A 115,068-nucleotide genomic window follows, 5' to 3' on the forward strand; every position below is an offset into this window, starting at 1 on the left:
ACACAAATCTTTTTTTGTGTGCTCCTCTTCCCCCTAACCCCCTCTTTCCCTCCCGGCGCCCCCCACCCGGCTGGCGCGTGGCGGTCCCCCCCCCCCGGACCGCTGGTGGATCACTCGAAGTCCTTGACGTTCTGCAGCGTCACCAGTCCGGCGCCGGTATCCACATTGGCCTCGACGGGTTCCCCACGGATGGCCCTGACGACGGTGTCGATGCCAAGCTCGCCCATTTTTGCAGGAAATTGAGCTACGCTGGCGTCCTCCGCCCCTGACTTGATCGCTTCGATCTCACCGCAGCAGGCGTCAAAGCCGACCACTATGAGGTTGTCGTTGGCAATGCCTGCATTGCTGATCGACTTGACGGCTCCAGGGATCGGCGGGCCGCAGGCCGCGTAGATTGCCTTGAGATCAGGATTGGCCGTCAGAATGTCTTCGGTCACTGACGTGCCAAGTTCCAGCGTGCAGTTGGTTGCACCTTTGCCGACGACCTCGACCTTTACCTCACCCAGTCCCTCCATCATGCCCGTGACCCGGTCATCCAGAGCCGGCACCCCGGGAACGCCTTGCAGAATACCGATCTTGTCACCGCTCTTGAGCACCGTCTTCAGGTATTCTCCGGCGATCTTGCCGCCATTGAGGTTATTGGTCGATACCAACGCCGTCTGGCCTTTCCAGTTGGGGATGCTGTTGTCGACGAGAACCACCTTGATGCCGGCGGCCACCGCCTTGTCGAGCGCCGGCGCGACCGTCGGGTCGACCGGAGTGATTGCAAGCCCTTTGACGCCTTGCGTGATCATGGATTCGATCAGAGCGATCTGGCCTTCAATGTCGGTGGCCGCCTGGCCCTGGCCGGTGACCAGTTCGATCTCCGGATGAGCGGCCGCGTATTTTTTGGCGGCGTCCTCCATGGTCGAGTAGAACGGCACCGGGAATTTCGTGATCAGGCCGATCTTGATCTTGTCTGCGGCCGAAGCCGGCATAGAAAACGCAACGGCGATCGCCAGCCCTGCGAACAGTTTTCGGTTCATTGGCATTGTTTTCCTCCCTTGGATTGAGACGCCTCCCTGCGGGAGACGCTTCAGGCATTTGCGGACCGGAACGGTCCCCAAATCTCGAACGGGTCAGGCTCCAACGATCATGGAAACCAGCTCCTGTTTGTTGTCCTTGGTCGGCACCAGTTCGCCGACCCTGCGGCCCTGGCGAAGCACCACCGCGCGATCGGCGAGTTCGACGACGTGTTCCATGTTGTGAGTGATCAGGATGACGGCATTGCCCTGGTCGCGGAGCGCAGCAACCAGATTGAGCACCTGCCGTGATTCACGCAGGCCGAGTGCGGCGGTCGGCTCATCCAGAATGACAACCTTGCGGGCGAATACGGTCGAGCGGGCCACGGCAATGGCTTGTCTTTGTCCACCCGACATCATGGCGACGACGGCATCCAGCCGCGGCAACGTGACCTTGAGATTCACCAACAGAGCGCGGGTCTCGGCGTCCATTCGGCGCTGCTGCAGAAATCGCAGGCCGCGCGGAAGCCATTGCGGGCCAGCCAGTTCGCGGCCGGCAAAGAAGTTCTGTCCCGGTGTCAGATTGTCGAACAGCGCCAGGTCCTGATAGACGGTCTCGATGCCGGCGAAGCGCGCATCCGCAGGGGAGCGTATCTGCGTTGGCGCACCATCCAAAAAGATCGCGCCGGCATCGAGTTGGTGCACCCCGCTGATGCATTTGGTTAGCGTCGATTTACCCGCGCCATTGTCGCCGAGCAGGCCGACGATCTCGCCTCGCCGCACCTCGATGCTGACATCGTCCAGAGCCAGAACCGAACCGAAACGCTTGGTCGCACCGCGTACCGCCAGCACGGGATTGTCCGCGGTGACCGCATGATCGACGTTGGCCGCAGCAGCGCTCATGACTGCCTCCCGGCTTGCATGACACGCACACGCCCTTCGAGGTAATTGCGCAGCACGTCGGACTCGACCGCTATGACGATGACCACGCCGATGACGATGAGCTGGAAAAAGACGTTGACGTTGAGCAGGTTGAGCGCGTTGCGGATAACGCCGATCATGATGGCGCCGATCAAGGCATGGCCGAGGTGGCCGCGACCACCAAGAAAGCTGGCGCCGCCAATGATCACCGCCGCGATCGTATCCAGTTCCAGCAGATTGCCGAAGAGCGGCGAACCGGCGTCGGTGCGGCCGGCAAGGATGACTGAACCGATGCCGGCGCACAGCCCTGAGATGACATAGACGGAAACCAGGACCCAGGACACGGGAATACCCATGCGCAACGCAGCGTCGGGCCGGCCGCCAACCGCATAAATCCAGCGCCCCCAGACCATGGTTTTAGCCATGACGAAAAGCACCGCGGCAACGCCGGCAACAACGAAAACCGATCCAGGCAGACCCCAGACCGCGTCGCGGCCAAGCGCATCGATCGAATCCGGCATGCCAGGGATGGCGCGGCCATCGGCCAGTTGCAGCGCCAACCCCTTGGCGATGCTCAATGTTGCCAGCGTGATGATGAAAGGATGCGGCAGTCGGCCGAAGACATAGAAGAGTCCGTTGATCGCGCCGACCGCGGCACCGCAGCCAACCATCACCGCGATCACAACGATGGCGGGGGCGCCAGCATGAAAGCTCAGCGCGCCAACGACGGAAGCCAGCGCAAGGTTCGAGCCGACGGAGAGATCGATGCCGCGTGTCAGGATGACCAGATGCTGGCCCATCGCCACAACCGAGATGACGGCCGTCTGGGCGAGGATGTTGCTGAGATTGCGTCCTGTCAGGAAATAGGGTGACAGAAAGCTGAGGACGGCGACCAGCAGCACCAGGATGACGACCGGACCAGCGCTCAGCAGCATCAGGCCAAGCGCAAGGCCGGGGACGGCTTCTGACTTCCTGGATGCCGGCAACGCGGCCTCGCCGACAGTCGTGCCGGTGTTTCCCGTTTCAGGCAAATTTCCCCTCCCCGCCGCAGCTTGTGCGAGCCGCGTCGTCAAAAACTCAGTTCGTGTTCAGGTCCTCTTCTTATCGAGAAAAAACAACTGGTGTAGTCGGGTCAAGTTGTTTTTTATGGATAAAGTTCATGCTAAAAAGGACAAGGTATTGTTCCAAGGAAATCCGATGAGAACGGACACCGTCTACAAGAAGGCCTTCAATCGAGCTGCAAATATGCTGCGCGACGGACAATTGGCCGGCGAACTTCCTTCCGAAAATGAGCTTAGACGGCGAATGTGCGTCAGCCGCACAACCGTCCGAAAGGTCCTGCGAGAACTTGTTAACCGCGAACTTGTCACCGAACGCCACGGCCTCAGAGCGACGGGCCGCGCGGTCGGCGACAACGACTACTATCCGGACGCCGAAACTACGCCTCGCGCCAAGCATGTCGAACAGCAGTTCATGGAGTGGATGCTGCGGGGTGACACCAGGCCCGGAACCAGCATCAATGAGCTTGAGCTTGCACGGCAATTCGGTGTTGCGACCAATGGAATTCGCGAATTCCTGATCCGCTTCAGCCGGTTTGGACTGATCGAGAAAAGGCCGAATACAGGCTGGCTTTTCAAGGGTCTCACTGAAGACTTTGCACTTGAGCTCTTCGAGATCCGGGTGATGTTTGAACTGCGTTCGGCACAACTGTTTTCACTGCAGCCGAACAGCTCTCCGCTATGGTCGAAACTCGCCGCGCTCAAGATGGCGCATGCCGACCTGCTGGAGCGAATTGAGAGCCGCTTTCACGACTTCTCCGGCCTGGATAACCGGTTCCACCGGCTTATAAACGAGGCATCACCGAACCGCTTCATCGATGATTTCTACGACATCATCATGTTCATTTTTCACTACCACTATCAGTGGAACAAGCAGGACGAAAAGCAGCGCAACCTTGCCGCAATCCACGAACACATTGCCTATATCGATGCGCTTGAGAGCCGCAACGCCACTCGGATTGAGGTAGCCTGCCGAGCGCATCTGGCTTCAGCAAGGGAAACACTGATGCGTTCGCTTACGGGATTTGATGAAACGAGCATCAATGCATAACGAAAGAGCTTTGAACCTGGGGGGCAAACAGCGCGATGCGGGCGTTTATGATCCGAAGCCGAATTGCGGTGACAATGCCCTTCCAGAAAGGGAACCGACGCACCCCTTTGAGACGCGTCGGAAGAAGGTCTACGCGTGGCGGATTTCTGTCCCAAGCACGTTCAGGCACTCGCGGATAAACGCTGCAAGCGCCGTCCAGCCCTTGGCTGAAACCATCGTGCCGTCGACATATGCCTCCGTTGGAGACAGGTCGATATAGGTGCCGCCCGCAAGCGTCACTTCGGGCTCGCATGCCGCCAGTGCGCCGACCTTCTTGCCACGCACGACGCCGTCTACCGCAATCAGGATCTGCACGCCGTGGCAGATCGTGAAAATCGGCTTTTTGGTTTCGTGGAAGTGGCGCACCATCGCCTGCACGCGCTTGTCGGTGCGGATGTATTCGGGCCCACGACCGCCGGCGCAGTACACAGCGTGGTATTGCTCCAGCTGCTTCTCAGCGTCGGAAAAGGTCTTGTTGATCAGCGCATAGTGGCCGAGCTTTTCGGTGTAGGTCTGATCGCCCTCGAAATCGTGCAGCGATGTTTTGATCAGGTCTCCGGCGCTTTTGTCTGGGCACACAACGTGAACCGTGTGGCCCACCGCTTCCATCGCCTGCTGGTAGACGAAGATTTCGTATTCCTCGGTGAATTCACCGGTCAGCATTAGGATCTTTTTGCCTGGCATGGTCGTACCTTTCCTGTGACAACGGCCGGGCGAGACCTGTACTCGCCCGGTGGGTTTGACTTTCTAGAAGGGTGAATCGGGGAAGTATCCTTGGCACTGGCCTGTGATCAAAGACATCGGGACAGTCTCAGTCGAACGCCAGCAACAAACGGTCGCGGGAATGCTCGATATGGCGACGCATCGCCTGCTCGGCAGCGGCAGGATCGGCCGCAGCGAAAGCGGCCAGAATGGCCTCATGCTCGTCGAGCGCCTCCTCGGTGACGCGCGAATGGAACATCAGGCGAAATATGTGGAAGTGGGTATGCTGGTGCGCCAGCGTCTCGCGCACGAGTTCGTTGTTGGCGAATTCCATGACCTTGTCATGGAAAATGGCATCCTGGCGGGCGAAGTTGGAATACCTCAGACGCTCGTCCTTGCCTTCACGGCGCGCCATGACGCCCGCCGATTCCTGAAGCTGTGCGAGCTTTACCTCGTCCATGAGCGCGGCTGCCTTGGCCGCGCCATGAGGCTCGAGCAGCAGGCGAAGCTCGTAGAGCTCGTCAAACCGTCGTTTCGTGATCTGCGGCGCAGCGCGGTAACCGATCAGATGCGTCTTCAGCACCAGGCCTTCGCCTTCGAGCCGGCCGAGCGCCTCGCGGATCGGCGTGTGGGAGACGTTGAATTCCTTGACCAGACTGTCGACCGTGATGCGCGAGCCCGGCGCAATCTTCAGCGACATGAGTTGCGCAAAAATCGCTTCGTAGACGTCCTCAACCAGGCTGCTGGAGCGCTGGATACGCCCGCCGGCGAGGTTCGGTTCATCTAGACTGGGTAAGTTCATGGCCTGCATTTTTTGCCCCTTGACACATTGAGTTGCTAACACGATGCTTCGGCCAATGCAATCCTATATCCTATACGATTTTATAGAGGATATAATTTGAGGCTGTTTCAAGACAAAGCAATCGTACTTGCGGTGGCCCTGCTGGAGCAGCGGGCCGACTCCGCGGGCCGGGCTTCCTCACCGTCCGAGCCTGAACGGACCGTCAGCGCTCCGGGCGATGGTTCAACGCGTCGGAACGCAAGCGTGCTGCAAGTGGGGTTTGACGTCAAACCCAGCCTTTGGGCCGAGTTGAACGGCCTTTCGCATTCCAATCCAGACATCATCACAGGATGCAGATAATGAGCCTTTTCGCTGCCATAAGGCTGCCGCGCGAAATCCTCTTCGGGAAGGGCCAACGCCACGTCATTCCGGTTGTCGCGGCCAGGCTCGGGCGTCGCGTGCTCGTCTGCACCGATGAACGTTTTGCCGCAACGGGCCCGTTTGGAGAGATCGTCGCGGCGCTGCGAGCCAGCTCGATAGACGTACTGGTGCATGACCGCGTGCTACCCGACGTTCCCCGGGACACCGTTGCCGTCTGCGTCGAGGAAGCACGGAGGTTCGCGCCCGACATGGTGATCGGCATTGGCGGCGGCAGTTGTCTCGATATGGCCAAATGCGCCGCGTTGCTCATCACTCACGGCGGTCAGCTCCAGGATTACTACGGCGAGTTCAAGGTGCCCGGCCCGACGCTGCCGCTGATCGCGGTGCCGACGACAGCCGGCACGGGCTCTGAAGTGACCCCGGTCGCCGTAATCTCCGATCCGGATCGCACCCTGAAGGTCGGCATCTCCAGCCCATATCTGATCGCGGCCGCGGCCATCTGCGATCCTGAACTGACGATGACATGCCCGCCGGCATTGACGGCGATCGCAGGCGCCGATGCGCTGACGCATGCAATCGAGGCCTTCACCGCCGTCAGGCGGGGGACCGATCCCGGCCTTCCGCAGAAACATGTCTTTATCGGCAAAACCGCTTTGACCGATCATTTCGCCCTGCTGGCGATCAAGCTGCTTGGCCGAAGCCTTGAAACGGCATACCGCCAGCCCTCTGACGAGGACGCCCGGGCCGACGTGATGATGGGTGCACTGGCCGCCGGCTGTGCGTTCGGAACGGCCGGCACAGCGGCAGCGCACGCCGTGCAATACCCGGTTGGCGCGATAACCCACACCCCTCACGGATTGGGTGTCGCCACCATGCTGCCATACGTCATGAAGTACAACAGAACAGCCGCAGCGACCGAGATGGCCGAGATCGCCAACGCGCTCTGCCTCGATGCAAAGGGCTGTACGCCCGAAGAGTTGGCCGACGCGACCATTGGCGAGGTCAGTCGGCTGTTTGGGGCAATCGGGATCACCCCCTCGTTGGCCGAACTGGGGCTGCCCGCCGATAAGCTCGATTGGACGGCGGAACAAGCGATTGGTATCGAGCGCCTCATCAAGAACAATCCGCGTCCATTCGATTTGGGGTCCATGCGACGCCTGGTCCAGGCCGCCTTTGATGGCGACCTCGCCAGCACCATGTAACAATCGGGAATATCGAGATGAACACGTTTTCACAGGTTCTGTCGGATGATCAGGGCATCAGCGACTTCCACACAATCTCGCACGGGCTGTATATTGGCGGCCAATGGCGCCAGTCCGCGGATGGCAGGGTGATTCCGGTCGTCGATCCTTCGACCGAGGCTGTCATCGCCGCTGTGCCCGATGCGACCGTGAACGACGCGGCCGCTGCCGTTGACGCCGCTGCCAAGGCAGCCCACGGCTGGCGGACAACGTCGCCGCGAAAGCGTTCCGAGATCCTCAGACGCTGCTTTGAACTGATGACGGAACGATCAGAGGCGCTCGCGACTCTCATCGCATTGGAGAACGGCAAGGCTCTACGGGATGCCCGCGGCGAGATCGCTTATGCCGCGGAATTTTTCCGCTGGAATGCCGAGGAGGCCGTTCGCATTACTGGCGAATTCGGTATTGCGCCTTCCGGCACCAATCGCATCGTGGTCGACTACGAACCGATCGGTATCTGCGTCCTGATCACGCCTTGGAATTTTCCTGCCGCGATGGCGACGCGCAAGATAGCGCCGGCACTTGCCGCTGGATGCACGGTGATCTTGAAGCCGGCCAGCGAGACGCCGCTTACCGCCTACGCACTGGCCGCGCTCTATCAGGACGCAGGCGTGCCACCGGGGGTGGTCAACGTCCTGACGACCTCCAGTCCCGGCCCTTTGACAGCCGCCATGCTGGCCGACCCGCGAGTGCGCAAGCTCTCCTTCACCGGTTCGACGGGTGTGGGTCGCGCTCTGCTGGCAGAGGCTGCCAGGCATGTGGTTTCGTGTTCGATGGAACTCGGCGGCAACGCACCGTTCATTGTGTTCGACGACGCCGATCTCGAAGCGGCGCTCGATGGCGCAATGGTGGCCAAGATGCGTAACGCCGGTGAGGCCTGTACGGCCGCCAACCGCCTCTACGTGCAATCTGGCATTTACGAAGCCTTCTCGGATGGCCTCGAGAAGCGGATGTCGTCGCTCAAGGTCGGCCCTGGCACCGACCCGGACACGGAATGCGGACCCATGATCACGAAAAAGGCGGTCGAGAAAATAGATCGCCTTGTCATCGACGCAGTCGCACGCGGCGCGCGGGTCATGTGCGGCGGCTCAGTCCTGTCCGGAACTGGTTTCTTCTACCCTCCTACAGTGCTTCGCGACGTGCCAGGTGACGCAAAGATGGCGCATGAGGAGATATTCGGGCCTGTGGCGCCGATCTCGAGCTTCGACACCGAGGCTGAGGTCATCGCACGCGCCAATGACACCGAATATGGGCTTGCTGCCTACATCTACACGCGCGATCTGGCGCGCGGCATGCGGGTGGCCTCCCGGATCGAGGCCGGGATGATCGCTGTCAACCGGGGGCTGATGTCCGATCCGGCGGCCCCCTTCGGCGGCGTCAAGCAGAGCGGGCTCGGCCGCGAGGGAGGGCAGCATCACGGCATTGCCGAGTTCATGGAGGCGAAATACCTCGCCATCAGCATGTGAGCAAAAGAATGCAAGGCGATCCCTTTCGCATTCGCGACCACGTCGCGGATTTTGACGAAATCGTGCAGGACTTTGTTGACCGCAGCGAGGCCGCCCGCGCCACCATTGCGATGACTGCGGACGTGGCCTACGGACCGGATCCGACCGAAACCATGGATCTGTTCTTTCCCGCGGGGAAAAGAACGGCGCTGCCGGTGCACATCTTTGTCCATGGCGGCTACTGGAGAATGTTCTCCAAGCGCGACTATTCATATGTCGCGACGACGATTAGCCAGGCCGGGGGCATTGCCGTCATCCTTGATTATGCTCTGATGCCCAAGGTCAGAATGGCGACGATCGTCGACCAGGTGCGCCGCGCCAAGCAGTGGGTGCTCGCCAACATCGCCGATCATGGCGGAAACCCGGCGGCCCTGACTGTCAGTGGTCATTCGGCAGGAGCCCATCTTGCAACGTTTCTGTTCGACGGCAAGCATACCCCCTCGAATGTGAGGGCAGCCCTTCTGCTGAGCGGGCTCTACGATTTGAAACCGCTCCAGGATTCCTTTCTCGCCGACGAGATTGGAATAACCGACGGGGAAGTCGCCATGTTTACGCCGCTCGCCTGTCGGCATGATCCTCAAACCAGGGCGGCGGTTCTGGTCGGAGCCAATGAGACGCCACCCTTCCATCAGCAAGCCGATCGATTCAAAGCAAGCTTGCTGCGGCAGGGATCGTTGGTAACGTCGCATGTGCTCCCGAACCGCAACCACATGGACAGTGTCAGAGATCTCGGCGTGCCGGGGACTGAGGCTGCCGATTGCCTGGCAGAACTGATCGCCAAGGCCCGCTAGTCTAGTGCCCACCAGCCGGCTCCGCAGCCTTTTGGGGATCCTGGTGAATGGTTCAGGGACCAATTCCGGTTGGCAGTTGGCAGCTACTCAGTGCGCTCATACCGCTGATGCAGCGGGAGACTGGAACACCGCCTGGAACCTGGCCAACGCTTCCCGGTCGCCATCGACCTTCACGCGCCCGTCCGCGATGGCCCGGTCGGCAGCAACCTCGCCGCGGAAAAGCTGGTCGAGCGTCTCCAGGCTCATCCCAAACACAGCAACCGCACCGCTCGCGCTGCCCTCGCTAGTCGCGCAGGTTCCCTCGTCCACCCGGACTTCGAACACCCGTCCATCCACGCGGAATTCGTAGGCCTCGCGCAATCCCGTTGCCCGCTCCGGCCGAAACCACTCCCGGATGGCCACGAAATAAGCACCAAGCGACAGCTGCTGCCCCGGTCCCCGCTTATCCATGAATCGCCCACCCCAGCGGCCGATGGCGCACACGATGGGTTCAAGCTCCGCCCCGGATCCGGTCAGCCGGTACACGGTCGAGCCTGCGGGAGGAGGAAGTGTCACCCGTTCGATAAGGCCTTGGCTCTCCATCTCCTTGAGCCGGTCGGCCAGCAGGTTGGTGCCGATGCCGGGGCTCGCTGCCAGCAGATCGCCGTAACGCTTTGGTCCGAGCAGCAGTTCTCGCACCAGTAGCAGCGTCCAGCGTTCCCCGATCACGTCGAGCGCACGCGCAATTGCGCAGTACTGATTGTAGCTTCGCTTTGCCATAAAAAAGTTCTAGCGCACCCTTGCCTTTCTTGTCTATGCGCTATATGATTTTAAAGTTATAAATTTAAATTTAGGAGGAAGTTATGCCTATCGCCTATCTCGACGTCCCCGCCGGAATCGACTCTGAGCGGAAGCGACATCTGATGAAAGGGCTGTATGAAGCCCTGAACGAGGCCTATCCTTTCCCCGACGATCATCGGGTTTTCCTGCGCGAGTGGTCACCGGACATGGTCAGCCAGAATGGCGTCGTGCCCGCCGAACCGTTCAGGCCCGTGTTCGTCATCCATGGTCCGCAGGGCGCCGCCGGCGATGCCAAGCGCAGGATGCTGAAGAGGATCAATGCCGCCGTCGCGGATGCCTACAAGCTGCCTGACTTCATGATTTTCATGCACGAGTATCCACTCGAGCTTGTGGCGCACGAGGGCGGCTTGCTCGCCGACAACGCGCAACGGGTCGAGGACCAGAAAAACGCCTACAACTAGACTAACTAACCTGCCGAGATGCCGATCACTCATTGCAGGTTGACCGCTAGCGGTCCGCATCCGCTCCGGATAAGTTCGGGGCGAAATCGCGGAACCGTGCGCAACTGCGTCCAGCTGCTGTATCCACGCCCTAAATGTCGATGCGCTGTCCGCTATCCGGAACGAACAGGTTGACGCTCGCTGGATCCACGGCAAGACATATTGGCTCTTTGCGCCGGCCGGCAAACCTCGGCGGCAGGCGCGCGATGATCGCGTTCTCGCCGACCTGCACAGTCACCATGGTTTCAGGCCCGGTAGGCTCTACCACATCGATCTCCCCCATGATCGAAGCTCGATTGTGCGCAACGGTTCTCAGCTCTTCAGGCCGTATACCCAGCACCACCGGTCGCTCAGAGTCCACCTGCCGGTTCCGCGTCGGCAACACGATCGATACTCCGCTCGCTTGAAACCGGACACCTTCCGAATCCGGGACCAGTCGTCCGGCAAGGAAGTTCATTGCCGGAGATCCGATGAAACTTGCCACGAACATATTGGCGGGCCGTTCATAGATGGTGCGCGGATCGCCCAATTGCTGGATGTAGCCGCTTTTCATGACGGCCACCTTGGTGCCCAGCGTCATCGCCTCGATCTGATCGTGCGTGACATAGACGATGGTCGTGCCGAGACGCTCGTGCAGGCGCTTGATCTCCGTGCGCATTTCCACGCGAAGCTTGGCATCAAGATTGGATAATGGCTCGTCGAAGAGGAACAGCTCCGGGTCACGCACGATCGCGCGGCCCATCGCAACACGTTGTCGTTGTCCGCCCGAAAGGTTGGCGGGGCGTCGATCGAGCAGATGGGAGATTTGCAACATTCGCGCGGCATCTTCCACGGCACGCGTGCGCTGGTCGGCGCCCACGCCACGCATTTCCAATCCGAAGCCGATATTCCTCGCGACCGACATGGTGGGATAAAGCGCGTAGGATTGGAACACCATCGCGATATTGCGGTCCTTGGGCGCAAGGTCGAGGACCGAGCGTCCACCGATCAGGATGTCACCGCCGGACGTGTCGTCGAGGCCGGCAATCATATTGAGCAAGGTCGACTTGCCGCATCCGGACGGCCCGAGCAGGACCAGAAAGCCTCCGTCCTCAAGCTCGATATCGACCCCGTGAAGAACCTGTACCGAGCCATAAGACTTGCGCACGTCCCTGATGGAAAGTGTCGCCACGCGAGTACTCCTAGCCTTTGATGGCGCCTGCGGTCAGCCCCTGAACCATGGTTCGCTGGACAATCGCGAAGAGCACGATGACCGGGATGATGCTGAGAATGCCGCCTGCCGCCAGAACGCCCCAAGGGAGCTGGAACTCTCCGACCATCAGTTGCAGGCCCACGGGCCAGGTGCGAGACCCCTGCCCGGTCGTGAGCATCAGGGCGAACAGGAACTCATTCCAGGCCGCGATGGCAATGAACACCGAACTTGCGACCAGGCCGTTCCGCGCAAGGGGCATGACGATACGGACCATGGCGCCAAGCCTTGTCGAGCCGTCGATGCGAGCCGCGCTCTCGAGTTCCTTAGGTGCGGAATCGAAGAACCCCTTGAGCATCCACACGAACAGCGGTAGCAGGAAACTCGTATAGGCAAGCGCTAGGCCGAAACGGCTGTCGACGAGCCCCACACCGCGCATAACAACATAAAGGGGAATGATCATCATGACCGCGGGAAACATGCGAACGACAAGATAGCCGAGCATGAGCTGATCTCGGCCTCGAAACGCGAAGCGAGAAAATGCATAGGCAGCAAGCGTGCCCGTGACGACGCAGATCGTCACCGTCAGCAAGGTAACGACGAGGCTGTTGCCTATAAGCCGTGGGAAACCTGACTGCGTCCAGATGGCGACATAATTGTCGAAGGTAACGCGGCTCGGGAGGTACTGCATCGTCTGGGTGACAATGTCGGCCTCATATTTGAGGGATGTCAGGAACATCCAGATCATCGGACCGATGCAGAACACCGTCAGGCTTGCGAGCGCGATGTAGGTGGCGATGTTCGCGATCATCCGCCGGTGACGCTTGCTTTCAATCATCGCCCTGTCCTTTGGTAATCCTGGAGATGCGGATATACCCGGCCGCGAAGATCATCAGGGTCACGAACATCACCACCGACAGGGCGGATGCGTAGCCGAAATTGAATTCCTTGTAGGCGGTCTGAAAGGCATACAACGACAGCACTTGCGTGGCATCTCCCGGTCCGCCACCGGTGAGAATGAGGAGCAGATCGGGCGAATTGACCAGACCGATGACGCGCAGGATCACTGCCGCCGCGATGACGGTCTTGAGCATGGGCAAGGTGATCAGCCTGAGTTGTGCCGCCAGGCCTGCGCCGTCGACCGCCGCTGCCCTGTAGAGATCCTCGGGAATACCCTTCAGGCCCGCGAGCAGTAGCAGCGCGAAGAATGGAAACCCATGCCAGGCCTCGACGAGAATGGTCGCCGCAAGCGCAGTATTGGGATCAGCAAACCATGCCTTGTAGGCCTGCAGGACGCCTAGCCGGACAAGAAGGTCGTTGATGACTCCGAGCCGCGGATCGAGCAGCAAGGCCCACATATGACCCGCTACGACATTGGGTAGGAAGTAGGGAAGCAGGATGAGCACGGCGAAGATTTTCGTGCCCGGCAAATCCCTGTTGAGAGCTGTCGCGGCGAGAAGACCAAGCGATAGTTCCAGCACGACCGCGGCAGCAACCCACACGACGGTGTTCTTCAATGCGATCCAGAAGACCGGGTCTGACCACATCGCTAGATAATGTTTGAAGCCGACCCAGCCATCCAACCCGGGACGCGTCAGACGCATCTCGCGAAAGCTGATTGCCATGCCGTAAAGCGTCGGATAGGCGATCACGAGCAGGATAAGGGCGAAGCTGGGAAGGAGCAGCAAATACATCCAGTATCGGGTCTCGGACAGTTCGCCGAGAGCCCGCATAGGCAGATATCTGCTCGAGCCTATTATCATGAATCTGCGATGCGAAAGCACCGTCCCGTTGCGTTCTGAGCACGGCTGCACGTCCGGGGATCAGCGGAGCGCCGCCTCCAGGCCCTGGATCATGCGGTCCACTGCCTTTTCCGGCGTCGACTGACCCGTCAGCACCGACTGGAAAGCGGGATTGACGACATTTTCGGACCAGCCTGCGGCGCCGACGAAATTGTTCGGCAGGCGTCCGAACTTGAGCGTTTCCGTCGCCGCATTATAGATCGGATTGCCGGTGATCCGCTGATCCTGCAGCGCAGCGGCGGAGGCCGGAAAATAGCCGGTCCCCTCGAGCAGGGCCAGGGCAGCGTCCGTTTGGCCCCAGAAACTCACCCACCGCCAGGCAGCCTCGATATTGTCTTCCTTCATGACGCCGTTGCCGGCGTACGCGACGCGAGCGACATGCGCCTTCGGACCGGCCGGCATCGGCGCGGTCGAGAATTGTTCGCCCTGCTTCATTGCACTCGAGATTTCGTTCAGCGAACCGGTATGATGCCACACCATCGCAGTCTGCCCGGTGCGGAAGGCCTCCATGATCTGACGGTAGCTGTCGTGGGGCGCGCTCGGCGGCACGACCTTTTCCTTCAGGAAGAGATCGGAATAGAACGTTATCGCCTCAATCGCCGCGGCCCTGTCGATGGCCGGCTGCCCATCCTTGACGATCGGCGAGCCGAACGCCTCCATGACATCGATGACATATTTGAAACCGCCGGCGCCGGCGCGCATGCCGAAGCCATACCTGCCCTTCGAAGGATTGGTCAGTTTGCGGGATGCCTGAAGGAATTCGTCGAAATTTCGGGGTGGCCCCGCCAGTCCAGCTTCCTCGAAATAGTCTGCGCGGTAGTACATCCAGTCAACGAAGGCGAAGGCGGGAACCGCATAAATGGCGCCATTGCTGGAAAGCCCGGTCCAGCGATTGTCGGGAAAGTTCGCCTTGCCCTCCCACCCATTCACGCGCTCGGTAAGATCGATCAATCCCTCCATCGCGGTAAGATCGGCGAAGCGCTCGGCGATCACCATGGCGGTATCGGGACGCCCACCGGCCAGCACGGCCGATGAAACCTTGGCCATATATTCCGAGTTCGGGATGTTCTCCTGGGTCACCGCCACATCTGCGTTCGCTGCCTGAAACAATCCGATGATCTTGAGCAAGCTGGCCATTTCCGACTGACTGGTGAAGTGGTGCCAGTAACTGATGGCACTCGCGGCACGGGCGCCGCCGATGTGACCTGCCATCGCCAGGGCCGCCGAACCCACGAGAAACTGCCTCTTGTTCAACCGCATGCGACCTCCTCCAAGATATCAGATCACCAGACTGATCGATCAGTTGAAGTGTTGGGTAACATCATTTCCCAAGCCGTGCAACCGCGCCGGAGAGCAAATGGCAAACGACGATGTGTCAGACCAGACCCAGGTTCCGCTGCATGGCCGCCTGGAAATGGGACTGCAGCTTTGCTTCGGCCGCGTCGGCATTCCTGGTGCTGCAAGCCTCAAGGATGTCGAGGTGCTCCTTGAGCGTCCGGATCATGATCGGCGAGGTGAGTTTGCTGTCCAGCCGCAACAGACGGAGGTAATTGTGCATGCGCCGATAGGTGCTATCGATCAAGGGATTGCGCAGTGCGCTGATGATTGCGCCATGCAGCTCTCCCTCCAGCGCATCCATCTCCTCCAGTTGCTCCTTTCCCACACCCTCCCGTTCGATGCGCCGAACCAGCCGGGAGTGCCGCATTTCCAAGGCATTCATGACGGCTTCATCGCCCTGCTCGGCAAAGACGCGAATTGCCGAACGCTCGATGATGGCGCGGAATTGGTAGGTGGCGCGCGTGAGCTCCATGGCAGGTTTAATGAACTGGATTCCGGAGCGTGGATGGATGGTGAGAATTCCTTCCGCCTCGAGCTTGCGCAGAGCGTCACGAAGCGGAGCGACGGGCACGTCGACAATCGCGGACAGTTCGCTCTGCGAAACGAATGCCCCGACCGGAACGCGCCTGTCGAACAAGCGTTCCAGAATTCGTTCGTAGGCAACATCGCTCATACGGGTGGCCGCCACTAGGGTATGAGAGATGGCTTTTGCTTTGCCCGCCACTTGCGGCACCTCCGTTGATTCGGTACTGAGACATCTTAGCTGATAGATCAGTAACTTATACTAAACGATCAGAAAGCCCCGGTGATGAGCCTTTCGCATTTTCGTATAACCCGATTTCAGTTCGCCCGCGACCGGGTAATCGGGGACAGTCAGGTTCGAGCCGACGATGTGAACGTCGCCGCGCTGGAACTCGTTTCGAAAAGTGGTGAGGTGGGACTGGGCTTCATCCAGACGCTCTTCAATCCCCTGCCCGACCAGACTGAGATTGAGACCGTTTTCGAAAACGAGGTTTGGCCGACCCTGAAAGGACACAAGGCGATCGCGCTGGTTCATCGTGTGAACCGCCCGCGCGGCGGCAATCAGCGGGCGTACTCCCTGCCTTTTCATGAAGCGGTCCAGGTGGCGCTTTGGGACCTTGCGGCAAAGGAAGCTGGCCTGCCCCTTCAGGTGCTGCTCGGCAGTCGCCGCAACCGTGTGAAAGCCTACGCCAGTGGCCTCGATTTCCACCTCGACGATGATGACTTCGTTTCCTTGTTTTCCCACGCGGCGTCGCTTGGCTATTCCGCTTTCAAGATCAAGGTCGGCCACCCGGATTTCGATCGCGATCTGCGGCGCCTGGAACTGTTGAAAACCTGCGTGCCGGCAGGCTCGAAAATCATGATCGACCCGAACGAGGCGTGGTCCTCGAAGGAAGCGCTAATGAAATTGGTGGCGATCCGCGATGCCGGCCACGATCTTCTCTGGGTCGAGGATCCAATCCTGCGTCACGACCACGAAGGATTGAGAATGCTCAGGCAGGCAATGACATGGACTCAGATCAACAGCGGCGAGTATCTGGATCTTCAAGGCAAACGGCTTCTTCTGGAAGCCCACGCAGCCGACATCCTGAATGTCCACGGTCAAGTCACCGATGTTATGCGCATCGGTTGGCTGGCCGCCGAGTTCGGCATCCCGGTCAGCATCGGCAACACCTTTCTGGAGATCGGCGTGCACATGGCGGTCGCGCTTCCGGAAGTCGAATGGCTGGAATATTCGTTTCAGAACTTCGATCATCTGGTGGAACAGCCCATCGAAATCCGGGACGGCTACGCCTATGCGCCCGATCGACTTGGCCATGGACTGGTACTGTCCGAAAAAGCGCGCGGCGAATGGATGAGACCAAGGCGCCTGATACGGTCGGAACTGGGTACCGCGCCAGAAAATGCACGCCTCCCTGGCAAGTGAGTGAATGACCGAGCCAGCTTGGGAGTTGGCGATACATGGTTCAATTCACGCCCAGAAGGCTTCTCCAAGCGGCACTTCGCCGCCGACGTCGGCCCTCTGCGGAAGCACCGTGGCGATGCCGCCAGAAACTCTGCCGCCCGCCACGAGGTAATCCATGCGCTAACTCGGGTTCTCCAGGCGGTTTGTTTTGCGCCACTCCTCGTACTCCCCGCGGGCATCGTCATGCAGCGGATAGTAGCGTTGCAACGGCCCGCCCTCCATGAGCTTCGCTCGCGAGAACTCCTCCCAATCGTGATGCTTCTGTGATTCTTCGATCACCTTCGGGGCCATTGCGACGGGAAGCACCACCACCCCGTCGTCGTCGGCGACGATGATGTCGCCGGGGATCACCGTGACACCGCCGCAGGCAATCGGAACGTTGACGGCATTGGGATAGATGCTGGTCTGCACATGATAGTTTGGCGTCCAGCCGCGCAGCCATAGAGGCAGATCGAGCTTTTCGACATTGGGCCGGTCGCGCATGCACCCGTCGATGACGATACCCGCCCCACCCCTGCCCTTGAAATACGTCGACATCATATCGCCGAAGACGCCCGAGCTCATGTCGCCGCGCGCGTCGACCACGACCACATCGCCCTCCTGCGCGTGATAGAGCACGTGCCGGTGCAGTTGCGTCTCCGGATCGGCATATTCTCCCTCGGTGAAGAGGTCCGGCCGCTGCGGCAGGAACTGCAGCGTCAACGCCGGCCCGACGATCGACTTCCCGTGGTTTTGCGCCACCGGACCGACCATGTGCGGATTGCGGAAGCCCATGTGGCCAAGCGTGCCTGCAACCGTCGCGGCGCCAATCTCCCTCAGCGCGTCGATCAGGTCTTTAGGCGGCCGCGTGATGTCGGAAGTATGCGTCATTGTGGACTCCGGATGAATGGAACTACCAATTCGTAACAGAACCATCGCGGCGCTTAAGGTGAGGCGCTTCCCAGAAACGCAAACTCTGCGCCTGGACCGCCACTTCGTTGACCTCGACGCCGAGCCCCGGCAGATCGCCGACCGGATAGTCGGTCCCGTCAAGCCGTGGTTGGACGGGAAAGAAGTCGGAATTGTCGAAGCCCAGCTTTGTTTCGGGCGCCCTGGTCTCGAGCCACGCGAAGTTGGGTACCGCGGCGGCAAGATGCACGGTCGCGGCCGTGCACACTGGACCAAGGGGATTGTGCGGCATCAGGTCCACATAGTGCGCCTCGCTCCAGCCAGCGACCTTCATCGCCTCGGTGAGCCCGCCGACATTGCAAACATCGAGCCGGTTGAACTGGTGGATGCCGCGCTCGATGTAGGGCAGGAACTGCCACTTGCTGGCAAATTCCTCGCCGATGGCAAAGGGGATGTCGGTCATCGTGCGTAGCGATTCATAGGCCTCCGGCGTCTCGTCCCGTATCGGCTCCTCAAGGAAATCAAGCACGCCGCGGCCGAGCTTGTTGCAGAAGCTCGCCGCCTCTGCCACCGACAGCCGATGATGATAGTCGATGCCGAGAACGGCGTCGTCGCCCAGCGCCTCGCGCGCCTTGTTCAGCATACCCGCAGTAGCGCCGATCGACTCGCGCGGCTCGAAGATGTCCTTGCTGTTTTGCCCAAAGGGGAAGAAGCGGATCGCCCGCCACCCCTGTGCGCGTAGTTCGCGGGCCCGTTCGATGGCAACATCGCCCTCGGCCTCGTCGCCGGTCGAGGCGAAGGTGGGGACGCGGTCGCGCTGCTTGCCGCCCAGCAGCTCGTAGACCGGCACGCCCAGCGCCTTGCCCTTGATGTCGTGAAGGGCGATGTCGATGGCGGAAATTGCCGCCTGCAGGACTCGCCCGCCTTCGAAGTACTGGCTGCGGTAAACCTCCTGCCAGATCCGCCCGATCTGCATCGGGTCGCGGCCGATGAGAAACTCGCGATAGTGCTCGACCGCGCCGGCCACGGCCCTCTCGCGACCGCTCAAGCCGCTCTCGCCCCAGCCGAAGATGCCCTGGTTGGTCTCGACCTTGACGAGCATCTGGTTGCGCGTTCCTACCCAAACCGGATAGGGCTTGATCGCGGTGATCTTAAGCTTCTCAGTCATCCACGCCCACGTTTCACACGCATCGGCCCTATCTCAGTTGGCTTTGAGGGCCATTTCAGTTTCGCCGTCGAACAGATGCATCCGCTCCTGGTCGAACTCGAGCCAGATCTGCTCGTCGGGCGAGACGGCAATGTTCGGCGGCACGCTGACGTTGACGATGGCGCCGGACAGGAACGCCTGCACGAAGGTGACGTCTCCGGTCGGTTCCACCGTGTAGGCCTTGGCCGGAATGGAACCGGGGACCGCGCTCTTGTGGAGCTTGATCGTCGAGTGACGTGCGCCGAGCACGACTTTCTTGGTCGTCGCTCTCGCGACCTTCTGGGCATTGCGCGGCGAGAGCTCAAGGCGCCAGCCCTCGGCGCCGGTCAACACCGTGTTGCCGTTTGCCGTCGATGCCTCCAGCGGAATAAGGCTCATCGCCGGGCTGCCGATGAAGCTGGCGACGAACATGTTCACCGGATGGGCAAAGACCTGCGCCGGTGAATCGTATTGCTGCAGGTAGCCGCCATTCATCACCGCCATCTTGTCAGCCATGGTCACCGCTTCGAGCTGGTCGTGCGTCACATAGATGATCGTCGCCTTGAGGTCCTGGTGGAAACGCTTGATCTCCGACCGCATCTGCACGCGCAGTTTGGCATCGAGGTTAGACAGTGGCTCGTCCATGAGGAACACCGCAGGGTCGCGAACGAGGGCACGGCCAAGGGCCACACGCTGCTGCTGCCCGCCCGAAAGTTCGCGCGGCTTGCGCTCGAGCAGATGCGTCATATCGAGCACCCGCGCCGCTTCCTTGACCTTCTTGTCGATCTCGTCCCTGGGGAGTTTGCGCATCTGAAGCGGGAACGCGAGGTTCTTGTAGACCGATTTCTGCGGGTAGAGCGCGTAGTTCTGGAACACCATTGCGATGTCCCGGTCCTTGGGGTCGAGGTCGTTGACCACCCGCTCCCCGATGATGATGTCGCCCGATGTGATCGGGGTCAGCCCGGCGACGAGATTAAGTGTGGTTGTCTTGCCGCAGCCTGAAGGGCCGACGAGCGCAACGAACTCGCCGTCATTGACCGTCAGCGAGACGTGGTTGACAGCTTTGAAGCCGCCATAGCTCTTGACGAGATCTTGGAGGACCACATGGGCCATCGGCAACTCCCTAGTGCTTGACCGCGCCTTCTGTAAGGGCGCGTACAAAGTATCGTTGCAGAACCAGGAACAGCACCACGACGGGCACGCTCATCATGAAGCTGGCCGCCATCAGTCCCGGAAAGTCCGTCGTATTTTCCGAGAAGAAGCGCTGGATGCCGACCGGCAGGGTCAACTGCTCGTTCTTGGAGAGGAAGGTGTAGGCGTAGATGTATTCGTTCCAGGCGCCGATGAAGGAATAGATTGCGGTGGCGATGATCCCCGGCGTCGAGAGCGGCATCACGATCATGATGAAGGCCTGGAACCGTGTTGCGCCATCGATGCGCGCCGCCTGCTCAAGCTGCACCGGGATGTTGTCGTAAAAGCCCTTGAGCAGCCAGATCGCCAGCGGCAGGCCGAAGGTGAGATAGGTGAGGATCAGCGAGCCATGCGTGTTTATCAGACCGATCGCGCGCATCAGGATGAAGAGTGGCACGAGAAAGATCACCGCCGGGAACATGTTGCGCAGCAGCACGGCAAAGAACAGGAAATTCCGGCCGGGGAAACTGAAGCGCGAAAACGCGTAGGCCGCAGGGACAGCCACGATCACCGAAAGGATTGTCGTGACGGTCGACACGAAAAGGCTGTTCCAGAAGAAGCGGAGGAAGTCCTGGCCGACACTGTTCTGCGGATCGAGCAGTTTCTGGTAGCTGGCGAGGGTAGGCTCGTCCGGCCACCATTGCGGCGGGAATTGCGTAGCCGCGAATCCGGACTTGATCGAGGTGATCAGCATCCAGATCATCGGCAACGCAGTATAAAGCAGCATGAACACGAGGAAGATGCGCCCGGCCCACCGCCATCCGTCGACGCGTATGCGGCGACGGGTCTGGGCTCGAGGGGCTGGCTCGGCAATCGTGCTCATGCGCTCCCCTCTTTCCGCTCGTTGCCGCTTAACGCACGGACGTAGAAGTAGCCCAGCGTCATCAGCGTGAGGAACAGGAGCACCGAATAGGCCGATGCCACGCCCCAGCGCTGCCGTCCGAAGGCGAGCTCATAAATGTGGGTTATCCAGATGTGCGATGCATTCGACGGCCCACCGCCGGTCATGATCCAGGGGATGATGAAGGAATTGAAGTTGGCCACCGCGAGCAGCAGCATCGTCACCACCGAGACGTTGCGCAAGTGCGGGAAGGTGACGTGCCAGAAGCGCTGCCATGCATTGGCACCGTCGACTTTTGCGGCGCGCAGCAATTGGTCGGGGACTGTCTGCAGGCCGGCCATCATCATGATCATGGCAAACGGAAACTCGCGCCAGATATTGACGACGATCAGGGAGGGCAGCACCGTGCTGACATTGTCGATGAAATTCGGCGGCTGGTCGGCCAATCCAAGGCCGACCAGCACCGCGCCGATGATCCCGAAGTCCGAATGGTAGATCCACTTCCAGATATAGGAGGCGGCGACGGCGCTGATGACCCAAGGGATGATCAGGATAGCGCGCAAGACACCACGGCCGATGAAGTCGCGGTGGAGCGCCAGCGCTGTGGCAAACCCCAGGATAAAGGAGATGAAAGTTGACCCCAGTGTCCAGATCAGTGTGTTCCAGGTGACTTTCCAGAATACCTGACTTGTGAGGATGGTCGTGTAATTGTCGAAGCCGATGAACGTCTTGTCACGGAGCTGCAGACCGGGCGGTGTCTTAAAGAACGACAGCTCGACCGTGTAGTAGATCGGATAGGCGATGACGATGAGCATCACGGCGATCGCTGGGAGCACATACGCGTAGTCCGCACGATGCTCCCAGATCTTCCGCAGCGCGCCGGACCTGCCAGGTTGCAATTTTCGGCGAGCCTCGGCCTTGCCGGTCACGATCGTCACTTGTGGCGTGCCTTTATTCTTCGGAACGAGGCGGCTGCGCCAGCAGCGCAGCCGGTCAGGTCGTAGGTCAGGCTTGGACTAGAGTCCGCCCATCAGGTCTTTTACCTTCTTGGCCGCGTCGTCCGCTGCCTCGTCGACGGTCATTGCTCCGGTCAGGGCATTCTGTAGCATGTCCGGGATGATGATGTTCATGATCTCGGGGGCCTGCGGTAGCGCTGGGAACGGAATGCCGTATGGCAGCATCGAGGTGGTGACGTCGAGGAACTTGATGTTGTCCAGACGTTCCTTCATCCACTTGGTCTTGAAGCCGTTAAGGTTGCCCGGGTTCGAGCCGGCGTAGGCCATCTTCAGCGACCATTCAGGGCTCGTCCACATGCAGATGATAGCTTTCGCAGCCGGCTCGTCTACCTTGCCGCCCTCGACATATTCGGGCTTCAGGATGTGAATGTTCGAGCCGCCGAACACGACGGCGCGCTTGCCGTCGGGGCCAGTTGGAATCAGGCCGTAGCGCATGTTGTCGATGACTGTCTGCGCCTTGTCCTTGTCGGTGCCCGTCGCCTTTTTCTGCAGGTCGAGCATGACGTTGTAATCGGACGGGTGCGAGATCATCATGCCGAGCTGGCCGGCGACGAACAGGGGCTGGTTATCGGCCTGCTGGTTGGTGAGCGCCGAAACCGGAACCGACTTGTCGCGAACATACATGTCGTAGGAGGCTTGCAGCGCCGCCTTGCTCTGGGGACTATCGAGCTGGACCTGCTCATAGGTCGGATTCGCGGTGGCTTCGTCGAAGACGCCGCCGCCATAGGCCCACAGCTGTGGCATGAAACGGTACGGCGTATTGCCGGCATTCTTGCGCGCCACGAGGCCGTAGCCGGCAATGCCGAGCTTGTCGTGGATCTGCTTGGAATATTTGACGACGTCTTCCCAGGTTGCCGGAGCCTTGTCCGGATCGAGGCCCGCACGCTTGAAGATGTCGGCGTTCCAGATGAACGCCATCGTCTCGTTGTTGGTCGGAATGCCGTAGGTCACGCCCTCCCAGGTCACGGCCTTCATGGCGCCGGGCCAGAAATCCTCGGTCGAATACCCCACATCCTCTGGCTTGAGCGGCGCCAGATAGCCCTTTGAGGCGAACTCGGTACCACCCAGGATTTGCAGGCGGACCGCCATCGGCGCGGCATTGCCCAGGAGCGCCGTGCGGAACTTGTCGAGAAGGTCGTTATAGGTGAGGGCTTGTTCCTCGAGCTGGATGTTCGGATAGGTTTTGCGGAAGGTCTCGAAGAAATCCTTATAGTACTGGCGCAGGAGGTCGGGGTCGCCCTCGAACACGCCCTGATACCAGAAAGTCAGCCGCCCCTTGTAGTCGAGCGGGGTGACCTTGGCGCAATCGGCCGCCGTGTCAAAATCCTGTGTGCCGGCGATGGAGCGCACATATTCCGGCGACCACTTGCTGAGGTCGACCGGTGGCGCAGCCAGCGCCGATGTGGGCATCAGGGATGCCATCAAAGCAGTGACGACAGTGCCGCGCAGGATCGCACTGCCGAGCGTAATCCTCGTCATAGGTATCCTCCCTGGTTCTCCCATGCCGCCCTGCGCCAAGGCAAAGCGGTCCTTGCTCGTTTCGATCGCGAGAATGCTCAATGTATCCTCTCGATCCCTTGGTACGTTTTCAGATCATGGATTGCCTGTCAACGCGCAGGATCGTACATTGTTTGCGAAAGCCGTGTGTGATATCGGGCAAGGTATGTATTAAGTTACGGAGCCGGCCTTGGCCGAAATAAGCGATTTCAAAGCTATGCCACCTGTGGGCACCGATCCCATCGGAGCCTCCAGCGAGGGCGCCTCGCTTTATGAATTGATCAGGGAAGACATCATCGAGGGACGGCTCGCCGCCAACGAACGGCTTGTGGTCACCGATCTCGCCCGGCGTCACGGCACCTCGACCAATCCTGTGCGCGAGGCCCTGCAGCTGTTGCGCGGCGAAGGCTTTGTCATCTTTGTCGCCAACCGCGGGGCACGCGTCCGACCCATTGATCAGGATTTTGTCCGGGATATCTACGAGATCGGTGTTCTGATCGAGCCAGCCCTGACACGATGGTTTGTGAATATGGCTACCGGCGAGGACATTGCCGAACTCGAACGTCTCCAAGGCCTGATTGAAGAGAACAACTTCGCCGACACATTCAGGCACAGTGAGCTGGATACCGCTTTCCACACCGTGATGTACCAGCGGCACTATAACCGCCACGCCGCCGAGCTTTGGTGGAAGCATCGCGAAGTGCTGCGAGCCGTGAGCCGTCGTTTCAACTTCACGCTGGCGCGACGTGCCGCGATCATGCGCGAGCACCGCGAGCTCATCGCGCTCGTAAAGGCGGGAGAGGCCGACAAGGCGGCCGAACTCGTCTCCCGCCATGTCGAGGGCTCGGGCCGGCATATTCTCGAACAGATGCGTGCGCGCAACGCCGCCCGGGCCGGATAGAATGTCCAGTCCAGAACCTCGTTAGGCTGACCATTCTCAGACAAAGGTTGTTGAGATGAAAATCACGAGCATTCGGCCGTGGCTGATCAAGTCCGATGCTTCTTATTGGGGAGAGTTCCTGTTCGTCGAAGTGACGACCGACGAGGGAGTGAGTGGCTGGGGAGAGATCACCACCACCACAAGGCTCGCCAACCGCGCTCTCTGCACGATCCTGCGGCAGATCGGTGTCGCCGTGACAGGCGAGGATCCAGCGCGTATCGAGCATCTCTGGCACAAGATCTTCCGCAGCTTCACCTACATGGGCAGCCGCGGCGCCGCCGTCGAATGCGTGAGCGCCATCGATATTGCCCTCTGGGACATCCGGGGCAAAGTCCTTGGTAAGCCGATTTACGAGCTGCTGGGCGGACCAGTACGCGATGAAATCGCGCTCTACACCCATCCCAACCAAGCCAAATTCACGAGCAAGGAAGCCGTGGTCCGCGAAATTCTAGACATTGTCGAGTCCGGACACACTGCGCTCAAGTTCGATCCTTACCCGCACCAGGGTCGCAGCGCCGATGGTCTGCCTCGCGAACAGCGGGACGGCTACCTCGATGGCAGCATGACCCGCAAGGACGAGCGCGAAGCCGCCGAACTCACGGCTCTGATCCGTGAAACGGCGGGACCCGATGTCGACATTCTCATCGATGCCCACGGCCGCTTCGACGTTCCCACCGCCATTCGCCTCTGTCGGAGCCTCGAGGAAGCCGGTCAGATCGACTGGTTTGAGGAGCCCTGCCCGCCCGAGAGCCTTAACGCCCTCAAGCAGGTGCGTGAGAAGGTCAATACCGCCATCTCGTGGGGCGAGCGCGGCCACACGAAGTGGGATTTCGTGCCGGTACTTGAGAACAAGCTCGCCGACTACATCATGCCCGACGTCACCTGGACCGGCGGCATTACCGAACTCAAGAAAATTTCTGCCCTATGCGAAGCCTACTACGTCCCGGTCTCGCCACATGACGCCGCGGGACCGATCAATGTGGTTGCGGGAGCACAGGTGATGATGACCGTCCCCAACTTCTACAAACTCGAAACGTCGGAGTGGAACCTGGGCAAATACGATCACCTGATCGACAGACCACTCGACATTTCGAACGGCAGCCTCAAGCTGACGTCGAAGCCTGGTCTCGGTATTGAGATGGACCGCGACTATCTGCAGGCCCACGAGATTGAGCTGGGCTAGCAACACTCTATGCCCAGGGTACGGGGCGACAAGCCGAAAACGAGGATAAGTCATGGCAAAGACAGGTGGCGCCGACGAGGCGCTCAATCGGGTGAACGCGAACTCCAGGCCATCTCAGCTTCGCATCACCGACATGCGGGTAGCCGAAATCGTCGGCGCGCCGTTCACCTCAACCCTGCTCAAGATTTACACCAATCAGGGCATCGTCGGACTTGGCGAAGTGCGCGATGGCGCCAGCGCCACCTACGCGCTGATGCTGAAGAGCCGGCTGCTTGGCGAGAACCCTTGCGACATCGACCGCCTGTTTCGCCGGATCAAGCAGTTCGGTGGGCACGGCCGGCAAGGCGGCGGCGTCTCGGCGGTCGAAATCGCGTTGTGGGATCTCGCCGGCAAGGCCTATGGCGTGCCCATCTATCAGATGCTTGGCGGCCGGTTTCGGGAGAAGGTGCGCCTCTATTGCGATACCGATGCGACCGTGCCGAGCGGCACCGAGACCGGCAAGCGCCTCAAGCAGCGCATGGCGCTTGGCTTCACCTTCCTCAAGATGGATCTGGGGCTGATGCAGATCGCGGATGTACCCGGTGCGGTCGTATCCCCTGCCGGCTCACTTGAAGGGTACCGCGTCCACCCCGGCCGCGGCCCGGTCAAGACCACGGAGGAGCGGCGCGCCCGCAATGCCGCGTATGATTTGCATAATGTCCCCCACCCGTTTACTGGCCTCCACTTTTCCGACAAGGGCCTCGACCTGCTTGAGCAGTACATTGCCGAGGTTCGCGAAATTATCGGCATGGATGTTCCGCTCGCCATCGACCATGTCGGCCACATCTCACTGCAGAACGGTATTCGCCTCGCCAGGCGGATTGAAAAATACGTGCCAGCCTGGCTCGAGGATGTGATCCCATGGCAGTACTCCGAGCAGTACCGACAACTGCAGGCCGCCACCACGGTGCCGATCTGCACCGGCGAGGATATCTACCTTAAGGAGGGCTTCGAGCCTCTGCTCAAGAGCGGCGGCCTCTCCCTTATCCACCCGGACCTGCTCACCAGCGGGGGCATTCTGGAGACCAAGAAGATCGGCGACATGGCGCAGGATCACGGCGTTGCCATGGCCATCCATATGGCCGAAAGTCCAATCGCCGCAATGGCCGCGGCACATGTCGCGACCGCGACTGAAAACTTCATGGCGCTCGAATACCACTCTGCCGACGTCGACTGGTGGGACGATATCGTCGCCGGCGTTTCCAAGCCGCTCGTGAAGGACGGCTTTATCACTGTTCCGGACAAACCGGGCCTGGGGATTGACGACGTCGTCGACGAGGTGATCTCGCAGCATCTGCAGCCGGGTGTCACCGACATCTGGCAGCCCACGGATCACTGGGACAACGAGTATTCCTGGGACCGCACCTGGAGCTGAGGCGAAAAGAACCGAAGATGAAGATCACCGACCTCCGCTGTGCCGTTATCGGCAGGCACCCCATCGTCCGCATCGTTACCGACGAGGGCCTCTATGGCCTGGGCGAAGTCGAGTTCACCAAGACCTACCTCAAGCCCTGGGTCCTGCATTTCCGCGAGGCGCTGATCGGCGAGGACCCGACCGACGTCGAGCGGGTGATGCTGAAGATCCGCCAACGCGGCTCTTTCAAGCCCTATGGCGCGGCGGTAAGCGCCATCGAGCATGCGCTGTGGGACATTGCCGGCAAGGCTGCAGGCGTGCCGGCCTACAAACTGCTCGGCGGCAAGGTGCGCGACAAGGTGCGCGTCTATAACGGCTCGATCCGCCAGAAACGCACGGGCGACCGGCCGGAGGATTACGCCGCTGACGTCAAATGGATGATGGAGCAGCCGCAGAACTTCTTCATGATCAAGCAGGGAATCTCGTTCCACTCCGACATGAAGGACACCATCGAGGGCTTTCACTACGGCGTGACGCAGAAGAAGGCCGGCTATCACGGCGCCATGGACCAGGGCGTGATCAGCGAGCGCGGTTTCAACCACATGCTCGACTGCGTGATCGCGATGAAGGAAGTGCTGGGCGACAAGGTCAGCCTGGCGCTCGACTGCGGCCCGGGCTGGATGCTGCCCGATGCGATCAAATTCGCTCGCGCGGTCGAGAAGTACAATTTGATGTGGCTCGAGGACATGCTGACCGGCGACTATGTGCCGTGGGTCAATCCGCAGGCCTATCGGGAGCTGACCACCTCCACCTCGACGCCAATTCATACCGGCGAGCAGATCTACCTGCGGCACAATTTCAAGGAGCTGATCGAAACGCAGGCGGTGCGCGTCATCGGCCCCGATCCGGCCGATATTGGCGGCATTGCCGAGCTCAAATGGGTCGCCGAGCACGCCTATATGCACTCGATCCTGATGGCACCGCACGGCACCGCGAACGGCCTTCTCGGCCTCGGCGCGCTGATCAATGTCTGCGCCACCCTGCCCGCCAACTATATCGCGTTCGAATACCCGAGCGCCTCCGACCCCTGGTGGGAGGATCTCGTAATCGGCCTGCCGTCGCAGATCGTGAAGGACAGCATGGTGGAGCTGCTGGAAGCGCCGGGGCTGGGCCTCGATATCGACGCCGAAGCAGCCAGGAAGTATCTCGGGGAAGAGGATGCAGGCTTCTTCGACTGAACCATCCTTCTTGCGCCACCCAGCACCACGCGGACCGCTTCACGCAATCTGTCATCCGGAATGACCGTTTCGGGGCCGGAAGCAGATTGTCGGCTACGGGAGAATCCGCCCGACTCCTTCCGACAGGCGAAAGTTCGCTCTGGAAAGCACCGCGGGTGTCTTGAAATGGCACGACCGAGCCGGCGGGCGCATCGGCTCGGACTATACGCGTGGGAGCGCTCTACGTCTCGATCGGGCGGAAAGGTCGCACACGGGAGCGGCCTAGTAGGCTCATCTGCGCCAACAGGCGACTTGTGGATCAAGCTTTGGAAGGCGGCTCCACAAGCCGATGCTTCGACACTACGGCCCAAATTAGCCCTCGCCGATGCTCCGGCTGCGCCAAAGGCTTGTTTGGATGCCTCAGCTTGGACCTGGTGGCTTGGCAACCAGGGGCAGTTCTAGACCGGTCGGGGCGCGGCCAGACTTTCGAGTTTCAAGATAAGCCGCCACGGATTTGCAATGATCTCCACGACGAAGCCATAGCGCTGGTTGCTCGCGCAACCCTATGGGCGTCCTGGGGGCTGCTCCTGCGGAAACTTGTCTTCATGGACGATTGCCACGGCCCGCACAAGATTGCCTCTCACCTCGAAACCGATCCAGTGTCCGTCCATCAGGTGTGTTTGTCTCGGACAGGCGAGGAAATAGTTCCCCGCCTGCTGGGCAACAAAGTTGAGTTGTCCCTTCTCATTAATTTTAATCCCCTCTAGCGGAGCGGTGTACGCCCCCCAAATCGCATCCTCAGCCTCCAACTTCACTGGCATCTCCGACCGAGCATAGACCCTGGTCACCATCAGACCGTGCCTGAAATTCGAAGAGCCATTGATGAACTCGATCTGTACCGACCATTCTTCTGGCACGATGATCGTGAGATTGCCGTCCCAGTAGCCGTTGAAGTCGATAATGTCGGTCCGGATGTTGTCCCTGCGGTACCGCTCGACTTGGTTCCAATCGGCGACAATCTCTATAGCCACCGTCTTGGCTGCCGGATCGTTTTTGATCCAGCTCGGGACGAAAGGCTCCCCAGCCAGCGCAATTCCAGGCAACAATCCAAAGGCGAGAAGGGCAAGGTGGGCAAAGCGCGCCATCGCAATCAGAGGCTCCTCCCGAGCGGAGCGGCCAAGCTTAAGCGACCGTAATCGAAATCGACTAGGCCTATCCCTCAACGAAGAGAATACCCCCAAAACAAGATCCACACCAGCAAACCCCCTTTTGGCGGAACGGAACAAAACTCGCCGTCGCCGGAGGCGCCCCCAAGCGAACGCCCCACCTCGCACAGGCCGATGTCTGCCGCCGAAAAGCGAAGGAGGGTAAGGTTATCCCGCCAGGCTGATCGCCGCTCGGCAAAGGTCTCCTTCGGGCCGGAAAGCGGACAGATGCTTTTCTAACCCGGAGCGACACGAGCAGACCTTTTGTCCGGCGCAAGTGTCGTCCTGACGTGACCCAATGCGGCCTTCAGTTGCGAGCGTCGCTCGCTGGAGCTGCGTCAGTCGGTCGGGGGCCAATGGTATTTTCAATGGAACGCTAATATATATGGAAAACCGAACGAGCAGCGCCTGCCAGATACTTGAGGAATGCCATGCGAAGGCTCATCTTCACGGCTATGTGTATCGCCGCCGCAACAGCCGCTAACGCCCATGATTGGTACGAAGACAAGATTGACCCACAGACCAAATTCAAGTGCTGCGGTGGTTCTGATTGCCGCGCCGTACCTCGGTCTTCGGTGCGGTCCAGGGTAGACGGTGGGTATACTTATTTGCCGCATAATTTCACCATCCCACGGGACCGTGTGCAGCAATCCCCGGACGGGCAATACCATATCTGCGAAAATAAATATGTCGTAACCAATCAGCTGTATTGGCGTTGCTTCTTCGCACCTCGTGTCGATGTGTCTATACTTCTAAAGCATTAACCGCGCGTCGCTTCCGCGATTCACATCCGCAAGGTGCTAGTCCATTAATTCTGTTGGACTTTCTTCAAAATTGTCGAAGCTCAGGCGGTGCGCGACTGCCTCAGGGATTTCATTGAGTACATCGCCGCTACCGAGAGCAACTCCATGGGGCGCTGCCGCGGGTGACTTCCGGCGGACTCCCAAATTCGGTGACAGTCCAGATTTTATCGTGTCGGCATGGCCGTGGTTGTGTAGATTGGCTGTGTGGCCCGCCTTACCCGTATTGTCCAAGTCCACTCGCCACGAGACGCAACGCGGTAACGGCTGGCGATTTCGACCACGATGGACAGCCAAGCGATAGGGGTAACTGGCGCGGGATCATCAGCACGGTTCATGCGAGAGCAGCATTCGCCAGAGGCCGGAGCTACGGCTGCAGCCTCGAATTTGACGCATCAGCACTTGCAAATCGTCGGCCGAGGTCTTTTGCTCGCGCGATAGTTGCCCTTGACCGTTGAATGGTTGGCGAACAGATGAATAAAATCGATCGACGGCGGCCAGAGTCGGAAACGGACGCCACCGTAAATGCCGCGAGACTTGGAACTCGACTGCGCCTCGCCCGCCAGACACGCGGCATGACGCTGAAGAGCCTGGCCGCGGCTGCGAATTGCTCGGAAAGCCTGCTGTCCAAGATCGAGAACGGCAAGGCTTCGCCGTCTCTGCCCATGCTTCACCGTCTGGTCGAGGTTCTCGACACCAACATCGGCTGGATGTTCGAGCAAGTCGATGACGACGAGGCGATCGTATTCCGGGCGGGCGCAAGGCCTTTGATTGCGCTCGACGCGCTACGGCGTGGCGAGGGCATTTCGCTCGAACGCATCATTCCGTATTCGCCTGGCCACCTCTTACAATGCAACATCCATCACATCGAGGCAGACGGCGAGAGCGAAGGCCCGATTCAGCACGCCGGCGAGGAAGTCGGCTACGTGCTCGCCGGCCGGATCGAGTTGATCGTCGACGGCAAGCGACATGCTCTCGCCACCGGCGATGCCTTCGTTTTCAGGTCGGAGCTGCCGCATCATTACCGCAATATCGGCAAGGAACGCGCCAGCATTTTCTGGGTCAACACGCCGGCGACTTTCTGAGCAACGCTCTGCGTTCATTTGGATTGACAAATATTCAAGTCTCTTGAATGCTTGCCTCGTGCCTGTAGCACCAACGGGAACCAGCCGGTCTGGTCCGCAAGCAAGGGGAACCGAAAATGCGTCTGTTCAAAATTCTCGCCGGCTGTGCCGCCGCCATTGCCATGGGCTCGGCAGCCATGGGATCGGCGCTTGCCGATACGTTCGCACTCGTCAACATCAACCAGCAGGCCCTGTTCTTCAACCAGATCAACGAGGGCGCGCAGAAGGCAGCCGACGCCGCCGGCGCCAAGCTGGTCATTTTCAACGCCAACAATGTGCCGAGCGCGCAGAACGACGCGATCGAGAACTACATCACGCAGAAAGTCGACGGCATCATTCTGGTCGCCATCGACGTCAACGGCGTCAAGCCCGCGATTACTGCGGCCAAGGCGGCCGGCATTCCCGTCATCGCCATCGACGCGCAGATCCCCGACGGCGACAACGTTTCGTTCATAGGTGTGGACAACACCAAGGCCGGCGAGGACATCGGCAAATTCTACGCCGACTATGTGAAGACCGAGATGGGCGGCAAGGCCAAGATCGGCATCGTCGGCGCACTCAATTCATTCATCCAGAACCAGCGGCTCGACGGGTTCAAGAAGGCGGTGACCGAAAGCGGCCAGGCCGTCACCTTCCTGGACACGGTCGACGGCCAAAACGTTCAGGAGACGGCGTTGAGCGCTTCGGAAAACCTGATGACCGCCAATCCGGACATGAACTCGCTCTATGCAACCGGCGAACCCGCCTTGCTCGGCGCCGTTTCGGCTGTGACCAGCCAGGGCCGCACCGGCGACGTCAAGGTGTTCGGCTGGGATCTGACCAAGCAGGCCGTTCAGGGCATCGACGACGGCTGGGTGGTGGCGGTCGTGCAGCAGGATCCGGCAGGCGAAGGCAAGGCCGCGGTCGAAGCGTTGGGCAAGCTCAAGAAGGGCGAGAAAATCGACCCGATCATCAATATCCCGGTGACGATCGTGACCAAGAAGAATGTCGACCAATACCGCGCGATGTTCAAGTAACTGCGTCGGCGACCGAGCCGCGGCGCCGCCTGAAGCTGCGCCGCGGATACCTGGCAATCGCGTGGAATCCCAGATGAGCAGTGGCCAGACCTATCGGGTGCGGATGAGCGGCATCTCAAAGCGTTACAACGCCATCCAGACGCTCGATGATGTGTCGCTGACGCTGAAGCCGGGCGAGGTGCTGGGGCTGGTCGGCGACAATGGCGCCGGCAAGTCGACATTGAGCAAGGTGCTGTCGGGGGCTGTGGTTCCCGACGCCGGCACCATCGAGATCGACGGCAAGCCGGTGATCTTCAGCTCGCCGGCGGACGCACGTGCGGCGCGCGTCGAGATGGTCTACCAGGACCTGTCGCTCTGCGACACGGTCGATGTCGCCGGCAATCTGTTTCTCGGCCGCGAGCCGCGCCGCCGCATCGCCGGCATTTCCTTTCTCGACAAGAAGCGCATGCACGACGAGACGCGCCAGATGCTCGATCGGCTCGGTATCGTCATTGCCGACACGCGGCTCAAGGTCGAAAACCTCTCCGGCGGGCAGCGCCAGTCGATCGCCATCGGCCGCGCCGCCTCGTTCGAGCCGGCCGTGCTGATCATGGACGAGCCGACGGCAGCGCTTGCGGTGGCCGAGGTCGAGGCGGTGCTCGAACTGATCCGCGCGGTCAGCGCGCGCGGTGTCAGCGTCATTTTGATCACCCACCGGCTGCAGGACCTGTTCCTCGTCTGCGACCGCATCCAGGTCATGTATGAAGGGCGCAATGTCGCCGAGCGGCTGATCGGCGAGACCAATATCGAGGACGTGGTCAATCTGATCGTCGGCCGCAAATTCAGTGCGCGTTCCGCCACCAACGGCTATCGCGGTGGAGCGCCGGCATGAGCGATGCGATCCACGCTGCCCAGCCCTCACGAGTGCGCAAGGGCACCTGGCGCGATGCGCTGCTCGCCAATGGCAGTGTCGTCTCGATCGCGCTGTTCTTTCTGGTCGTCTGCATCATCTTCTCGGTGGCGACCGACGCCTTTCTGACGTCGCCTAATCTGTTGAACATCCTGCGGCAGTCGGCGCCGCTGCTGATCGTCGCCGCGGCAATGACTTTCGTCATCACCACTGGCGGCATCGATCTTTCGGTCGGCTCGGTACTGGCGCTGGTGGCAACGCTGTCGGCGACGCTCTTGCAGTTCGGCCTGCCATGGTCAGTCGTTATCCTCGCCATGTTGGCGCTCGGTGCCCTGCTTGGCGCGGTGCAAGGCTATTTCGTCGCCTATGAGGGCATCCCGTCCTTCATCGTCACGCTTGCCGGGCTTTCGGTGATCCGTGGCGTGGCGCTGCTGATCACCGGCGGCTATTCGATCCCGATCGAGCCCGGAAGCGCTTTCACCGTGCTGGGCCGTGCCTGGTTCCTTGGCGTGCCGGTGCCGGCGCTGATCGCGCTGGCGATCCTGGCCATCGCCTATCTCGCCTTCAACGAGACGCCGTTCGGCCGCTATGTCACCGGCATCGGTGCCAACGCTGAGGCGGTGCGGCGCGCCGGCGTCAACACGCGGCAGACGACGCTCTTCGTCTATGTGATTTCCGCCACCGCGGCAGCCCTTGCCGGGATCATCATTGCTGCCCGGCTTGGATCGGGATCTTCGAATGCCGGACAGGGTTTCGAGCTGGAAGTCATCGCCGCCGTCGTGCTCGGCGGCACCAGCCTGTTCGGCGGCCGCGGAACGATCATTGGCACGGTGCTCGGCGCGCTGACCGTGGCCGTCATCGGCAACGGCCTGATCCTGGCGCATCTGTCGCCTTTCCTGACGCCGATTGTCACCGGAACGATCATCCTGGTCGCCATCTGGCTGAACTTCCGCCTGTTCCGCGGCGCCGTGCGGAGCCGTTGAGCCGATGGGCGGTCTGTTCGATGACGCGGTGCCCGGCCAGCGGCTGGCGATCGGGGTCGAAACCGGCCATGTGATGACCGTGCTCGGCCCGGTTCCGGTCGAGGAGATGGGCATCACGCTGATGCACGAGCACATCTTGCTCGATGGCGCGCGCAGCTGGAAATGCCCCTGCCATCCCGATGACATGGCGGTCGCCGAGCAGCCGGTGAACATCGAGATCATCGGCGAGTTGCGAATGAACCCATACGTCAACCGCGACAACGTTTCGCTCGACGACGCCGACCTGGCGCTGTCAGAGCTACAGCGCTATCGCGCACTGGGCGGCCACACCGTCGTCGATGCCACCAATATCGGCATCGGCCGCGATCCCGAAAAGCTCGCCCGTATCAGCCGCATGTCCGGCCTGAAGATCGTCATGGGCACCGGCTTCTATCTCGAGCACACCCATCCCGAATGGCTGAAGGCCATGGATGTGGACGCGGTGACCGAATTCATCGTCAACGATGTCGGCGGCGGCGAGACGCAGCCGCCGATCATGGCCGGGCTGATCGGCGAGGTCGGCGTCAGCAAGGATTTCACCGCCGAGGAGCGCAAGTCGCTGACAGCTTCGGCGCGCGCCTCGCGCATCACCGGCGTGCCGCTGTCGATCCATCTGCCGGGCTGGGAGCGGCTGGCGCACGAGGTGCTCGATATCGTCGAGGCCGAGGGCGCCGATCTCCGCCATACCGTGCTCTGTCACATGAACCCGAGCCACGACGACCCCGACTACCAGACAAGCCTCGCCCGGCGCGGCGCGTTCCTCGAATACGACATGATCGGCATGGACTATTACTATGCCGACCAGGACGCGCAATCGCCCTCCGACGAGGAGAACGCACGCGCCATCGCCGCCCTTGTCGAGGCCGGTTTCGGCGACCGCCTGCTGTTGTCGCAGGATGTCTTCCTCAAGATCATGCTGACGCGCTTCGGCGGCTTCGGCTATGGCTATATCCTGAAGCATTTCATACCGCGCCTGAAACGCCACGGCGTCGAGCAGGCGGCCATCGACCGCATGCTGATCGCCAATCCGAAAAGCGTATTCGCGCGGCTCTAAGCGGCCTGGAATTACACGGGAGTTCAAATGTCCAAGAAGAAGATCCTGCTTGCCGGCGAATCCTGGGTGTCGACCGCGACCCATATCAAGGGTTTTGACCAGTTTCCGACCGTCACCTACCACACCGGCGCCGACGAATTGCTGGGCGCGCTGAAGGCGACCGATTTCGACGTCACCTTCATGCCGGCGCATGAGGCGCAGCGCGGCTTTCCGCAGACGATGGAGGCGCTGTCGGCCTATGACGCGGTCGTGCTATCCGACATCGGCGCCAACACGCTGCTGCTGCATCCCGACACCTGGGTCCACTCGAAGCCGACACCGAACCGCCTGCGCCTGCTGCGCGATTATGTCAGCGGCGGCGGCGGTCTGTTGATGTTCGGCGGCTACTATAGTTTCCAGGGCATCAACGGCGGGGCGCGCTACCGCAAGACGCCGGTCGAGGACGTGCTGCCTGTGAACTGCCTGGCCTATGACGACCGCGTCGAGGTTCCGGAAGGTTTTGCGCCCGTACCGAAACCAGGGTCGACACATCCCATCCTCAGGGGCCTTGGTTCGGACTGGCCGATCCTGCTCGGCTTCAACGAGGTGAGGCTGAAGGACGGTGCGGAAGTTCTGGCTGCCGTGTCGTCGGACTATGGCTCGCTGCCGCTGCTCGTCACCGGCCACTATGGCAAGGGCCGCACCGTGGCCTGGACATCCGATGTCGGGCCGCATTGGCTGCCGCCGCAGTTCATCGCCTGGCCAGGCTACAAGACCCTGTTCGAACAGATGCTGGGCTGGGCGACCGGTGAGAGCTGAGCCATGCGCGTCCACGTCGTCGGCAATGCCTGCGTCGACACCATGTTTCGCGTCGGCCGCTTCCCGGCCGCGGGCGAGACTTTGAATGCCGTGAGCTATGCCGACGGGCTCGGCGGCAAGGGCGCCAACCAGGCAGTCGCAGCAGCACGGACTGGTGCAGAGGTGACGTTCTGGACGGCGCTCGGCAAGGACCCAGCTGGCGCATGGATCAGGAGCCGCCTCGACAACGAGCTGTCCGACCTTGAGGTCAGCCAATTCGAGCTACCGAGTGACCGCTCGACCATCGTCGTCGATCGAGGCGGAGAGAATTTCATCGTCAGCGGCGTCGCCTGCGTCGAAGCCTTCGACCCGGTGGCGCAGACAGCACTTGTCCGCTGGATCGCTCCCGGCGACATCCTCGTCTGCCAGGGAAATTTGCCCCTCGCCGCGACCAATGCCTGCCTCCGAGCAGCAATGGAAAACGGCGCGCGCACCGTCCTCAACGCCAGCCCCATCGATGCGGCATCTGTGCCCGATCTCGGACTGGCGGAGGTTTTGGTGGTCAACCAATCCGAAGCGCAAGCCCTGACCGGCCAGAGCGATATGGCAGCCGCCGCCCGGGCGCTGGCGGCCAGAGGCGCAGGTATTGTCGTGATCACGCTCGGCGGCGAAGGCTGTCTCGTGCTTGGTCCGGACCAGACGGAACCGCTTCGCTTGCCGGCGCCGCGCGTCGAAGCACTCGACACCAGCGGCGCCGGCGATGTGTTCTGCGGCTGCCTCGCCGGCGGGCTTGCCCGGGGCATGCCGGTCACCTCGGCACTGGAGCTGGCGCTCGCCGCCGCCGCAATCGCCGTGACACGGCCGGGCACGCTGGCATCCTGTCCTTCCGCCTCCGAGATGGCGGCGCTCATCGATCAAATGGAGCTCTCATGACCCAGATCGGCCAATCCGGCGGCGACGCGCTCGTGGACCTTTTCGGCCGCACCAAGGTGGTGATCGGCGTCGTTCACCTGGCGCCGCTGCCCGGCGCGCCGCGCTATGATGGCGAGGCGATCGAGGCGATTTACCAGCGCGGGCTCGACGATGCCCGGGCCTATCTCGATGGCGGCTGCGACGGCGTCATCGTCGAGAACCATGGCGACATCCCCTTCGCCAAGCCTGACGATATCGGACCGGAGACGGCGGCCTATATGGCTGTCGTCTCAGACCGCATCCGCCGCGAGCTCGGCAAGCCGATCGGCATCAATGTGCTGGCCAATGCCGCCATCCCGGCCTTGGCGATCGCTAGCGCCGCCGGCGCCGGCTTCGTCCGCGTCAATCAGTGGGCGAATGCCTATGTCGCCAATGAGGGCTTTGTCGAAGGCGAATCGGGCCGTGCGGCACGCTACCGCGCCAGGCTGCGCGCCAACGGCATCCGCATTTTCGCCGATGCCCATGTCAAGCATGGCGCACACGCCATCGTCGCCGACCGCCCAGTGGAGGAACTGGTCAAAGACCTGGTCTTCTTCGACGCCGACGCCATCATCGCCACCGGCCAGCGCACCGGCCACGCCGCGGATTTGGGCTACATAAGCATGATCAAGCAGGCCGCCGGCCTGCCGACGTTGGTCGGCAGCGGCGTGACGCCGGACAACGCCAACGATATCCTCGCCATTGTCGACGGGGTCATCATCGCCAGCGCGCTGAAGCACGACGGCGTCTGGTGGAACCAAGTCGACTCTGCTCGAGTAAAGGCGTTCATGGGTGGTCTGAGGCGATAGCTGACTTCAACCCCCCACCGCACCGAAGGGCCGCAGTCACCCGCGCGAGGGGCGGGAGCTCTTCGGGCTCGCCCGCCGCCCAGAGCAAAAGATGGGCATCGAGCAGAAGTTTCATGCGTCGCCGCCAAACAGCTTCCCGATTTCCTCATCGGCCATGCGATCAACATCGTCTGGAACTGAAAACTGCCCGGCCATAAACCCAACGCGACGCATTTCGCCGGCCGCAGGTGCGTCTATGGCAACGACCTTCACCATCGGCTTGCCGGATTTCGCAATTATGAAGGATTCAGCTTTGACCGCCCTGTCGACGAGACGAGACAGATGCGTCTTGGCCTCGTGAATGAAATCCCAGGTGTATTCATGGGTGTCGCCAAACATCAGGGTAATTGCTGAGTTCCTGTATTGCGCAAGCGAGATCCCTGTCTTCGTTCTGTAAAAAGGCTTGCCGAATTGCTTCCCAACCACGCAACGTTACAGTGGAAGAGACGATCCACCTGGCATCTTCCGCCTAGGCTGAAGCACAAGCTGCTGCCTTGAGCCGGTTCACGAGCTGCAAGGTATTCTCTCGTGACTTGGGCAAGGTCTAAGCTAAAGCCAACTATGGCCTCCTGCCTCTCGGCGCACACTTTCGCCCAACGTTGGAGCGTAGGCAATATTGTATTAGCGTCAATTTGAATACCGCCATCGTCGCTCCCGGCTCAGCCCCTGGCGCGGCGAATAGGCAGTGGTGGCGATCACCGCCGGGCGGCGCAGGGCGCGGGCCTATCCGCGTCTCAGCCGCAGCTCGCGCGTGACTCCCGGCGACAAGATTCGAACTCTGACCCCTAGAGTCGTGTTACTAATGTCAAATAGTTGTTTTGAACCAATTGCTTAATCAAAACATCGTTTTCGAAAGCCCTGGAAATCCAAGATCATCGGATCGCCTAGAGTAGAGGCTTCGTCTCGCGCACTTCCCGGTTCTGTCCGCGCGGTCGATCCAGCCGTTGGCGATTGAGCAGCATGGAATCGCCGAATTCATGCGTGCGATATCGGTGCTCGGCGAAGGCTGCGGAGGCCTTGGCGAGCAGAGCATCGTCGGCAAAGGCTCGCAGGAGCTCGAAATGGCTTTCGCCAGGCTGGTGGACGCCTGTTAGAATCGCATCGACCACGCGAAGTGGCGTGCCCAGCGCGATACGCCCTGTCGCAATGCCATTTCCGGCACGCACATTGCCGTCGGGGTTGGCAGCTGCCTCAAGCGCGCGCACCACGCTCGTGCCGATTGCGATGATGCGGCTTCCGCGGAGCTTCGCCCGCGCGACCTGCGCCGCCGTGCGCTCGGGAATGCGGTACGGCTCGTCGAGAGGGAGGCGCAAGTCGAGAGCGGGGTCCCCGGTGGAAGACACGCCCGCGGCATGCGTGAGTGTTGCGAAGCCCACGTCTCGCCGACGCCAGGCCTGGAGCGTGCGCCAGTCGAGTGCGAAGCCTGCCGATGGCGCCTCGAACGCCACCGGCCCGGCGGCAATCTTCGTCCAGACATTCCAAAGTGCCAACGGTTCGCGAACATGCGCATATTGGATCGGCCGGCCGTGCTGCGCCAGTCCTGCAAGCACCGCTGCGCGGTTGCCTGGGAAGCGCAACTCGAGAAGGCGAGGATGGTCGAGAAGGCACTCAATGACGGCTTCAAGCCGGCCGAGCCGGAGGTGATCGCCTGGTGATATCGGGGGCGGAGGCAGCCGATTTTCCGTGCGCATGCGGTGATCGCCCGCGCCGAAGGCAATCGCCAGGAAGTTGGTTGGGTCGGGAAATGTCAGCCAGCCTGCCAGGCGGATCTCGATCGCCTCGTCGCTGGGAAGGTGCGTGCCGCGCAAGCTGGCAGGCAAGGTCGCGGCGTCATTGGCGATGACCAGATCGCCGGCATCGAACAGTATCGCGAGTTCAGTGCGCGGCAGGTCGCGCGTCGCGCCGTCCGCCTCCACGACGAGCAGCCTGGCGGCGCGCCGATCCGGACGGTCGGCGGCAATCATCCGCGTGTCTCGGCGAGAAGTGTTGCGCCGGCCGGCAACGTATCGAGCATCTTTTCGATGATCTCGGCAGCAGCCAGGTCGGGACGCTTCAATGTCGACGGATCGGCGTCAGGAAGCGCCAGCGCGTGCAGCGGGGTGTCCATATCGCCGGGGTCGAGCGCGAGGTGCCGGATGCCGTCGGCCTTCGCCTCCTCGTCCCAAATCGCCGTCAGGTGAGCAAGAGCGGCCTTGCTCGCAGCATACGCGCCCCAGCCGGGATAAGCGTTCACCGCCGCGTCGCTGGAGATGTTGATCACCAGCGCGCCACGGTCCTCGCGCGCGGACGCGGCAAGTGCACCGAACAGTGCTTTCGTCAGCCGGAACGCGCCGACGAGGTTGACCGCGAGCGCTTTTTCCAGCTCCTCGCACTCGGTATCGGCAAGGAGCGCCGGTGGAACGGGCCCGAGGCTCGACGCATTGTTGATCAGAACGTCGAGCCCGCCTAGGCTCGCGGTGACCTGCAACGCGATCGGGTAGATGTCGTCCTTTTTGCCGACGTCGCCGACGATGCCATGTGCGCCCGTCTCGTCAGCGATGCGTTCGACGTTCGCGGCAGTGCGGGCAACGAAGGCGACGAACGCACCCTCTCTGGCAAGCTGCCGGACAAGCGCCAGTCCTAGGCCGGACGTGCCGCCGGTGACTGCTACACGAAGTCCCTGAAGATCAATGTTGGTCAGCATTGACGATACTCCTTCAATCCGTACAACTTATTGGTACAAGCTGAAGTTAACTTGAGGTCAAGCATTCATTCCGTGGATCGATGCCGACCAGACTCACGTATCGCGGCGCACCTTCGCCTTGTCGGCCAGCGGGCTGATCGCATGCGAGCGGGCCGGAACGGGCGCAAGCGCAGCCGCGATCATGCCGAGCCGGATCGCCTTATCGTCTTGACGCCGCGTATTGGCTGTCGATCGAGGCGATCGGCTCCGAGTTCGCCGTGATTATCAGGCCGGTGAAGGAAGCGTGTCGCCGTGCAAGCGCCATCGGGTTGCGGCGGCGGAAACAATTCTCAGCCTCGCCGAACGCCACCAGTACACTACCAATCTGCAGGCGCGGGGCTTGGGAGGCTCGCGATCGGGCCTGGTCGGACTGATGCTGCCCATCCACGACAATCGTTACTTCTCCGCCATGGCGCAGACTTTTGAGGGACATGTGCGCAGCCGGGGCCAATGCTCGGTCGTGGTCAGTGCCAGCCGCGACCAGGAGAGGAACGGCGGACGCGGAGACGTTTTCTCGATGACGGCGGCTTCTCCGGCTGACCAAGGCCCACCGGCTTCACTCCACCAAAGAAATATGATCATGATCTGGACCGAGACGATCGGCTTCCTCGGAAGCTTCTCCACCGTTCTCACCTACTCAATGAAAGCCATGCTGTGGCTGCACATCACGGCGGTGCTGAGCTGTTTGTGCTTTGCCACCTATGGCGCCCTCATCGGCAACTTACCCTGAGCCTGATGGAACTGGTGCTGCTGCCGATTAGTGCCTGGCGCCTGGTCGAACTTCTCCATCAAACTCAGCCGGGCCGGATTCAGGGGGCCCGAAAATGCCAACACCGCATCTCTGGCTGCTGCTCCGGTGGGCGCTTTCCCTCTGGGTGCTCGGCCGGATCTGGCTTGTGATCGCCGCTAGCGACCGCTTTCAGGAAGTGGCAGAGCTCGTCTCAACCGCCGAGACGAGGCGCAAATTCGCCTAGCGCCTCAACGCCGCATAGTTCCGCCTTTGATGGGCGACAGTGGACCGGCGGTTTTCGGGATGACCATCTTCCATGCCGAACGGCTGTGATGCGACGCATTGCGGAAATCGAGCCCCGTAACTGAGCGGTGGCTTTTCAGAACATGATGACCTCTCCGCGAAGTCGAGAGGCCATCGTGATCAGATCTCGGTTCCCTCGGCGATGTGAGCGCGTCCCCGACCTCGACATCCGGATGGCGAACCGTATTCTCGATCTCGGTGTGCCCAAGCAGGATCTGAACCGCCCGGAGGTTGCGTGTTGCCTTATAAGAAGCGGATCGAAACCGGAAGTTCGACGCGAATTCAACGGAGAGCTCGCCGGCCGTTCACGCTGCTCTACGCGCTCAGTCCTAAGGCAAGCCGCCAGAGAACTGGCCTTCCAGAAGCGACGCAGGTCAAGGGAACGTCGCCTCGCCGGGCATCTTTGCAACTGCGACGATCACTCTGGCACGCCGGAGATGCCCAGCGCCTCGACATAACGCTCGGCGAACACCTCGTCCAGCCACGGGTTGATCTGTCTCTGCAGGGTGAGCGTGTAGGTCGGGAACGCCTTCATAAGACGCCGCGCCGCCGCCTGCGCCTCGTCCAGCCGGTTGAGTTTGACCAGCGCCATGATCACCACCCGGTGCGAGGAGCCGTAGTTCGGCATCTCGTGCAGCGCGCGTTCTCCCCATGCCAGCGCTTCCTCGTAGCGCTCGAGCATCAGGTAGCTCATCCCGATGCCGGAGAGCGCGATGCCCTTCTCGGGGTCGATCGGGCTCAGCCGCATTGCCCTGTGAAAGTGCTCGATGGCGACGAGCGGGCGGCTGGAATGTGCGTTCACCCAGCCGCTGCCCGTATGGCCCTGCGCCGAATTGGGGTTGAGCAGCAGGGATCGCTCGATCGTGCGCAACGCCATCTCGTAGTCCTTCGCGCTGTAGGCGATCACCTGCGCGGCGAAGCGTAGGCTCGTGGGATCGTCGCGCGCTTCCGCCAGTACCTCTCGCGCCATGCGCGCGGCGACTCGGATATCGTCGGGCTCGTGCCAGCACTGGCTCACGGATAGGCTGCGGATATAGGCGCCGAGTGCCTTCGCCAAGTTGAAGCCAGGGTCGATGCTGAGCGCCTCGTTGGTGAGCCGGCGCACGTCGGCAAAGCCTTCGCGCGTCATGCTGTAGAAGCGCGGCAGCGCGCGAAGGTAGAGGTCGTAGGCGCTGATGTACTCGGTCGGTTTCATGCGCGCCTGCTTGATCTCCTGCAGCCGGATGCTCGGTTCGACCGCACCGACGACGCTCTCGGTCACCTTGTCCTGCAGGTCGAAGATGTCGCTCACATCGCCCTCGAAGCGGTCAGTCCAGACATGGTGCCCACTGATCGCGTCCACCAGCTGCCCGCTGATACGCACCCGCGATCCTGCTCTGCGGATGCTGCCTTCTAGCACGTAGCGGACGCCCAGCTCGCGCCCGACCTGGCGCAGGTCTACCGCCCGGCCCTTGTAGGTGAAGGACGAGTTGCGGGCGATCACGAAGAAGGAGTTCACCCGACTCAATCCCGTGATGATGTCCTCCACCAGCCCGTCGGCGAAGTATTCCTGGTCGGGGTCGCCGCTCATGTTGGTGAAAGGCAGGACCGCGATCGAGGGTTTCTCGGGCAAGGGAGGCGATGCAGCCACCGAGGCGCTGGCGTCGGACTCGACGCGGTAGGCGCGCACGGGCCGCTCGATGTTCTTGAGGCGCAGGTTGCCGAGCGGCCTGAAGCCGCAATCGAGCTTGCCCTGAAGGTGGTCGTACGCGGTGCCGGAGACGACCACGGTGCCGGCATCGGCGATGCTTTCGAGTCGGGCGGCGATGTTGACCCCGTCACCGTAGAGGTCGCCGTCCTCCTCGCAGACCACGTCGCCGAGATTGACACCGATGCGCAAGCGAATCCGCTCTTCCTCGGGCATCTCCGCCTCATGTTCTGCCAGGGCCTGCTGAATCGCCATTGCCGAGGTCACCGCGTTAACGACGCTCGCGAACTCGCACAGCATGCCGTCGCCGGTGAGCTTGACGATCCGACCCTGGTGCACAGAGACCAGCGGTTCGAGGAGGTCCTTGCGGTACATCTTCAGCCGCTCGAGCGTGCCGCGCTCGTCGCGCTCCGTCAGGCGCGAATAGCCGACCACGTCGCAAGCCAGGATCGCTGCGAGGTGGCGCTGCGTGGTCATTGCATCGCTCAGCCAAGCGCCTGCACGCGGGCCGCCCCGTGTCCGTGTCCTGCCAACTTCCAGACGCCCCATGTGCATGGTATCCATCTCTCCGGTCGCCGCCCGCCGCCGATATAGAGCGCAGAACGCAGCTCGACCTTGCCTTCACGAGGTTTCGCTATCCCTCTTGCGAGGCGTGGAGCGTTCCAGTCGCCGCGCCCACGCAGCCTCTGGAGACGCTGACACGTCACTCCCAGAAGGCCGGAGATATTTCTTGCCCTGTGTAACCGGTTGACGCCACCGTGGCGGTGCTTTTGTCACGGCGATGTAACAGCGAGATGGCCTGCGAGCGCGCGCATCGGGCATTACACCAGACGTTTGCGCTTAGAGGTGCTGAGGTCGGCAGGTGGTGCGGGCGCGACCTTCAGCATGGTCAGCTGCGATGTCTGGCTTTTGGGCGAAAGCAAATCCGCCTCTGCGGCCGATATTAAAGCGCAAAACTGCCATTCACTTCGTGATAGATGTAGGCCGGCTTCAATTCAGAACCGACCTCGGCCAAAGGCTACCTTTGAGCCAAGATGGCCTTAGTTGCATGTGATTGGGCAAACACGCCGACTTCCTCAGTCGGCTATTGTCAAGCCGCTCGGGCTTCATGTCTTCGCCGCTCACCATTTTGTCACGGCGGAGAAATCGAGTTTGCCTGAGCCGAGGATAGTCACTTTCGCAACGACGCCCACCTCGGCCGGTACCCTCAGGTCCATGGCGCCATGGGCCTTGGCGAAGACCAGGAATTCGGTACGCGTGGCGTTGACGGCCTCGGTGACGAGGATCAAACCAGTCGAATTCGGCATTCCGGCACGCATACGTATTGGTGGTCAGGCTCGCTGGCGGACGCCCTGTTCCGCCTCTGGTTGACGCGAGCTAGCCTTTCGAGCCGGCTGGGGCGATTGCGCCTGGAACAATATCCGTGTTCTGAGCCACCTTGATTCGCCATCCCGACTGCCCTTCTTGGACAATCAGAAGCAATATGCCTTTCCTAACCCCGGCCGGGGAGCCGTCCGGAGCAAATGCTCCCGTTAGCGTCCAAGTGTAATGAACAGAAGCAAGCCCCGGAGCCAATTCCACAACCGACGAGATATCGCCTTCTAATCGGCTATCCCGAAACATGGTGTCATGGGTGGCTCGGTGCGCCGCTTCGATCTCGGATCGGTTCTTCCACCAAACACCTACGACGTTAACGAAATTAGCATCGGAAGCGAACAGAGACGCAAACTCATCCATGTCATGCCGGTTCCAAGCGTTCGCAAAAGCGGTAGCGACATGCTCGGGCTTATCAGACGTCACGCTCATGACCCACGTCTCCTGCGTACCTCCGCTAAGCATAGGAGCCGGGACCGGATGCGACACGGCAAAGGTCAAATTTCAAATTGACGCACTAGCGGCAGCGGAGGAATTGCGACATCCAATGTGGGATCCTGTTACGATCCCCTATGGCCATCCGAATAGTATCCTGGCTCTTCTTTCCGCCTTCGCCTACGGATTCGCAAAACTCGTTGAACGTTATGGCGGCGTTGGCGATCAGCCTTCTCCATGTGAAGAAGGCTCAACCTTTGATTGCCCAGACCGCAATGCGCCGCCACCTTAAACCTGAGCCTAAGCATTCGAGCGCGCTTGGAATAGGAAGTCGCGTTCGCGCCAATCAAGCGGAAGACCAAAGTCTGCACGGCAGAAGAGCGAATTGATGGCTATCATCGTGACATGATAGCGTTGCCGCACCTTGCCCGAGGACGGTGTCTTCGCGCCATTCCATGCACATGCCATGCGTCGCAGTTGCGCCACAAATGCTCAGGGCGCCAGTCCGGCCTTCCCCCAAGTGACAATCCTGGCGTCAGGCGCCGCAGGCTGATGGATGTTGTCTGGTCGGTCATCTTTGATGAAACCGTACCGGATGCAGACGCCGAAGGGGGGCGGAAGCCGACTAAGAGCCCGCCAATTTCGTCTAAGTTCATGTCCGCCGTTTGCAAGTAAAAATGCGAAAAGACACTACGATGCAAGGACTTAGCTTGCGTTCTTGAGCCTTCGACCTTTCTCTAGCACGCGGCAGTAGTCCGGAGCAGTGGGTCTGAGTGCCCCTATTCTGCTCCTAGTTTTTGACGTTCGGAGACGACTAGATGGCCAAAATCAAGCTAAACCAAATCTGCGGTTGACGCCGCCGCCCCGCAGGACCGCGATTACGCATCCGGCAGGGTGAAGACGGTGCAGGGCGCGGCGATGCCGCGCAGCACGTGTTCGCCCAGCGGCACCAGCGGTGTGGTGATCTCGGCGGCGAGCGCGCCCGAGATCAGCACCGAGCGGCCGAGCGGCCGGCATAGCCCCTCCAGCCGGCTGACCAGGTTGACCGCGGGGCCGATGGCGGTGAAATCCAGCCGGTCGACCGCGCCGATATTGCCCCACAGCATCTCGCCGAGATGCAGCGCCGCGCCGAACGGCAGCCGGGGCAGGCCCTGCGCCTGCCGCCCCGCATCGAGATGGGCCATGCCGGCGCGGGCGGCGGCGACGGCGCGCAGCGCCGCCTCGCAGGCATCGGCCGGCGCAGCGGTGACCGGGAAAATCGCCAGCATGCCGTCGCCGATGAATTTCAGCACTTCGCCCCCAAAGGCGTGCACCGCGCCGGCGACGCGGTCGAACCAGGCGTCGAGCGCGGCGATCACCGTCGTGGGCTCGGTTGACTCGGACAGGGCGGTAAAGCCGCGCAGGTCGGCATAGAGCAGCGCGGCGCGAATGGTTTCTCCGGTGCCGCGGCGCAGGGACCCGCCTTGCACCCGGGCGGCACTGCGCCGGCCGAGATAAGCCTCGAGCAGCGCTGTCAGCGCCGCCCGCGCCGCAAGTGCGGCAAGGGGCGCCGCGGCGAAGCGCGCGGCCTGGCGCAGCCGGGCAGCCTCGGCGGGGCCGAACGGCCGGGTTCCAGCCCAGCCCAGCACCGGACTATCCGGCGCCCGGCCAACCGGGCCCTCCTGCACCGGGCCGAGCTCCGCCAGCCAGTCGCGCCCGGCCTGGCCGAGCGGACCGCCGGCGAAGCTCAGCGCCTCGATCACCGCCCCTGTCTCCGCCCGCCAAAGCCAGGTGCGGCGGGTGATGATGGGATGCGGCACCGCGAGCGTCAGCGCGCCGCCGGCCAGCGGCAGGCCGTCAGCCAGAAGTCGGCCGCCGAGCTCGGCCAGAAACCGATCGGGGGCGGCCGAGGCGCCGGCCTCGTCCACCAGCCAGGCGAGAGGCGCGGGCAGATCCATGGCGCGATTATGCGGCCACCGCACCCGGCCTGTCATCCGCGCCGTGACGATGCGCAGCCGGCCCGCCGATCTATCCTCCCCCCGCCCCCGGCGCTGGTACGGTCCGATCCTCGATGGCGCCGGGTTCGACCCGCCCTGCGAGCCGGCGTCCGCCGTCAAATTGCAACGGGCTCACGGGCGGCGATATCGCGCGCGGAAGGCCGTCACCCCCTGCCCGTGTGGCCGTATTTGGGATCCGGGCCGGGATCACGCCCGGCTGCAACCTCGCCCAGCCTGCCGAGGTAATGAGCCCAGCCCTCCGCATGGCCGGCGCATTGCTCGGCATTGGGCAGGCCGGTGTGGGTCAGGCGCAGCAGCGTTCCGTCCGGCTGCTCGATCAGATCGATCTCAATCAGGCTCGATCCCGGCGGCACCTCATCGCTCTCTTCCCAGCCGAAGCTGTATGCCAGACGGTGCACCGGCACCACCTCCCGGAAGGTGCCGCGAGCGACGCGAGCCCCGGTAACATTGACGAGATAGAGCCCGCCGGGCTGCGGCTCAAGCTGCGCCTCTGTTCCCATCCAGCGCAGGATCTTCTCCGGATCGGTCAGGAGGGCAAACAGCGCAGCGGGGGGCGCCGGGATGTGTGTCTCGCGGCGGACGACGAGGGCCTCTTGCATCGGCTTCCTCCATAGTTGGGACAGTTGGAGCAATTATAAACCAGTTGGCTGCTCGTGCGATAGAATAGGATCGGACATCGACACTGGAGTGACAAGTGTGGCGAGATTCCGATGGGCACTCGCCGATCACAGCCACGGCGCATGCGCTCCGCTTCGGGAGGCGTTCGAAGCGTTGGGTGCCGCATCCGATATCCCGAGGATCGATTCTCAGAGATCAGTTGCATCACCGGAGATTGGTTTCGGGCTGACGCCACGCGAGCTGCACGTGCTGCGGCTGGTGGCGACCGGCAGGTCAAATAAGGTGATCGCTCATGAGCTCTGCCTCAGCGGAAAGACCATCGACCGGCACCTCTGCAAATTCGCAGAACCTAAGCGCCAAAACTGGCACGGTGCTCCTACGCGTAGCTGGTTCCCGTCAGTGACCGGGGTTGCGGCGCGGAAACAGGCAAGCTGCGGCAGCTTCATGCCCCGTCGTCGCCCTCACGCCACCAGACGCGGAGCAGTTCGTGCAGTCGCGGCGACATCGTGGAGTGGCGGTCCTTGCGGCCCTTGCCCTCCTGGACGCGGCCGAAGTTGATCGGCCGCAACACCAATGCGCCCAGTATGATGATCGGCCAGCGGGCCGCGGACATGATAATCCATCAAGAAGTGCTGCAGTGACGCCCGTCGATCCCGGGCTCCTACGCAACATCCATTTCGGGACCATCTCTCTATTATTCTGCAGGCGGACGCGTGCCGGTTCTCAAAGGACGTGTTGAGCGCGCCAATCAGACACTCCAAGATCGGCTTGTGAAGGCACTGCGCCTGCGCGTCATCAGCACGATCAAAGGAGACCAATGCTTATGCACCTGAGTTCATGGCGGACTTCAACGCTCGCTTTGGCAAGGACGATCCTGCCGGTGGCTTCGGCGAAGCGCCGGGCCGGTGATCTGAACATTCCCCTTTGCGGCGATATCTTCGGCATTCCACGAAACGAACGACGGGAGTTGGATATGAAATGTTGCTCGACGCAAAGGTCTCGCCAAGTCGGCCACAGGGCGAGTGTTCAGGTTCTGAGCAGCAGGCTTGAACTTCTGTACGACAACGAACTCAGCCTGATCATTCTCCCAATTGACTGCCGAAAATGAGCGCCTTCTTACAACTAACCGCCAAGCCACATTTGGCACTTGCAACTCGCGCTGGGGGTGTCGACCGCTTCTCTCACGCCCCCCCCATATAGATTTCCATGATCTGCCGGTCGTCGCGCACGTCACGACGCGTCCCCTCGAAGCGCTTTTCGCCGGCCGCCAGGATGTAAAGCTTGTCCGCAATCGGCATCGCCTCGCGGATGTTCTGCTCCACCATCACAATGCCGATGCCGTGCGCGGTGAGGGTGGTAATGCGTTCGAGCGTCTCGATGACCATGGCCGGCGACAATCCGGCGGAAGGCTCGTCCAGCAGAATGAAGCGCGGTTCCGAAACCAGTGCCCGCGCCAGCGCAAGCATTGCCTGCTCGCCGCCCGAAAGCGAACCGGCCGCGGTACGCCGCCGCCGTGCCAAAGAGGGATATTGCTCGATCAGCGCCTCGATGCGCTGTTCGACTAGCCGCCGGTCCGCGATGGCGTAGCCACCCATGCGCAAATTCTCCATCACTGTCAGGCGCGGAAACACACCGCCGCCCTGCGGCATCAACACCAGCCCCTGGCGCACCACCTCATGGACGGCAAGGTTAGAGAGTGTTGATTCGCCCAGGCGCGCCGTACCGCTCCACACCGGCAGCGCGCCCACAATGGCCTTGAGCAGGGTCGACTTGCCACTGCCGTTCGGCCCGAAGATGCAGGTAATCTTGCCAGCTTCCGCGCTCAGCGAGACGCCATGGACGATCTCCTGCTTGCCGTAGCCGGTAACGATGTTGTCGGCGGTGAGCGTGGTGCTCATTGCGGCCGCCCCAGATAGGTCTGCATAACCTCCGAATTGCGAACGATGTTGTTGAAAGGCCCGGTGGCCACGACACGGCCTGCATCCATGACGATGATGCGGTCGCACACGTTCCGCACCATTTCCATGTCGTGCTCGATGACCAGGACAGTGGTGCCGCGCTCGCGCAGCCGCGCGATGGCCTCCACGATGATCTTGCGGATGTTGGGATGCACGCCCGCTGTCACCTCGTCGAGCAGAATGAGCGAGGCCTGGCGCATCACAACGCGCCCGAACTCCAGCAGTTTCTGCTGGCCGCCCGAAAGATCGGATGCGCGGTTGTCTGCGACATGCTCCAGCTTGAGCAGCGCCAGCGTATCGGCCGCCCGTTCGCGCGCGCCCTGCCAGTGGCCCTCGGCCGCAGCCGCCAGCAGGTTTTCGGTGACGCTCATATTGTCGAACATGGCCGGAATCTGGAAGGTGCGAGCAAGCCCCAGCCGCGCGATCGCGTGAGCCTTTCGGCCGCCGATTTCGTGACCGTCGAAGCGGATCTGGCCACGATCCGGCGTCACCGTGCCCGATATCAGGTTGAACAGAGTCGACTTGCCAGACCCGTTAGGTCCGATCAGGCCGGCGATCTCGCGCCGACCGACGTCCAGGGAGACACCGTTGACGGCCTTGATGCCGCCGAAATGGCAGTGGAGTTCGCGCACGACGAGAATAGGCTCGCCGGTGCCAGCCGTTTTGCCCTCGGCGGCGCTCAACTGGGCCGTCCCGGGCCGCCGCCGACAAGATTGCCGACCGCCTTGTCCAGCACGGCGCCAGACTTGGCCACGCGCCTCGAAAACATGCCGGCGATGCCGTTCGGCAGGAACAGCACCACCAGCACGATGGCCGCGCCCAATATGGCGATATAGAAGGCGGTGTCACCCCAGTACATCCAGATGATGCGGTTTACGACAAAGAGCGCCACACCGCCCAATGCCGGCCCCCACAGGCTGCCCAGCCCGCCCAGCAGCACCATCACCACCATCTGATCGGTGATGTCGCCGCCGAAGACGCTTTTCGGATTGATGAACGTGACCCAGTAGGCGAAGATCGCGCCGAATACCGAGGCGGTGACGGCACTGAGCACGAAGGTCTGCAGCTTGACCAGCGAAGTATTGATACCGATAGCCTCGGCCGCCGGCTCATGATCGCGCAGTGCCTTGACCTTCAGCCCGAAACGCGAGCGCTCGAACAGCGCCCACGTAATGAGATAGGTGAGCGCAGCCGCGCCGAACATGGCGAAGTAGAAGAAGCGCTCGTCAAGAAAGGGCGGCAGCCCAATGCCGCCGATGCCGCCGGTGAAGTCCATCACCGAGGCGAACTGTATGAGCACCTCGGCGAAGGCCCAGGTGGCTATGGCGAAATAGGCGCCGCGCAGGCGCAGCGTCGGCGCGCCGATGATGATGGCAAACAGCGCCGTCACCACGATACCGGCCGGGAGGGTGGCGAAGAAGGGCCAGGCGAGCCTGTCGCCCATCAGCAGCGCCGTAACATAGGCGCCGAGCCCGAAGAAGGCCGAATGGCCGAAATTGATGTAGCCGGCATAGCCGCCGAGCATGTTCCAGGAGCAGGCCAGCCCCGCCCACATCAGCGCGCCGGTGGCAATGCGCAGCCAGTAGTTGTTGACCAGCATCGGCAGCAGCGCCAGCACAACGATTACGGCGATCAGCAGGAGGAGGACGGCCCAGCGTGGCTTCATGTCCCGCCTCACAAGCCGTGCCGCAGGATCCCGCGCGGAGACACGAGAAGGACGAGGAATAGGGTGCCGAAGATCGCCAGCAGCGAATAGCTCGACCCGACATAGGTCGCGACGAAGGCTTCGATGACGCCGAGCAGCAGCGCGGCGACGAGGGCACCGCCGACGGAGCCCAAGCCGGCAAGCACAGCCACGAAAAATGCGAACAGAGTATAGCGCAGGCCGACTTCCGGGTTCACTGAAAAGATTGCACCCATTAGTACGCCGGCCATGGCAGTGATGCCTGCGTAGAGCCCGTAAACAGTGGCGCTGAGGCGGCGGATGTTGACGCCCATCAGTGCGGCGTTCTGCCGGTTTTCAGCCGTCGCTCTGATCGCCAACCCATAGCGGGTGCGGTAGAGGAACAGGAACAGTCCGCCGGCGATGGCGATCGCGAAGACCGCCGCGGCCACGCGGATCAGTGGCACCGTCACGGGCCCGACGGCGAGGCTCTCGCCGCTCAACACGGTCGGCACGCTGTGGGTATTGAAGCCCCACGCGGTCAGCATGCCGCCGCGCAGCAGTGTGAACAGGCCGAAGGTCAACGCCAGCGCCATCAATTCCGGCCGCGCCGTGCGGCTGTTGCGGACATTGTAGAGGATCGGCCCAATCAGATAGCCGATGGCGCCGAACAGCATGAAGGCCACGGGGATCGCCAGGAATCCGTCGACCCCAAGTCCGGCACCCATATAGTAGCCGAGATAGCCGCCCAGCACGACCCAGCCGCCCACCGCGAAATCGATGACATGCAGCACGCCGAAAGCGAGCTGGAAACCGATCGTAAAAGTGGCGATGACGCCGCCGATCAGAAGGCCGTTCAGCAAGGTCTGTAGGAATAGATCCAACGCGGGAACCGTCCGTCAGCCAACGAAAGAGCGGAGTGCCGCGGCAAAGCGGCCGTACACACGATAGCATGGTCCGTCATTTTCCGAGCACGCGCAACCACCGTCATTGCGCCGGGCAAGGGTGATGGCGACGAGGCCGCCCCCACCCTGTCCAGAACCGGCTATTTCCAAGCTGGCAGCGGGTAGGTGAGGTCCGCTGCCGCGGCCTCTTTCGGCCCCACCGCTACGGTCTTGCCACCCTGAATCTGGATCAGCACCGGCACGGGCTGGACGTTGTCGTGGTAGTGGTTGCCTTCCTTCTCGAACTTGATCGGTCCGTAGAAGGTCTGGATGTCGGTCGCGGCTATCGCGTCCTTAAGAGCCACCCTGTCTTCAGGCGTGAGCCCCGGCTTCTTGCCAAGCCGCTTGACGGCATCGCCGAAAACGAGACCGCTGGCCGCGCAGGCCGCTTCGGTATAGTCGGGCTCGTGCCCGGACTTCTTTTGCGCCATCTCGGCAAACTCCTTTGCGGTGCCGAAGAGGTCGTCCTTATATGGAACTGACGGCAGCCACACGGAGACGCCGCAGGTGCCGTCGGCGTCCGCGGCGAGCGCCTGGGCGAAGGCCGGGTCGGTGACGCCATAGTGCATTATCAGCGCCTTGGGCCGGAAGTTCAGCGACTTGGAGGTCTTGACGACATTGATCAGCGGCTCCTCATGGCCGCCGACGGCGAGGATATCGGGATTGAGCGCTGCGATCTTAGAGATGACGGGGGTAAGGTCGCCAGAGGCCGGCACCAATTCGTAGGCGACGACTTCCAATCCGGCCTCCTTGGCCCCGTCGCGAAAACCTTCGCCGGTTTCCTTCGAGAAGGGTTCGTTGACGCCGATCACAGCAATCGTCTTGGCCATGGGATTAGACAGTTTCGCCAGCACGGCCAGCGATTTACCCGCAGTGGTGTCCACAGCCGGGATGATGCCGAAGTTGAATTCCGGCTTGGCCTTCCAGACGTTTGGGGATTCAGCGGAGCCGGAAATCATCGGCACCTGGTACTTCTGGCAGATCGGCTGCACGGCGATAGTCGAACCGCTGGTGTAAGGGCCGAATAGCACGTCGACCTCATTCTGGACGATCAGGCGCTCGGCGGCATCGGCGCCGGTCGCGGGGTTGCTTTGGTCGTCACCGTAGAACATGTCGACCTTGAAGCGCTCGCCGGCGACTTCAACCCCGCCCTTGGCGTTGATGGCCTCCGCCCATAGGTCGTAACCGCGTTTGGTCAGGTTGCCGCCGAGGATGTTCTCGCCCGACAGCGAGGTGATAACGCCGGCCTTGAATGTCGTCACCTGCGCGCGTGCCGCCCGCACAAACGGGCCCAACGGGCCGGCCGCGAAGGCGCCGGCGCTGACGCCGAGGAACCGACGGCGCGAAAAACGTTTGCTGTTCGTGAACATCACTCAACTCCCTTCATCCGGTTATCAGATTGGAGACCGACGATATCTCTTGTTTATACCACTGTATGCCTTTTGTGCGGACAGAGAAGATATGCCCGAGTCAACAGGCAATGCGTAAGGCGGCTTCGGGTCATCAACGCGTAGAGGCACCGCAGGCTGTGGATGCTCAATGCCTCGCCGTGCACCAGCTTCGTCGACGAATGTCTTTTGGGCGCCATTGGCGCCGCGAGCAGTTCCAGACGCGGCTCCTATTCTACACCTAGACAAGTTTGCGAGGCATCAAGGAACGAAGGTCTAGTCATTAAGGCATTTATTTTTCTATTGATTTCTGTGTCTCGCGACGCTCCGTCGCATGGTAGACAAACCACTTTTTGAGAGGCACCAGGCGCGAGATAGCCCTTCGGGTCATGGTCGCGAAGGGGTGGGATTCGCCGATCATGGCCTCGTCGCCAAGATGATACCTTCGGCAGCCTTTTGATTTCTTTAAAACGGTCGCCGCAGTTTCGAGAATGGAGCCCCACGGAACCAAATCTGTCCACTCGCGTCCGGGTTGGCTGGGGAAAGCCGGCCCGGCGCCCGAAGGGGCAGGCCGAAGCGGACAAGCGTGGCAACAATGCTTTCATTCCAAATTGGGTTACTCGGGCCGTTCTGCGACAAAGAGAGTATCGGAGAGAAGCCCAAGCCGGTCGCGATCCCCGGCGGGTATACGATCTGAATTTATTCGGGTGACCGTAAAGCCGGCGTCCTCGATACGCTCCTTGATATCCGGTCCGTAGGCTCGCACGTGATCCGATCCACCAAAGCGCTCGTCGCGCTCGCTCAGTGACATAGATGGTGCCGCTTCGATCGTTTGGCGGTAAATAAGCGGTACCTGGATCCAGACCTGCCCTCGGGGTTTAAGAGATGACCAAAGTTGCCGAAACACATGCCGATCATCAGGTACGTGTTCCATGACATGACTTAAGACAACGATATCGAGATCGCTGGTGCGACGCATGTCCATCAGGTCAATTTTCACGGTATCCGGCCCGTACCGTCCCGGCTCGAAATCGGCTTTGATTAGGTTGCCCGCTTGAGAGAGTCTCTTTGAAAGACCCTTTTCGCTTGGCGCAATCTGGAGAATTTCAAGCTGCCCCGCCGGCAACTTGATAAGCCTATGGTCTAGAGCACAAATCAAAAACCGCTCACGATCCACGGCATGACAAAGCGGGCAGATAAGAGTGTACGCTCCGAAACGGTAAAAAGCCGCTACATCGCGATCGCAGGCGTTGCAGTGATGAGCCTTGCTCGTCGGGAGGAGCGTCAGGGCAAACGCTCTGAGCCAATCTCGGTACGAATGAAGTTTGCGTGTGACCCGCCGCACTGTGATACGATCACCATAGCTGCGAAAAAGAGATAGAAGTCGGCTCTCTCGAACATTGTTCTTCCTTGATGGTTTCAGCATGTCGCCTCTAAGGTTTTTTCACCCAAGGGGACGATAATTAGCGCCAGCTGATATGAAGTCGAGTCTGCGGAGCAGCCCGTGCTCCCGATCGGTCGCTGACGATGGAGGGCGTGGGAGCCAGGCCCTCGCGCTAACGCTGGCACGGCGGCCAGCGGGACACGCGCTGGCGGGCTGCTGGTCCTATTGTCCTATTCGACAACCCAGCCTTTGAAGAGAAAATTCGATCATCGTCATTGCTGCGCCTTGTCCGGGCTTCTCGACAATGGCCCGCATCGTCAAATTCGCCGGCCACTCGCTGCGCGCTGGCCTCGCCTCGTCGGCCGAGGTCGACGAACGCGATGTGCAAAAACAGCTCGGCCATGCCTCCTCGGAGATGACCCGCCGCTATCAGCGCCGCAGACATCGCTTCCGCATCAACCTGACCAGGGCTTCCGGCCTCTAAGGAGGCAAAAACCCCTCCTCTGCCGTTATTCCGCCACTCAGGTTCACGCGAACGCCTTCACCCTGAGCGTCAAGAGACTGGTTTTCTGCCATCGGGCAGCCCCGGAGCCTCCGGGCCTGTTTCATCGCCAGGACAGCTGGTCTTTCGGCAGCTGACCGCTCGGATCGAACACGTTCACTTTGTGCGGAAGATCGCCAGTCCCACAGCACCAAATTGCGGTCTTCCGTCTCCGCGCCCGGACCAAAACTCGGCACCAGAATTCCAGCAATGCCTTCAGGCCGCAGCCGGTCGTAGATGGACCAGGATGCAGGTCGCTCTCCGTTGCCGAGAGCCGTGGCCCAGGCGCTGCCCATGTTCGCAAGCGTGCCAGAAGATTCTCCCCTGCTTGGTTGACAGATCAGTGATGTCCTCGCAGTCCACCTCATAAGAGCACAGCACGCAGGGATCGATGCGATGCGCGAAGCCCTGGTTGGCTTCCTTGACAGTCGTCATGACCGTCAGCGACAAATATAGCGCGGGCACACCTTTGGGATTGAATCGAGCGCCCCTGATCGCCGCTCCATCACCGGAACTCGGCTTGAATGCCCAACGTGGATCATGCGTCCTGTAGCAGGTCCCGACAAGCCTCAAGCAAAGCCACCCAGGGCCATGTGATCGAGGTAGTCGCGAATAGCAGCGGCCTTGCCGTCCTTGATGATCCCGCGCTTATTCGGCAGCGGCATGGTCGGCCTTCAAAGTCCTTGGCCGGGAAGTCGGTACGGAATCAGGCAACACCCGTTTCCGAACTGGATTTTGAAGCCGTGGATAAGCGGCTATGATGAGCGTGCCGAATGCAAGTAAGGTCGAGGAGGCCTCGAACAATCGGCTTTAGAGGAGACTAAGTCGATGACGAACGTGCGTGCCCTTGTCCTTGAACGCCAGCACGAACTCAAGCTGCGTGACATCGATCTGCCACAGACCGTAGGCCCGGGCGAAGTTCGCATCAAGATCCATACGGTAGGCATCTGCGGCTCTGACGTGCACTACTACACGCATGGCCGCATCGGCCCGTTCGTGGTCGAGGCGCCGATGGTCTTGGGTCACGAAGCCGCTGGCACCGTCGTCGAAACAGGCGAAGGCGTCGAGCATCTAAAGGTCGGCGACCGCGTCTGCATGGAGCCGGGTATTCCCGATCCCAATTCGCGAGCGAGCCGGCTCGGTCTCTACAACATTGACCCGGCTGTCAGATTCTGGGCAACGCCGCCGATCCACGGCGTGTTGACACCCTATGTCGTTCACCCCGCCAACTACACGTTCAAACTGCCCGACAACGTCAGCTTCGCCGAAGGCGCCATGGTGGAGCCTTTCGCTGTCGGCATGCAGGCGGCTGCCAAAGCAAAGATCGCGCCGGGCGACACGGCGGTGGTGATTGGCGCAGGGCCGATTGGCACGATGGTGGCGATCGCTGCACTCGCCGGCGGCTGTGCCCGCGCCATTGTTGCAGATCTCGCCCAACCCAAGCTCGACATTGCCGGCGGCTATCAAGGCGTGATCCCGGTCAACGTCCGCGACAAGAACCTGGCGGCGGAGGTAAAGCGCCTGACCGATGGCTGGGGCGCCGACGTCGTATTTGAATGCTCGGGCTCGTCCAAGGCATGGGAGACCCTGCTCGATCTGCCGCGGCCCGGTGGCGTGGTGGTGGTGGTCGGCCTGCCGGTGGCGCCGATCGCATTCGATGTCGCCACCGCCTCGACCAAGGAAGTCCGCATCGAGACTGTGTTCCGATATGCCCACCAATATGAGCGGGCGATCGCCCTGATGGCGTCGGGCCGGGTCGACCTGAAGCCACTCATTTCGGCGACCTTCCCCTTCGAAGACTCCATCACTGCCTTCGACCGCGCAGTCGAAGCCCGGCCGGCGGACGTGAAGCTCCAGATCAGACTGCCGGATTGAGGCGAGTTCCCAAGAAGCCCGGGCGGTCCTCCCGAGCTCCTGGACGCGTTCCGTAGTTTCTTGGGCCGCCAAGTTGGCGGCGGCCCTGGTGCTTTTTATGCTGGTACACAGCATTGCCAGCGGCGTTCTACAAAAAGAACTCCATATCCGGCGATGACGGCGTCCCGTGGGACCGCGAGCAATCCCTTGAGCACTGATGGAACCGACTTGACAAATCGGCGGCCGTCCGACACGTTCTTAACAAAAGGCACAACAAACTTACAAAAGTTCAAGTTGGCACAATCTGGCCGATAGGGAGAAGGCCGATGCATCTCTGTCACCGAACGGAGATTTGCGCGTGAGCACCACAACCCTCACGCGGCCGAGTTCCAGGTGGGCCCTGCCCCGGTTCATGACGGCCGAGCATCCGTTTCCCTGGCTTGCGCCAATCACGGTGATGCTTCTCGTTTTCGGCATCTATCCTCTGGCTTATTCGGTCTGGCTGTCGTTTCACAAACGCAACGTCGTTTCCCGGCAGCTCGACTTTGCCGGGCTCCACCAATGGACGCGCGCATTCTCGGACGCGCGGATGTGGCATTCGCTGGAAACCACGCTGATCTACACCTTCGTCGCGCTTGCCGTTCAGCTTGCGCTCGGCATCCTTATCGCGCTTCTGCTTGACACCGACCGCAAAGGCTACGGGGTGCTGCGGGCACTGATGACACTGCCGCTGGTGGTGCCGCCTGCCGTGACCGGAATGATGTTCCTGCTGATGCAGGACGGCTCTTTCGGCGTCCTGTCGTTCTACCTCTATGCCCTCGATCTGATCTCGCCGGCACAGCCGATCCTGACGCAGCCGGGAACCGCATTGGCGGCGATCCTGCTGGCCGACATATGGCAATGGACGCCGTTCATGGTGCTCATCATCCTGGCAGGGCTCAGGGCACTGCCGAAGGAACCTTTCGAAGCCGCGGCGATCGACGGCGCCAATGGCATCCAGACGTTCTGGCGGCTCACATTGCCGATGCTGCGCAAGGTGATAGCGGTCGCGGTGCTGATCCGCGGCGTCGATCTCTTTCGCATCTACGACTACGTCTACATCATCACCGCCGGCGGGCCAGGCACGGCTACCGAGACGCTTTCATTCTACGCGGGTCGAATCTACTTCACCGGAGACTTCCCCTATGCCGCGACCCTGTCGCTGATCGTGCTCGTCGTCTTGATCGTCGTGTCGAACGTCTTCGTCAGGCTGTTCAAGGTGAGGTTCTGATGGAACCGTCGCGCGCCCAAACGATCGCCCGTGACGTGCTCGCCATCCTGGTGGTGGCGATCTTCATGTTCCCGATCGCGTGGTGGGCTCTGTCGTCTATCAAACCCTATTCGGCGATCTTCGATCGCAGTGGACCGGTTTACACCGGTTTCGCGCCGACGCCGGACAATTACCGCGTGACGTTGCTTGGCGTTTCGCGCGTCGACATCGGCATGGAACAGGGCGGCGAGGCGGCGGGGGTGATCAAGGGCGGCGCCAGCTCCTACGATTCGCGCCAGTCGTTGCTCGACAGCGCCATCATAGCCGTCGGATCGACGGCGCTGACGCTGCTGCTGGCCACTCTGGCCGCCTATTGCCTGTCGCGAATGCAGTTCAGCGGCCAGCAGTCCTTCCTGTTCTGGATTCTCTCGCAGCGCTTCATGCCGCCAATCGCGATCGTCATTCCGATCGTTTTCATGTTCCGGGATCTCGGCTTGCGCGATACCTATACGGGGCTCATCCTCGTTCACAGTTTGATTAACCTGCCGCTGGCGGTTTTGCTTTTGAAGTCGTTCTTCGACGATGTTCCGCGCGAGGTTGATGAGGCGGCGCTGATTGACGGAGCGACGCGCTGGCAGACGTTCCGACGCGTGGTCCTTCCCATGGTCAAGGGCGGCATCGCTGCGACGGCTGTGCTGTGCTTCATCTTTTCGTGGACCGAGTTCCTGCTCTCACTGTTCCTGACAACGTCGATCCGCACTGTGCCGGTGAAGATCTCGACCTTTGTCACCTCGACCGCGACCGAGTGGGGCTACATCACAGCGCTCGGCACGTCCGCGATCATACCCAGCTTCATCTTTATCCTGCTGGTTCAACGGCATCTGGTCCGCGGCCTCACCCTCGGATCCCTGAAGGAGTGAGGCGCAGACGAGAAGAACGACGACAAAAACGCAACGGAGGAACGATCATGAGCTTCAGTGAACACGACAAGAAGACATTCGTCACCGATATCTGCAATGACTTTACGGCGCGCCGAATAACCAAACGCGACTTCATGAGGAAGATGGCGCTCGCTGGTGTCGGCTTTTCCGCCTTCGGATCGGCCATGCTAGGTGGCGGCCGCACCAATCGGGGTATGCTGGGGCTCGGGGTTGAAGAAGCCCGCGCCCAGGACGCCGATATGCTGAAGTGGCTGGCCGATGTCGGCAAGCCATATGCCGGCACCAAAATCCGCTACACTTCAGAAGCGACGCCGCCAACGATCGTGGCCAACCAGCTTGTCGCGGGTGAATTCACCAAGGCAACCGGCATTGAGGTGGAAGTCGAGATCGTGCCGCTGGAGCAGGTTCTCGCCAAGGCTACGCAAGACGTACAGGGCCAGTTGGGCACCTACGACGTCTACTATCTCGACCAGTCCTGGATGGCGACATTTGCACAGGATGTCGTCGATCCTCGCGAGTATTATGACCAGAACAAAGCACTGGCGATGCCCAACTTCGACTGGGACGATTTCTCCAAGCCGCTGGTCGACGGCATTGCCATGTACAACGGCAAACAGTGCGGAATTCCATTCGATATTCCGATCTTCATCCTGATGTACCGCAAGGATCTTTTCGACAAACACAATATCGCGCTGCCGACAGACCTCGACGCCTATCTCAAGGCCGTGCAGGCGCTCACAGAGGCAGAAAAAAGCAACGGCATCTTCGGCACCGCGTGCCAGGCCAAGTCCGGCCATTATTCGCTGGAATGCGACTGGACCTTCGCTCTGTGGGGCCATGGCGGTTCGATCTTCAACAAAGACAAGAAGTTTGTCGGCAATGACGAGCGCGGCGTGGCCGGGCTGCAATTCTATCAGGAGTTGGTCAAGAACTCACCGCCGTCTGCAACGACTTGGACCTGGGACGGTCAGGGGCAGGCGCTGACACAGGGTCAGGCCGCCATGGCAATCACCTGGGGCGAAGATTTCCCCGGCTTCGACGCCAACGATTCCAAGGTCAAAGGCCTGTTCGAGGCCTTGCCGGCGCCCAAGGAGGTTCCTGGCCGTCGCGCCGCCGCCGATTGCGGCTTCAACGAAATCCCGGCCGTCGGCCACCAGGGTGGCTCAACGATTTCGTTGTCGCAATATTCCAAGAACAAGGAAGCGGCATGGCTGTTCATGCAGTGGGTCTGCTCGAAGGATGTGATGGCGCGCGTGTCGACGCTCGGCGGCGGGGCCTCGCCGATGCGCAATTCCTCTTTTACAGATCCTCGGGTCAAGGCGAAGGCCGTTGTCGGGCCCGGAACGACACGCCATTTCGAGGCGATCAAATACACTATCGACAACCAGATGGGATCGGAGCCGGACATGCCGATCTGGGCGGATCTGTCGAACAACGACATCCCGGTTGAACTCGGCAAATTGCTTACGGGCCAAGACTATGGCGGCGACGCCAAGGCATGCCTGGATGCCATTGCCGGCATTGTCGACGGCAAAGTCAAGGATGCCGGTCTTTAGCGGGTAGTCGGTGATTTGGGCGAAGGCGGCTTCGACCGCCCTCGCCCTTTGGCAATGTGGCGGCAATGGTTCCTGATCTCGTCATCGGCATTGATTCCTCGACCTCGGCAACCAAGGCGATCGCCTGGGACCGCAATGGTCTGGCCGTGGCTGAAGGTCGTGCACCGCTTGCGATGTCGAACCCGCGTTCGGGCTATTTCGAGCAGGATCCGGCCGAGTGGTGGACCTCGACGGTCGCAGCGCTGCGGGTCGTGGCGTCGACGGTTCCGCCGGCACGCATTGCCGCCCTTGCCATTGCCAACCAGCGCGAAAGCTTCGGACTTTTCGATGAGCAGGGCCAGGCAGTCGGGCCCGCAACGCTCTGGCTCGATGAGCGCGCCCGGCGGAAGGCACGCCGCTTCGGCGAGAGCTTCGGCGCGGCACGCGTCCACGCAATATCCGGCAAGCCGCTGGACGTCATTCCTTGCCTTTACCGCATGATCTGGTTTCGCGAGGAAGAGCCCGAGATTTTTGCCCGGGTGGAGCGAATGGCCGAAGTCCACGGCTACCTGGTGTTTCGGTTGAGCGGCCTGTGGGTGACGTCCACCGCATCCGCCGACCCGATGGGCATACTCGATATGCGAGCTATGGACTGGTCGAACGATATACTGAACGCGGCAGGCGTCCCCCGGCGCATGATGCTGGACCTGGCGCGGCCCGGCGCCGTGCTGGGCCAACTAACGTCGGAAGCGGCCATGCTGACGGGCTTGCGGGAGGGCACGCCGATCGTCGCCGGCGGCGGCGACGGTCAATGCGCCGGCACGGGCGCGGGTGTGTTGCAGCCGCGATGCGCCTACATCAACCTCGGTACGGCAGTCGTCTCTGGCAGCTTCGGCATCGACTACGTGCATGATTTGGCCTTCCGCACCGAAACGGCGGTCGCCGATGATGGCTATATCTACGAGACGTGCCTTCGCGCCGGTACTTTTCTTGTCGACTGGATGGCGCGCGAAATGCTTGGCGTCGATCTGCATGGCGCAAGCGACGCCCTGGAGGCGCTCGAGGCCGAAGCCGCTACCAGCCGGATCGGCGCAGGCGGCATAATGCTCCTGCCCTACTGGCAGGGCGTCATGGATCCGCACTGGGATAGTGCTGCCCATGGTGTCATTGCCGGGCTTTCCGGGTCGAGCCGCCGCGGCGACATCTATCGCGCCGTGCTGGAAGGCATAGCGCTGCATCAGGCCGCGACAAGTCAGCGGGCCGCTGCGGCTGCCGCCCAGACCATCGACCAGTTCATAGCCATCGGCGGAGGAGCGAAGTCCGACCTGTGGATGCAGATTCTGGCCGATGCACTCGACCGTCCCGTAATGCGTTCGACGACAGTGGAAGCCTCTTCCCTCGGCGCGGCGATGGCAGCGGCCAAGGGCGTGGGCTGGTTTTCCACCATCGCCGAAGCGTCGCTCGCAATGGCCAGCAAGCCGGCCAAAACCTTCGAACCGGACGCGAAACGGGCCGAGCTCTACGCCGAGCTTCTTGCGATCCATGCCGATCTTTGGCCTACGCTTTCAGCCTGGAACCAGCGACTCGCGGCCTTCATGGAGACCGATCATGGCTGAAACGACCAACTGGAACGCGTTGATCGAGGACGTTGTCGCGGAACGCTGGAAAGATCCTGAGACAGGCGCGGCTGCCGTCCTGCCGTTCCAGACGATCGAATTGCTGGAGACGACGGAGGGCCGCGAGGCGGATCTCGTTGCGCCCCTGGGGCTCGGCCGTCGCATCGCTGTTGTGTCCGATGTCAACACCGTCGATGTGATGGGCCGGCGCGTCGCGAAGGCGCTGCGCGCCATCGCCGACATCAGTGAAATCGTTCTGCCTGACGGCCTCGACTGCGACGAGGCAACGATCCAGATGGTCAGAGAGAAGACGCGTCATGCCGACGGGGTCGTGGCCGTCGGGTCCGGCGTCCTCAACGACAGCTGCAAGCATGCAACCTTCCTCGACGAGCGGCCCTATGCCGTCTTCGGCACGGCCGCCTCAATGAATGGCTACGGCGCCTCGACAGCGTCGGTGACGTTGGCTTCAGGGCTCAAGATCTCGCTGCCCTCGCACGCTCCGCGGGGCATCTTTCTGGATCTTGGTGTATCGGCCGCAGCACCCGCCTGGCTCAGCGCCGCTGGGCTCGGCGACAGCCTCTGTCGTCCCACCGCCCAGATCGATTGGTGGGCTTCGCATCGGCTGTTCGACACCTACTATTCTGCCGTGCCCTACCTGCTGCAGGCGGGCGATGAGGAACCGATGCTGGCCCATGCGCCTGGTCTTGCCAGGCATGACGTCACCGCTGTCGGGCATCTCCAGCGCGTCTTGACGCTGTGCTCGATGGGTGTGTGCTTCGCCGGCGTTTCCCATCCTGGATCCATGGGAGAGCACCAGATTTCCCATTGGGTCGACATGTTCGCGCAAGACCATCATCCCGGCACCACGCACGGTCAGCAGGTCGGGGTTGCCTCGCTGGTCATGGCGCGTCTGCAAGCGCGGCTGCTGGACAGGAAAGAGCCGCCGCAGGTGAAGCCGACCGCCATCGACGAGGCGGCGATGCTGGCCCGCTACGGGGCACAACTTGGACCACTTTGCATTGCCGAGATGAAGAAGACGGCACTCGACGCCAGCCAGACGGAAAGCTTCAACCGCAGGCTTGCGGAAATCTGGCCGGCCCTGCGCCAGGAGGTTCGGCCCATGGCAATGCCGATTGCACGCATGGAGGCAGCACTCAAGGCTGCCGGGGGGCCGGTCACTGGCGCGGAACTAGGCCTGCCGCGCGCGCTTTGGCACGACGCCATCCGCTATTCGCGAGAAATCCGCGGCCGATGGTCCTTTGTCAATCTGGCCGCCGATGCAGGGCTGCTGGAGGAGTTTCTGGAGAGCGAATGGTGAGAGCGCATCCGATCGCCAATGGCTCGCATGGCGACGTGGAACCCAACCGGCAAGAGCAATCGAAGGATAACAATTTATGGCGTCTGTCACCATCAGCAACATAAAGAAGGACTATGGCGCCCTCTCGATTATCCATGGACTCGATCTCTCTATCGAGGATGGCCAGTTCGTCGTTCTGTTGGGGCCGTCCGGCTGCGGCAAGTCCACACTGTTGCGCATGATAGCCGGTCTCGAGCCCATCACGTCCGGTGAGATCACGATAGGAGACAGGGTCGTCAACACGCTTCATCCCAAAGACCGCAACATCGCAATGGTCTTCCAGAATTACGCGCTTTACGCGCACATGACCGTCTTCGACAACATGGCGTTTTCCATGCAGTTGAAGAAACGCCCCAACGAAGAAATCAAACAGAAGGTGGGATGGGCGGCGTCGATCCTCAATCTGACGCCCTATCTGGAACGGTACCCTCGCCAGCTTTCGGGCGGCCAACGGCAACGCGTCGCCATGGGTCGCGCCATCGTGCGAGACCCAACTGTCTTCCTGTTCGACGAGCCGCTGTCCAACCTCGACGCCAAGCTGCGCGTGCAAATGCGGACGGAAATCAAGGAGCTCCACCAGCGGCTGAAGACCACCACAGTCTATGTCACGCATGACCAAATCGAGGCCATGACCATGGCCGATGTCATCGTCATCATGCGCGACGGCCACATCGAGCAGATCGGGCGCCCGCTCGATGTCTACGATCGCCCGGCAAACCTCTTCGTCGCCTCCTTCATCGGCTCGCCCGCAATGAACATGTTCCATGGCGAGGTGGCTTCCGAGCGCGACGCCTGGGTGGTGCGGACCGACGAGCTATCCCTCCCGCTTCCGCCAGAGGCCGCGGTCCGGCCCGGCCAAAAGGTGATCTATGGCATTCGGCCCGAACATCTTCGACCTGTGGCAGACGGGCGCGGCATCCCGGCGAGGATTACGGTTGTCGAGCCGACTGGCCCCGAAATCCATATCTTTGCCGCCATGGGCAACATTGCGATCTGCTCGGTGCTGCATGATCGCATGGAGCTCTCTCCTGGAGCTGTGATCCACCTGGAGCCAGCGCCTGAGCGAATCCACCTGTTCGACCAAGGCAGCGGCGAGCGGCTGGACAAGGAAAGAAGCTGAATGGCGCAGATCATTATCCTCGGCGCTGGCGTCATGGGCTCCGCCATGACGCTTCCGGCCGCTCACGCGGGTAACCGCATCACTCTTGTCGGCACCCATCTCGACGAGGAGATCGTCAGCTCTGTGGCCGACACAGGTCATCACCCTCGCCTCAACATCACTCTGCCTGACGCGGTGGCCGCCTGTTCCTGGACCGAATTCGGGACGGCGATGAACGATGGAGCCGACCTGCTTGTACTCGGCGTCTCGTCGGCCGGCGTTCCTTGGGCGATCGACCGCATTGCTGAAAGCATCAAGTCGCCCGTGCCGATACTGATGATTACGAAAGGACTCGCCGCGAGCGACGAAGGCATCGAAATCCTGCCGCATCTGCTTGCCCGCGAGATTGAGCAACGTACTGGCTTGTCGATCCCGGTAATGGCCGTCGGCGGACCTTGCATTGCCGGCGAACTGGCCGCACAGCGCGATACCTCGGTGATCGTGGCCGGACACGATCCCGACCAGGTGGCCGCGGCGTCACGCATTCTGCGCGCGCCTTTCTATCATGCGCGACCATCATCCGATCTCATTGGCGTCGAGATCTGCGCCGCTTTCAAGAACTTCTATACACTCGCCGTTGGGGCTCCCGTCGGGCTGCTTGAGCGCGACGGCAAGGCGCCCAACGGTGCGCTCATGCACAACCTTGCCTCGTCGCTTTTCTCGCAGTCCCTCGCCGAGATGGCGATTCTGGTCGAAGCTCTGGGTGGAAAAATCGAAACAGTGCTGGGGCTGGCCGGCTCCGGCGATCTTTATGTGACCTGCCAGGCGGGCCGTAACGGTCGCATGGGACGCCTGCTCGGCCGCGGCCTGCCCTATTCCGTGGCGAAGCGCGAACATATGAGTTCGGACACGGTCGAGGGGGCGCAACTGGCGCTGGACCTTGGTCAGGCTTTGAAGAATATGATGGGCCGGGGTGTACTTCCCGATGATCGCCTGCCGCTGACGACTGCCATCATCGACGCGATTTGCCATGATGCTCCGCTGGTTTTGTCCTTCGACCGCTATCATCGAGGCTAGCGGAGCCGGGGAAACTCGATTGATGCCTCATATCGATGAGCACATGGCTCGGCCGAGCCCGCTCTGGACCCGCTGCCGCGGAGTGGACAGGATGATCTGATGGAGAAACCAGCACGAAAGAAACGCGACGGCCGCCAAGCCGTAACGAGTTCCGTCACGGCCGATCGCGAGGAAGGGCTGCTCGTGCGCGCCGCCTGGCTTGCTTATGTCGGTGACCTCACCCAGGCGCAAATCGCCAAGTCTCTTGGCCTGACCCGCCTCCGCGTCAACCGGATGCTGGCGCATGCGCGCCAGCGGGGGATCGTTCAGATTCGCATCAATTCCAAGGTGGCGAACTGCATCGAGTTGGAGAACCGGCTGCGGGACGCCTATGGTGTCTCGGATCCAATCGTGGTCCCGACACCGCCGGATCCTGCTCTGGTGCCACAGGTCATCGCAGCCGCCGCCGGCGAAGCCCTGTCGCTTAGAATCCGTGACGGGATATCGGTAGGCGTGGGATGGGGGCGGACGCTCCAGCTCAGTCTGCGGTCGGTGACCGTGCGCCCGGTCAAAGGAATGTCGATCGTTTCCCTGCTTGGCGGGCTCACACGTGGATCGGCGATCAACATCTACGAGATCGCTTCCCGGCTCGCGGCGCTCTTCGACGCGGAATGCTTCTACATCGCAGCACCGGTGTTCACGGATACCGAGGCCACACGCGATCTGCTTATGCGCCAGTCTATTCTGGAAGACGCCTTCACTCATGCCCGCGACGTTGACGCCGCTTTCGTTTCGGTGGGCGCGGTGCACAAGGACGCCACCATCTTTCGGATCGGACTGGTAGGAGACGATGATCTCAGATCACTCCGCGAAGCCGGAGCGGTCGGCGATATTTGCGGCCATTGGATCGGCGCCGACGGACAACTCGTCGATCACCCGCTAAACAGCCGCGTCATCGGCCTCGCCCCCGAACATCTGCGCGACGTCGACACTGTGATCCTGCCCTCCGGCGGCCTCGACAAGGTTCCGGTGCTGCGCGCCGTGTTGCGTCTGGGAGTCGTCGATGTGCTGATCACCGACGAGAAAACCGCTGAGGCTATTCTTGCGGAAAAGTCGTAGCGCAGACTGATCTCCACCAGCAGAGTGGCTCGCGAGTGATTGCTTCTTCACGTCACAGCACCTCGTGGATTTCCTCGATCGAAGTCTCGCCGATCGGCTTGTCCAGAATGATCTCTCCGCGCGCCATCGCCACGACCCGGTCACAGCATTCGAAAACATGATGCATGTTGTGGCTGATGAAGACGCTAGTGATGTTCTGGGCCTTGAGGCCACGAACGAAGCCGATCACCTTTCGCGTCTCCTTCACCGAGAGATGGTTGGTTGGCTCGTCGAGAATCATGACTTTCGACTTGAAATGCATGGCCCGGGCGATCGCCACGCCTTGGCGCTGGCCGCCCGACAGTTCGCCGACCAGCGCGTCGGGCGACCGCAGATGCAGGTCGACGTCGGCGATCGCCTTGACGCTTTCGTCACGCATGCGCTTCTGGTCCAGGATGCCGATACCGAAAACCGAACCCTTCACCGGCTCGCGTCCGATGAAAACGTTGCGGGCGATGGTCATGGTCGGGACCATGGAATTGTACTGGTAGATCGTCTCGATGCCGCGTTCCATGGCATCGCGCGGGTTAGAGAAGCGGACCGGTTCACCTTCGATCCTGATCTCGCCGCCATCGGGCTTTTGGGTGCCTGAGAGGATGTTGATCAGCGTCGATTTGCCGGCGCCATTGTCGCCGACGAGGCCCAGTGCCTCGTCGGGATAGATATCCAGCGTAACGTTTTTCAAGGCGTGGACGCCGGAATACCATTTCTGGAGTCCCTTGATCGCGATGATGGGGGCCGCCATGATCAGGTCTCCACCTTCATTGCCCTGCCCCGCTTTCGAAGCCATGCGTTCATGACGACCGCGAAGATAGTCAGAAAGCCGATCGCCATCTTGAACCAGTTGGCGTCAACCTGGCTCAGCACCAGTCCGTTGTCGATGACGCGGATAAGAGCAGCCCCGATGATGCCGCCGAAGATGGTGCCGATGCCACCAGCCAGCGAGGCGCCACCGATGACGGCGGCCGACACGGCCTGCAGCTCCAGCCCCTCGCCGATCGACGGCAGCGGGGCGCCGAGCCGCATCACCTGAATGGTACCGGCAAAGCCGGCGAGCACCGAACAGATCATGAAGCAGGCGACCTTCACCCGGGCCGTCGGGATGCCCATCGATTGCGCGGCGGGCAGAAAGCCGCCGGTGGCGCGCACCCAGTTGCCGAAATTCGTGTGCGACAGGAGCACGGTCACCAGGATTGCCACGGCGAGAAACCAGAAGAACGACATGCGAAAGAGGTCGCCCGGTCCCACATAGACCGTAAACAGCCATTTGGGCAGAGCGTTAGCTGGTATGACAGGAGGGAAGCCGCCGGAGATTACCACCGTCAGCGAACGCGCGATGAACAGCATACCAAGCGTGGTGATGAAGCTTGGTATCGCGAAACGAATCGTTATGAACCCGTTGAAGAAGCCGATGAGGGCAGCGATCGCGAGGCCGGCGGCAAAGGCCGGCGCGAACGGAACGCCTGCCGCGAGCATCACCGCCATGGTCATCGGGGTCAGCGCAAAGACCGAGCCCACCGAAAGATCAAACTCACCGCATATCATCAGCAGGGTCACGCCGATCGCGACCAGCCCCATTTCGGGCAGCAGCCCAAGCATTCCGCGAAGGTTCTGTGTGTTCAAAAATACGCCGTTCGAGCGAATCTGAAAGACAATGAGGAGCAGGAGCAGGAACACGACCGCCGCAAGCTCCGGCTTCTCCAGATAAATCTTCATCAAACGCTTCATCATTCGCTCCGGCTCGGGATCGTTTCCGCTGGTTATCGCATCGGCAAAGGGGATGGCGGCAGTCTGTCTTCTACCGCCCTTGACGGGGAGATGCCGCTGGAGGATGGGGACGGAGCCAACGCCCAAGACCGTGTTGGCTGGCCCTCCCCCTTGTCCAGCCGACCTCTCCCCGTAAGAACGAGGAGAGGACGCCGGCTTCGTGCCTACCGCACGCCCTTTGCGGCCAGTTCCTTGAGCTTTGGCACGTCTTCCTTGACGATGATGCCCTTGCCGGTGTCGATGTCTGCCGGCAGCAGACCGATGTTCTTGGCGAGATAGGCTTCCATCACCGGCATGAAGCCTTGCATGTAGGGCTGCTGGTCGACTTGGACCTGGATGTAACCCGCTTCCATCTGTTGCAGGACTTCCGAGACGATATCGAAGCCGCCCATCAGCACCTTGCCCGGCTCGATGCCGCGATCGATCAGCACCTGGGCGACGTAGGCATGCCAAAGGCCGGTGTCGAAATACACCGTGGTGTCGGGGTGGGCAGACAGATAGGCGCCAACACGATCGGCGACGACGGCGCCATCTGTGCCGGTGTCGAGCCGTTCAATGACCACTTCGCGTCCGCCATTCGCGGCCTTGTATTCCTCAAGGAACTTCATGACGCCGGCAGCGCGCTGTTCCGACCAGTTCTGACCGGGCGCGGAGACGCCGACGAGCGCCCTGATCTTGCCTTCCTTGGGGAAGAACTCGGACATCTTCTTGCCGAGTTCGTAGCCGGCGGGAATGAAGCCCTGGCCGATGAAAGCCTGGCGGGCATTGCCGGCTGCTCCCTCGGTGTCGTCGACATTGGACGCGATGACCGTGACGCCGGCAGCGCGGGCGTCGGCGATGATCTGGTCGAAGGCATTGTTGTCGACGATCGAGGTGATCAGCGCGTCCGGGTTTGCCGCGAGCGCCGCCTGCATGTTGGCCGATTGTTGCTCGATCGAGCCTTCGGTCTGCGTGAAGACCATCTGGCAATTGGCCTGGATCTTGGCGCAGGCGTCGTCAAACCCCTTCTTCACAGCTTGCCAGAACGGGTTTGACGCCGACGAATGATGTGTGAAGACGATTTTCATCGGCTCCTGCGCGCGTGAGCCGATTGCCGAGCCTCCAGCCAGTACTGCTCCCAAGACTGCCGAGATAAGTAGCTTCTTCATGGTTCTCCTCCTCCGTAGAAAGCTGCTTCAGGTTCATTTTCAGAGAGTCGATGCGTCAGTCACCCGTCGAAGCGCCGTGAAGGCGCGATCGATCTCCGGGTTCAGTTCCATGCCGAGGCCCGGTCCGGGAGGCACGGTGATCATGCCGTTCTTCACCTGCGGCAAAGCGGTCACAAGATCGCGGTACCAGGTCTTGTAGAAGGCCCTGACACTCTCCTGGACAAGTGCGTTCGGCGCATTCAGCGACAGGTGGGTCGATGCGCCGAGCACAACTGGACCGGTGCAGTCGTGCGGCGCGACTGGCAGGTGCCATGCTTCAGCCATGGCAGCGATCTTGCGCGCCTCCGAGAGCCCGCCGCACCAGCTGATATCGAGCATAATGACGCCGGCCGCCCCGGTCTCGAGAAGGTCACGGAAGGCCCACCGGGAACCGAGCGTCTCCGAAGCCGATATCGGCGCCAGCGAAGCCTCGGCATAGCGTTTCAGGCTGGACAGGCTGTCCATCCTGATCGGATCTTCGTGCCAGAAGGTCTTGTAGGGGGCAAGCTCGCGGGCGATCTGCATGGCCGGCAGCAGCTGCCACATTGAATGGAATTCAACCATGATGTCCATCTTGTCGCCGACCGCATTGCGGATTTTCTCGAATGGCGCCAGCGCGGAATTCAAATCGGGCTGCGAAATATACAAGCCGCGCGTTCTCTCGGCGGCCATGTCGAAGGGCCAGATCTTCATGGCCGTGATGCCTTCCTCCAACAACGAATGCGCCAGTTCGTCGGCGCGGTGAAGGAAGCCGTTCAGATCATCATAGGCGTCGCCGGCCTTATCCAGCCCGTAATTGGCCGTCGTCTGGCCCGTGGCCTTCTTGATGTATTCGGTTCCAGCACACGTGTTGTAGGTCCTGACCTCGTGCCGGGTGAACCCGCCGAGGAGTTGTGCGATCGGCTGACCCGTGGCCTTTCCGAACAGATCCCAAAGCGCGATGTCGAAAGCGGAGTTGCCCCTGACTTCCGCGCCCGTCGATCGGAAACCGAGGTAGCCGACGAGATCGGCGGCAAGCAGGTCGATCTGCAAGGGGTCGCGCCCGATCACGCGCGGTGCGACATACTCGTGCAAATACGTCTCGATGGTTTCGGCCATGAAGAAGGTCTCGCCCAGCCCGACGAGACCTTCGTCCGTGTGAACCAGAACCCAGAGAAGGTTCGGCCGCTCCTTGAGCCGCAGCGTTTCCAGTTTCGTGATCTTCATTGCGCGCCCCGCTCCTCAGGCGATGCCGGCCGCCAGCAGGGCCTTGACGCTCTCGTCAAAATGCCTCGCCATCAGGTCACGAGCGGACTGGGGATCACCGGTCGCGATTGCTTCGGCGAGCTCGATATGGATCTGGATCATCGCCAACTGCTCGGCATCCGAAGGGCGGCTCCGCCAGCCGATCGGCCAGGTCTGCCGCGATACGCGCTCGAACGCGCCGACGATGAGGCTGAAAACCGGATTCTTTGCAGCCTTGGCGATTTCGATGTGAAAGGCGAGATCGTGCTCCATGACCTGTTCGGGCTGCTGGAAATTCTCGCGCATGGCGAGCGCGTGCGTCCTGATCCTTTCCACTTCGTCGGCTGTTCTGCGCAAGGCCGCCAGCATGGCGGTGCGGGTCTCAATCGTGCGGCGCACGTCGTAGATTTGCTGCACCGTGATCTGTTCCGTGTGGACGCCATGCTCGATCACCAGTGACATGGCGCCATAATCCAGCTCGGCGACGGTAGCCCGTCTGCCTGCCCTAAGGTCGATAAGCCGCATGGCAGCGAGCGAGCTGAAGGCCTCGCGAACCACGGTACGCGAGACGCTCAATTGTCTCGAAAGCGCGGCCTCGCTGGGCAGCCGGTCGCCGGGCCCGAGTTCATGCGCGCGAATATGGCGCGTGATCTCGCCGATCGTATTGCTGACCAGGCTCGCTGCGTCCGAATGTTTTGCGGATACCGCCGTGCTCACGCGATCTCCAGTTAAGGGGCCAACCTGTATGGCAGGTTTTCCAGATGTGTTGATAGTACGCAAGAAAGATGTATGTCAAGATCAGGCGGGCCGGCGTCGTCGCCAGGAGACCGATGGCAAGAGGCTTGCACGAAAGATGCTCTTGACGCGCCGGTCGGCCGGGTGCAGGAGCCCGCGCGGTCGAGCAGGCGATCGTCTGCTTGGCGCGCTCGACATTCTCGTCGTGAACAGCGGCGGGCCGCCGACCATGTCGTTCGAATTTTCTCGGCGGACGATTCACTGATATTTCGATCGACGCACCCCATATGGGTGGACAGAGTGTCACTTGAGGACTTGCCTATGTTGATTTCGCGTTCGGGACGGTTTGCAGTTTTGTTTGCGGGATTGTTCCTGGCATTTTCCATGGTCGCTGTGGATCACGCCGATGCGCGCCGTGGCGGCAGCTTCGGCAGTCGCGGCATGCGCACTTTCCAGCCGGTCCCGCCGACCAGGACGGCGCCACAGCCTGCCGCACCGGTCGAGCGCTCGATGACGCCCAATGCGGCAACGAACAATGCGGCCCGCCAGCCGCAGGCATTCCAGCGCCCAGGCTTCTTCAACGGTCTCGGTGGATCGATGATGCGGGGGCTGCTGCTCGGCGGCTTGATCGGCGTTCTACTGGGCCATGGGTTCGGCGGCTTGGCCGGCATGTTGGGTCTTTTGCTCCAGGTACTGGTGATCGGCGGCGCGATCATGCTGGCGATCCGCTTTTTCCGCTCGCAGGCGGCGCAAAGCCCGGCGCCCGCTATGGCCGGTGCCTCGCGGGGCACCGGGACCTTTGGGCGAAGCGCTGCAGCCCGGCCCGAGTCGAGCAACGCCACAGCTTTCGCCATGCCAGGCATTGGGTCAGGATTTGGCGGAACGAGCCAAGCCAATCCTTCCCAAGCCAATGCTGCCGATGAGATCACACTCACCCAAACCGACCTCGACACGTTCCAGCAAAGGCTGACGGAAGTTCAGGACGCATTCGGGCGCGAAGATCATGTTGCTTTGCGCCGGTTGGCGACGCCCGAGATGGTGTCCTATCTGTCCGAGGAACTTGCCGACAATGCCAAAAAGGGCGTCAGGAACGACGTGTCGGACGTCAGCCTGTTGGAGGCCGATATTGCGGAAAGTTGGCAGGAGGGTGATCGCGACTACGCGACGGCTGCTTTGCGCTATGAGTCTCGCGACGTGACCCGCGATCGTATCAGCGACAAGATCATTGAGGGCCAGGCCGATCGGCCGACGGAGACGACCGAACTGTGGACCTTTACGCGCCAGAACGGCGCAGAGTGGAAGCTCGCCGCGATACAGCAGCCTGGCTGATGTGCTTGCCTTGATTGAAATGTCTGCCCAGAGGTTGTTCAGGTTTGCCGCTATCACTCGAAGGCCAAGCCGCCCTTTCCGGCGCTTGATCTTGGGTAGGGTCACGGTCAGATCACCGTATTTGTGAGCAGCATTGACCTTGTCTTCGCGTTCAATCCGTCACGGACTGATGCGGTAGCTCAGTAGGGCGCGTCGTCGCCGCGTCGGGCGGGTCAGTCAATCGATTCTTCAGCACATCAATGAGGCTGATGGTGATGGCGATCGCCGCGGGGCCGAGGACAAGGCCGGATGCACCGAACAAGACAATGCCGCCGACCGAGCCGATGAAGGCCACCACCGTGTGGAGGCGCAACCGATTCCCGACAAGCATCGGATAGAGCAGATTGTCGATGCCCCCGACAATTACGCCGCCCCAGACGGTCAATATCGCCGCGCTGGCCCAAGCCCCCTCCAGTGCGAGATAGACCGCCGCGGGCACCCAGATCACAAACGCCCCGAGCACCGGCACGATGGCAAGAAGCCCCATGACAAGGCCCCAAAAGACCGGGGTGGACAGGCCGAGCCACCAGAACATCAGGCCACCCAATGTTCCCTGAACGGCGGCGACGAACACGGTGCCGAGCAGTGTCGCATGGACGGTCTCCGCAAAGCGGGACAAGATGTATGCTGTCTCCGGAGCGCGCAGGGGAGAAAGGCCCGCGACGGCGTTCAGGGCATGTTGGCGATCGCGCAGAAAATAGAACAGAAGATAAAATGTCAGGCCGAACATCGCGACCTGATAGATGGAGCCACGCAACAGCGATGTGCTTTGTCCCGTCAGCCATTGTACGAATGCTGCGACGGAGCCGGCTGGATCGAATTGGTTCTCAATCCATTGGGCAATAGCCGAAAGCGTGGGATAGCCAGAGATGAAGCCGTCTGCGTCCCAATCACGGACGACCTCCTCCAGATAAGTGGCTCCGTTTACCGCCTCGCGAACGAGCTGCTGTGCGACGAGTACCAGCGGCATGCCGGCGGCAATCGCCGCGACGGTCACCGATATTAGCGCGGCCAAGTTTCGATTTCCGACCCGTCGCTCAACCCAGCGATGAGCCGGAGACAGGATGATTGCCAGGACGAGCGCCCAGGTCAAGGCGGGCAAAAAAGGCCACGCCAGCAGATAGCAGACATATAGACCGATCGCCGTCGCTGCCAGGACGCCGAGCAATCTCAATTGTTTCACGTCCGGCATCTGTTTCAGATCGGGCACCTCTCGCTGTCTCGCAAGCCCAGCGAGCCTAATGAGTTTCTTGAAAAAAGGGCAGCGTCGGCTGCGGTACTCCTGCGGTGAGGCTGCCGAGGAGGCGCCAATCTTATCGCCGTGCCGACGGCCCTGCCGCAACCGACCATGCCGCCGCTTCCGTTAGCCCTGTGCGCCGCCACCAATCTCGCGTAGACATGCCTGCCCGCATCCAGCGCTGCGACGTGAGAAACCCATGCGAATATTGCTGCATACCCTCTTCCTTTTCCTCGACCTCGCCGCCGCAGGCCTGTCCTCCGCCCGGGCCGCGGCGGGCGATTGCGGCGATGCCGCCGCCCTGGTGCAGCAGGCCTATCCCAAGGCTCGAAAGAGCGCCGACGGCACCTCGTTCACGCTTGAACCGCATACCAGCATCGCCTCAACGCTCCCGGAGAGCGAAGCGCCATTTGGCCTGGTCTGCAAGATCTGGCCAGCCCATGACGACCTGCTGTTGGTCGCGGTGCCACTGATCGACAGCGGTAACGGCGACCACCTGCATGTCGGCGATATCGAGCTTCTGGTCGTCGACAGGAAGAGCCTGCGGGTGCGCCAGCGTCTGCTCCAGCCCGGTCTGATGACCGATGATGCAATTGTCATCAGCAAGGTGGAATTCGACACCGGCCGTTATGCTCTGGCCCCCGATGTCACCGCATTCGGCCTACGCATCGAAATGGAACACCATTCGCTGACCGCTCCCTTCACTGAAACCGACCTGCGGCTCTACGCTCTCGCCCGCGGTGAACTCCACGTGGTGCTCGACGGCCTCGTGGTGGCCGGCTCTGGCGGCGACAGCAATGGTAGTTGCGCCGGATTCTTTCATTCCAGCCGGATCAGCCTGGCTATGAGCCCGGCGAGCCATCATGGCTATCACGACATTACCGCGGTTGAGCGGACAGATACCGACAATCCCTCCCCCGACCAGGATGGCGAATGCCAATCCCATCCCGGCAAGCCTGTGAAACGGACCTACAGCCTGCGCTACGACGGCAACCGCTATCCGGTTCCCACGGCACTCAAAGTGATGGGGTTGTGACGAGGCCGCGTCCTTGCCTTAAGTCGTCACTGCCATCAATTCCGGTTGAAAGGTATCGGCCATCAATTCTCTCGTGGTAGGGGCGCTCAAGAAAGCATCTTGCGGATGGATTTCGCGCCAATGCCGTCGACATTTGAGGTTCGCGGCTGCGGTGTTCTCTGCCACTGCCTTAACAGACTGGATGCGCCCGTTGGCGTAGGTGACGAAGACGAATTTGGCCGCACGGCGAGAGCACTGGCCGTCCCGCCTGCGGTCAGCGCGCCGCCGGTACCGAAATTCAGCCATGTGCGCTATCAGCTTAGGCGCCCGTCCAGCGCTCTGGCTCATGGCGCCGGGTGGGTGAACAGGGTTCGGAATAGCTCCTCCGCACGCCGCAGCCCTTCATCTGTCAGAACCACTGACTTCGCCTTGTTTGCTGGATTCGCGATCAGCCCCTTCCCGTGCAAGCGATCCAGAGCATCCCAATCCAACTCCTTCCAGGCGCGCCTCTCGCATGCAGTGTCAGCCAAAGCAGGCCCAAAACAGTATCGTCAATGTTGTCGGTGTCGATCTCCATGCAAGCAGTCTAACACGCGAAGGCGTCTCTGCCACGGGCCACACCGGATGGTTACTCCTTGCCGCGAGGGTTCGGCTGAAAATAAGTGCTTCACTTAGGCGTCGCGTGTGCGACAGCGTCACTTGCGGGGCGACGAGTCGGGATCGGAGTTGATCATCGTGCCTAAGCGGCCGTGGCAGCCTTGCCGCTGGCAATGAAATGCGGATTGGCGAAATCCTCGTCATCGCTCTGGTTGCGCTTGCCGTAGGCGAGCGGCTTACCGTCCAGCGTACGCGTCATGCCGCCGGCAGCGCGTAGCACTGCGTCACCCGCGGCAGTGTCCCATTCCATGGTGCGGCCGAAGCGTGGATAGACGTCCGCCTCGGCGCCGGCGACGAGGCAGAATTTCAGCGATGAGCCGACCGAGACGATCTCGGCAGCGCCCAAGGCCCGGATATAGGCCTCGGTCTCAGGCGTGTTGTGGGACCGGCTGGCTACGACGGTCAGCGGCGCCACACCGGCCCTTGCCGAAATCGGCTGGCGATCGACGATCTCGTAGTCGTCATTGATCTCGATCGCTTCCGCCTTGCCCGGCCGGCCGGAAAAGAAGCGCCCGGTGCAAGGCGCAAAAACGACGCCGATCTCCGGCACGCCATGGCGAACCAGCGCGATGTTGACGGTGAAATCGGTGCGACGGTTGACGAATTCCTTGGTGCCGTCGAGCGGATCGATCAGGAAGAAGGCATCGCCGAGATCCGGCGCCATGATGCCGGCCGAAGCTTCTTCCTCGGCCACGCATGGAATCTCCGGAAATGCGGCGCGCAGCCCGGTAAGGATCATCTTTTCACTCTCGCGATCCGCCTCCGTCACCGGCGAACTGTCCGACTTGCTGTCGACCGCGCAGCCGGCATGAAACACGCGCATTACCTCGCGCCCCGCCGCTAAGGCAAGGCGCTCGAAGACGGCGAGCATCGCTTCGTCGTCAGATGCCGCCGCCGCTATCATATTGGTCTTCGGCAATGTCACGCTCGATCAGCCAGTGTTCCAGGGCCTCCACCATCTCCTCGGCTGATCTGCCGAGTGTCTTGAGGTGGATTTCGGGTTTTTCCGGCGCCTCATATGGTGAATCGACGCCGGTGAAATTCTTGATCTCGCCATTCAATGCCCGCGCATAAAGACCCTTCGGATCGCGCCTGGCGCATTCCTCGAAGGGGGTGTCGACAAACACCTCGACGAATTCGCCGTCGGCCATCAATTCGCGCGCCATGCGCCGCTCGGCGCTGAACGGCGAAATGAACGACACGATGACGATCAGCCCGGCGTCGGCCATCAGACGCGCCACTTCGGCGACGCGGCGAATGTTTTCGACACGATCGGCGTCGGTGAAGCCGAGATCGCGGTTGAGGCCGTGACGGACGTTGTCGCCATCCAGAATGTAGGTATGGCGCCCGGTGGCGAAGAGCTTCTTTTCAAAGAGGTTGGCGATGGTCGACTTGCCCGAGCCCGAAAGCCCGGTGAACCAGAACACCGCCGGCCGCTGGTTCTTCATATCGGCGCGGGCGCGCTTGCCGACATCGAGCGACTGCCAATGGATGTTTTCGGCGCGGCGCAGCGTGTGCAGGATCATGCCGGCGCCGACCGTGGCATTGGTGATGCGGTCGATCAGGATGAAGGCGCCTGTGGTACGGTTTTCGGCAAACGGATCGAAGGCGATCGGCGACCGCGTCGAGATGTTGCAGATGCCGACTTCGTTCATTTCAAGCGACTTGGCCGCCTCATGGGCAAAGTCGTTGACGTTGACCCGGTATTTCAGGTCGGTGACGGTGGCGCTGGTCTGGTCGGTCTCGGTGCGCAGGATGTAGGAGCGGCCGGGCAGCAATGCATGTTCGTCGAACCACACGATGTTGGCGGCGAACTGGTCGGCGACCTGCGGCCGCGCTGCCGGCGACACCAGCATATTGCCGCGCGAGACCTCGACCTCGTCGTCGAGGACGAGGGTGATGGCCTGGCCGGCGACAGCCTGCTGAAGGTCGCCGCCATGCGAAACGATGCGCCTGACACGGGAGGACTTGCCCGATTTCGCGACGACAACCTCGTCGCCGGGCGCAACCGAGCCGGAGGCGATGGTGCCGGCGAAACCGCGAAAATCGAGATTGGGACGGTTCACATATTGGACAGGAAACCGGAATGGCAATTCGACCGCGGCCTCGTCGACCGAGACAGTTTCGAGATGTTCGATCAGAGTCGGGCCGGAATACCAGTCCGTCCTATCGGAACGGCCAGTAACGTTGTCGCCGTAGCGGGCCGACATCGGAATGGGCACGATCGTCTGGAAGCCGAGTTCACGTGAGAACTGCCCGTAATCCGCGACGATCCGTTTAAAGACCGCCTCGTCGAAGCCGACAAGATCGATCTTGTTGACGGCGAGCACGATGTGGCGAATGCCCAGAAGCGAGGCAATGATCGAATGCCGCCTTGTCTGGCGCAGTACGCCCTGGCGGGCATCGATCAGCACGATGGCGAGATCGGCGGTCGATGCACCTGTCGCCATGTTGCGGGTATACTGTTCGTGGCCGGGCGTGTCGGCGACGATGAACTTGCGCTTTGGCGTGGCGAAGAAGCGATAGGCGACGTCGATAGTAATGCCTTGCTCGCGCTCGGCCTCGAGGCCGTCGACCAGCAGCGCGAAGTCGACGTCGTCGCCGGTCGTGCCATGCTTGCGCGAATCGCGCTCGAGCGTGGCCAGCTGGTCCTCGAAAATCTGCTTGGTATCGGAAAGCAGACGCCCGATCAGCGTCGACTTGCCGTCGTCGACCGAGCCGCAGGTCAGGAAGCGCAGCAGCGACTTTCGTTCCTGCGCCGCCAGATAGTCGCGGACGCCGTCGGTCGGGGCGAGGCTCTTGGCCATGATGTGGCGCATACTCAGAAATACCCCTCGCGCTTCTTCTTTTCCATCGAGCCGGCTTCGTCGCGGTCGATCAGGCGACCTTGCCGCTCGGAAGTGCGCGCCGTGAGCATTTCGCCGACTATCGCCTCCAGAGTGTCGGCTTCCGAGTCGATCGCGCCGGTCAGCGGATAGCAGCCGAGCGTGCGGAACCGCACCATCCGGTTCTCCACAGTCTCGCCGGGCCGCAATTGCATGCGCTCGTCATCCCTCAGGATAAGCATGCCGTCGCGCTCGACGACCGGCCGCTCCTTGGCCAAGTACAGCGGTACGATCGGGATGTCTTCCTGGAGAATGTACTGCCAGATGTCGAGCTCGGTCCAATTCGACAGCGGAAACACCCGGATCGATTCACCGGCAGCGATGCGGGTGTTGAAAATCTTCCACATCTCCGGCCGCTGGTTCTTCGGATCCCAGACGTGCTGGGCGTTACGGAACGAGAAGATCCGCTCCTTGGCGCGCGACTTCTCCTCGTCGCGACGGGCGCCGCCGAAGGCTGCGTCAAACCCGTATTTGTCGAGCGCCTGCCGCAGCGCCACCGTCTTCATCACATGCGTATGGGTGTTGGAGCCGTGGTCGAACGGATTGATGTCGTCACGCACGCCGTCTTCATTGACATGGACCAGGAGATCGAAGCCGAGCTTTTGCTGCATCTGGTCGCGAAAAGCGATCATCTCGCGGAACTTCCAGGTCGTGTCGACATGGAGAAAGGGAAAGGGTGGCTTGGCCGGATAAAACGCCTTGATCGCCAGGTGCATGAGCACGGACGAATCCTTGCCGACCGAATAGAGCATGACCGGCTTGGCGAAAGCCGCGGCCACCTCGCGAAAAATATGAATAGACTCGGCCTCGAGCCGCTGAAGGTGCGTAAGCGCGATGTTCATGGACTGTGAGCGTTCTTTCGTACCCATTTACGGAAGGGCCTGTATCGTCAACGGAGGCGACCTTTAGCCGCCCGGTTCAAGCTGCACTTCCGTATAATCTATTCTCGTGCAGGCGTTCTAGCAGATCGTTCCTGCCCAGACCAATGCAAGACAAGCCTGCGGCCGAATGGTTCGGGAATGAATTTTCCATACAGCCGGCAAAATCGGGAAATTCCTGCTCAGCGACGGATGCCGCTTGGGAGGTGCCGGAAAATATTGGCTAAAGCGCGTCGCGTTCGATCGGCCTCATGCGACGCGCTTTAAAGGCTCTTGTTTTCATGCATGTCGTTATCGCAAAACCGCTGCACACTTTTGCGCGACATGCATTAGGCTTGGGAGGGTTGAGAGGCAGGAGCCGGCGGTCAGGGTGCTCGCCTGACAGTCGTCCGCCTCATTCAGCCAACGGCCAGCAGCGGCGACGAGATGGCTAAGACGAAGTTCCGATGGGAACAAGTAGCTTGTCACCGTTGTGGTCGATCTCGATCATCTCGCTCTTGCGGCCCAAGCGTTCCGCAAATCCTTTGTGAAAGATGATGGCGTTCATATAGGCAAAGGTCATCGCCAACGCCTCGGTTCGCAGCGGATAGTCGACCAGAGAATGAATGAGAAGAAACGATACCGAGAGGAATGCCGCCTTCTGAAGCGGGTCGCGGCGAACCCTGGCCAATGCAGCAAAAAGCAGTGCGAAATAGCCTACCATAAGTAAGATAGCAGGAATTCCGCCTTCGAAGGCTAGTTCAAGGTATTCATTGTGGGCATGATTTACGTATTGCTTGAAAATCATGCCCTCTCTTTCGTATATTTGGTAGGATTTTTGAAAATTCCCGAATCCGACACCCGTCGCCCAATTATCCTTGATCCCCTCGATTGTGGTTCGCGCAAATTCGCCTCGCCCGAACGCCGGGTCGAGCGCCTGTGCATCCAGCTTGGTCCAAACGCTCATCGTGTAGATCGAAAGCCCGATAAAAATCAGGAGAACGCTGAACCCACTCACCCTTGAACGAGCTGAGAGAAAGATCACGGATAATATTGTGATCGCCAGCCCGATCAGAACACCGGCGCGGGAACCGGCCGCCAAAAGAAGCAGCAAAAGCGCGATCAAACCGAAAGATCCAGACAAAAGATGTCCGCGGAACAGACCGTAATAGACGACGAAGGGGATAGACACAAAAAGCAACGCCGAAAAATGATTCACATTGGCAAAAAGCCCGGCATTGATCGTAAAAGGCAACAGTCCGACGATAGCGACGTCGTCTGAGAGCGAATATTGGATCGCTCCTGCCAAACCATTGCAGATAACCCCCATGAAGAGAAACGGAAGAAGCGCACTGACCTGCTCGGCACGCAGCCGCAATACGGCTAAAAAAAACGCTGCTGCGGCTAAGAGATAGAGCAGACTTTCGACCGTGCGGCCGACCCCAACGCTGATAAAGCGAAATCGGCTTTCTCCGACCCAGGGATCTCCGAGCAGCAGTTCCGGCCGTAACCCGTTGAATATGGCCGCGGGCAGTGGGACAATTTGCAAAAGGATCAACGCCACAGCGAAGACCAGCAGCCACAGAACGGGCCGGGGGATTCTCTGGCCGGGGGTTTGCGAGAAGACAGCCGCGGCCGAAACTATTGCCGCGATCTCGATCAGAGTGTCTGTGTAAAGACCGCTTGCAGTACCACCGCCGATCAGCAGCGATACAAACAGGACCGTACCGAGGAGATATTTATCCCATTCCGACGGCCGGTCGTTCAAGATGGAAGTCTCTCAATGTTCAATTTGTGCATTACCAGAGTGCCGACATATCGAAATCGCCAGCTCTCGGCAATGGCGGCGGTATCCAGCTTCAACAATTGCATGGGGCAGGCAACCGGTCCGACCGAAAAATCCTGGCTAAAGGTCTGACGATTGAACGTGCCCTCCGGTATATTAAAGCGAGCTATTTCGTTCACCTGATCAACGCATCGGATCGACCAGAATAACTCTTTTGGAAGCTTCAGGTTTCTCGCGGAAGCAATCAACGATATTTTATACGAACCAGGGGGGAGTTCAATATATTGCCCGAGCGCCGCACTCTTGACCGGTGTGTTTAGAAACCGGACGGTCGCGCCCCCCTCGCCCTCGACCGCATCGCGAGACGTTGCAAACGAGATCTCCACCCCGGACTGATTGTTGATCTGCCAATCGAAAGGTTTGTGGCTGGACACCGGCTCGAAAGCACTATTGAAAATATATCCTGCCAGTTTCCGTTCTTCATCGGTAAGGCTGAAAAGAAATAGTCGATATGCTGGCTGATACTCCTTCTGGCTTATATAACCTTTGATCACGGCAGACAATTCGCTTGATGTCGGCGGTGCGCTTGACCCGGTCAAATCGAGCAGCAGCCGATTTGCCAAGTCGAGCCCACCGGGAGTTTTATCAAGGACGTCAAACACACTGGCTCGCCAAGGCGCCTCTGCCTCTATGGCCGTCAGCACGGCCCGGTACCCGTCAGGGTTTGAAAGAATTGCCGGAATGCCTGCGGCGATTGCCGAAAATTGGTCCGGCCATCGCCGCAACAATACGTCGATCTCGCCAACGGCCTTCGGCAAATCACCTGCTTCGATATTGCGGCTAATGGATCTCTGCAGCGCGTGGATCTCTGTTTTGGACAATTTTCGGGCTTGATCGAAAAGCATATAGGCTTCGTCTTTTTCGCCCTGTTGGTATTTGATCTCGCCAATCAGGCTATAGAGACGCGCATCCGCCAGATTGAAGGCGAGCGCGCCTCTGGCCCTGGCAAGCAATGCATCAAGATCGGGAGCATTGTTCGTATCGTTCAGGTCGCTGGTGATTTCAGCTATCAAGGCGTCGACGTTGAACGGATCCAGCGCAAGAGAGACGGTTGGCGTTTCGGTTTCAAGAAATCGACTTAGCCCGATCGAGGAAGCCACCAACACCAGAACGGATGCGACGAACCAAACGCTTGAACGCCGCAGATTTTGCATAAGCGGGCTGGCCTGCTCCATCATCGACTTTGCCCTCAATCTTCGGAGTACTCGTGTCCGTGCCGTAGTTGTAGTACTGATAGTTCATGTATTTGTAGGCGTAGTTGTAGTCGAATTTGTTCACCGCAAACTTTGACATCGCGGCTCCCACTACGTTTGCGCCGGCAGATCGCAGGCGCTTCAGCGCGGTCTTGGCCGACTTGCGTGTCACCTGATTGGTCGAGATGACCATCAACGTGCCCTCAGCGAGCCGGCTGAGAATAGGAGCATCGGAAAGACCGACGACCGGCGGCGCATCGATAATGACAAGATCGAAACGCTTGCCGAGATTGGTTATGATCAGAGCCATCTTCGGTGAGGAGAGCAGATCCGCAGGGTTTGGCGGGATCGTCCCAGAGGTCAAAACGGTCACATTGGGATATTTCGTTGCCCTGAAGATATTCGTCAGATCTTCCTTGCGAACGGTATTTGTCAGCAGATTGCTGAGCCCGATCGTGTTGTCGAGACCAAACAGGCGATGAAGGTTCGGCTTCCGAAGATCGCCGTCGACAATGAGAACTCTTGCGCCAAGAGCCGCAAAATCCTGCCCAAGCTTGAACGATGTGGTCGACTTGCCTTCCGACGGCTCCGAACTCGTGACGACCAGCGATCGTGGCGCGCCTTCCGCACCGGAAAATTGCAGCGACGTTCTAAGCGAGCGATAGGCCTCCGACAGCCCGGACTTCTGATCGGCAATGCTGGCTGAGAGCTCCCGATCGTCGACGAGGGGCAAGATACCCAGCATCGCCAACCCAAGCTCCTTTTCGATCTGCTCAGGACTGGTAAAGGTGTTGTTCAGCAGCTCGATGACATAAATGATCGATGCGCTCAGCGCCAAGAACAGAGCCATCGCGATCGCAAGATTGATGGTCAAGCGCGGCGAGTATGGGCGATCCGGCACCGCCGCGAAATCGACGATTGCCGCACTTTGCGTCTTGAGCTCGGAGCTGACACCAACCTCGTTCAGCTTGGCAATAAGGTTGTCATATTGTGACCTGTTCGAATCGACCTCGCGCTTGAGGATTGTGTATTTGATGTTCTTGTCGTTGAAAATAACCTGCTGCTTTTCCATCTCAGCAAGTTTTGACTTGAGGTCGGCCTCCTTGTTCTGCGCCTCCTGATATTTCAGCCGCAGTGAATCTGTAATGGCAAGCACGCCGTTGTTATAGAGCCGTTGCAACTCCTTGATCTGTGACTGAAGCTGCTGCATTTCGGGAAAACCGGGCTTAAGAATGCCCAGCTTCTGCTGGTACTGGCTGGTCAAATCCGCCAGCTTTTCACTGAGCTTTTGCAGACCTTCGCTTTCCAGGACGGGGGCCAAGCTCGAACCGCGGCCTTTATCTATCTGGTCCACCACACGTCCAGCATCGAGACGATCCTGAATCGCAGTCGCAAGTGCGGTGTTCAGCGCCTCGATGTTCGATCCGATCAGCGACTTGTCGTCACCGGTTATCGTGATGCCGGCATCCTTCGCATACGCGACCAGTTCTTCTTCCGACTTCTGAAGCTTCTGCTTCACCTGCAGGACCTGTTCCTGGATGAACTGTCGTGCCAAATCGGATGTTTCGCTGGTCTGGTCGAGGCGTTGGTCAATAAAGCTTTGCGCGACCTGGTTGGCGATGTCGCTGGCATATTTCGGATTCTGATCAACAAAGGTGATCGAAAGCAGGCTGGTGTTGGTGACCAGACTGACCGCGAGGTCGTTTAGAATGCGCTTGATCGCAATCTCTTCACGCTCCTCCGGCGTTTTCTCCTGAATGGAAGGTGACTTGGAAATTCCGAAAGCTCGATACAAGATATTGCCGAGCGAGAAGTTCGGCGTAGGGAAGAGGAAATCCGGTTTTTCGCTCAGGCCCAGCTGGAAGGCAACACGCTGCGCCAGCGCACGGCTTTTAAGCTTTTCACGTGCGGTGAGAAAGGCTCGTAGGTCGCTGTTTTCAGAAACCACCTCGATGTCTTGAAATATCTTGGCCGAAGGGACCAGCACTTCCAACTGCGTCGTTGCCTGGTATTTCGGCGTCTGCATCATCGTGATGATGACACCGGCGACAAGCCCGGCTGCCGCCATGATGACGAACAGCCACCGATACTGGACGACGTAAAAGAACAGCTTGAGCGGATTGAAGCCCTGTTCCTGCTCCGAATAATCGCGACCGTAGGGGCTGTAGTTTTGCCCGCCGTCATAATAAAGGTCGGCGGACAAGGCTTGGCCATGTCCTGGACCTGCAATTTGATGCTGCCTGTTGCGATCGAGCATGGTGCGAAGTGATCCTATTCGACTGACCGGCTGCGGGCTATATCCCTGGGATGACGGCAATTCGCGCGGCACTGGAGGCTATGCCTAGCGCGTCCTTGAGATTGTTCACCGCAATCTTCGTTTTTGAGGCAAAGACGACAACCTTGTCACCACCGTAGATCCGCGGGTTACGGGCCTTGCCGGCACGAATTTCCTCCACGTTGTAATTTGCGACCAAGGTATTCTGGCCGATATTGCGATAGACGAAGACCTTGCTTGCATCCCCAACCGGGCTGAAATTTCCTGCCAGAGCAATCGCGTCAAGAAGCGAGGAGTTACTCGTCACTGGAAAGATACCGGCTCTGTTGACTTCGCCATCGACGGTTATGCGCTGCCCAATCGACTCCTTGACGAAAATCGTCACATCAGGCGACTGCAGGTAATTGGCGCCGTAGGCCGTCTCGATCTCTTGCTCCAGCTGACGGACGGTTTTTCCTGCCGCGGTAATGGTTCCGATAAGCGGAAGCGATATCTGGCCGCTAGAGTCGACTTGAACCGTTCTGCTCAAATTGTCGACCTGGAATACATTCACTTCGAGCACATCGTTCGGAGACAAAGGCTGCTCGCTGCCGTTCTGCGTGTTTTGCGGTGCAGGCAGATCCTTCACTACCTTCAGCGCGCCGCCGCCCGAAAGTGGCGTCGATGACGACGTCAATTGCAGCGCATCGACCGAACTCGAGGAAGCAGATGTCGTCGACGAGGTGCTCGTGCATGCCGACATTGCAAGCGAAGCCAGCAAGACGAGTGTTGTGCCTATGTGGCTTTTTGTGAAATGAAAAATGCCCATCACGCTGTTCCGCCCTTGAATAGGCGGCCCAATCCTCCAAAACGGCCGGCGTTGCCGGCGGTTGGGTTCTTTGGACGTGCTTTGCCGACCGGCTCGATGGGACGGTTCGCCAATATTTCGCCTGGACGTTTCAATACCATGTTGCGGGCCTCGTCTTCCCCACATCGCTTGGCAGCAGCGGCAACCGCCTGTGAAAGCCCAGGGCGCCGGCGCGTGGCGCTATGAGTGTCCGACGCGATGATATCCACCCTGCCCTCGTCAATCAGCTTTTCCGAATAGTAAAGCGCCGTGCGTCCAAAAGCACCAACAATCGAGTCTGCGGTAAGCTGGATAAGGCAGCCGACCGCATTCAACCTCTCGATAACGTCGTAATTCGTTTTGATCCAGGTCAAACGCTCTGGATGAGTAAGAATCGGGATGAAACCGGCGTTTATGAGGCGTAGAGCAAGATCCTCCATTCGTGGAGGCAAGACATGATGCGGCGGTTCGAACAGAAAATAGCGGGACCTGTTCAAGGTCGGCACGCTGCCCGCCGCCAATTGGTCCGGAAGATCCGGCGCTATGTGAACATCGGCGCCGACGTAGAGAGCAAGTGGTATGGCGGCGCTACGCAGCGCCTGGTGCAACTCTTGAACCGCCCGGACAATGTTCGATGTTCCGTTCTCGTAAACGCCCGGCGTCACGTGCGGCGTGCACGCCATGTGGGTCGTTCCGTCGGCCACCGCCAGCCGGGCCATTTCCAGCGATTCGGCGAGGCTGGGCGAGCCGTCGTCGAGACCGGGCAAGATATGGGAATGCAGATCGATCATGGGCGTTTGTGACTGCAGGGAAGCAACGTAGCGACGGCATCCCCCAAAAAGATAAATGCGTCATTCGCAAGACAGCGAGTGACGCATTTGTCAAGTTCATGCGACGCGATGGATGCCAGGTCCCGGCTACCGGCGGACAGAGTTGTCGTCATCATGCAGGCCGATGATCAGCGCCAGATCGGCGGCAAAAGCTGCGCCTGATGTATCGAGCGTTACACACATGCCGCCCTCCCCAGGATTGACTTTGATCGTCGCGTTTACCGGACGGCGTATCTGAAACTTGCACCAACACGAAGCAGCGAAGCAAAGATTGCGAGTCGGCCATGATGCCTGGATGACCGGCACTTCGCCCTTCATCCCGGCATTCGCTAGCCTCAGACATCCGCTTGTCGCCTTGGCCTATGCGATCCAACTGATACGCCGGCTACGACACCAGCATACAGGCCAAGGCCATTCCGTCGCCAGAAACAGACACACAGCAGAAGCGCCATGCGCCTCTGCTGCTGTTGCCCTATCTACGGTCAGTTTAGTCGCTAACGGGTTGGCCGTGGTCATCATCCTGCGATAGACCCAGGCCAAGAGCGCCGAGAGCTACGCCGCCAAACACAATGGCCGGCGTGTAGTTGGTGGTGCTACCGCCGCCCGTTTGGGCGGTGTGCTCAGAACCGAGGACATTGAGGCAAATCTTGTTGTCGACGCGGGAGATGTCGAGGGTCGAATTGGCCGGCACGCTCAAATTGCAGCTGCCGACTTTAACCGAAGCAGACCCCTTGCCGCCAACCACGACGCGGCTGCCGAAATCAAGAGCGCCTCCCGCTTGCGCCGGACCATAGCCAGCCACCTGCGAGATCATCACATCACCATTGACATTCCCGATCGACCCGATCGGATTTACGCCCGTATAGGCAGTTGCACAGGTGCACGATCCATCCTGCGCGAAAGACGACACCGGGGCGAAGCCGGCCAACACAACAACTCCGGCCAACGCACTCTTCAAAACTAGGTTCATCCGCATCAATCCTTCTGTCCCACGTTACCTGAGGCCCGCCCAACCATCAAGATAGTCAAATGCGCGTAACAGCTTTTTGCGTCAATTCCAACCCGTTTCGCAGATGCGAGATAATTTTTGGTTTCGGTGTGGTTGATTGAACACACCATCAGTGCATCGAAATGTATCATCTTTACTGCCGGCCGCAATAGAGCGGGTTGCCAACGAGCAATCCGGCGTTCCTCGCAATCGCTCCGAGGCCTTGCACAGGCCGCGGCCGACAACGTCCTGATGTCGTCCACCGGGCCTTTCGTCCGAAGGCAGGAGCTACGAGCCTGGCGCGCAAGACTTGTAGGTCGAGCCCGCCTGCGCGGGCTGCCCGCACAGAATGCCGGCCTCGACGAGCTTTGCGGCCAGATCCGTGCCGTCGGAGGTGAGGCACTGCACGACGACGGCGTCACGGAATTTCGGCGCGACGTTGCCGTCGCATGGCGTCCCCGAGCCGACGGGTTTGCATGTCAAGGCGAGCCCTTGATAGTCCCGGCGCATGGCCTCGGCGACCATGGCGCGCAGTGACTGGGGCTTGGTAAATGCGACGCCGCACAGCACGATCTTGCGGCCGGCGACCCGCAGATCGTCGATTGATTGGATGGCAAGCTTGCCACCGAACGATGTGAGGACTTCCACCGGCGCCGGCGCGGGTGTGCGAATGTTTGTTCCCTTGTTGATAACGATAAAAAGGAAGCCGCCCGCAAATGCCAGCGCGATGAATGCAAGTGCGGCTATCTTCCCGATCGACAATTCCCACTCCCCGATTGAACAATCAACGCGCGCAAACGCGCGGCGGTTTCGGTCTCAGGGCGTCCGTATTGTCCGACTCGAAGAACAGCGTCTGGAGCCTGCTCGCGGTGTAGCCGAATGTCGGACAGCAACATCGGCGCGACAAGCGCGACTTCGCCTCTTCAACAGTGGTCGGCCACCCCTCAAATGGGACGGGATGTTGGCGCGGCAGCAATGGCCATATCAAATCAGCCCTTCCCTTGCTTATGGCAAAGGAAGGAAACCAGGCGCCCTGGCCGGCGGTCAAGCAGCGCGGCTACTGCGGCCACGGCACCGAAAGGCACGGGAGACAAAGTCAGGCGCGCGAGCCCCGAAAGCGGGCCGAAGGCCGCGGCGAGCTTCTCGCGAATTTCGGACGCCGTCATCGGATCGTAATTCATGACCGATTGGAAAGAGTTCATTTCGCGATCGATCGTCAACCCCGCCTCTTGTAGCGCAGCGCGGTAGGCCGTCAGCGTGAAAGCATTCTCTCCGCCATAGAGCTGATGCAGCGGATGAGAGCGCAAAAATGGTTCGAGCTGATTCGGCCCGGATATCACATGGTCGCGCAAGGACAGGAACGTCGCGCCGTCGCGGGAGAGGCGCGCAACTTCGCGGCAGAACGCCGAAAGATCATGCGCATGATGCAGCACTTGCCTGGCAACGACCAGATCATAGCCGGCGGCGCTCAACGGGATAGCTTCGCCGAAGGCTTCGAGCACATCGATGTGCGTGCCTGTCCTTTCGGCAAGCGTCCGGATTGCGGCGGCACCGACAAGCGCGCTGGGATCGGGCTCGACAGCGGTAACCGACCAACCCTCGCGCGCCAGGGCATAAGAGAGGATGCCATTGCCGGCGCCGAGATCGAGAGCGCGGCCGGCCTTGCGCGGGATCATGCTGCGAACCGCCTGAAACTCCGCACTTTCGTGGTAGCGCCGCGCCGCGGCAACCGGATCATCGAAATAGGCGGCGCGGGCCAGATCCTTCATCGACGGCTCGCTCATGCACCAGCGAACGGCGTCTTCCCATGTCATGGCTGTTTCAGGCATCGGAAAAACCCATCTGCAGGATCAGTGCGCCGAATCTGAGCGACGGCGCCCTCCGGCCGCCACCTTGGAAGCTCCGCCGGATTATTTCCACAGATCGATTACCATGGACAGTGGGCGTGGACGGCTCGCGACACGAGGGTCTCTATAAGATGTTCGCAACACCCGTCCATATGATTCATCGATAGGCCTGATGATTGCATTGCCGTTCGGATCGTAGCCCTCAAGGACCTCCCATTTCGAGAATGGACTTGCTTCCGCGAGCGCAGTGACGCTTTCGTATGTCGGGAACCACAAATGCCCGCCGCCGCTGACCACGCCATTTTCATATTTGCCGCCGCCGGCAGGGTCGAATACGAACCGGTCGCCATCCTTAACCGACCGAGCCCGGTAAACATCGAACCGATAATCGGGCACGCTCATCCGGAACAAGCCGCCCGGCTTCAGCACGGTATGGATGTACGCAAACATCTGCGGCAGTTTCTCGTAAGGTACGTGTTCAAAGACATCCTCGGATTGATAGATATCGATGCATTCCTTTAGCGGCATCGGCTGCGTCACATCGTGGTTGATGTTGCGCGGTGATGGGCTGTAAGGCGTTAGTCCAATATGCGTATCGAACTGGGGGAGATTGCGTGTCAGCCGCCCCGCGTAGAGCTTGCCGCATGATCGCGCATCCTCCCAGGTTGCAATACGGAACCCGAAGGTCGCCAGGCGCCGTTCGACCTCGTCGGCAATTTTTCCATACATATGCATCTCTCCAAAACCAATCGTCTGACAAAGGCTCGCCTCCCGCGAAGGAGCCTCAAGGGGCCGGCTATAACAACGAATTCCTGCAGATGTTCAGAGCAGCATACCAAAAATTCGGCAGCGCGGAGGATTTCCAGCCATCAAGCACAACATCGCTGTTGGCCGCGAAATCAACTCCCGGCTACGCCAGTTGGACAAACCGCTTAAATTGGCGCTGCTTGCTGTATTCTTCACGAATTGCACGGTTGCCGGCCCAGCCGATCCTGTCCCAGCTTCCGTCGTCCAGTTGCTGCTCGATTCTTTTCGAAACGTCTTGCGGCTGTTCATAGACAATCATGGTCTCCCCATCGCGCATCGGCGTGGGGTAGTTGCCGGAGTCAGAAACCAGCAGAGCTCCAGCTCCCATCGTTTCGAAACAACGCATATTGCCGCGGTCCGGACCTGCCATGTCAATCGAGGCATTGACGACGATCTTGGCCCTTCCAAGCTCCGCATACATCGCGCGCCCGAACACAGGCGGCGCACTGACTTTGCGGATCGCACTCGGGCGGCGCACCGCGTTCAGGGGACCGAACCAGCCAAGCGGTGTCTCAGCGAGCGGCGTATAGCGTGACAAATGCAAATGAAAAACAACGTGGCGGCGGTCAGCAAGACGCGCGACAGTTTCCAGGATCTGCCGCCGACGCTGGTGGTGGCGACTATAGCCGCCGAAGAACAGGACATCGATGTCTCTGTTCCGATTCGCAGCGACGCTATCGAGCTCCGGGTCGTGAGCCGGAAAGAAGTCCGCCGTCCTGGCGCCCTGCTCCTCCCAGAGCTGTCGCATGGACGGAAAGTTGCAAAGTACCAGGTCATAACCGGAAAAGTCGATCTTGCCTGGTGCAGCGCGCCAGGCAATCTTTCGTTTCACGTGCCCAGGCAAGCGCCGCACAAAAGCGGCGCCATAACGAAATGGGTCGAGATTGTAAAAGACGTCCGTCTTGTGGTGCTCAATCTGGGCAAGAAGGATGTCGGCCAACGACGTGTCGTCGCCAAGGCCGTTTTCGCGTGCCCACGCCCGCTGCAGCGATTCGTCGTCGCCATTCGTAAAGAACGCCTCCGGATGACGGTCGAGTACCGGCAAAAGAATATGCGCGGCGCCATAGCGATCATTCAAAAACACGTTCTTCTGCTGCTCGAATCCCCGGGCGTCGCCGACGAGTTCGTCCAGCCGAGGCTGATAGGTGGAATTGATCCCGGAATTTTGGAAAAGTCGCATGGCCTCGCTCTTGTTGACGGCTAGTCTGCAGGTCTTGTGGCGCTGATTACGAAGCCTGAACAGAAGATGCGCCAGTTCAAGGCCGCACAAAAATTCTCGAATAGAGCGACGGAAACATAGGCAGGCAGGAAGAAAGCGAAGTAATCGCTGGCACGGTAGAATGGCATGACATCGATCTTCTCGAATCCTTTCTGGCGAAATACCTTTGCCATATCCGCGGGCGAGCAATGGTCGAAAAAGGCCGGATAGCCGGTGACGCCCACCGCCGACGGCCTAAGGTGCGGGATCAGCCATTTTTGTATGACTGGTCCAACGAGCCGCAGCGCGATCGAATAAGGATGCCACTTCGAGGGCATATAATGGTGCATCGCGCCACCTGGCCGCAATGCGGAAAACATCGAGCCCGCCGCAGCCTTATTGTCCGGTACATGCTCCATCAATGTGATCGAAACGAGCATGTCTGCCTCGACATCGACCGGCTGCTCGATCGACTGCACGATAAATCGATCGTAGACGGTATAGCAGTCGGGCCTCTCCTCGATATCGAGGCCGATATAGCTAAAGCCGTGGCCGCGCTGCAAAAGTGGCCGATCGATCCCGCCGACCTCGAGGACCGCGGAAGGCCTGAGGCGCGTAATGTCGTCGGCGATACGCCGTTCGAGCTCCGCTTTGTAGGATGGGGCGCCGAAAACCTTGGGAAAGCGGCGTTCCAACCACGCGGCGGCGTTCCTGTTCCAGCCAATGAACTTCTTGAGAATCACCTCACTCCTTTTCGTACCAGAGGTTCCTACCAGAGGTTTTTACTTATTCGAGCGGCCAGCGCCACACCTCGATAGACCGGCGACCCCGCAACCCAGGCACATCGCGACCCGCGCAACGGCTGGGATATGCATGCGTAACACCTAAGGACGAACTGGATGCGCCTTAGTGCAGGGTGATCGCGTCGCCGCTTATCTGTGCCAGCGTGGCGTGGCGACCGTTGGCCGTCAGCGGATAAGTGCGCCCCTGGCATTCCACATTGGCGGTGGAAACGTCGTTTTCTGCCTGCCAGGGGTTGATTACCAGCGCTACGCAGCCCTCCTTGCCGACATCGAACACACGCACCAGCGGACGTTTCTCCCGCCAAAGCACGTTGGCAGGCTCCCCCGGAACGAGGTGTCCCCTGCCGATCAGGCCTGATACCGACGACAGGCGGGACAGAGTATGGGTGAACAATGGCAGTTGCGAATATGGCAAGGGATCGCCCGGTTTGACGGCAAGCTCATGGCCCCACAACACAACGGCGCGAGCCCCGCTGAAATAAGGGACCAGCGTCATGGCTTCGACAAGGTACGGATCCACCAAGGGCGTGGTTTGCCGCCAGTCTGGGCCGTAGTAGCGCAGCCATAGATAGGCAAAAATCGGTTTGCCGCTCATTTGCTCCGATCGATAATAATTTTGCTCAATGTGCGTCGCTATGTAAAATATTGAATCCGGCTTCGCGTCCGGGAGATATGCTTCGGTAACAATAAAATCAACGTAAGGATCGATGCTCTTCCACATTTCTAGATCGAAACTATGCTTCTCGGCGAAGTCCTGGGCAGTGTAATCTCTAATCTTGGCCGTCTCTTTGGAAAATGGCTGAGGCCCGAAGATGCCAATGACTGCGTCTTTGTAACGCTCGCGGGTCCACTTGACCGGCAGCGCGAACCACGTCGCCCATTCCTTCCAGTACGCGTCTTTGAACTCGGCAAATGATGGGAAACGTTGCCCGTCGATAGCGTTGAATATCCAGGCCTTCAATGCCGACCGCTGAAATACAAATTCTATGTCGTGAACGTAAATTCCACCGGGAGAAGGAGGGTTAATGTCGATGTTCCGCCTGACGATACGCTCGAAGAAGTCAGGCTTTCGCCAGGGGTTTGCATTCAGCTTCCCCAAAAATGCGTCGATGCTCTTCCGCTGCTGCCCGGGATAATCGGCGAACGTGTTCTGGATCGTTACCGGCAGAAATCCGTGGCAGAGCGCCGCCGCCGCATGGATGCCGCCACCGCTGTCGTAAACGTTCCAGTACGCCTTCAGCCCACCTTCCAGCTTAAATGCCTGAATGTGGTCCCACCCGGACGCAGCCGGGCACTGTGGCGCTGATCGAGCCTGGGGTGCGTATGTCGCGGTCAGCCATAGCGAGAGCACGGCGACGGCCAGATTACGGTTGCGAACTCTGTTCATAGGCCCGCAGCCTTTACATGCGCAGCCGACGCATTCACTCCGCCTCGGCAGGGCGCGCGTACACTGCAACGTAGGCCAGCGGAAAACGCCACGCCGCCCTTTCGTTAAGGCGCCTTATTGTTGGGAGCAATTTTGCGATCATCCAACCATGGTAGGGGATCCGCGCCAGCGGTTTCCAGACACCACCCAAGAGCTTGCCTGTAAGGTCGCTCCAGACATCAAAGGCGCCGCCCGCCTCGATAATCTCCACAGGCGGAACGTGGTGCTTGAGACCGAAATGCGCCAAAGCGAACTTTGTGTAGCGAAAATGATCGTGCGGTTCCTCGTGAAGATAGTAAAAAAATGGAACACCTACTATTATGTGCCCGCCTGGTTTGAGCATCCTGGCCAACTCCGAAAATAACAGATCAGGTTCGGCGAGATGCTCTAGGACATCCGTAAGTAGGATTGTGTCAAAGGACTGATCCTCAAAAGGAAGTTGATTGTTAAGGTTCACTTCAAAATCAAGATCAAATCTTTGATGTGCCGAATTTGCCCAATCGGCCCATAGGTATTCGTCGACGACGCTGCGATATATTCCAGCCAATGGAGCGTTGCCGCAGCCTAAATCGATAAGTCGCCCCCGCGCATATTTCTGGATAGCGGATTCGTAGACGGCGACCTGAAGGTCGCCCATAAGCCGGGACATTACCCCGCGTTTCCTGGCGCTCCGCCATCGTCCGCGATGAAGTTCAAATTTCGTGGGCACCCACGCGCTCTTTGACCTCGACGCTAATCTATCCATACTGGACCCTTCCAATATATTGATGCCGGCGGTTTTCAAATACTATAATTCCGAAGGTTAGCCACACCATCGGATCATAAAAGAAAAGTTTTGTCACAAGAAATGGGCAAAATAATAGAACGAAGCTCGGGCCCCAAAGTCGGAATAGCTGAATAGACGATGCCAGAAGTATCAACAGTGAAGGTATTATGCCGATGTAAAAAAACATATTGAACACAAGACCGAGGTCTTGTGGTGATAAGCAGTAATCACAAAATGTCCTCGGCAGGGGAGAGCCGAGAAGCATTCCCTCGCCCGCAGAATCTTGCCATGCACGAAATGCCTGGTCTTTATAGTATCCAGACCCCTTTCCCTCATCGACGCTGAAGCGATCGCTGAAGTACTCGACATACTGAGAACCGAAAAACTGCGGCGCAATCAGGGGTACTGTAATGGCAAGCAGCGATGCCGAGAACAGAACTGCCGCAAAGCGCAGAATTTTCGGAACCTTGGGATTGAGTATCGTGAACTCGATTGCAAAACAGACGATGTAGACGGCGGCACCAACCACTGCCCACGCAGCCAAGGTCGCTACCGTGCTGAGCATTGCAAAAAGGTCTAAGAAATTTACGATTCGTCGCCGGAAGAGGCACCTCAGAAATACGAGTAAATAGACGATATTCGAGTAACTTCCGGGCTCTATCTGAAAGCCAGAAAGACGAACCTGGTTCATCATTGTGCCAGCGCGCGAAGCGCTGAATGGAAACACCATCCCATGCAAATCGATGATTTTTCCGGACAAAAGAAAAATGGCGAGAGCCAGAACAAGGCCGGCAACGTTGAAAACGAGGTAGGCTCGAAGCAGGAATTCCAGCCGCTTGCGCCAGGCAGGTAGGGTAACCACGCCGAACGCCAAGCCCCAACTCATGAAAGCGATCGCCATGAGAGAAAAACGCGAAAAGTCGCTGATATTGATGACGCAGAAATAGAGCAAGAAAGCAGCGATTATCGCGACATTCGCGTGAAACGCAGAAATTCCGAACCGAACTACCATTCCACCAAGGAAGGTTAGCGCCGCCAGCGAACGGATGAAGAATGCAACGCCACCCGAACCCGGATCGTCGCTGATCTCGAGCTGCGTGGCGATCACTATGAAGAGCGGAAAGAGGATCAGCCAGTCGAACGGGCCAATCGCCTCGGAGCTGGCAACCCTGCGGTAGCCGCTCAGCGTCGGATACGATTTCGACAGGCCTAGCAAGAGCGCGCCTGCATCGATTGAAGAATGTCGATCAGCTCGCCAAAATTCGATTCCGAATGATAACGGGCCTGCCAGATCTTACGGGGTACGGCGCGCGCCAGTTCACCTCCAGGTGAAAGCGCCTGCAGAACGCGCTCCGCCAAACGCTCCGTATCCTGCGCCTCGTCGGACGAGACGAGCAATCCGGTCTCGCCGTCGATTACCGCTTCCGGAGTACCATCGACTGCCGTTGCGATCACCGGTATCCCGAATGACATGGCCTCCATGATCGACACCGGGACCCCCTCGGACAAGCTTAGATTGGCGAAGAAGTCTACGTGGTTTTGTCGGTAGAACTCCATCACCTCAAGGTTGTCGGTCTGACCCCAAAGCTTGACCTCGAGGTTGGGGACCTCTTTTTCCAGCACGGAATTGACTTCGGTAAAATCTCCGCCACCAAAGTGATGCCACGAAACTTTCCTGTGCTTTGCCAGGGAGCGAACCAGTGCGGCGATCAGATGTACCCTCTTCACCGGAAAAACATTGGAGCAGCTGACTATCGTCAGCGACGTATCTCCGGCCAGCCTCGCGGGCGTTTGACCCCTATCCGGCACGCCCAGACGGTTGACGGCGAAATTGGAAGTTAGCCCCCTAGGCCATTTCTCCTGGAAATATGCAAGGCCATGCTCTGAAATGAAAAGATTCATGGCAGCGGCCGATGCGATTTCCTCACGCCACGGAAAATACTGTGAATTTCGCGACAGATAGGACCCGCTTTCCATGGCATGTTCGTAGAGATCCACTCGGTGATAGCGCACCGCGCAAGGCACGTGGGCCTTCGCCAGCAAGGGGATTGCCAAGTCGGGGACGTGCCCCCAATAGCTATAGGCCACCACTTCCGACGGCGCGTCGAGAGCTCTTCTTACCGCGGGAGATCGCTCGAGCGCGGTGCGATACATCGACCACAAAAGCACACGGTAGATCAAGCCGACATGAAGTCGCTTTTGGCGCCAGCTCAGAGACACCAACTCCGGCCAGAAGAGTGACCAGGTACGAAATTTTGCGAGTTGCAAAGGGTAGAATTTGTAACGCGACCGCTGGGAGCCCCAGATGGGCGGTTCAACGGTGACGTTGTCGGGTACTTCCCGCTTCGGCCCGGAGCCGCTCATCGGGAAAATTGTAATGCGCTCAAAACCTTGGCTAAGAAAGGGCAGCTCCAAGCCAACGAAGGGTTCGTAATGGCCGAATGGATAGTTAATCGTAAAAAGAAGAAGATGCTTTCTCACCGGCCCAACCCTTCGGCATTAGAATAGCGATCCCTCGCCACAGAAGACGGCCTAGGCGTTCGCGATATAACAAAAAACAACACTATAAGAGAAACCATGTAGGGAATTGAAACGTATACGGATATTGAAACGGCTCTCTCCAAGGACATGCCGAACCAGGCCGGTATAAAGAAACCACCAACGAAAATAGCATTTTGGATAATAGAAAGAATCAATGCCATTCTCTGCTGTCGGGCAACAACCGGTACCGGCGCAAGAGCAGATAGGACCAGGTGTACAGCAACGTAGGGCGCAAATAGCTCAGCCAAATGTCCTGACGGGGCCCATTGCGATCCAAGAACAAGCGAAAACATTTGCACGCCGAAGAACAATAATGCGCAAAATAATATAGTTCCAAGCAACATCTGAAGTATCAACACCCTGACGACAGCGCCATCGAATCTGCCGGTCTTTTGCACCAGCTGGTATGCTTCGACATAAAGAATTTGGGCGACCGCTATGCTGATAATTCCGGCAGGTATCGTAACGATGCGCTGCATCATGAAGTATTGACCTGCTTCCACAGACGAAAAGAAACCCACTATAATCGCAATCAGGACAAAGCCGCTGAGGCTATTGATCAAAAATTGCGGCAAGCTAAATTTTGGAAAGGACTGATGTCGTTGGGCAACCAAAAAAAGGGGTCTTCGCTGCCGTAAATCGAAAAAATTAAGACGAAGACCGGACAGATAAGACCATCTGCGCGTGGACAGGAGCAAGGCAGCGCCTACGCCTGACGCGAAAGTCTCGCCAATTATCAAGCCCCATGCATTTGGCAAGATAGTCAGCCCTAGGGCCGCCTGTATGAGAATTGCGACCATCGCCTTGGAAAATCGGCTGACGGAGATTCCTCCGTAGCTCTGTCGCCGTGAGGCCACCATGGTGAAAGTGGTGGTGATAGAGACGAAGAAGGCCGTAATGGACGTCATTGGCCAAGCCAGGCCAAGCGACGTGTTGAAGATGAGGTCAAGATCACGCGCGAAAAGCGTCAACACGAGCGCGCTCGCCAGGGCCGAAGCAATTGCCAAGCTAACGCACAGCGCGGTAAGCGCGCTAACATGTCTCTCCTCGGCGACCATGATCGCCTGCTCGTAACGCGCCGCAAAACATGTGCCAAGCAGTTGGCTGCCAAGAAAGAACATGGCGAATAGGCCGAAGTCCTTTGCGTCGAAGACGCGGGCCAGGACGGGGACTGCGAGAACGCCAAGGAACTGCGCCGAAGCGGCACCCAGACCCAAGGTCATCGTGTTCCTGAGCAGTTTCAGATTCGAGTTCATGCTGAAATTGCGTCGAATCTGCGAGACCACGACGGACAACAGCCCGGCCGCACGTACAGCCTGGTCATCCTCGCCTAACCTCGCCGCGCGAAAACGAACTGCCGGATTTTCCGCGCCGGTTTCGCAATGAGCGCATAGTCGACGGGGCCGGATCCGAGCCAACGGCGCCTGGCACGCAACGCTTCGAGGTTGTGCCCGATATGCGAACGGAAGCTCCTTGTGCTGGCTCCCCCGATCATCATGTCGACGAGGACCTGATCGATTGTTGCTATCCTGAATCCGTGCAGCTCGACGGCCCTCAGCATCCAGTCGTAGTCGGAGGAGACTTTCAGCGTCAGATCGAATGGCCCGTTCTTTTCGGCAACGGCGCGCCGGACATAAAAGGTCGGGTGGGCAGGCATCCAGCCGGAGCGGAACCCATCTTGCGGCCTCGGCTCCGCCCGCCACCGGCGAACGACCCGCTTGCTTTGGTGATTTTCGACGAAATCGAGGTGACCGTGGACAATGTCGCTTTCGGCAAGCGCCTCGCTGATCCGGCCGAGCACGGAAGCGTCATGAAACGCGTCGTCCGCGTTAAGGGCGCCGATTGCCTCGCCGGTGCAAAGCGCAAGTCCCTTGTTCAGCGCGTCGTACATGCCGCGGTCGGGCTCGCTGATGATCTGCAGTCCTGGCCCGGCATAGGAGCGGACAATCGCCAGCGTTTCGTCGGTCGAGGCTCCGTCGATGACGATCAGTTCCTTGTCCTGGTGATCCTGGGCAAAGAAACTGTCGAGCGTATGACGGATTGTTGCCGCCGAGTTCCAGCAGACCGTTAGAACGGAAATCTTCATGTTCGCGGGACTTTTCGCAGCTACCGGGCCGCTTTGCGGTTGTGCTCTTCGTCAAGCCGGCGATGCTCGAATTCGCGCGCCACCGCCTTGAGGTCGGACTGGACCATCTCGCGCACCATCTCATCAAGCAACGTCGTCGCCTTCCAGCCGAGGACCCGCTCCGCCTTCGAAGGGTCACCGAGCAGCAGGTCGACCTCGGTCGGCCTGAAGTAGCGTGGATCGACCTCGACCAATATCTTGCCGGACTTGCTGTCGACGCCCTTTTCGGCGACGCCCGAACCGTTCCACTGGATGCGAACACCAACCTCGGCGAAGGCGAGTTCGACAAATTTCCGAACGGAGTTCTTGATCCCTGTGGCCAGCACGTAGTCGTCCGGGGCTTCCTGCTGGAGGATCCTCCACATGCCTTCGACATAGTCGCGCGCATGACCCCAATCGCGCTCGGCGGAAAGATTGCCGAGATAGAGCTTGTCCTGAAGGCCCAGGCTGATGGCAGCGGCGGCTCGGGTGATCTTGCGGGTCACGAATGTCTCGCCCCGCATCGGGCTTTCGTGGTTGAACAGAATTCCGTTGGAGGCGTGAATGCCATAGGCCTCGCGGTAGTTCACCGTGATCCAGTAGCCATAGATCTTTGCCGCCGCATAGGGCGAACGAGGGTAAAAAGGCGTCGTTTCGCTCTGCGGGACTTCCTGCACCTTGCCATAGAGCTCGGAGGTCGACGCCTGATAGAAACGCGTCTTTTTTGTCAGGCCAAGCAGCCGGATGGCTTCCAGAAGGCGCAATGTACCGATCGCGTCGGCATTCGCCGTATATTCCGCGGTCTCGAAGCTCACCTGGACATGCGATTGAGCGGCGAGATTGTAGATCTCGTCCGGCTGCACTTCCTGGATTATGCGGATCAGGTTCGTCGCATCCGTCATGTCGCCATAGTGCAGTGAAAAATTGACGCCGGTTTCATGCGGGTCTTGATAGAGATGATCGATACGGCCCGTATTGAAAGACGATGACCGCCGCTTGATGCCGTGGACTGCATATCCCTTGGCGAGCAGGAGGTCGGCGAGATAAGCACCGTCTTGGCCGGTAATGCCCGTAATTAGCGCGGTTTTTCGGCTCATTTCATACCCTTCGGCAGCTTCAGAAACATGACCGCCAAGCACTGTCCCGGCCCTGTGTTCGACAGCTAAATTTCGATGGAGGCAAAATTCAGAACGGTCTCTATCGAGATCCGAACCCACTTAGCAGAGTTTTCAGCGTTCTCAGCACGATAACGAAATCAAGCCACGGCGAGAAATTCTTGATGTAATAGAAGTCATAGTGCAGCTTCTCGGTCTCGTCGTCATCTTCCGACACATACCCTTGATTCACCTGAGCCCACCCGGAAATTCCGGGGCGGACGATATTTCGGTAGCGATAGAATGGCAACGCCACCGAATAGTGGGATGACAACACTGTCGCCTCAGGGCGAGGCCCGATCCAGCTCATTTCCGAACGAACGATGTTTATCAACTGCGGCAGCTCGTCAATTCTGCTTCGGCGAAGGAAGCGGCCGAGCCGGGTCACCCTGCTGTCACCCGGCTTGGTGACGGCGAGACTGCGAACGTTTGCCGCCTCTGGTTCACTGACGGTCATCGTCCGGAACTTGTAGACCGTGAAGGATTTTCCGCCGAAACCGAGGCGCTCCTGGCGAAATATGGCAGGCCCGGGAGACTCCAGCCTGATCATCAGCGCGATCAACAACAGCAAGGGCGCCAGCACAATCAGCGCCAACAGGGCACAGACCCAGTCGATCACCTGTTTGATCTTGATATAAGCCTGGTTGGGATTGATTGAGCCCAGCGTGTTTTCGGACAAATGCTCGATTTCGACGCGACCAGTCAGCGATTCGGTGATTTGCTTGACATGGTAGACCGGTACTCCCGCAAGCGCCCGGTCGGCAATGTAGCGCTCCCAATCGTCGGACAGATCGGCGCGCAGATCGGCAACCACGCCGTTGACGCGATCAATGATCATGTCAGGGGAGACAAGCCAATGCCAGTTCACCCCGCCTATCTCGTCTAGACGACCAACGGCGCCGCCTGGAACCACAGCAAGACTGTAAGGATCAAGGCGCCGGCTTACGATGGTCAGAACAAAGTACCAGAGAATTGACAACGTCAAGCTGCTAGCCGCCTGGAAGCCGCTATATTCAATTCGAGATAAGAAAATGACTAAATAAACGAACCCATATGACAGTGCAAATGTCGGAAATATGTAACCAGACGCCGCGATGCCCGGGAAATTACCTATACGCCGAAAGGAAAAATAACCTATTGTATGCGCGACAATGCCCGCAAAGATCGTAATCTGCAGGTTTGTATAATATGCAAGGGATGGGTCAACTAGAATGCGAATCAGCGCGGGAAGCAGGATTGCGAACGCCAGACCGCCCAGGAGTTGAAACCTGACCCTGTGCACAAGGTGCCGCTGTCTCGGCCGATTCATCATGACTATGTTCAAGTTAAAACGCTCTCTTGCGGACTACCGGAATGCATTCTGGCTGCTTCCATTGTTCTCTGCAGAACCCTGGCAATTCGAACTCCAGGTTGCTGGACATTCAATGGACAGGATGCCGCTCTCGGCCGACGCTCGAATAGGCTATGCCTTCCTTCATGACGTCCTCGCCGCGGTAGACGTTTCGCAGGTCAACCATCACCGGCATCGCCATGAGCGCACGGAGCCGCTTCAGATCCAGTGACCGAAACGCGTTCCACTCGGTGACGATGACGATAGCATGCGCGCCGTCAGCTACCGCGTAGGCGCTTTCCCCGAATTCAATGCCCTCGATCATCTTGCGCGCCTGCTCCATGCCCACCGGATCATAGGCCTTGATCGAAGCGCCTGCGTCCTGGAGTGCCTGAATGATGGCCAATGAGGGGGCATCGCGCATGTCGTCGGTGTTCGGCTTGAAGGTAAGGCCGAGAATACCGATGGTTTTGCCGCGAACCGATCCGCCGCAGGCCTCGACCACCTTGCGCGCCATCGCCCGTTTGCGCTGGTCGTTTATCGAGACCGTCGTTTCAATAAGCCGCACGGGGCTTGCCGCGTCCTGCGCGGTCTTGACCAGCGCCAGCGTATCCTTCGGGAAACAGGAGCCACCGTAGCCCGGCCCGGCATGAAGAAACTTTGCGCCGATGCGGTTGTCCATGCCGATGCCGCGCGCGACGTCCTGCACATCGGCTCCCAACCGCTCGCAGAGATCGGCAATTTCGTTGATGAAGGTGATCTTCATGGCCAGAAACGCGTTGCCGGCATATTTGGTAAGCTCCGCCGTACGCCGGCTCGTATAGAATATCGGCGCGACATTCAACGAGAGTGGACGGTAGATTTCGCCCATGACGGCTTTGGCCCGTTCTGCATCGGTCCCGACAATGATGCGGTCGGGCCGCTTGAAATCCTCGATGGCCGATCCTTCGCGAAGAAATTCCGGATTGGAGACCACCGCAAAATCGGCGGCTGGATTTTGCTCGCGAATGATCCGTTCCACCTCATCGCCGGTACCGACAGGGACGGTCGATTTCGTCACCACGACCGTGAACCCCTTGAGTGCGCGACCGACTTCGGCGGCCGCGTCGTAGACGAAGGACAGATCGGCATGGCCGTCGCCACGCCGCGACGGCGTCCCCACGGCAATGAAGACGACATCCGACTGGGAAACGGCATCCGCGAGATTGTCGTCGAAACGCAGGCGACCTTGCGCAGTGTTGGTTGTAACGAGGTCGTCGAGGCCAGGCTCGTAGATCGGTATCTTGCCGAGCTTGAGCATGGCAAGCTTTTCCGCATCACGATCGACGCAGCAGACCTGATGGCCAAAGTCGGCGAAACAGGCGCCCGAGACGAGCCCTACATAGCCGGCGCCAATCATTGTTATTCGCATATCGCGTACTCTCATTCAGCGCCGATGAGACGATCTCGCCGGACAGCCTATTACCAAAGGACGGCTACCGCACTCCCGGGTGAAAACCCGAGAGCCCATCCTACAACAATTTGCATCGCCTCGCCGCAACTAGACGTTTGCGATTTATGCGATTGCTACGAGATCCCTGGCATCAAGGTCGACAGGGATCTCGCCGTTCATGATGGCAACCAGAACCCGAGCCCTTCCCGCCGGATCGAGCCGGTCAAGGCGACCGATCATTTCCGCGAAAGGGCCGGAAAGGATCCGGACCGAAGCACCGGCTGCGAGGCCGCCGCTGAAATCGAGCAGGCCGTGCCTGCCGGTTAACGCAACGAAGCGCTCTACCAGACCCGAGGGAACCGGCAAAGGCCGGTCGCCTTGCGTGACGAGGGAGCGCACACCGAACGTTCCGTTGACCGAGCGCCAACGTTGCAGTCCGACGTCAAGGGCGATGAACATATAACCCGGGAAATAAGCTGCGGACCGTGTCTCGAGCCGCCGGGCGTGACGCACGGTTTTCTCGTAGCGAGGCACAAACGGCTGAAATCCCTGGATCCGGAGATGCCGTTCGGCGACATGTTCCTTTCCAGGAAAGACCGAAGCCGCGTACCAGCGGGTTGCCGGCGCGGCGGTCGGCTCCGGCGACGGGATGTTCGCCTTGTTCCTCGTTTTTTCCGCGCTAATCACGTGTCTCCCTCTCGGGGCGGGCGGCCATGCCGGCGCCAAGGGTTACGACAGTGTGTCGATGCCAGCAAGCAACCATGCCGCGAGAATCAGGACGGTTCATCAAAAAATTGCTCGCGAATTGTCCATGAATTTAGCTGTGCCTAAATAATCATCGAGCCGCTTTCTTTTTCAGCTGCCCGACATCCGATATCGGGCAATTCGCTGTAACGCGTAGCTCTTCGGTTACATTGGCGCGGCGACCCCGGTTGTCCCGGTGCTTAGTCGACCGACTTGAAGCTAATGTGACGGGTCGCCAGCATGTCGTTGCGCCCGCCGGCGGCAGGATACCTGCGGAGCCATTCCGGTTTGCGATAAAAAGCTGTTTCGACAGGCCGTCACTGAGACACAACTGCCAGCAAGCCGCGAGACCGAAGTCATGGCACAGCGATGCCGATTCTTGATCGGCTTCACGAACGCTTCAGCAACGACCAGACAGCCGGCACCAGGCTCGCAGCCAGCGCGACCTTGATCAGATCACCGACGATAAAGGGCAGCACACCGAACTGCCACGACTTTTCCGGGCCGATCAACAGCGCCAGCCAGGCAAAACCCATCGCCATCATGACGATCTCGGCCACCAGCATCGCATTGAACAGCTTGATAGGATGGCGATCCCAGCCACGGTCGGCGGCCCAGCCGACGATCGCCGCCATGACGACGAAGCCGGCCAGATAACCGCCGGTCGAACCGAGCATGTAGGCAATGCCGATGCCTTTTTCCGGCGTGCTCTGGAAGACCGGAACGCCCAGTGCGCCCTCGGCCATGTAGAGAAGCAGCGTGGCGACGCCGAGGCGCATGCCGAACGCGGCGGCAATCAGCAAGACAGCAAGCGTCTGCATCGAGATATCGACCGGTCCGAGCACAACCTTCGTCTTGGCCGACAAGATCAGCAGCAGCGTTCCGGCGATCGCCAGCAAAAGCTGGCCCGCCAGCCGGGCCGCGCCCTTTTCAGGCAGAGCGAGAGAAATAAGCGGACGCATCGTCGTTGCAATTGCCATGGTCTTCCCCGTTCCGGATTGCCGCCGAACGCGGCCTTGCGTTTTCCTATATTGGCTTCCGTGCTATGCGGCAATCGGTTTTGCCCTCCCCCCAAAAAAGGTCGCGACGTTCGCATGGCGCTGAAATTCGACACACGCTTCGATCCTGCCTACGGCAGGGGTGTGACCATTGCACCCGACGTACTTCGGATCACCGCCAAGAACCCCAGCCCGTTCACCTTTCACGGAACCAACAGTTATATCGTCGGGCGCGAGACGCTGGCTGTAATCGATCCGGGTCCGGATGACGAGGTGCACCTTCGAACGCTGCTCGAAGCGATCGGGACCAGGCCGGTCAGCCATATCTTCGTCAGCCACACGCATCGCGACCATTCGCCGCTGGCGGCACGACTGAAGCAGCACACAGGTGCCGTGACGTTGGCGGAAGGCCGGCATCGCCCGGCGCGGCCGTTGCACACCGGCGAGGTCAATCCGCTCGATGCCAGCGCCGATATCGAGTTCGTTCCAGACATCCCGCTGCCGGACGATATGGTGATCGATGGCGACGGCTGGGCGATCCGGACGGTGCTGACGCCCGGCCATACCGCCAATCACGCGGCCTTCGCACTGGAGGGGACTGGCATCCTTTTTTCGGCCGATCACGTCATGGCGTGGTCAACCACGATCGTCGCGCCGCCGGACGGCGCCATAGCCGACTACATGACATCGCTCGATCGGCTGATCGAGCGCGACGACCGGCTGCTGCTGCCGGGTCATGGCGGGCCGGTGATCGAACCGCGCAACTTCATGCGCGGATTGAAAAGGCATCGCAAAATGCGCGAACGGGCGATTCTGGAGCGGATCAACAGCGGCGACCGCACGATCAGGACTATGGTGGAGGCGATCTATCGCGATACCGATCCGCGCCTGCATGGCGCGGCCGGCCTGTCGGTGCTTGCGCATCTGGAAGACCTGGTGGCGCGCGGTCTGGTCCACACCGACGGCGCGCCGGCTATTGACGGCATCTATTCGCCGGCAAAGTAGTAGCCTTCGGATATCATTCTGCCGGCGCCACGCCCACCTGGCCGGCGACTTCCTGGTCGAGCTCGGCAAGGAAATCGGTGATGCGCGCTGCATTGTCGCCAAGGTCGTAGCGGCCGTAACGCGAGGCCGAGCGCATATCGACAATGACCGCGTCGCCATCGTCGGTCACGCGGATGGCGACATCGGCGGGAAGGCCAAGCAGGAAGCTCTTGGCCAGCGCATCGACCGTCACGTCGCTTTGCCCTGCTGCGTCGGGAAATGGCGCCGCGCGTTGCCAGCCCCGCCGATCGAGCACGGTTTTGACCGCCTCCAGAACGCGGTCGAAAGGCAAGGTGTAGCTGCGTCCGGTAACAAGCGGATAAGCTTCGGTTTGCAGGCGCTGCTCGCCGGGTGTCGGCGGCAAAAGCTCGTTCATATCCATTGTCCGGGTAGAAATATCGAGCGCCGGCGGGTCGTCGAAATCCGTCGAGATGTCGCGCAGCGGCGGATAGGTCGCTGCCCAATAGGCCGCGACAGCGTAAGGGATGAGCACCAGAAGCGCCAGCAAGGCGCCGGCGGTCAGGTCGTGGCCGCCGCGATCACCGAAATTCCACAATCGCGCAAAGGCAAACCCGGCGAACAGAAGCGCAAACGCCGCCAGCAACGCGACAATGCCGAGCACCCACAGGAATGTCGGCGTCTCGACGAGGTCATATCGGTAGCCGATGAGCACCGTCAGCAGCAGGACCGCCGAAAAAGCGCCGGTGCGCCGCGACCAACCGGCAGCCCTCGATGTCTGTCGCTCGGCAATTACCGTCATTGCTTTCCGCGCTGCCCCAACCCGAACAAAGGCATAGTGCCTTTCAGCGGCGGCTTGAAGGCACAAAGACGCCGCATCTCCAGTCAATCCGTCGGCAGATGATAATCCCGGAACTGCTGACGCAAGGTAATCTTCTGGATCTTGCCGGCAGCGGTGTGTGGGATTTCGCCGACAAAGGCGACGTCGTCCGGCATCCACCACTTCGCCACCTTGCCATCCATGAAGGCGAGGATGTCCGTCTTGGTCGGCTCCCTGCCCGGCTTGCGGACGACCACGAGCAAAGGCCGCTCGCCCCATTTGGAATGCGGAATGCCGATGGCGGCGGCCTCCGCCACGTCCGGATGGCCGACCGCGAGGTTCTCGAGCTCGATGGTCGAGATCCATTCGCCGCCCGACTTGATCACGTCCTTGGCGCGATCGGTGATCTGCATGTAGCCGCCGGGGTCGATATGCGCGATATCACCGGTATCAAACCAGCCTTGTTCATCGAACTGTTCGGATCCGATGCCGCCATAATAGGCGCGCGCGACGGTCGGCCCGCGGACCTTGAGTCGGCCGAAGGTCTTGCCGTCCCATGGCAGTTCGTTATCGTCGTCGTCCGTTACCTTCATTTCGATGCCGAACGGCGTAAAGCCCTGCTTCTGCTGGACGGCGAGGCGGGCGTCACCCTTCAGCCCGGCATAGTCCGGCTTCAGGGTGCACAGCGTGCCGACCGGCGACATCTCGGTCATGCCCCAGGCGTGGACGACCTGGACATCGTAATTGTCCTGGAACTTCGTCGTGATCGCGCGTGGACAGGACGCGCCGCCGATGACGACTTTCTGCAGATAAGGTAGTTTCTTGCCGGTCTCTTCCAGATGCTGGAGAAGCATCATCCACACCGTCGGCACGGCGGCGCTGAAGGTCACCTTCTCGGTGTCGAGCAGCTCGTAGATCGAAGCGCCATCCATCTTGCAGCCGGGCATGACCAGCTTGGCGCCAATCATCGGCGCGCTCTGGGCAAGGCCCCAGGCATTGGCGTGAAACATCGGCACGACCGGCAATATGGTATCGCGCGACGACAGGCCCATGGCGTCGGGCATCGCTTCGATCATGGCGTGCAGCACGTTCGAACGATGGCTGTAGAGGACGCCCTTCGGGTCGCCCGTCGTGCCCGAGGTGTAGCACATGCCGGCGGCGGTGTTTTCATCGACTGTCTTCCAGGCGAAGTTGCCGTCGGCTTGAGCAAGCCATTCTTCATAGGCAACGACATTGGGCAGCGCAGTCTCGGGCAAATGCACCTTGTCGGTCAGCACGATAACCTGCTTCAGCGACTTGACCGCGCCGGCGATCTTTTCAAGCAGCGGCAGGAAGGTCAGGTCGACGAAGATCGCCTTATCCTCGGCATTGTTCATGATCCAGGTGATCTGCTCGGGAAAGAGCCGCGGGTTGAGCGTGTGATAAATCGCGCCGACACCCATGATGCCGTACCAGGCCTCGATGTGGCGCGCGGTGTTCCAGGCCAGGGTCGCGATGCGGTCGCCAAGCCCGAAACCGTCACGCTCGAGCCGCTCGGCGACCTTCAGGGCACGATCATGGATTTCGGCATATGTGCTGCGCACGATCGGCCCCTCGATCGAACGCGACACGATCTCGCGGCTGCCGTGCTGCCGCTCGGCGTTGTCGATCAGCTTGTGGCAAAGCAGCGGCCATTCCTGCATCAGCCCGAGCATCTTGTTCCTCCTGTTATTTTTTTTGCGCCATTGTGGGACGAACCGGCGGATTGTCCAGCCAGAACCGGGCTGGAGCGGTGCATAGAGCCAAATGAGGCGAAATTCGCCACAATCCGGCCATGCTCGGCGTTAACGTTGATTAACAGGCGGGGCGCGATTGGCGAATGAAAGAGGTTCGCATGGACGCGCAGCTCGACGACAAAGCCCTCGAAAATACGCTTGCCGAAAGTCTGGCCGATCTGGTGGCGGCCGATGTCGCGCAGGCCGATCTGGTGCCCGACGCCAAAACTGTTTCCGAAGATGAATTCGTCGAGGTCGTCGGTGGCGCCCTCGAAGCGGTCGGCGGCACGCTCTTGTTCAAGATGTGCGTCGAGAACGAGGGCGAAAGCCAGCACGTCGCTGCCGCCTGCGTCGGCGATGGCGGCAGTCGCCAGTTCCTGCTGCTCACCTTGCCTGCCAGCGGTGGTGCGCTGAAGGTCGAGACCACCTCGAAAAGCACCAATCCGGTGGCCGGCATTGCCGCCGCCTATGCCGGGCTGATGGACGCATTCCAGGCCGCCGCCTGAGTTTTCGGCGAAGCGGAAGAAACAGGTGAGACTTGCCCCCGCGGGCCACTCTTTGGCGTCGCGGCAGGCAGGTCTTGCACAACGCGCTTGCCAGACACATTTGGGGTTGAGGCAAGGAGATCCGACATGGACCAGATCGCAAACCCGTCACCCGGCTTTCAGCGCAATCCGGGCAAGATCATCCCCGTCGAGCCTTACAGGGGCACAGTGACGGTGCGCGCCGGCGATGTCGTCATCGCCTCGTCCAGAATGGTCAAGGTGCTGACCGAATCGCCCTATCCCCCCGTTTTCTACATTCCGTTCGACGACATCGACTTCAACCAGCTTGGCAAGACCGAGCACTCGACCCATTGCCCCTACAAGGGCGATGCCAGCTATTGGAGCGTGCTGCCCGCCGGCGATGCAGGCAAGGATGCGATGTGGGCCTATGAGCAGCCTTACGACGAGATGGCGGATATCCGCGATCACGGCGCATTCTATCCAAGCAAGGTGACCATCGAGGCTACGCCCGACTGATCAGTCGGTGGTGCCTTCATTGCCGACACCGTCGGCATCATCGAGCCGGACGAAGGTGAGGCCCTTGGCCTTCAGCGCCAAAAGCCCCTGCACTACGCCTTCGCCGGCCGCATGGGTCGGCTGGTTGATGTGAGCGATGATGACATCGCCGTCGTTTGCTGCCGCGATGCGCCGGGCGGTCTCTTTTGCACCGAGCAATGAGCCGCCGTCGCCGTTGATCGAGAATCCGGCGATCTTGAAGCCAAGCTTGCGTATCATCGCGATTGCCGACGGGCTGTATTCGGCGGTCGCGCCGCGAAACCATTTCGGCGCCGGCTCGCCGGTCACGGCGAGAGCGGCGGCACCGGATTCGACCTCGGCCAGCACGGCCTGCGGGCTGCCGGCACTGCGAATGCCGTAGATCTTTTGCGGCGTGTCGACGGCCGGGAGGTGGCGGCCGCCATGGTTTTCCAATTCAAACAGGTCGGGATGCGCCCGCATGATCTCGACGGCGGCGGCGTTGTGCTTCAGCCAGATGCCGGTGACGAAAATGGTGGCGGGAATCTTGTTTTCCACCAGCGCCGAGAGAATCCGTGTGTCGGTCTTTCCGCCGCAGGCATCGAGCGTCAGCGCGACGCGGCCGCTGCCTGCCTCGGGCTTGATGTGCAGCGTCGGTTCGACGAGCAACCGGGCGCTGCCAGGCGAGACAGCCCACAGCGATATCGCAACTGCGCAAAAATGCTTTTGGAACAGGCGCATTGATTGTTTCCGGGTCGGCCAGATCAAAGTTGAAGCGGCGACCCCAAGACCGGCATCAAGGCGGAAATCGGAACGATGCACCTGCAAAGCGTCGGCAGCGGCAATTTGACCGCCGGCCTGACCTTTGGCAAGCGCGAGGTCACAATGCGTGCTCCACGTCCTTAACCGTACGTGAAAGGATCGCGCGGTTCCTATCCGCGACCCTCCTTCGCAGCCTGCACCGCCGCTTGCGCGGCGGCCAGCCTGGCGATCGGCACCCGGTAAGGCGAGCACGAGACGTAGTCGAGGCCGACCTTCTCGCAGAAATGGATCGAGGCCGGGTCGCCGCCATGTTCGCCGCAAATGCCGAGCTTGATGTCGGGTCGCGTCGCCCTGCCCTTCTCGGCCGCCATCCGCACCAGCTCGCCGACGCCCTCTATGTCGAGCGACACGAACGGATCCTGCTCGATGATGCCTTTTTGCCGGTAGGTCTCGAGGAACGAGGCCGCGTCGTCGCGCGAGATGCCGAAGGTGGTCTGGGTCAAATCGTTGGTGCCGAAGGAGAAGAATTCGGCCGCCTCGGCTATGACGTGAGCGCGGATCGCGGCGCGCGGCAGTTCGATCATCGTGCCGGTGAGGTAATCGATCTTGACGCCGGTTTCCTGCATGACGCTTTTGGCGACGGCATCGATGCGCGCCTTGACGAAGTCGAGCTCCTTCACCAGTCCGACCAGCGGTACCATGATCTCCGGCACCACCAGCGCGCCGGCCTTCCTGCCGGCCTCGACGGCCGCCTCGAAAATGGCGCGCGCCTGCATCTCGGCGATTTCGGGATAGGAGACGGCAAGCCGGCAGCCGCGATGGCCGAGCATCGGATTGAACTCGTGCAGCGCTTCGGTGCGCCGCCGGAGCTTGTCCGGCGATACGTTCATGGCGGCGGCGACCTCGGCCACCTCCTCCTCCGTTTTTGGCAGGAATTCATGCAGCGGCGGATCGAGCAGGCGGATCGTTACCGGCAGGCCGGCCATGATCTCGAACAGTTCGAGGAAATCCGAGCGCTGCATCGGCAACAGCTTGGCCAGCGCCGTCCGTCGGTCCTTTTCCGTATCGGCCAGGATCATCTCGCGCATGGCAACGATGCGGTCGCCGTCGAAGAACATGTGCTCGGTGCGGCAAAGCCCGATCCCTTCGGCGCCGAAGGACCGCGCCATGCGGGCATCGAGCGGCGTCTCGGCGTTGGTGCGCACCTTCATGCGGCGCGCGCCGTCGGCCCATTCCATGATGGCGGCGAAATCGCCCGAGAGTTCAGGCTGCAGCATCGGTACGGCACCCTTCAGTACTTGGCCGTTGCCGCCGTCGATCGTGATGATATCGCCCTTGCGGAAGGTCGCGCCCATCGCCATCAGCGTGCCGGCCTTGTAGTCGACGCGCAGCGAGCCGGCGCCCGAAACGCAAGGCTTGCCCATGCCCCGCGCCACCACGGCGGCATGGCTGGTCATGCCGCCGCGCGTCGTCAGGATGCCTTCGGCCGCGTGCATGCCATGGATGTCTTCGGGGCTGGTCTCGATGCGCACCAGGATCGCCTTGCGGCCTTGCGTCTTGGCCTCCTCGGCGTCGTTCGATGAAAACACGATCTCGCCGGTGGCAGCGCCCGGCGAGGCCGGCAGGCCGACGCCGATAATGTCGCGCGCCGCTTTTGGATCGATTGTGGGATGCAGCAACTGGTCGAGCGAGGCCGGATCGATGCGGGCGACGGCCTCTTCTTTCGAAATCAGTCCATCTCTGGCCATGTCGACGGCAATCTTCAGCGCCGCCTTGGCGGTGCGCTTGCCGGACCGGGTCTGCAGCATCCACAATTTACCACGCTCGATGGTGAATTCGAGATCCTGCATGTCGCGGTAATGTTTTTCCAGGCGCTCGGAGATACTGACGAAAGCCTGGAAGGCGTCCGGCATCAGTTTCTGCAGCGACGGCTTGTCGGAGCCGGCGGCAATGCGCGCCGCCTCGGTGATGTTCTGCGGCGTGCGGATGCCGGCAACGACATCCTCGCCCTGCGCATTGACCAGGAACTCGCCATAGAGCTGCTTTTCGCCGGTCGACGGATTGCGGGTGAAGGCAACGCCGGTGGCCGAGGTATCGCCCATATTGCCGAAGACCATGGCCTGGACATTGACCGCCGTGCCCCAGCTTTCGGGAATGTCGTGCAGGCGCCGGTAGGTGATCGCGCGGTTGTTCATCCAGCTGGAAAACACCGCGCCGATGGCGCCCCAGAGCTGCTCATGCGGATCCTGCGGAAACGGCTTGCCGAGCTCCTCCTCGACCTTGGCCTTGTAGAGCGCGATCACGCCTTGCCATTCGATGGCTGTCAGCTCGGTGTCGAGTTCATGGCCGAGGCCGCCCTTCTGGTCTTCGAGGATTTCCTCGAAGACCTCATGGTCGAGGCCCATGACGACATCGGAATACATCTGGATGAAGCGGCGGTAACTGTCATAGGCGAACCGCGCATCGCCTGAATCGGCGGCCAGTGCTTCCACCGTTTCGTCGTTGAGGCCGAGATTGAGCACGGTGTCCATCATGCCGGGCATGGAAGCACGGGCACCGGAGCGCACCGACACCAAAAGCAGTTTCGACGGATCGCCGAAACGGCGCCCGGTCAGCCGGCCGATATGGTCGAGGGCGACCGCAACGTCCGCTTCCAGCGAGGCCGGGTAGGCGTGGCCGTTGGCGTAATAGGTGTTGCAGACCTCGGTGGTGATAGTGAACCCCGGTGGCACCGGCAGGCCCAGGCTGCACATTTCGGCAAGATTGGCGCCCTTGCCGCCGAGCAGATTGCGGTCGCCGGCACGGCCTTCCGCGGCGCCGTCGCCAAAGGTGTAAACCCACTTGGTCATGCTTGCTCCCCGGTTGCAGGAGATTGGAAATATCGGCAAATCGAGCGATATGATGCTGCAGTGCGAAAGGCAAGGCATCGACCAAGCCGGCCGGCCTCTACAATCGATTAATGAAAAGCTGCGCCGAAAAGACTTGCTTTTTGGAAAGGCTTGCTGTAGAACATAACATGAACAAAAGGCAGAACGATGAGAATGACCGGAAAGCTCGATTATCTGGAAATGCCGGCGACAGGCGGAACGCTGGACAGCGTGAAGGCTTTCTACAGCGCGGCCTTCTCGTGGTCGTTCACCGATTACGGACCGACCTATTCAGCCTTTGCCGAAGGGCTTGACGGCGGTTTTCAGGCGGATGGCCAAAATGCGCCGGCCAAGCCGCTGCCCGTGCTCTATTCCGAAAGGCTGGAGGAAACATTGAGCGCCGTCGAGAATGCCGGCGGCACCATCGTCAAGCCGATCTTTTCATTCCCCGGCGGCAGGCGGTTCCATTTCGTCGATCCGGCCGGCAATGAAGTGGCGGTGTGGAGTGAATAGGTCCGTTCAAAGTGACGATTGCAAAACTGGTGGGTCGGTCGTGCATAGTCGATATGTCGGCATTGAGCTTTCTCCCGGCTCGTCCTATAAGGCCGCGCGCACAGCGGGCACGCTCCGGCTGTTGGGGCGTCGCCAAGTGGTAAGGCATCGGTTTTTGGTACCGACATTCCCAGGTTCGAATCCTGGCGCCCCAGCCAATTCTCCGATTCAGACGATCCCGAGTCGTAATCTCAGTTGCAGACACCTTGGTCGCGGCACCTGCGGCATCTGTCCACAACAAATTGGTGTCGCCGGCAGAGAGCGCGATCCGGCTGGCATCTTAGCTTAATGTCAGCTCAATTGGCCGGCAAGCAAATGCATATTGTGGAGAAAAGCTGTTTTGCTGGCCGTGCCCTGGCATTCTATCTTATTGCCTGAAGACTTTCATAGTCAAAATATCAGCTTTTTCTCTCTTCTTCAAATCCATAAATACCTCGAAGGCTTCTTTTATGGCAACCTTCGCAAGTTTAGGCTAACTTTTAATAGCATTTAAGTTATACTTTAATAATCGCTCAACATGTTTCTTATGTAGCCGCCA

106 protein-coding genes, 1 tRNA gene and 7 pseudogenes are annotated in these 115,068 nt (G+C 60.4%); 40 read left to right on the forward strand and 74 right to left on the reverse strand.

Features of this window, described 5'->3' with window-relative positions; genetic code table 11:
* Positions 1–110: 110 nt before the first annotated feature.
* From NKH63_RS25015 to NKH63_RS25025, 3 genes are all read right to left on the reverse strand, one after another.
* A complete protein-coding gene (locus NKH63_RS25015; RefSeq protein WP_156948053.1) occupies positions 111–1,025 on the reverse strand; it encodes a sugar ABC transporter substrate-binding protein in 915 nt (304 codons plus the stop codon).
* 93 nt (positions 1,026–1,118) lie between these two features.
* Positions 1,119–1,904: an ATP-binding cassette domain-containing protein gene (locus NKH63_RS25020; RefSeq protein ID WP_023718514.1), complete on the reverse strand. Its 786-nt coding sequence runs from the start codon at positions 1,902–1,904 to the stop codon at positions 1,119–1,121.
* Entirely contained in the window at positions 1,901–2,953 is a 1,053-nt protein-coding gene (locus tag NKH63_RS25025) for an ABC transporter permease (RefSeq protein ID WP_352484917.1), read from the reverse strand. Before NKH63_RS25025 ends, NKH63_RS25020 begins: the two co-directional genes overlap by 4 nt.
* Before the next feature lie 166 nt (positions 2,954–3,119).
* On the opposite strand from NKH63_RS25025, the gene NKH63_RS25030 reads away from it, so the two are divergent.
* Complete coding sequence (locus NKH63_RS25030; protein ID WP_352919021.1) at positions 3,120–4,031, forward strand: GntR family transcriptional regulator; 912 nt, start codon at positions 3,120–3,122, stop codon at positions 4,029–4,031.
* 129 nt (positions 4,032–4,160) lie between these two features.
* Here the strand turns inward: NKH63_RS25030 and NKH63_RS25035 are convergent, their stop codons facing one another.
* Both NKH63_RS25035 and NKH63_RS25040 read right to left on the reverse strand, forming a co-directional pair.
* Positions 4,161–4,754, reverse strand: coding sequence for a DJ-1/PfpI family protein (locus NKH63_RS25035; RefSeq protein WP_023718517.1), 594 nt, complete (start codon positions 4,752–4,754; stop codon positions 4,161–4,163).
* Between the two features lie 127 nt (positions 4,755–4,881).
* A complete protein-coding gene (locus NKH63_RS25040) occupies positions 4,882–5,574 on the reverse strand; it encodes a GntR family transcriptional regulator (RefSeq protein WP_352484920.1) in 693 nt (230 codons plus the stop codon).
* Positions 5,575–5,912: 338 nt separating this feature from the next.
* On the opposite strand from NKH63_RS25040, the gene NKH63_RS25045 reads away from it, so the two are divergent.
* From NKH63_RS25045 to NKH63_RS25055, 3 genes are read left to right on the forward strand one after another with little or no spacing between them, the layout of a single operon-like run.
* Positions 5,913–7,136 carry an iron-containing alcohol dehydrogenase gene (locus NKH63_RS25045; protein ID WP_352919023.1) on the forward strand — a complete coding sequence of 408 codons (1,224 nt, stop codon included), beginning with the start codon at positions 5,913–5,915 and terminating at the stop codon, positions 7,134–7,136.
* A gap of 17 nt (positions 7,137–7,153) precedes the next feature.
* Positions 7,154–8,641 carry an NAD-dependent succinate-semialdehyde dehydrogenase gene (locus NKH63_RS25050; protein WP_352919025.1) on the forward strand — a complete coding sequence of 496 codons (1,488 nt, stop codon included), beginning with the start codon at positions 7,154–7,156 and terminating at the stop codon, positions 8,639–8,641.
* 8 nt (positions 8,642–8,649) lie between these two features.
* Positions 8,650–9,471, forward strand: coding sequence for an alpha/beta hydrolase (locus NKH63_RS25055; protein WP_352643923.1), 822 nt, complete (start codon positions 8,650–8,652; stop codon positions 9,469–9,471).
* A 96-nt stretch (positions 9,472–9,567) separates the two neighbouring features.
* On the opposite strand, the gene NKH63_RS25060 is transcribed toward NKH63_RS25055, so the two are convergent.
* Positions 9,568–10,230, reverse strand: coding sequence for a winged helix-turn-helix transcriptional regulator (locus NKH63_RS25060; protein WP_352643935.1), 663 nt, complete (start codon positions 10,228–10,230; stop codon positions 9,568–9,570).
* 83 nt (positions 10,231–10,313) lie between these two features.
* Between NKH63_RS25060 and NKH63_RS25065 the strand changes: the two genes are divergently transcribed.
* Positions 10,314–10,712: a tautomerase family protein gene (locus NKH63_RS25065; protein WP_352643936.1), complete on the forward strand. Its 399-nt coding sequence runs from the start codon at positions 10,314–10,316 to the stop codon at positions 10,710–10,712.
* Positions 10,713–10,842: 130 nt separating this feature from the next.
* Here the strand turns inward: NKH63_RS25065 and NKH63_RS25070 are convergent, their stop codons facing one another.
* From NKH63_RS25070 to NKH63_RS25090, 5 genes are all read right to left on the reverse strand, one after another.
* Positions 10,843–11,922: an ABC transporter ATP-binding protein gene (locus NKH63_RS25070; RefSeq protein ID WP_352919028.1), complete on the reverse strand. Its 1,080-nt coding sequence runs from the start codon at positions 11,920–11,922 to the stop codon at positions 10,843–10,845.
* 10 nt (positions 11,923–11,932) lie between these two features.
* Positions 11,933–12,778 carry a carbohydrate ABC transporter permease gene (locus NKH63_RS25075; RefSeq protein ID WP_352643938.1) on the reverse strand — a complete coding sequence of 282 codons (846 nt, stop codon included), beginning with the start codon at positions 12,776–12,778 and terminating at the stop codon, positions 11,933–11,935.
* The gene (locus NKH63_RS25080; RefSeq protein ID WP_352919030.1) at positions 12,771–13,634 is read right to left on the reverse strand and encodes a carbohydrate ABC transporter permease; all 864 of its coding nucleotides are present in this window, start codon (positions 13,632–13,634) and stop codon (positions 12,771–12,773) included. The genes NKH63_RS25075 and NKH63_RS25080 overlap by 8 nt, the downstream gene beginning before the upstream one ends.
* A 129-nt stretch (positions 13,635–13,763) precedes the next feature.
* Positions 13,764–15,002, reverse strand: coding sequence for an ABC transporter substrate-binding protein (locus NKH63_RS25085; RefSeq protein ID WP_352919032.1), 1,239 nt, complete (start codon positions 15,000–15,002; stop codon positions 13,764–13,766).
* A 115-nt stretch (positions 15,003–15,117) separates the two neighbouring features.
* The gene (locus NKH63_RS25090; protein ID WP_502896360.1) at positions 15,118–15,753 is read right to left on the reverse strand and encodes a GntR family transcriptional regulator; all 636 of its coding nucleotides are present in this window, start codon (positions 15,751–15,753) and stop codon (positions 15,118–15,120) included.
* 135 nt (positions 15,754–15,888) lie between these two features.
* Here NKH63_RS25090 and NKH63_RS25095 point away from each other — a divergent pair, with 135 nt between their 5' ends.
* On the forward strand, positions 15,889–17,028 hold the full coding sequence (locus NKH63_RS25095) for a mandelate racemase/muconate lactonizing enzyme family protein (protein WP_352919036.1): 1,140 nt from the start codon (positions 15,889–15,891) through the stop codon (positions 17,026–17,028).
* A 159-nt stretch (positions 17,029–17,187) separates the two neighbouring features.
* On the opposite strand, the gene NKH63_RS25100 is transcribed toward NKH63_RS25095, so the two are convergent.
* The 6 genes from NKH63_RS25100 to NKH63_RS25125 form a co-directional block, all read right to left on the reverse strand.
* Entirely contained in the window at positions 17,188–17,937 is a 750-nt protein-coding gene (locus NKH63_RS25100; protein ID WP_352919038.1) for a ribonuclease activity regulator RraA, read from the reverse strand.
* Positions 17,938–17,959: 22 nt separating this feature from the next.
* Complete coding sequence (locus NKH63_RS25105; RefSeq protein WP_352919040.1) at positions 17,960–19,123, reverse strand: mandelate racemase/muconate lactonizing enzyme family protein; 1,164 nt, start codon at positions 19,121–19,123, stop codon at positions 17,960–17,962.
* 33 nt (positions 19,124–19,156) lie between these two features.
* Positions 19,157–20,254 (reverse strand): ABC transporter ATP-binding protein, encoded by a 1,098-nt coding sequence (locus NKH63_RS25110; protein ID WP_352591046.1) that lies wholly within the window; start codon positions 20,252–20,254, stop codon positions 19,157–19,159.
* A 10-nt stretch (positions 20,255–20,264) separates the two neighbouring features.
* Positions 20,265–21,155 carry a carbohydrate ABC transporter permease gene (locus NKH63_RS25115; RefSeq protein ID WP_352919041.1) on the reverse strand — a complete coding sequence of 297 codons (891 nt, stop codon included), beginning with the start codon at positions 21,153–21,155 and terminating at the stop codon, positions 20,265–20,267.
* Entirely contained in the window at positions 21,152–22,111 is a 960-nt protein-coding gene (locus NKH63_RS25120) for a carbohydrate ABC transporter permease (protein ID WP_352919043.1), read from the reverse strand. Before NKH63_RS25120 ends, NKH63_RS25115 begins: the two co-directional genes overlap by 4 nt.
* Before the next feature lie 78 nt (positions 22,112–22,189).
* Positions 22,190–23,668, reverse strand: coding sequence for an ABC transporter substrate-binding protein (locus tag NKH63_RS25125; protein ID WP_352919045.1), 1,479 nt, complete (start codon positions 23,666–23,668; stop codon positions 22,190–22,192).
* A gap of 208 nt (positions 23,669–23,876) precedes the next feature.
* Here NKH63_RS25125 and NKH63_RS25130 point away from each other — a divergent pair, with 208 nt between their 5' ends.
* From NKH63_RS25130 to NKH63_RS25145, 4 genes are read left to right on the forward strand one after another with little or no spacing between them, the layout of a single operon-like run.
* Positions 23,877–24,587 (forward strand): GntR family transcriptional regulator, encoded by a 711-nt coding sequence (locus NKH63_RS25130; protein ID WP_023721827.1) that lies wholly within the window; start codon positions 23,877–23,879, stop codon positions 24,585–24,587.
* Between the two features lie 55 nt (positions 24,588–24,642).
* The gene (locus NKH63_RS25135) at positions 24,643–25,809 is read left to right on the forward strand and encodes a mandelate racemase/muconate lactonizing enzyme family protein (RefSeq protein WP_023721828.1); all 1,167 of its coding nucleotides are present in this window, start codon (positions 24,643–24,645) and stop codon (positions 25,807–25,809) included.
* 52 nt (positions 25,810–25,861) lie between these two features.
* The gene (locus tag NKH63_RS25140; RefSeq protein WP_352791888.1) at positions 25,862–27,223 is read left to right on the forward strand and encodes a mandelate racemase/muconate lactonizing enzyme family protein; all 1,362 of its coding nucleotides are present in this window, start codon (positions 25,862–25,864) and stop codon (positions 27,221–27,223) included.
* A gap of 17 nt (positions 27,224–27,240) precedes the next feature.
* Positions 27,241–28,440, forward strand: coding sequence for a mandelate racemase/muconate lactonizing enzyme family protein (locus tag NKH63_RS25145; protein ID WP_023721831.1), 1,200 nt, complete (start codon positions 27,241–27,243; stop codon positions 28,438–28,440).
* 542 nt (positions 28,441–28,982) lie between these two features.
* Here the strand turns inward: NKH63_RS25145 and NKH63_RS25150 are convergent.
* Positions 28,983–29,564, reverse strand: a complete 582-nt coding sequence (locus tag NKH63_RS25150) for a sulfocyanin-like copper-binding protein (RefSeq protein ID WP_023721832.1) — start codon at positions 29,562–29,564, stop codon at positions 28,983–28,985.
* A gap of 1,333 nt (positions 29,565–30,897) precedes the next feature.
* Between NKH63_RS25150 and NKH63_RS25155 the strand changes: the two genes are divergently transcribed.
* The 8 genes from NKH63_RS25155 to NKH63_RS25190 all read left to right on the forward strand — a co-directional run bounded on the left by NKH63_RS25155 (position 30,898) and on the right by NKH63_RS25190 (position 38,066).
* Positions 30,898–31,509: a cupin domain-containing protein gene (locus NKH63_RS25155; RefSeq protein ID WP_031194868.1), complete on the forward strand. Its 612-nt coding sequence runs from the start codon at positions 30,898–30,900 to the stop codon at positions 31,507–31,509.
* 116 nt (positions 31,510–31,625) lie between these two features.
* Positions 31,626–32,564 (forward strand): ABC transporter substrate-binding protein, encoded by a 939-nt coding sequence (locus NKH63_RS25160; protein ID WP_352718090.1) that lies wholly within the window; start codon positions 31,626–31,628, stop codon positions 32,562–32,564.
* Positions 32,565–32,637: 73 nt separating this feature from the next.
* A complete protein-coding gene (locus NKH63_RS25165; protein WP_023721835.1) occupies positions 32,638–33,435 on the forward strand; it encodes an ATP-binding cassette domain-containing protein in 798 nt (265 codons plus the stop codon).
* The gene (locus NKH63_RS25170; RefSeq protein WP_352483919.1) at positions 33,432–34,436 is read left to right on the forward strand and encodes an ABC transporter permease; all 1,005 of its coding nucleotides are present in this window, start codon (positions 33,432–33,434) and stop codon (positions 34,434–34,436) included. The genes NKH63_RS25165 and NKH63_RS25170 overlap by 4 nt, the downstream gene beginning before the upstream one ends.
* A 4-nt stretch (positions 34,437–34,440) precedes the next feature.
* On the forward strand, positions 34,441–35,529 hold the full coding sequence (locus NKH63_RS25175) for a phosphotriesterase family protein (RefSeq protein ID WP_352548567.1): 1,089 nt from the start codon (positions 34,441–34,443) through the stop codon (positions 35,527–35,529).
* A gap of 27 nt (positions 35,530–35,556) precedes the next feature.
* Positions 35,557–36,327: a glutamine amidotransferase gene (locus tag NKH63_RS25180; protein ID WP_352496441.1), complete on the forward strand. Its 771-nt coding sequence runs from the start codon at positions 35,557–35,559 to the stop codon at positions 36,325–36,327.
* Between the two features lie 3 nt (positions 36,328–36,330).
* Entirely contained in the window at positions 36,331–37,239 is a 909-nt protein-coding gene (locus NKH63_RS25185) for a ribokinase (protein WP_352548569.1), read from the forward strand.
* Positions 37,236–38,066: a BtpA/SgcQ family protein gene (locus tag NKH63_RS25190; RefSeq protein ID WP_352483923.1), complete on the forward strand. Its 831-nt coding sequence runs from the start codon at positions 37,236–37,238 to the stop codon at positions 38,064–38,066. The genes NKH63_RS25185 and NKH63_RS25190 overlap by 4 nt, the downstream gene beginning before the upstream one ends.
* 111 nt (positions 38,067–38,177) lie before the next feature.
* Here the strand turns inward: NKH63_RS25190 and NKH63_RS25195 are convergent, their stop codons facing one another.
* From NKH63_RS25195 to NKH63_RS25205, 3 genes are all read right to left on the reverse strand, one after another.
* Entirely contained in the window at positions 38,178–38,444 is a 267-nt protein-coding gene (locus tag NKH63_RS25195) for a type II toxin-antitoxin system Phd/YefM family antitoxin (protein WP_352919049.1), read from the reverse strand.
* Positions 38,445–38,989: 545 nt separating this feature from the next.
* Positions 38,990–40,069, reverse strand: coding sequence for an S-adenosylmethionine:tRNA ribosyltransferase-isomerase (locus NKH63_RS25200; RefSeq protein ID WP_352919051.1), 1,080 nt, complete (start codon positions 40,067–40,069; stop codon positions 38,990–38,992).
* Positions 40,066–40,788 (reverse strand): SDR family NAD(P)-dependent oxidoreductase, encoded by a 723-nt coding sequence (locus NKH63_RS25205; protein WP_352919053.1) that lies wholly within the window; start codon positions 40,786–40,788, stop codon positions 40,066–40,068. The genes NKH63_RS25200 and NKH63_RS25205 overlap by 4 nt, the downstream gene beginning before the upstream one ends.
* 283 nt (positions 40,789–41,071) lie before the next feature.
* On the opposite strand from NKH63_RS25205, the pseudogene NKH63_RS25210 reads away from it, so the two are divergent.
* A pseudogene (locus NKH63_RS25210) lies at positions 41,072–41,314 on the forward strand (LacI family transcriptional regulator); the annotation flags it as partial.
* Positions 41,315–41,651: 337 nt separating this feature from the next.
* Positions 41,652–41,801, forward strand: coding sequence for a hypothetical protein (locus NKH63_RS25215; RefSeq protein WP_023721868.1), 150 nt, complete (start codon positions 41,652–41,654; stop codon positions 41,799–41,801).
* A gap of 179 nt (positions 41,802–41,980) precedes the next feature.
* Here NKH63_RS25215 and NKH63_RS31395 read toward each other — a convergent pair.
* The 6 genes and pseudogenes from NKH63_RS31395 to NKH63_RS25240 form a co-directional block, all read right to left on the reverse strand.
* Positions 41,981–42,117: pseudogene (locus NKH63_RS31395) on the reverse strand (integrase); the annotation flags it as partial.
* 161 nt (positions 42,118–42,278) lie between these two features.
* Positions 42,279–44,024, reverse strand: a complete 1,746-nt coding sequence (locus NKH63_RS25220; RefSeq protein ID WP_023721869.1) for an adenylate/guanylate cyclase domain-containing protein — start codon at positions 44,022–44,024, stop codon at positions 42,279–42,281.
* A gap of 644 nt (positions 44,025–44,668) precedes the next feature.
* Positions 44,669–44,854, reverse strand: coding sequence for a hypothetical protein (locus NKH63_RS25225; protein ID WP_156948243.1), 186 nt, complete (start codon positions 44,852–44,854; stop codon positions 44,669–44,671).
* 70 nt (positions 44,855–44,924) lie between these two features.
* Positions 44,925–45,353, reverse strand: coding sequence for an SgcJ/EcaC family oxidoreductase (locus NKH63_RS25230; RefSeq protein WP_031194889.1), 429 nt, complete (start codon positions 45,351–45,353; stop codon positions 44,925–44,927).
* A gap of 881 nt (positions 45,354–46,234) precedes the next feature.
* A complete protein-coding gene (locus NKH63_RS25235; RefSeq protein WP_352919055.1) occupies positions 46,235–47,293 on the reverse strand; it encodes an adenylate/guanylate cyclase domain-containing protein in 1,059 nt (352 codons plus the stop codon).
* A 203-nt stretch (positions 47,294–47,496) separates the two neighbouring features.
* Positions 47,497–47,952, reverse strand: a complete 456-nt coding sequence (locus tag NKH63_RS25240; RefSeq protein ID WP_352919057.1) for an SRPBCC family protein — start codon at positions 47,950–47,952, stop codon at positions 47,497–47,499.
* On the opposite strand from NKH63_RS25240, the pseudogene NKH63_RS25245 reads away from it, so the two are divergent.
* Positions 47,915–48,292: pseudogene (locus NKH63_RS25245) on the forward strand (helix-turn-helix transcriptional regulator); the annotation flags it as partial. The gene NKH63_RS25240 and the pseudogene NKH63_RS25245 sit on opposite strands and share 38 nt — an antisense overlap.
* Before the next feature lie 121 nt (positions 48,293–48,413).
* On the opposite strand, the gene NKH63_RS25250 reads toward NKH63_RS25245, so the two are convergent.
* Positions 48,414–48,584, reverse strand: coding sequence for a hypothetical protein (locus tag NKH63_RS25250; RefSeq protein ID WP_023723176.1), 171 nt, complete (start codon positions 48,582–48,584; stop codon positions 48,414–48,416).
* Between the two features lie 103 nt (positions 48,585–48,687).
* Between NKH63_RS25250 and NKH63_RS25255 the strand changes: the two are divergent.
* Together NKH63_RS25255 and NKH63_RS25260 are read left to right on the forward strand one after the other, a co-directional pair.
* Positions 48,688–48,838: pseudogene (locus tag NKH63_RS25255) on the forward strand (ISNCY family transposase); the annotation flags it as partial.
* Positions 48,789–49,079 carry a hypothetical protein gene (locus NKH63_RS25260; RefSeq protein ID WP_352919146.1) on the forward strand — a complete coding sequence of 97 codons (291 nt, stop codon included), beginning with the start codon at positions 48,789–48,791 and terminating at the stop codon, positions 49,077–49,079. The pseudogene NKH63_RS25255 and the gene NKH63_RS25260, both read left to right, overlap by 50 nt.
* A 73-nt stretch (positions 49,080–49,152) precedes the next feature.
* On the opposite strand, the gene NKH63_RS25265 is transcribed toward NKH63_RS25260, so the two are convergent.
* From NKH63_RS25265 to NKH63_RS25290, 6 genes are all read right to left on the reverse strand, one after another.
* Positions 49,153–49,869 carry an ABC transporter ATP-binding protein gene (locus NKH63_RS25265; protein ID WP_023723177.1) on the reverse strand — a complete coding sequence of 239 codons (717 nt, stop codon included), beginning with the start codon at positions 49,867–49,869 and terminating at the stop codon, positions 49,153–49,155.
* Positions 49,866–50,612 (reverse strand): ABC transporter ATP-binding protein, encoded by a 747-nt coding sequence (locus NKH63_RS25270; protein WP_023723178.1) that lies wholly within the window; start codon positions 50,610–50,612, stop codon positions 49,866–49,868. Before NKH63_RS25270 ends, NKH63_RS25265 begins: the two co-directional genes overlap by 4 nt.
* Positions 50,609–51,595 carry a branched-chain amino acid ABC transporter permease gene (locus tag NKH63_RS25275; protein ID WP_352642002.1) on the reverse strand — a complete coding sequence of 329 codons (987 nt, stop codon included), beginning with the start codon at positions 51,593–51,595 and terminating at the stop codon, positions 50,609–50,611. Before NKH63_RS25275 ends, NKH63_RS25270 begins: the two co-directional genes overlap by 4 nt.
* A gap of 8 nt (positions 51,596–51,603) precedes the next feature.
* Positions 51,604–52,476 carry a branched-chain amino acid ABC transporter permease gene (locus tag NKH63_RS25280; protein WP_352496556.1) on the reverse strand — a complete coding sequence of 291 codons (873 nt, stop codon included), beginning with the start codon at positions 52,474–52,476 and terminating at the stop codon, positions 51,604–51,606.
* Positions 52,477–52,637: 161 nt separating this feature from the next.
* On the reverse strand, positions 52,638–53,906 hold the full coding sequence (locus NKH63_RS25285; RefSeq protein ID WP_352919059.1) for an amino acid ABC transporter substrate-binding protein: 1,269 nt from the start codon (positions 53,904–53,906) through the stop codon (positions 52,638–52,640).
* Positions 53,907–54,540: 634 nt separating this feature from the next.
* A complete protein-coding gene (locus NKH63_RS25290; RefSeq protein WP_352919061.1) occupies positions 54,541–55,350 on the reverse strand; it encodes a class I SAM-dependent methyltransferase in 810 nt (269 codons plus the stop codon).
* A 268-nt stretch (positions 55,351–55,618) separates the two neighbouring features.
* On the opposite strand from NKH63_RS25290, the pseudogene NKH63_RS25295 reads away from it, so the two are divergent.
* A pseudogene (locus NKH63_RS25295) lies at positions 55,619–55,792 on the forward strand (tyrosine-type recombinase/integrase); the annotation flags it as partial.
* Here the strand turns inward: NKH63_RS25295 and NKH63_RS25300 are convergent.
* The 3 genes and pseudogenes from NKH63_RS25300 to NKH63_RS25310 all read right to left on the reverse strand — a co-directional run.
* Positions 55,789–56,145, reverse strand: a complete 357-nt coding sequence (locus tag NKH63_RS25300; RefSeq protein ID WP_352859552.1) for an RES domain-containing protein — start codon at positions 56,143–56,145, stop codon at positions 55,789–55,791. The pseudogene NKH63_RS25295 and the gene NKH63_RS25300 overlap by 4 nt on opposite strands.
* Entirely contained in the window at positions 56,066–56,422 is a 357-nt protein-coding gene (locus NKH63_RS25305) for an RES family NAD+ phosphorylase (RefSeq protein WP_352859553.1), read from the reverse strand. Before NKH63_RS25305 ends, NKH63_RS25300 begins: the two co-directional genes overlap by 80 nt.
* Positions 56,419–56,511, reverse strand: a pseudogene (locus NKH63_RS25310) (XRE family transcriptional regulator); the annotation flags it as partial. The pseudogene NKH63_RS25310 and the gene NKH63_RS25305, both read right to left, overlap by 4 nt.
* A gap of 166 nt (positions 56,512–56,677) precedes the next feature.
* Here NKH63_RS25310 and NKH63_RS25315 point away from each other — a divergent pair.
* The 9 genes from NKH63_RS25315 (at position 56,678) to NKH63_RS25355 (ending at position 67,675) form a co-directional block, all read left to right on the forward strand.
* Positions 56,678–57,724: an NAD(P)-dependent alcohol dehydrogenase gene (locus tag NKH63_RS25315; protein ID WP_352919063.1), complete on the forward strand. Its 1,047-nt coding sequence runs from the start codon at positions 56,678–56,680 to the stop codon at positions 57,722–57,724.
* Between the two features lie 337 nt (positions 57,725–58,061).
* The gene (locus NKH63_RS25320; protein WP_352642010.1) at positions 58,062–58,973 is read left to right on the forward strand and encodes a carbohydrate ABC transporter permease; all 912 of its coding nucleotides are present in this window, start codon (positions 58,062–58,064) and stop codon (positions 58,971–58,973) included.
* A complete protein-coding gene (locus tag NKH63_RS25325; protein WP_352642012.1) occupies positions 58,973–59,872 on the forward strand; it encodes a carbohydrate ABC transporter permease in 900 nt (299 codons plus the stop codon). The genes NKH63_RS25320 and NKH63_RS25325 overlap by 1 nt, the downstream gene beginning before the upstream one ends.
* Before the next feature lie 47 nt (positions 59,873–59,919).
* Positions 59,920–61,449, forward strand: a complete 1,530-nt coding sequence (locus tag NKH63_RS25330) for an ABC transporter substrate-binding protein (protein ID WP_352919066.1) — start codon at positions 59,920–59,922, stop codon at positions 61,447–61,449.
* Positions 61,450–61,514: 65 nt separating this feature from the next.
* The gene (locus NKH63_RS25335; protein ID WP_352919068.1) at positions 61,515–63,044 is read left to right on the forward strand and encodes a xylulokinase; all 1,530 of its coding nucleotides are present in this window, start codon (positions 61,515–61,517) and stop codon (positions 63,042–63,044) included.
* Positions 63,037–64,362: an iron-containing alcohol dehydrogenase gene (locus NKH63_RS25340; RefSeq protein ID WP_352642018.1), complete on the forward strand. Its 1,326-nt coding sequence runs from the start codon at positions 63,037–63,039 to the stop codon at positions 64,360–64,362. Before NKH63_RS25335 ends, NKH63_RS25340 begins: the two co-directional genes overlap by 8 nt.
* Positions 64,363–64,438: 76 nt before the next feature.
* Entirely contained in the window at positions 64,439–65,521 is a 1,083-nt protein-coding gene (locus NKH63_RS25345; protein WP_352642019.1) for an ABC transporter ATP-binding protein, read from the forward strand.
* On the forward strand, positions 65,522–66,577 hold the full coding sequence (locus NKH63_RS25350; protein WP_352642021.1) for an NAD(P)H-dependent glycerol-3-phosphate dehydrogenase: 1,056 nt from the start codon (positions 65,522–65,524) through the stop codon (positions 66,575–66,577). It begins immediately after the preceding gene.
* Between the two features lie 183 nt (positions 66,578–66,760).
* Positions 66,761–67,675, forward strand: coding sequence for a sugar-binding transcriptional regulator (locus NKH63_RS25355; protein WP_352484287.1), 915 nt, complete (start codon positions 66,761–66,763; stop codon positions 67,673–67,675).
* A gap of 52 nt (positions 67,676–67,727) precedes the next feature.
* On the opposite strand, the gene NKH63_RS25360 is transcribed toward NKH63_RS25355, so the two are convergent.
* The 5 genes from NKH63_RS25360 to NKH63_RS25380 form a co-directional block, all read right to left on the reverse strand.
* Positions 67,728–68,459: an ATP-binding cassette domain-containing protein gene (locus NKH63_RS25360; protein ID WP_352642024.1), complete on the reverse strand. Its 732-nt coding sequence runs from the start codon at positions 68,457–68,459 to the stop codon at positions 67,728–67,730.
* Between the two features lie 2 nt (positions 68,460–68,461).
* On the reverse strand, positions 68,462–69,442 hold the full coding sequence (locus NKH63_RS25365) for an ABC transporter permease (protein ID WP_031194994.1): 981 nt from the start codon (positions 69,440–69,442) through the stop codon (positions 68,462–68,464).
* A gap of 203 nt (positions 69,443–69,645) precedes the next feature.
* A complete protein-coding gene (locus tag NKH63_RS25370) occupies positions 69,646–70,629 on the reverse strand; it encodes a sugar ABC transporter substrate-binding protein (protein ID WP_502896359.1) in 984 nt (327 codons plus the stop codon).
* 39 nt (positions 70,630–70,668) lie between these two features.
* Positions 70,669–71,874, reverse strand: a complete 1,206-nt coding sequence (locus tag NKH63_RS25375) for a mandelate racemase/muconate lactonizing enzyme family protein (RefSeq protein WP_352919071.1) — start codon at positions 71,872–71,874, stop codon at positions 70,669–70,671.
* A gap of 15 nt (positions 71,875–71,889) precedes the next feature.
* The gene (locus NKH63_RS25380) at positions 71,890–72,609 is read right to left on the reverse strand and encodes a FadR/GntR family transcriptional regulator (protein WP_352919073.1); all 720 of its coding nucleotides are present in this window, start codon (positions 72,607–72,609) and stop codon (positions 71,890–71,892) included.
* Between the two features lie 342 nt (positions 72,610–72,951).
* On the opposite strand from NKH63_RS25380, the gene NKH63_RS25385 reads away from it, so the two are divergent.
* Positions 72,952–73,956 carry a TIM44-like domain-containing protein gene (locus NKH63_RS25385; protein WP_352919143.1) on the forward strand — a complete coding sequence of 335 codons (1,005 nt, stop codon included), beginning with the start codon at positions 72,952–72,954 and terminating at the stop codon, positions 73,954–73,956.
* Between the two features lie 151 nt (positions 73,957–74,107).
* Here NKH63_RS25385 and NKH63_RS25390 read toward each other — a convergent pair whose 3' ends face one another.
* Positions 74,108–75,205 (reverse strand): AI-2E family transporter, encoded by a 1,098-nt coding sequence (locus tag NKH63_RS25390; protein WP_352919075.1) that lies wholly within the window; start codon positions 75,203–75,205, stop codon positions 74,108–74,110.
* A gap of 226 nt (positions 75,206–75,431) precedes the next feature.
* On the opposite strand from NKH63_RS25390, the gene NKH63_RS25395 reads away from it, so the two are divergent.
* Positions 75,432–76,268 (forward strand): PA3715 family protein, encoded by an 837-nt coding sequence (locus NKH63_RS25395; protein WP_352919077.1) that lies wholly within the window; start codon positions 75,432–75,434, stop codon positions 76,266–76,268.
* A gap of 323 nt (positions 76,269–76,591) precedes the next feature.
* Here NKH63_RS25395 and NKH63_RS25400 read toward each other — a convergent pair.
* From NKH63_RS25400 to NKH63_RS25530, 27 genes and pseudogenes are all read right to left on the reverse strand, one after another.
* Positions 76,592–76,824 (reverse strand): annotated as a pseudogene (locus NKH63_RS25400) (DUF6429 family protein).
* Positions 76,825–76,986: 162 nt separating this feature from the next.
* Positions 76,987–77,775 carry a 3'(2'),5'-bisphosphate nucleotidase CysQ gene (gene cysQ, locus NKH63_RS25405; protein WP_352919144.1) on the reverse strand — a complete coding sequence of 263 codons (789 nt, stop codon included), beginning with the start codon at positions 77,773–77,775 and terminating at the stop codon, positions 76,987–76,989.
* A 10-nt stretch (positions 77,776–77,785) separates the two neighbouring features.
* The gene (gene cysN, locus NKH63_RS25410) at positions 77,786–79,723 is read right to left on the reverse strand and encodes a sulfate adenylyltransferase subunit CysN (protein ID WP_352919079.1); all 1,938 of its coding nucleotides are present in this window, start codon (positions 79,721–79,723) and stop codon (positions 77,786–77,788) included.
* Between the two features lie 2 nt (positions 79,724–79,725).
* Complete coding sequence (cysD, locus tag NKH63_RS25415; RefSeq protein ID WP_352919081.1) at positions 79,726–80,631, reverse strand: sulfate adenylyltransferase subunit CysD; 906 nt, start codon at positions 80,629–80,631, stop codon at positions 79,726–79,728.
* Between the two features lie 466 nt (positions 80,632–81,097).
* Positions 81,098–82,414 (reverse strand): O-antigen ligase family protein, encoded by a 1,317-nt coding sequence (locus tag NKH63_RS25420; RefSeq protein ID WP_352919083.1) that lies wholly within the window; start codon positions 82,412–82,414, stop codon positions 81,098–81,100.
* Entirely contained in the window at positions 82,411–83,670 is a 1,260-nt protein-coding gene (locus NKH63_RS25425) for a tetratricopeptide repeat protein (RefSeq protein WP_352919085.1), read from the reverse strand. The genes NKH63_RS25420 and NKH63_RS25425 overlap by 4 nt, the downstream gene beginning before the upstream one ends.
* A complete protein-coding gene (locus tag NKH63_RS25430; protein ID WP_352919087.1) occupies positions 83,558–85,942 on the reverse strand; it encodes a GumC family protein in 2,385 nt (794 codons plus the stop codon). The genes NKH63_RS25425 and NKH63_RS25430 overlap by 113 nt, the downstream gene beginning before the upstream one ends.
* 37 nt (positions 85,943–85,979) lie before the next feature.
* Positions 85,980–86,768 (reverse strand): polysaccharide biosynthesis/export family protein, encoded by a 789-nt coding sequence (locus NKH63_RS25435; protein ID WP_352919089.1) that lies wholly within the window; start codon positions 86,766–86,768, stop codon positions 85,980–85,982.
* Positions 86,768–87,577, reverse strand: coding sequence for a tyrosine-protein phosphatase (locus NKH63_RS25440; RefSeq protein WP_352895528.1), 810 nt, complete (start codon positions 87,575–87,577; stop codon positions 86,768–86,770). The genes NKH63_RS25435 and NKH63_RS25440 overlap by 1 nt, the downstream gene beginning before the upstream one ends.
* Before the next feature lie 126 nt (positions 87,578–87,703).
* Positions 87,704–87,934, reverse strand: coding sequence for a hypothetical protein (locus NKH63_RS25445; protein ID WP_352919091.1), 231 nt, complete (start codon positions 87,932–87,934; stop codon positions 87,704–87,706).
* 169 nt (positions 87,935–88,103) lie between these two features.
* Positions 88,104–88,586 carry a hypothetical protein gene (locus tag NKH63_RS25450; RefSeq protein WP_352919093.1) on the reverse strand — a complete coding sequence of 161 codons (483 nt, stop codon included), beginning with the start codon at positions 88,584–88,586 and terminating at the stop codon, positions 88,104–88,106.
* Between the two features lie 306 nt (positions 88,587–88,892).
* The gene (locus tag NKH63_RS25455) at positions 88,893–89,366 is read right to left on the reverse strand and encodes a hypothetical protein (protein WP_352919095.1); all 474 of its coding nucleotides are present in this window, start codon (positions 89,364–89,366) and stop codon (positions 88,893–88,895) included.
* 227 nt (positions 89,367–89,593) lie between these two features.
* Positions 89,594–90,418 (reverse strand): class I SAM-dependent methyltransferase, encoded by an 825-nt coding sequence (locus NKH63_RS25460; protein WP_352919097.1) that lies wholly within the window; start codon positions 90,416–90,418, stop codon positions 89,594–89,596.
* Positions 90,419–90,514: 96 nt separating this feature from the next.
* Positions 90,515–91,180 (reverse strand): methyltransferase domain-containing protein, encoded by a 666-nt coding sequence (locus NKH63_RS25465; protein WP_352919099.1) that lies wholly within the window; start codon positions 91,178–91,180, stop codon positions 90,515–90,517.
* A 181-nt stretch (positions 91,181–91,361) separates the two neighbouring features.
* A complete protein-coding gene (locus tag NKH63_RS25470) occupies positions 91,362–92,438 on the reverse strand; it encodes a glycosyltransferase family protein (protein ID WP_352919101.1) in 1,077 nt (358 codons plus the stop codon).
* A gap of 20 nt (positions 92,439–92,458) precedes the next feature.
* Positions 92,459–93,199, reverse strand: coding sequence for a methyltransferase domain-containing protein (locus NKH63_RS25475; RefSeq protein ID WP_352919103.1), 741 nt, complete (start codon positions 93,197–93,199; stop codon positions 92,459–92,461).
* 163 nt (positions 93,200–93,362) lie between these two features.
* On the reverse strand, positions 93,363–94,646 hold the full coding sequence (locus NKH63_RS25480; protein WP_352919105.1) for a hypothetical protein: 1,284 nt from the start codon (positions 94,644–94,646) through the stop codon (positions 93,363–93,365).
* Positions 94,647–94,680: 34 nt separating this feature from the next.
* Positions 94,681–95,334: a class I SAM-dependent methyltransferase gene (locus tag NKH63_RS25485; protein WP_352919107.1), complete on the reverse strand. Its 654-nt coding sequence runs from the start codon at positions 95,332–95,334 to the stop codon at positions 94,681–94,683.
* An 88-nt stretch (positions 95,335–95,422) separates the two neighbouring features.
* Positions 95,423–96,667, reverse strand: coding sequence for a hypothetical protein (locus NKH63_RS25490; protein ID WP_352919109.1), 1,245 nt, complete (start codon positions 96,665–96,667; stop codon positions 95,423–95,425).
* A complete protein-coding gene (locus NKH63_RS25495) occupies positions 96,661–97,932 on the reverse strand; it encodes a glycosyltransferase (RefSeq protein WP_352919111.1) in 1,272 nt (423 codons plus the stop codon). Before NKH63_RS25495 ends, NKH63_RS25490 begins: the two co-directional genes overlap by 7 nt.
* Positions 97,929–99,248, reverse strand: coding sequence for an oligosaccharide flippase family protein (locus NKH63_RS25500; RefSeq protein ID WP_352919113.1), 1,320 nt, complete (start codon positions 99,246–99,248; stop codon positions 97,929–97,931). The genes NKH63_RS25495 and NKH63_RS25500 overlap by 4 nt, the downstream gene beginning before the upstream one ends.
* A gap of 74 nt (positions 99,249–99,322) precedes the next feature.
* On the reverse strand, positions 99,323–100,078 hold the full coding sequence (locus NKH63_RS25505; RefSeq protein WP_352919115.1) for a glycosyltransferase family 2 protein: 756 nt from the start codon (positions 100,076–100,078) through the stop codon (positions 99,323–99,325).
* A gap of 20 nt (positions 100,079–100,098) precedes the next feature.
* Entirely contained in the window at positions 100,099–101,193 is a 1,095-nt protein-coding gene (gene gmd / locus NKH63_RS25510) for a GDP-mannose 4,6-dehydratase (RefSeq protein ID WP_352919117.1), read from the reverse strand.
* A gap of 100 nt (positions 101,194–101,293) precedes the next feature.
* Complete coding sequence (locus tag NKH63_RS25515; RefSeq protein ID WP_352919119.1) at positions 101,294–102,235, reverse strand: sugar transferase; 942 nt, start codon at positions 102,233–102,235, stop codon at positions 101,294–101,296.
* 436 nt (positions 102,236–102,671) lie between these two features.
* Entirely contained in the window at positions 102,672–103,991 is a 1,320-nt protein-coding gene (locus NKH63_RS25520; protein WP_352919121.1) for a UDP-glucose dehydrogenase family protein, read from the reverse strand.
* Between the two features lie 144 nt (positions 103,992–104,135).
* Complete coding sequence (nusG, locus tag NKH63_RS25525) at positions 104,136–104,738, reverse strand: transcription termination/antitermination protein NusG (RefSeq protein ID WP_352919123.1); 603 nt, start codon at positions 104,736–104,738, stop codon at positions 104,136–104,138.
* A 407-nt stretch (positions 104,739–105,145) separates the two neighbouring features.
* Positions 105,146–105,736, reverse strand: a complete 591-nt coding sequence (locus NKH63_RS25530; protein WP_352919125.1) for a biotin transporter BioY — start codon at positions 105,734–105,736, stop codon at positions 105,146–105,148.
* A gap of 114 nt (positions 105,737–105,850) precedes the next feature.
* Between NKH63_RS25530 and NKH63_RS25535 the strand changes: the two genes are divergently transcribed.
* Entirely contained in the window at positions 105,851–106,759 is a 909-nt protein-coding gene (locus NKH63_RS25535) for an MBL fold metallo-hydrolase (protein ID WP_352919127.1), read from the forward strand.
* A gap of 13 nt (positions 106,760–106,772) precedes the next feature.
* Here the strand turns inward: NKH63_RS25535 and NKH63_RS25540 are convergent, their stop codons facing one another.
* Both NKH63_RS25540 and NKH63_RS25545 read right to left on the reverse strand, forming a co-directional pair.
* Positions 106,773–107,558: a DUF1499 domain-containing protein gene (locus tag NKH63_RS25540; protein ID WP_352919129.1), complete on the reverse strand. Its 786-nt coding sequence runs from the start codon at positions 107,556–107,558 to the stop codon at positions 106,773–106,775.
* Between the two features lie 83 nt (positions 107,559–107,641).
* The gene (locus NKH63_RS25545) at positions 107,642–109,270 is read right to left on the reverse strand and encodes a fatty-acid--CoA ligase (RefSeq protein ID WP_352919131.1); all 1,629 of its coding nucleotides are present in this window, start codon (positions 109,268–109,270) and stop codon (positions 107,642–107,644) included.
* Between the two features lie 179 nt (positions 109,271–109,449).
* On the opposite strand from NKH63_RS25545, the gene NKH63_RS25550 reads away from it, so the two are divergent.
* Positions 109,450–109,836 (forward strand): hypothetical protein, encoded by a 387-nt coding sequence (locus tag NKH63_RS25550; protein ID WP_352849297.1) that lies wholly within the window; start codon positions 109,450–109,452, stop codon positions 109,834–109,836.
* Between the two features lie 126 nt (positions 109,837–109,962).
* Positions 109,963–110,352: a DUF427 domain-containing protein gene (locus NKH63_RS25555; RefSeq protein ID WP_352919133.1), complete on the forward strand. Its 390-nt coding sequence runs from the start codon at positions 109,963–109,965 to the stop codon at positions 110,350–110,352.
* Here the strand turns inward: NKH63_RS25555 and NKH63_RS25560 are convergent, their stop codons facing one another.
* Positions 110,353–111,090: a polysaccharide deacetylase family protein gene (locus tag NKH63_RS25560; protein ID WP_352919135.1), complete on the reverse strand. Its 738-nt coding sequence runs from the start codon at positions 111,088–111,090 to the stop codon at positions 110,353–110,355. It lies immediately after the preceding gene.
* A gap of 191 nt (positions 111,091–111,281) precedes the next feature.
* A complete protein-coding gene (ppdK, locus tag NKH63_RS25565; protein WP_352919137.1) occupies positions 111,282–113,960 on the reverse strand; it encodes a pyruvate, phosphate dikinase in 2,679 nt (892 codons plus the stop codon).
* 186 nt (positions 113,961–114,146) lie between these two features.
* Between ppdK and NKH63_RS25570 the strand changes: the two genes are divergently transcribed.
* Both NKH63_RS25570 and NKH63_RS25575 read left to right on the forward strand, forming a co-directional pair.
* Positions 114,147–114,491: a VOC family protein gene (locus NKH63_RS25570; RefSeq protein WP_352919139.1), complete on the forward strand. Its 345-nt coding sequence runs from the start codon at positions 114,147–114,149 to the stop codon at positions 114,489–114,491.
* Positions 114,492–114,613: 122 nt separating this feature from the next.
* Positions 114,614–114,688 (forward strand) — tRNA-Gln (locus NKH63_RS25575).
* The last annotated feature ends 380 nt before the right edge of the window (positions 114,689–115,068 follow it).

It is taken from the genome of Mesorhizobium sp. M0960 (assembly GCF_040319055.1).
Taxonomy (GTDB): domain Bacteria; phylum Pseudomonadota; class Alphaproteobacteria; order Rhizobiales; family Rhizobiaceae; genus Mesorhizobium.

Coding starts and splice junctions, on each gene's coding strand:
- NKH63_RS25215 (WP_023721868.1), top strand. CDS start 41,652: ATGCCAACACCGCATCTCTGGCTGCTGCTCCGGTGGGCGCTTTCCCTC.
- NKH63_RS25145 (WP_023721831.1), top strand. CDS start 27,241: ATGAAGATCACCGACCTCCGCTGTGCCGTTATCGGCAGGCACCCCATC.
- NKH63_RS25370 (WP_502896359.1), bottom strand. CDS start 70,629: ATGAAGAAGCTACTTATCTCGGCAGTCTTGGGAGCAGTACTGGCTGGA.
- NKH63_RS25505 (WP_352919115.1), bottom strand. CDS start 100,078: ATGAAGATTTCCGTTCTAACGGTCTGCTGGAACTCGGCGGCAACAATC.
- NKH63_RS25195 (WP_352919049.1), bottom strand. CDS start 38,444: ATGTTTGGCGACACCCATGAATACACCTGGGATTTCATTCACGAGGCC.
- NKH63_RS25340 (WP_352642018.1), top strand. CDS start 63,037: ATGGCTGAAACGACCAACTGGAACGCGTTGATCGAGGACGTTGTCGCG.
- NKH63_RS25435 (WP_352919089.1), bottom strand. CDS start 86,768: ATGGGCATTTTTCATTTCACAAAAAGCCACATAGGCACAACACTCGTC.
- NKH63_RS25205 (WP_352919053.1), bottom strand. CDS start 40,788: ATGCTGACCAACATTGATCTTCAGGGACTTCGTGTAGCAGTCACCGGC.
- NKH63_RS25165 (WP_023721835.1), top strand. CDS start 32,638: ATGAGCAGTGGCCAGACCTATCGGGTGCGGATGAGCGGCATCTCAAAG.
- NKH63_RS25110 (WP_352591046.1), bottom strand. CDS start 20,254: ATGGCCCATGTGGTCCTCCAAGATCTCGTCAAGAGCTATGGCGGCTTC.
- NKH63_RS25230 (WP_031194889.1), bottom strand. CDS start 45,353: ATGAGCGTGACGTCTGATAAGCCCGAGCATGTCGCTACCGCTTTTGCG.
- NKH63_RS25250 (WP_023723176.1), bottom strand. CDS start 48,584: ATGTCCGCGGCCCGCTGGCCGATCATCATACTGGGCGCATTGGTGTTG.
- NKH63_RS25100 (WP_352919038.1), bottom strand. CDS start 17,937: ATGACGCATACTTCCGACATCACGCGGCCGCCTAAAGACCTGATCGAC.
- NKH63_RS25170 (WP_352483919.1), top strand. CDS start 33,432: ATGAGCGATGCGATCCACGCTGCCCAGCCCTCACGAGTGCGCAAGGGC.
- NKH63_RS25045 (WP_352919023.1), top strand. CDS start 5,913: ATGAGCCTTTTCGCTGCCATAAGGCTGCCGCGCGAAATCCTCTTCGGG.
- NKH63_RS25500 (WP_352919113.1), bottom strand. CDS start 99,248: ATGAACTCGAATCTGAAACTGCTCAGGAACACGATGACCTTGGGTCTG.
- NKH63_RS25465 (WP_352919099.1), bottom strand. CDS start 91,180: ATGTATGGAAAAATTGCCGACGAGGTCGAACGGCGCCTGGCGACCTTC.
- NKH63_RS25445 (WP_352919091.1), bottom strand. CDS start 87,934: ATGAAGGGCGAAGTGCCGGTCATCCAGGCATCATGGCCGACTCGCAAT.
- NKH63_RS25075 (WP_352643938.1), bottom strand. CDS start 12,778: ATGATTGAAAGCAAGCGTCACCGGCGGATGATCGCGAACATCGCCACC.
- NKH63_RS25555 (WP_352919133.1), top strand. CDS start 109,963: ATGGACCAGATCGCAAACCCGTCACCCGGCTTTCAGCGCAATCCGGGC.
- NKH63_RS25480 (WP_352919105.1), bottom strand. CDS start 94,646: ATGAACAGAGTTCGCAACCGTAATCTGGCCGTCGCCGTGCTCTCGCTA.
- NKH63_RS25300 (WP_352859552.1), bottom strand. CDS start 56,145: ATGGGCAGCGCCTGGGCCACGGCTCTCGGCAACGGAGAGCGACCTGCA.
- NKH63_RS25035 (WP_023718517.1), bottom strand. CDS start 4,754: ATGCCAGGCAAAAAGATCCTAATGCTGACCGGTGAATTCACCGAGGAA.
- NKH63_RS25530 (WP_352919125.1), bottom strand. CDS start 105,736: ATGGCAATTGCAACGACGATGCGTCCGCTTATTTCTCTCGCTCTGCCT.
- NKH63_RS25185 (WP_352548569.1), top strand. CDS start 36,331: ATGCGCGTCCACGTCGTCGGCAATGCCTGCGTCGACACCATGTTTCGC.
- NKH63_RS25220 (WP_023721869.1), bottom strand. CDS start 44,024: ATGACCACGCAGCGCCACCTCGCAGCGATCCTGGCTTGCGACGTGGTC.
- ppdK (WP_352919137.1), bottom strand. CDS start 113,960: ATGACCAAGTGGGTTTACACCTTTGGCGACGGCGCCGCGGAAGGCCGT.
- NKH63_RS25125 (WP_352919045.1), bottom strand. CDS start 23,668: ATGACGAGGATTACGCTCGGCAGTGCGATCCTGCGCGGCACTGTCGTC.
- NKH63_RS25570 (WP_352919139.1), top strand. CDS start 114,147: ATGAGAATGACCGGAAAGCTCGATTATCTGGAAATGCCGGCGACAGGC.
- NKH63_RS25240 (WP_352919057.1), bottom strand. CDS start 47,952: ATGCAAGAGGCCCTCGTCGTCCGCCGCGAGACACACATCCCGGCGCCC.
- NKH63_RS25065 (WP_352643936.1), top strand. CDS start 10,314: ATGCCTATCGCCTATCTCGACGTCCCCGCCGGAATCGACTCTGAGCGG.
- NKH63_RS25060 (WP_352643935.1), bottom strand. CDS start 10,230: ATGGCAAAGCGAAGCTACAATCAGTACTGCGCAATTGCGCGTGCGCTC.
- NKH63_RS25200 (WP_352919051.1), bottom strand. CDS start 40,069: ATGATTGCCGCCGACCGTCCGGATCGGCGCGCCGCCAGGCTGCTCGTC.
- NKH63_RS25395 (WP_352919077.1), top strand. CDS start 75,432: ATGCGAATATTGCTGCATACCCTCTTCCTTTTCCTCGACCTCGCCGCC.
- NKH63_RS25520 (WP_352919121.1), bottom strand. CDS start 103,991: ATGCGAATAACAATGATTGGCGCCGGCTATGTAGGGCTCGTCTCGGGC.
- NKH63_RS25440 (WP_352895528.1), bottom strand. CDS start 87,577: ATGATCGATCTGCATTCCCATATCTTGCCCGGTCTCGACGACGGCTCG.
- NKH63_RS25360 (WP_352642024.1), bottom strand. CDS start 68,459: ATGGCGGCCCCCATCATCGCGATCAAGGGACTCCAGAAATGGTATTCC.
- NKH63_RS25365 (WP_031194994.1), bottom strand. CDS start 69,442: ATGAAGCGTTTGATGAAGATTTATCTGGAGAAGCCGGAGCTTGCGGCG.
- gmd (WP_352919117.1), bottom strand. CDS start 101,193: ATGAGCCGAAAAACCGCGCTAATTACGGGCATTACCGGCCAAGACGGT.
- NKH63_RS25085 (WP_352919032.1), bottom strand. CDS start 15,002: ATGCGGTTGAACAAGAGGCAGTTTCTCGTGGGTTCGGCGGCCCTGGCG.
- NKH63_RS25560 (WP_352919135.1), bottom strand. CDS start 111,090: ATGCGCCTGTTCCAAAAGCATTTTTGCGCAGTTGCGATATCGCTGTGG.
- NKH63_RS25105 (WP_352919040.1), bottom strand. CDS start 19,123: ATGACTGAGAAGCTTAAGATCACCGCGATCAAGCCCTATCCGGTTTGG.
- NKH63_RS25425 (WP_352919085.1), bottom strand. CDS start 83,670: ATGATGGAGCAGGCCAGCCCGCTTATGCAAAATCTGCGGCGTTCAAGC.
- NKH63_RS25325 (WP_352642012.1), top strand. CDS start 58,973: ATGGAACCGTCGCGCGCCCAAACGATCGCCCGTGACGTGCTCGCCATC.
- NKH63_RS25175 (WP_352548567.1), top strand. CDS start 34,441: ATGGGCGGTCTGTTCGATGACGCGGTGCCCGGCCAGCGGCTGGCGATC.
- cysN (WP_352919079.1), bottom strand. CDS start 79,723: ATGCGCCACATCATGGCCAAGAGCCTCGCCCCGACCGACGGCGTCCGC.
- NKH63_RS25330 (WP_352919066.1), top strand. CDS start 59,920: ATGAGCTTCAGTGAACACGACAAGAAGACATTCGTCACCGATATCTGC.
- NKH63_RS25115 (WP_352919041.1), bottom strand. CDS start 21,155: ATGAGCACGATTGCCGAGCCAGCCCCTCGAGCCCAGACCCGTCGCCGC.
- NKH63_RS25350 (WP_352642021.1), top strand. CDS start 65,522: ATGGCGCAGATCATTATCCTCGGCGCTGGCGTCATGGGCTCCGCCATG.
- NKH63_RS25140 (WP_352791888.1), top strand. CDS start 25,862: ATGGCAAAGACAGGTGGCGCCGACGAGGCGCTCAATCGGGTGAACGCG.
- NKH63_RS25540 (WP_352919129.1), bottom strand. CDS start 107,558: ATGACGGTAATTGCCGAGCGACAGACATCGAGGGCTGCCGGTTGGTCG.
- NKH63_RS25235 (WP_352919055.1), bottom strand. CDS start 47,293: ATGGATCTGCCCGCGCCTCTCGCCTGGCTGGTGGACGAGGCCGGCGCC.
- NKH63_RS25090 (WP_502896360.1), bottom strand. CDS start 15,753: ATGAGCGATGTTGCCTACGAACGAATTCTGGAACGCTTGTTCGACAGG.
- NKH63_RS25275 (WP_352642002.1), bottom strand. CDS start 51,595: ATGAAGCCACGCTGGGCCGTCCTCCTCCTGCTGATCGCCGTAATCGTT.
- NKH63_RS25030 (WP_352919021.1), top strand. CDS start 3,120: ATGAGAACGGACACCGTCTACAAGAAGGCCTTCAATCGAGCTGCAAAT.
- NKH63_RS25335 (WP_352919068.1), top strand. CDS start 61,515: ATGGTTCCTGATCTCGTCATCGGCATTGATTCCTCGACCTCGGCAACC.
- NKH63_RS25315 (WP_352919063.1), top strand. CDS start 56,678: ATGACGAACGTGCGTGCCCTTGTCCTTGAACGCCAGCACGAACTCAAG.
- NKH63_RS25225 (WP_156948243.1), bottom strand. CDS start 44,854: ATGCCGAATTCGACTGGTTTGATCCTCGTCACCGAGGCCGTCAACGCC.
- NKH63_RS25015 (WP_156948053.1), bottom strand. CDS start 1,025: ATGAACCGAAAACTGTTCGCAGGGCTGGCGATCGCCGTTGCGTTTTCT.
- NKH63_RS25290 (WP_352919061.1), bottom strand. CDS start 55,350: ATGCTGAAACCATCAAGGAAGAACAATGTTCGAGAGAGCCGACTTCTA.
- NKH63_RS25285 (WP_352919059.1), bottom strand. CDS start 53,906: ATGTTCACGAACAGCAAACGTTTTTCGCGCCGTCGGTTCCTCGGCGTC.
- NKH63_RS25265 (WP_023723177.1), bottom strand. CDS start 49,869: ATGAGCACCACGCTCACCGCCGACAACATCGTTACCGGCTACGGCAAG.
- NKH63_RS25150 (WP_023721832.1), bottom strand. CDS start 29,564: ATGGCGCGCTTTGCCCACCTTGCCCTTCTCGCCTTTGGATTGTTGCCT.
- NKH63_RS25430 (WP_352919087.1), bottom strand. CDS start 85,942: ATGCTCGATCGCAACAGGCAGCATCAAATTGCAGGTCCAGGACATGGC.
- NKH63_RS25460 (WP_352919097.1), bottom strand. CDS start 90,418: ATGACATGGGAAGACGCCGTTCGCTGGTGCATGAGCGAGCCGTCGATG.
- NKH63_RS25260 (WP_352919146.1), top strand. CDS start 48,789: ATGCTTATGCACCTGAGTTCATGGCGGACTTCAACGCTCGCTTTGGCA.
- NKH63_RS25550 (WP_352849297.1), top strand. CDS start 109,450: ATGGACGCGCAGCTCGACGACAAAGCCCTCGAAAATACGCTTGCCGAA.
- NKH63_RS25135 (WP_023721828.1), top strand. CDS start 24,643: ATGAAAATCACGAGCATTCGGCCGTGGCTGATCAAGTCCGATGCTTCT.
- NKH63_RS25545 (WP_352919131.1), bottom strand. CDS start 109,270: ATGCTCGGGCTGATGCAGGAATGGCCGCTGCTTTGCCACAAGCTGATC.
- NKH63_RS25485 (WP_352919107.1), bottom strand. CDS start 95,334: ATGTCCCGGCTTATGGGCGACCTTCAGGTCGCCGTCTACGAATCCGCT.
- NKH63_RS25040 (WP_352484920.1), bottom strand. CDS start 5,574: ATGAACTTACCCAGTCTAGATGAACCGAACCTCGCCGGCGGGCGTATC.
- NKH63_RS25470 (WP_352919101.1), bottom strand. CDS start 92,438: ATGCGACTTTTCCAAAATTCCGGGATCAATTCCACCTATCAGCCTCGG.
- NKH63_RS25050 (WP_352919025.1), top strand. CDS start 7,154: ATGAACACGTTTTCACAGGTTCTGTCGGATGATCAGGGCATCAGCGAC.
- NKH63_RS25180 (WP_352496441.1), top strand. CDS start 35,557: ATGTCCAAGAAGAAGATCCTGCTTGCCGGCGAATCCTGGGTGTCGACC.
- NKH63_RS25080 (WP_352919030.1), bottom strand. CDS start 13,634: ATGTATTTGCTGCTCCTTCCCAGCTTCGCCCTTATCCTGCTCGTGATC.
- NKH63_RS25020 (WP_023718514.1), bottom strand. CDS start 1,904: ATGAGCGCTGCTGCGGCCAACGTCGATCATGCGGTCACCGCGGACAAT.
- cysQ (WP_352919144.1), bottom strand. CDS start 77,775: ATGCTCGCCGTCTTCGAGCGCCTTGCCTTAGCGGCGGGGCGCGAGGTA.
- cysD (WP_352919081.1), bottom strand. CDS start 80,631: ATGAACATCGCGCTTACGCACCTTCAGCGGCTCGAGGCCGAGTCTATT.
- NKH63_RS25535 (WP_352919127.1), top strand. CDS start 105,851: ATGGCGCTGAAATTCGACACACGCTTCGATCCTGCCTACGGCAGGGGT.
- NKH63_RS25190 (WP_352483923.1), top strand. CDS start 37,236: ATGACCCAGATCGGCCAATCCGGCGGCGACGCGCTCGTGGACCTTTTC.
- NKH63_RS25450 (WP_352919093.1), bottom strand. CDS start 88,586: ATGAACCTAGTTTTGAAGAGTGCGTTGGCCGGAGTTGTTGTGTTGGCC.
- NKH63_RS25055 (WP_352643923.1), top strand. CDS start 8,650: ATGCAAGGCGATCCCTTTCGCATTCGCGACCACGTCGCGGATTTTGAC.
- NKH63_RS25160 (WP_352718090.1), top strand. CDS start 31,626: ATGCGTCTGTTCAAAATTCTCGCCGGCTGTGCCGCCGCCATTGCCATG.
- NKH63_RS25375 (WP_352919071.1), bottom strand. CDS start 71,874: ATGAAGATCACGAAACTGGAAACGCTGCGGCTCAAGGAGCGGCCGAAC.
- NKH63_RS25345 (WP_352642019.1), top strand. CDS start 64,439: ATGGCGTCTGTCACCATCAGCAACATAAAGAAGGACTATGGCGCCCTC.
- NKH63_RS25095 (WP_352919036.1), top strand. CDS start 15,889: ATGAGCCTTTCGCATTTTCGTATAACCCGATTTCAGTTCGCCCGCGAC.
- NKH63_RS25155 (WP_031194868.1), top strand. CDS start 30,898: ATGAATAAAATCGATCGACGGCGGCCAGAGTCGGAAACGGACGCCACC.